The sequence below is a fragment of the Pseudarthrobacter sp. WHRI 8279 genome (assembly GCF_040224115.2).
Lineage (GTDB): Bacteria > Actinomycetota > Actinomycetes > Actinomycetales > Micrococcaceae > Arthrobacter.
Window position 1 is genome coordinate 3706068 of record NZ_CP168162.1, and the last position, 114581, is coordinate 3820648.

At 66.2% G+C, this 114581-nt stretch carries 103 protein-coding genes and 1 tRNA gene (2 of these 104 cut by a window edge); 75 read left to right on the forward strand and 29 right to left on the reverse strand.

Annotated features, from left to right (window positions below):
- The 13 genes from ABRP28_RS17010 to panC all read left to right on the forward strand — a co-directional run.
- A protein-coding gene (locus tag ABRP28_RS17010; RefSeq protein ID WP_350001346.1) for a zinc-dependent metalloprotease crosses the window boundary here: on the forward strand, positions 1–225 show its 3' portion. Its footprint begins 909 nt before the window's first position; only the last 225 of its 1134 coding nucleotides appear in the window; its start codon lies off the left edge, out of view; it ends in the stop codon at positions 223–225.
- Positions 226–384: 159 nt separating this feature from the next.
- Positions 385–1440 carry a tRNA lysidine(34) synthetase TilS gene (gene tilS / locus ABRP28_RS17015; RefSeq protein ID WP_350001593.1) on the forward strand — a complete coding sequence of 352 codons (1056 nt, stop codon included), beginning with the start codon at positions 385–387 and terminating at the stop codon, positions 1438–1440.
- Between the two features lie 31 nt (positions 1441–1471).
- Entirely contained in the window at positions 1472–2023 is a 552-nt protein-coding gene (hpt, locus tag ABRP28_RS17020; RefSeq protein ID WP_041651844.1) for a hypoxanthine phosphoribosyltransferase, read from the forward strand.
- Between the two features lie 233 nt (positions 2024–2256).
- Positions 2257–4320: an ATP-dependent zinc metalloprotease FtsH gene (ftsH, locus tag ABRP28_RS17025; protein ID WP_231457895.1), complete on the forward strand. Its 2064-nt coding sequence runs from the start codon at positions 2257–2259 to the stop codon at positions 4318–4320.
- Between the two features lie 9 nt (positions 4321–4329).
- The gene (gene folE / locus ABRP28_RS17030; protein WP_231457894.1) at positions 4330–4974 is read left to right on the forward strand and encodes a GTP cyclohydrolase I FolE; all 645 of its coding nucleotides are present in this window, start codon (positions 4330–4332) and stop codon (positions 4972–4974) included.
- 11 nt (positions 4975–4985) lie between these two features.
- Positions 4986–5906, forward strand: coding sequence for a dihydropteroate synthase (gene folP / locus ABRP28_RS17035; protein WP_350001342.1), 921 nt, complete (start codon positions 4986–4988; stop codon positions 5904–5906).
- Positions 5907–5916: 10 nt separating this feature from the next.
- Positions 5917–6324 (forward strand): dihydroneopterin aldolase, encoded by a 408-nt coding sequence (gene folB / locus ABRP28_RS17040; protein WP_350001341.1) that lies wholly within the window; start codon positions 5917–5919, stop codon positions 6322–6324.
- Positions 6321–6866: a 2-amino-4-hydroxy-6-hydroxymethyldihydropteridine diphosphokinase gene (gene folK, locus ABRP28_RS17045; protein WP_350001339.1), complete on the forward strand. Its 546-nt coding sequence runs from the start codon at positions 6321–6323 to the stop codon at positions 6864–6866. Before folB ends, folK begins: the two co-directional genes overlap by 4 nt.
- Positions 6863–7435 carry a DUF3180 domain-containing protein gene (locus ABRP28_RS17050; protein WP_350001338.1) on the forward strand — a complete coding sequence of 191 codons (573 nt, stop codon included), beginning with the start codon at positions 6863–6865 and terminating at the stop codon, positions 7433–7435. The genes folK and ABRP28_RS17050 overlap by 4 nt, the downstream gene beginning before the upstream one ends.
- On the forward strand, positions 7416–7928 hold the full coding sequence (locus ABRP28_RS17055; RefSeq protein ID WP_350001337.1) for a PH domain-containing protein: 513 nt from the start codon (positions 7416–7418) through the stop codon (positions 7926–7928). The genes ABRP28_RS17050 and ABRP28_RS17055 overlap by 20 nt, the downstream gene beginning before the upstream one ends.
- A complete protein-coding gene (locus ABRP28_RS17060; RefSeq protein WP_374152880.1) occupies positions 7925–9592 on the forward strand; it encodes a PH domain-containing protein in 1668 nt (555 codons plus the stop codon). The genes ABRP28_RS17055 and ABRP28_RS17060 overlap by 4 nt, the downstream gene beginning before the upstream one ends.
- Positions 9585–10478: a DUF2520 domain-containing protein gene (locus ABRP28_RS17065; RefSeq protein ID WP_350001335.1), complete on the forward strand. Its 894-nt coding sequence runs from the start codon at positions 9585–9587 to the stop codon at positions 10476–10478. Before ABRP28_RS17060 ends, ABRP28_RS17065 begins: the two co-directional genes overlap by 8 nt.
- A gap of 2 nt (positions 10479–10480) precedes the next feature.
- Positions 10481–11398, forward strand: coding sequence for a pantoate--beta-alanine ligase (gene panC, locus ABRP28_RS17070; protein ID WP_350001333.1), 918 nt, complete (start codon positions 10481–10483; stop codon positions 11396–11398).
- A 10-nt stretch (positions 11399–11408) separates the two neighbouring features.
- Here the strand turns inward: panC and ABRP28_RS17075 are convergent, their stop codons facing one another.
- A complete protein-coding gene (locus ABRP28_RS17075) occupies positions 11409–11675 on the reverse strand; it encodes a hypothetical protein (RefSeq protein WP_190612831.1) in 267 nt (88 codons plus the stop codon).
- A gap of 127 nt (positions 11676–11802) precedes the next feature.
- Here ABRP28_RS17075 and ABRP28_RS17080 point away from each other — a divergent pair, with 127 nt between their 5' ends.
- On the forward strand, positions 11803–12408 hold the full coding sequence (locus ABRP28_RS17080) for a TetR/AcrR family transcriptional regulator (RefSeq protein ID WP_350001331.1): 606 nt from the start codon (positions 11803–11805) through the stop codon (positions 12406–12408).
- An 81-nt stretch (positions 12409–12489) separates the two neighbouring features.
- On the opposite strand, the gene ABRP28_RS17085 is transcribed toward ABRP28_RS17080, so the two are convergent.
- The 6 genes from ABRP28_RS17085 to ABRP28_RS17110 all read right to left on the reverse strand — a co-directional run bounded on the left by ABRP28_RS17085 (position 12490) and on the right by ABRP28_RS17110 (position 18633).
- Positions 12490–13350 (reverse strand): phosphogluconate dehydrogenase C-terminal domain-containing protein, encoded by an 861-nt coding sequence (locus tag ABRP28_RS17085; RefSeq protein WP_350001330.1) that lies wholly within the window; start codon positions 13348–13350, stop codon positions 12490–12492.
- A 1-nt stretch (position 13351) separates the two neighbouring features.
- Positions 13352–14152 (reverse strand): TIM barrel protein, encoded by an 801-nt coding sequence (locus ABRP28_RS17090; protein WP_350001328.1) that lies wholly within the window; start codon positions 14150–14152, stop codon positions 13352–13354.
- Positions 14149–14952: a triose-phosphate isomerase family protein gene (locus ABRP28_RS17095; RefSeq protein ID WP_350001326.1), complete on the reverse strand. Its 804-nt coding sequence runs from the start codon at positions 14950–14952 to the stop codon at positions 14149–14151. Before ABRP28_RS17095 ends, ABRP28_RS17090 begins: the two co-directional genes overlap by 4 nt.
- The gene (locus ABRP28_RS17100; RefSeq protein ID WP_350001325.1) at positions 14936–15406 is read right to left on the reverse strand and encodes a ribose-5-phosphate isomerase; all 471 of its coding nucleotides are present in this window, start codon (positions 15404–15406) and stop codon (positions 14936–14938) included. Before ABRP28_RS17100 ends, ABRP28_RS17095 begins: the two co-directional genes overlap by 17 nt.
- Positions 15403–17160 carry a dihydroxyacetone kinase family protein gene (locus ABRP28_RS17105; protein WP_350001324.1) on the reverse strand — a complete coding sequence of 586 codons (1758 nt, stop codon included), beginning with the start codon at positions 17158–17160 and terminating at the stop codon, positions 15403–15405. The genes ABRP28_RS17100 and ABRP28_RS17105 overlap by 4 nt, the downstream gene beginning before the upstream one ends.
- Before the next feature lie 108 nt (positions 17161–17268).
- A complete protein-coding gene (locus ABRP28_RS17110; protein ID WP_350001323.1) occupies positions 17269–18633 on the reverse strand; it encodes an MFS transporter in 1365 nt (454 codons plus the stop codon).
- A 201-nt stretch (positions 18634–18834) separates the two neighbouring features.
- Between ABRP28_RS17110 and ABRP28_RS17115 the strand changes: the two genes are divergently transcribed.
- Complete coding sequence (locus tag ABRP28_RS17115) at positions 18835–19581, forward strand: FadR/GntR family transcriptional regulator (protein WP_350001322.1); 747 nt, start codon at positions 18835–18837, stop codon at positions 19579–19581.
- Between the two features lie 40 nt (positions 19582–19621).
- Here ABRP28_RS17115 and ABRP28_RS17120 read toward each other — a convergent pair whose 3' ends face one another.
- Complete coding sequence (locus tag ABRP28_RS17120) at positions 19622–20617, reverse strand: LacI family DNA-binding transcriptional regulator (RefSeq protein WP_350001321.1); 996 nt, start codon at positions 20615–20617, stop codon at positions 19622–19624.
- A 286-nt stretch (positions 20618–20903) separates the two neighbouring features.
- On the opposite strand from ABRP28_RS17120, the gene ABRP28_RS17125 reads away from it, so the two are divergent.
- From ABRP28_RS17125 to ABRP28_RS17155, 7 genes are all read left to right on the forward strand, one after another.
- On the forward strand, positions 20904–22199 hold the full coding sequence (locus ABRP28_RS17125; RefSeq protein ID WP_350001589.1) for an ABC transporter substrate-binding protein: 1296 nt from the start codon (positions 20904–20906) through the stop codon (positions 22197–22199).
- 86 nt (positions 22200–22285) lie between these two features.
- Complete coding sequence (locus ABRP28_RS17130; RefSeq protein ID WP_350001320.1) at positions 22286–23251, forward strand: sugar ABC transporter permease; 966 nt, start codon at positions 22286–22288, stop codon at positions 23249–23251.
- Complete coding sequence (locus ABRP28_RS17135; protein WP_350001319.1) at positions 23251–24135, forward strand: carbohydrate ABC transporter permease; 885 nt, start codon at positions 23251–23253, stop codon at positions 24133–24135. Before ABRP28_RS17130 ends, ABRP28_RS17135 begins: the two co-directional genes overlap by 1 nt.
- A gap of 39 nt (positions 24136–24174) precedes the next feature.
- Positions 24175–25926 carry a DUF5605 domain-containing protein gene (locus ABRP28_RS17140; protein ID WP_350001317.1) on the forward strand — a complete coding sequence of 584 codons (1752 nt, stop codon included), beginning with the start codon at positions 24175–24177 and terminating at the stop codon, positions 25924–25926.
- Positions 25927–26006: 80 nt separating this feature from the next.
- Entirely contained in the window at positions 26007–27749 is a 1743-nt protein-coding gene (locus ABRP28_RS17145) for a hypothetical protein (RefSeq protein ID WP_350001315.1), read from the forward strand.
- Between the two features lie 28 nt (positions 27750–27777).
- Positions 27778–28533 carry an SDR family oxidoreductase gene (locus ABRP28_RS17150; RefSeq protein ID WP_350001313.1) on the forward strand — a complete coding sequence of 252 codons (756 nt, stop codon included), beginning with the start codon at positions 27778–27780 and terminating at the stop codon, positions 28531–28533.
- A 28-nt stretch (positions 28534–28561) separates the two neighbouring features.
- Complete coding sequence (locus ABRP28_RS17155) at positions 28562–28951, forward strand: Dabb family protein (RefSeq protein WP_350001311.1); 390 nt, start codon at positions 28562–28564, stop codon at positions 28949–28951.
- A gap of 14 nt (positions 28952–28965) precedes the next feature.
- On the opposite strand, the gene ABRP28_RS17160 is transcribed toward ABRP28_RS17155, so the two are convergent.
- Positions 28966–29601: a TetR/AcrR family transcriptional regulator gene (locus tag ABRP28_RS17160; protein WP_350001309.1), complete on the reverse strand. Its 636-nt coding sequence runs from the start codon at positions 29599–29601 to the stop codon at positions 28966–28968.
- Positions 29602–29788: 187 nt separating this feature from the next.
- Between ABRP28_RS17160 and ABRP28_RS17165 the strand changes: the two genes are divergently transcribed.
- From ABRP28_RS17165 to ABRP28_RS17205, 9 genes are all read left to right on the forward strand, one after another.
- Positions 29789–31309 (forward strand): ABC transporter substrate-binding protein, encoded by a 1521-nt coding sequence (locus ABRP28_RS17165; protein ID WP_350001308.1) that lies wholly within the window; start codon positions 29789–29791, stop codon positions 31307–31309.
- Between the two features lie 69 nt (positions 31310–31378).
- On the forward strand, positions 31379–32320 hold the full coding sequence (locus tag ABRP28_RS17170) for an ABC transporter permease (protein WP_350001306.1): 942 nt from the start codon (positions 31379–31381) through the stop codon (positions 32318–32320).
- A complete protein-coding gene (locus ABRP28_RS17175; protein ID WP_350001304.1) occupies positions 32317–34155 on the forward strand; it encodes a dipeptide/oligopeptide/nickel ABC transporter permease/ATP-binding protein in 1839 nt (612 codons plus the stop codon). The genes ABRP28_RS17170 and ABRP28_RS17175 overlap by 4 nt, the downstream gene beginning before the upstream one ends.
- Complete coding sequence (locus ABRP28_RS17180; protein WP_350001303.1) at positions 34152–35012, forward strand: ATP-binding cassette domain-containing protein; 861 nt, start codon at positions 34152–34154, stop codon at positions 35010–35012. The genes ABRP28_RS17175 and ABRP28_RS17180 overlap by 4 nt, the downstream gene beginning before the upstream one ends.
- A gap of 39 nt (positions 35013–35051) precedes the next feature.
- Entirely contained in the window at positions 35052–36491 is a 1440-nt protein-coding gene (locus ABRP28_RS17185) for a GH1 family beta-glucosidase (protein WP_350001301.1), read from the forward strand.
- Entirely contained in the window at positions 36488–39040 is a 2553-nt protein-coding gene (locus ABRP28_RS17190) for a glycoside hydrolase family 3 C-terminal domain-containing protein (RefSeq protein ID WP_350001300.1), read from the forward strand. The genes ABRP28_RS17185 and ABRP28_RS17190 overlap by 4 nt, the downstream gene beginning before the upstream one ends.
- Entirely contained in the window at positions 39037–40548 is a 1512-nt protein-coding gene (locus tag ABRP28_RS17195; protein ID WP_350001299.1) for a family 43 glycosylhydrolase, read from the forward strand. The genes ABRP28_RS17190 and ABRP28_RS17195 overlap by 4 nt, the downstream gene beginning before the upstream one ends.
- A gap of 114 nt (positions 40549–40662) precedes the next feature.
- A complete protein-coding gene (locus ABRP28_RS17200) occupies positions 40663–43539 on the forward strand; it encodes a family 78 glycoside hydrolase catalytic domain (protein WP_350001297.1) in 2877 nt (958 codons plus the stop codon).
- A 33-nt stretch (positions 43540–43572) separates the two neighbouring features.
- On the forward strand, positions 43573–45345 hold the full coding sequence (locus tag ABRP28_RS17205) for a DUF5605 domain-containing protein (protein ID WP_350001295.1): 1773 nt from the start codon (positions 43573–43575) through the stop codon (positions 45343–45345).
- Here the strand turns inward: ABRP28_RS17205 and ABRP28_RS17210 are convergent.
- Positions 45342–46415: a LacI family DNA-binding transcriptional regulator gene (locus ABRP28_RS17210; RefSeq protein WP_350001294.1), complete on the reverse strand. Its 1074-nt coding sequence runs from the start codon at positions 46413–46415 to the stop codon at positions 45342–45344. The genes ABRP28_RS17205 and ABRP28_RS17210 overlap by 4 nt on opposite strands.
- Positions 46394–48154, reverse strand: a complete 1761-nt coding sequence (locus tag ABRP28_RS17215; protein ID WP_350001292.1) for an alpha-amylase family glycosyl hydrolase — start codon at positions 48152–48154, stop codon at positions 46394–46396. Before ABRP28_RS17215 ends, ABRP28_RS17210 begins: the two co-directional genes overlap by 22 nt.
- Before the next feature lie 218 nt (positions 48155–48372).
- Between ABRP28_RS17215 and ABRP28_RS17220 the strand changes: the two genes are divergently transcribed.
- The 5 genes from ABRP28_RS17220 (at position 48373) to ABRP28_RS17240 (ending at position 54587) form a co-directional block, all read left to right on the forward strand.
- Positions 48373–49701 (forward strand): maltose ABC transporter substrate-binding protein, encoded by a 1329-nt coding sequence (locus ABRP28_RS17220; RefSeq protein WP_350001290.1) that lies wholly within the window; start codon positions 48373–48375, stop codon positions 49699–49701.
- 8 nt (positions 49702–49709) lie between these two features.
- A complete protein-coding gene (locus ABRP28_RS17225; protein WP_350001288.1) occupies positions 49710–51314 on the forward strand; it encodes an ABC transporter permease subunit in 1605 nt (534 codons plus the stop codon).
- The gene (locus ABRP28_RS17230; protein ID WP_350001286.1) at positions 51311–52252 is read left to right on the forward strand and encodes a sugar ABC transporter permease; all 942 of its coding nucleotides are present in this window, start codon (positions 51311–51313) and stop codon (positions 52250–52252) included. The genes ABRP28_RS17225 and ABRP28_RS17230 overlap by 4 nt, the downstream gene beginning before the upstream one ends.
- 137 nt (positions 52253–52389) lie before the next feature.
- Entirely contained in the window at positions 52390–52956 is a 567-nt protein-coding gene (locus ABRP28_RS17235) for a type 1 glutamine amidotransferase domain-containing protein (protein ID WP_350001284.1), read from the forward strand.
- Between the two features lie 152 nt (positions 52957–53108).
- Positions 53109–54587, forward strand: coding sequence for a DHA2 family efflux MFS transporter permease subunit (locus tag ABRP28_RS17240; RefSeq protein WP_350001282.1), 1479 nt, complete (start codon positions 53109–53111; stop codon positions 54585–54587).
- Between the two features lie 67 nt (positions 54588–54654).
- Here ABRP28_RS17240 and ABRP28_RS17245 read toward each other — a convergent pair whose 3' ends face one another.
- Positions 54655–55491 (reverse strand): alpha/beta hydrolase, encoded by an 837-nt coding sequence (locus tag ABRP28_RS17245; protein WP_350001281.1) that lies wholly within the window; start codon positions 55489–55491, stop codon positions 54655–54657.
- Between the two features lie 75 nt (positions 55492–55566).
- Complete coding sequence (locus ABRP28_RS17250) at positions 55567–56238, reverse strand: TetR/AcrR family transcriptional regulator (protein WP_350001280.1); 672 nt, start codon at positions 56236–56238, stop codon at positions 55567–55569.
- 225 nt (positions 56239–56463) lie between these two features.
- Between ABRP28_RS17250 and ABRP28_RS17255 the strand changes: the two genes are divergently transcribed.
- From ABRP28_RS17255 to atzF, 5 genes are read left to right on the forward strand one after another with little or no spacing between them, the layout of a single operon-like run.
- A complete protein-coding gene (locus tag ABRP28_RS17255; RefSeq protein ID WP_350001279.1) occupies positions 56464–57966 on the forward strand; it encodes an amino acid permease in 1503 nt (500 codons plus the stop codon).
- 52 nt (positions 57967–58018) lie between these two features.
- Positions 58019–58894 (forward strand): urea amidolyase associated protein UAAP1, encoded by an 876-nt coding sequence (locus ABRP28_RS17260; RefSeq protein WP_350001278.1) that lies wholly within the window; start codon positions 58019–58021, stop codon positions 58892–58894.
- Positions 58891–59568 (forward strand): urea amidolyase associated protein UAAP2, encoded by a 678-nt coding sequence (locus tag ABRP28_RS17265; RefSeq protein ID WP_350001276.1) that lies wholly within the window; start codon positions 58891–58893, stop codon positions 59566–59568. Before ABRP28_RS17260 ends, ABRP28_RS17265 begins: the two co-directional genes overlap by 4 nt.
- A complete protein-coding gene (gene uca, locus ABRP28_RS17270) occupies positions 59565–63326 on the forward strand; it encodes an urea carboxylase (RefSeq protein ID WP_350001274.1) in 3762 nt (1253 codons plus the stop codon). Before ABRP28_RS17265 ends, uca begins: the two co-directional genes overlap by 4 nt.
- Positions 63323–65179 carry an allophanate hydrolase gene (atzF, locus tag ABRP28_RS17275; protein WP_350001272.1) on the forward strand — a complete coding sequence of 619 codons (1857 nt, stop codon included), beginning with the start codon at positions 63323–63325 and terminating at the stop codon, positions 65177–65179. The genes uca and atzF overlap by 4 nt, the downstream gene beginning before the upstream one ends.
- A gap of 92 nt (positions 65180–65271) precedes the next feature.
- Here the strand turns inward: atzF and ABRP28_RS17280 are convergent, their stop codons facing one another.
- Entirely contained in the window at positions 65272–66126 is an 855-nt protein-coding gene (locus tag ABRP28_RS17280) for an alpha/beta hydrolase (protein ID WP_350001270.1), read from the reverse strand.
- 104 nt (positions 66127–66230) lie between these two features.
- On the opposite strand from ABRP28_RS17280, the gene lysS reads away from it, so the two are divergent.
- The 10 genes from lysS (at position 66231) to ABRP28_RS17330 (ending at position 77289) form a co-directional block, all read left to right on the forward strand.
- Positions 66231–67763: a lysine--tRNA ligase gene (lysS, locus tag ABRP28_RS17285; protein WP_350001268.1), complete on the forward strand. Its 1533-nt coding sequence runs from the start codon at positions 66231–66233 to the stop codon at positions 67761–67763.
- Positions 67764–67765: 2 nt separating this feature from the next.
- Positions 67766–67945, forward strand: coding sequence for a hypothetical protein (locus tag ABRP28_RS17290; protein ID WP_066273147.1), 180 nt, complete (start codon positions 67766–67768; stop codon positions 67943–67945).
- Positions 67946–68079: 134 nt separating this feature from the next.
- A complete protein-coding gene (locus ABRP28_RS17295; RefSeq protein ID WP_350001266.1) occupies positions 68080–68412 on the forward strand; it encodes an Lsr2 family protein in 333 nt (110 codons plus the stop codon).
- 328 nt (positions 68413–68740) lie between these two features.
- Entirely contained in the window at positions 68741–71233 is a 2493-nt protein-coding gene (locus tag ABRP28_RS17300; protein WP_104185679.1) for an ATP-dependent Clp protease ATP-binding subunit, read from the forward strand.
- Between the two features lie 427 nt (positions 71234–71660).
- Positions 71661–73781 carry a prolyl oligopeptidase family serine peptidase gene (locus ABRP28_RS17305; protein WP_350001264.1) on the forward strand — a complete coding sequence of 707 codons (2121 nt, stop codon included), beginning with the start codon at positions 71661–71663 and terminating at the stop codon, positions 73779–73781.
- Between the two features lie 183 nt (positions 73782–73964).
- A complete protein-coding gene (locus ABRP28_RS17310) occupies positions 73965–74474 on the forward strand; it encodes an amino-acid N-acetyltransferase (RefSeq protein WP_231455765.1) in 510 nt (169 codons plus the stop codon).
- Positions 74475–74719: 245 nt separating this feature from the next.
- Positions 74720–75721 carry a dihydroxyacetone kinase subunit DhaK gene (gene dhaK, locus ABRP28_RS17315; RefSeq protein ID WP_350001261.1) on the forward strand — a complete coding sequence of 334 codons (1002 nt, stop codon included), beginning with the start codon at positions 74720–74722 and terminating at the stop codon, positions 75719–75721.
- 2 nt (positions 75722–75723) lie between these two features.
- Positions 75724–76356, forward strand: coding sequence for a dihydroxyacetone kinase subunit DhaL (gene dhaL / locus ABRP28_RS17320; protein ID WP_350001259.1), 633 nt, complete (start codon positions 75724–75726; stop codon positions 76354–76356).
- Positions 76353–77045: a dihydroxyacetone kinase phosphoryl donor subunit DhaM gene (dhaM, locus tag ABRP28_RS17325; RefSeq protein ID WP_350001255.1), complete on the forward strand. Its 693-nt coding sequence runs from the start codon at positions 76353–76355 to the stop codon at positions 77043–77045. The genes dhaL and dhaM overlap by 4 nt, the downstream gene beginning before the upstream one ends.
- 67 nt (positions 77046–77112) lie before the next feature.
- A complete protein-coding gene (locus tag ABRP28_RS17330) occupies positions 77113–77289 on the forward strand; it encodes a hypothetical protein (protein ID WP_350001253.1) in 177 nt (58 codons plus the stop codon).
- Positions 77290–77341: 52 nt separating this feature from the next.
- On the opposite strand, the gene ABRP28_RS17335 is transcribed toward ABRP28_RS17330, so the two are convergent.
- The 3 genes from ABRP28_RS17335 to ABRP28_RS17345 all read right to left on the reverse strand — a co-directional run bounded on the left by ABRP28_RS17335 (position 77342) and on the right by ABRP28_RS17345 (position 79392).
- A complete protein-coding gene (locus tag ABRP28_RS17335) occupies positions 77342–77830 on the reverse strand; it encodes a hypothetical protein (protein ID WP_350001251.1) in 489 nt (162 codons plus the stop codon).
- 118 nt (positions 77831–77948) lie between these two features.
- Positions 77949–78380, reverse strand: coding sequence for a DUF3592 domain-containing protein (locus tag ABRP28_RS17340; RefSeq protein WP_350001250.1), 432 nt, complete (start codon positions 78378–78380; stop codon positions 77949–77951).
- 76 nt (positions 78381–78456) lie between these two features.
- Positions 78457–79392, reverse strand: coding sequence for an A/G-specific adenine glycosylase (locus tag ABRP28_RS17345; protein ID WP_374152881.1), 936 nt, complete (start codon positions 79390–79392; stop codon positions 78457–78459).
- Between the two features lie 192 nt (positions 79393–79584).
- Between ABRP28_RS17345 and ABRP28_RS17350 the strand changes: the two genes are divergently transcribed.
- Entirely contained in the window at positions 79585–80271 is a 687-nt protein-coding gene (locus ABRP28_RS17350) for a hypothetical protein (RefSeq protein WP_350001248.1), read from the forward strand.
- A gap of 65 nt (positions 80272–80336) precedes the next feature.
- Here ABRP28_RS17350 and disA read toward each other — a convergent pair whose 3' ends face one another.
- The 3 genes from disA to ABRP28_RS17365 all read right to left on the reverse strand — a co-directional run bounded on the left by disA (position 80337) and on the right by ABRP28_RS17365 (position 82543).
- A complete protein-coding gene (gene disA, locus ABRP28_RS17355) occupies positions 80337–81413 on the reverse strand; it encodes a DNA integrity scanning diadenylate cyclase DisA (RefSeq protein WP_231455773.1) in 1077 nt (358 codons plus the stop codon).
- Between the two features lie 260 nt (positions 81414–81673).
- The gene (locus ABRP28_RS17360; RefSeq protein WP_350001246.1) at positions 81674–82180 is read right to left on the reverse strand and encodes a 2'-5' RNA ligase family protein; all 507 of its coding nucleotides are present in this window, start codon (positions 82178–82180) and stop codon (positions 81674–81676) included.
- Positions 82181–82336: 156 nt separating this feature from the next.
- On the reverse strand, positions 82337–82543 hold the full coding sequence (locus tag ABRP28_RS17365; RefSeq protein ID WP_350001245.1) for a hypothetical protein: 207 nt from the start codon (positions 82541–82543) through the stop codon (positions 82337–82339).
- Positions 82544–82802: 259 nt separating this feature from the next.
- On the opposite strand from ABRP28_RS17365, the gene ABRP28_RS17370 reads away from it, so the two are divergent.
- The gene (locus ABRP28_RS17370) at positions 82803–84416 is read left to right on the forward strand and encodes a peptide chain release factor 3 (protein WP_231455777.1); all 1614 of its coding nucleotides are present in this window, start codon (positions 82803–82805) and stop codon (positions 84414–84416) included.
- Positions 84417–84421: 5 nt separating this feature from the next.
- Entirely contained in the window at positions 84422–85666 is a 1245-nt protein-coding gene (locus tag ABRP28_RS17375; protein ID WP_350001244.1) for a beta-ketoacyl-[acyl-carrier-protein] synthase family protein, read from the forward strand.
- Positions 85667–85770: 104 nt separating this feature from the next.
- Here ABRP28_RS17375 and ABRP28_RS17380 read toward each other — a convergent pair whose 3' ends face one another.
- Complete coding sequence (locus ABRP28_RS17380) at positions 85771–86289, reverse strand: NUDIX domain-containing protein (protein WP_374152882.1); 519 nt, start codon at positions 86287–86289, stop codon at positions 85771–85773.
- Positions 86290–86408: 119 nt separating this feature from the next.
- Here ABRP28_RS17380 and ABRP28_RS17385 point away from each other — a divergent pair, with 119 nt between their 5' ends.
- Positions 86409–86681, forward strand: coding sequence for a hypothetical protein (locus tag ABRP28_RS17385; protein ID WP_350001243.1), 273 nt, complete (start codon positions 86409–86411; stop codon positions 86679–86681).
- Between the two features lie 126 nt (positions 86682–86807).
- On the opposite strand, the gene radA is transcribed toward ABRP28_RS17385, so the two are convergent.
- Positions 86808–88181 (reverse strand): DNA repair protein RadA, encoded by a 1374-nt coding sequence (radA, locus tag ABRP28_RS17390; protein WP_350001242.1) that lies wholly within the window; start codon positions 88179–88181, stop codon positions 86808–86810.
- 338 nt (positions 88182–88519) lie between these two features.
- Between radA and ABRP28_RS17395 the strand changes: the two genes are divergently transcribed.
- Genes ABRP28_RS17395 through ABRP28_RS17420 form a run of 6 tightly spaced genes read left to right on the forward strand, consistent with a single transcriptional unit; the run spans position 88520 to position 95330 of the window.
- Positions 88520–89779 (forward strand): extracellular solute-binding protein, encoded by a 1260-nt coding sequence (locus ABRP28_RS17395; RefSeq protein ID WP_350001585.1) that lies wholly within the window; start codon positions 88520–88522, stop codon positions 89777–89779.
- Positions 89780–89837: 58 nt separating this feature from the next.
- Positions 89838–90854, forward strand: coding sequence for a carbohydrate ABC transporter permease (locus ABRP28_RS17400; protein WP_231455783.1), 1017 nt, complete (start codon positions 89838–89840; stop codon positions 90852–90854).
- Entirely contained in the window at positions 90851–91771 is a 921-nt protein-coding gene (locus ABRP28_RS17405) for a carbohydrate ABC transporter permease (protein WP_350001241.1), read from the forward strand. The genes ABRP28_RS17400 and ABRP28_RS17405 overlap by 4 nt, the downstream gene beginning before the upstream one ends.
- Positions 91771–93213, forward strand: coding sequence for a GH1 family beta-glucosidase (locus ABRP28_RS17410; RefSeq protein ID WP_350001239.1), 1443 nt, complete (start codon positions 91771–91773; stop codon positions 93211–93213). Before ABRP28_RS17405 ends, ABRP28_RS17410 begins: the two co-directional genes overlap by 1 nt.
- A gap of 48 nt (positions 93214–93261) precedes the next feature.
- Positions 93262–94278 (forward strand): LacI family DNA-binding transcriptional regulator, encoded by a 1017-nt coding sequence (locus ABRP28_RS17415; RefSeq protein WP_231455788.1) that lies wholly within the window; start codon positions 93262–93264, stop codon positions 94276–94278.
- Positions 94275–95330 (forward strand): Gfo/Idh/MocA family oxidoreductase, encoded by a 1056-nt coding sequence (locus ABRP28_RS17420; RefSeq protein ID WP_350001237.1) that lies wholly within the window; start codon positions 94275–94277, stop codon positions 95328–95330. Before ABRP28_RS17415 ends, ABRP28_RS17420 begins: the two co-directional genes overlap by 4 nt.
- On the opposite strand, the gene ABRP28_RS17425 is transcribed toward ABRP28_RS17420, so the two are convergent.
- On the reverse strand, positions 95327–96454 hold the full coding sequence (locus tag ABRP28_RS17425) for an FUSC family protein (protein WP_350001235.1): 1128 nt from the start codon (positions 96452–96454) through the stop codon (positions 95327–95329). The two genes, ABRP28_RS17420 and ABRP28_RS17425, sit on opposite strands and share 4 nt — an antisense overlap.
- 263 nt (positions 96455–96717) lie before the next feature.
- Here ABRP28_RS17425 and pstS point away from each other — a divergent pair, with 263 nt between their 5' ends.
- From pstS to ABRP28_RS17450, 5 genes are all read left to right on the forward strand, one after another.
- A complete protein-coding gene (pstS, locus tag ABRP28_RS17430) occupies positions 96718–97839 on the forward strand; it encodes a phosphate ABC transporter substrate-binding protein PstS (RefSeq protein ID WP_350001233.1) in 1122 nt (373 codons plus the stop codon).
- 109 nt (positions 97840–97948) lie between these two features.
- A complete protein-coding gene (gene pstC / locus ABRP28_RS17435; protein ID WP_350001232.1) occupies positions 97949–98881 on the forward strand; it encodes a phosphate ABC transporter permease subunit PstC in 933 nt (310 codons plus the stop codon).
- A complete protein-coding gene (pstA, locus tag ABRP28_RS17440) occupies positions 98882–99994 on the forward strand; it encodes a phosphate ABC transporter permease PstA (RefSeq protein ID WP_350001230.1) in 1113 nt (370 codons plus the stop codon).
- Between the two features lie 74 nt (positions 99995–100068).
- Positions 100069–100848: a phosphate ABC transporter ATP-binding protein PstB gene (gene pstB / locus ABRP28_RS17445; protein WP_066273199.1), complete on the forward strand. Its 780-nt coding sequence runs from the start codon at positions 100069–100071 to the stop codon at positions 100846–100848.
- Between the two features lie 203 nt (positions 100849–101051).
- On the forward strand, positions 101052–101471 hold the full coding sequence (locus tag ABRP28_RS17450) for a hypothetical protein (RefSeq protein ID WP_350001229.1): 420 nt from the start codon (positions 101052–101054) through the stop codon (positions 101469–101471).
- Positions 101472–101521: 50 nt separating this feature from the next.
- Here ABRP28_RS17450 and ABRP28_RS17455 read toward each other — a convergent pair whose 3' ends face one another.
- From ABRP28_RS17455 to ABRP28_RS17470, 4 genes are all read right to left on the reverse strand, one after another.
- Positions 101522–101947, reverse strand: coding sequence for a hypothetical protein (locus tag ABRP28_RS17455; RefSeq protein WP_350001228.1), 426 nt, complete (start codon positions 101945–101947; stop codon positions 101522–101524).
- A 336-nt stretch (positions 101948–102283) separates the two neighbouring features.
- Positions 102284–103297 carry an inorganic phosphate transporter gene (locus ABRP28_RS17460; protein ID WP_350001226.1) on the reverse strand — a complete coding sequence of 338 codons (1014 nt, stop codon included), beginning with the start codon at positions 103295–103297 and terminating at the stop codon, positions 102284–102286.
- A gap of 1 nt (position 103298) precedes the next feature.
- The gene (locus ABRP28_RS17465) at positions 103299–103916 is read right to left on the reverse strand and encodes a DUF47 domain-containing protein (RefSeq protein WP_231455803.1); all 618 of its coding nucleotides are present in this window, start codon (positions 103914–103916) and stop codon (positions 103299–103301) included.
- A 282-nt stretch (positions 103917–104198) separates the two neighbouring features.
- Positions 104199–104858: a hypothetical protein gene (locus tag ABRP28_RS17470; protein ID WP_350001224.1), complete on the reverse strand. Its 660-nt coding sequence runs from the start codon at positions 104856–104858 to the stop codon at positions 104199–104201.
- Between the two features lie 188 nt (positions 104859–105046).
- On the opposite strand from ABRP28_RS17470, the gene ABRP28_RS17475 reads away from it, so the two are divergent.
- The 6 genes from ABRP28_RS17475 to ABRP28_RS17500 all read left to right on the forward strand — a co-directional run bounded on the left by ABRP28_RS17475 (position 105047) and on the right by ABRP28_RS17500 (position 109797).
- Positions 105047–105119, forward strand: a tRNA-Lys gene (locus ABRP28_RS17475).
- Between the two features lie 227 nt (positions 105120–105346).
- Positions 105347–106408 carry a LacI family DNA-binding transcriptional regulator gene (locus ABRP28_RS17480; protein ID WP_350001223.1) on the forward strand — a complete coding sequence of 354 codons (1062 nt, stop codon included), beginning with the start codon at positions 105347–105349 and terminating at the stop codon, positions 106406–106408.
- 153 nt (positions 106409–106561) lie between these two features.
- A complete protein-coding gene (locus ABRP28_RS17485; RefSeq protein ID WP_350001222.1) occupies positions 106562–107395 on the forward strand; it encodes a DUF4397 domain-containing protein in 834 nt (277 codons plus the stop codon).
- A 98-nt stretch (positions 107396–107493) separates the two neighbouring features.
- A complete protein-coding gene (locus ABRP28_RS17490; protein WP_350001221.1) occupies positions 107494–108285 on the forward strand; it encodes a class F sortase in 792 nt (263 codons plus the stop codon).
- 50 nt (positions 108286–108335) lie between these two features.
- On the forward strand, positions 108336–108914 hold the full coding sequence (locus ABRP28_RS17495) for an RNA polymerase sigma factor (RefSeq protein ID WP_374152883.1): 579 nt from the start codon (positions 108336–108338) through the stop codon (positions 108912–108914).
- Complete coding sequence (locus ABRP28_RS17500) at positions 108901–109797, forward strand: anti-sigma factor (protein ID WP_350001219.1); 897 nt, start codon at positions 108901–108903, stop codon at positions 109795–109797. The genes ABRP28_RS17495 and ABRP28_RS17500 overlap by 14 nt, the downstream gene beginning before the upstream one ends.
- On the opposite strand, the gene ABRP28_RS17505 is transcribed toward ABRP28_RS17500, so the two are convergent.
- The gene (locus ABRP28_RS17505) at positions 109759–110295 is read right to left on the reverse strand and encodes a hypothetical protein (RefSeq protein WP_350001218.1); all 537 of its coding nucleotides are present in this window, start codon (positions 110293–110295) and stop codon (positions 109759–109761) included. The genes ABRP28_RS17500 and ABRP28_RS17505 overlap by 39 nt on opposite strands.
- Positions 110296–110529: 234 nt before the next feature.
- Between ABRP28_RS17505 and araB the strand changes: the two genes are divergently transcribed.
- From araB to araA, 3 genes are read left to right on the forward strand one after another with little or no spacing between them, the layout of a single operon-like run.
- Entirely contained in the window at positions 110530–112287 is a 1758-nt protein-coding gene (gene araB, locus ABRP28_RS17510) for a ribulokinase (protein WP_350001216.1), read from the forward strand.
- The gene (locus ABRP28_RS17515; protein WP_350001214.1) at positions 112284–112979 is read left to right on the forward strand and encodes an L-ribulose-5-phosphate 4-epimerase; all 696 of its coding nucleotides are present in this window, start codon (positions 112284–112286) and stop codon (positions 112977–112979) included. Before araB ends, ABRP28_RS17515 begins: the two co-directional genes overlap by 4 nt.
- A gap of 55 nt (positions 112980–113034) precedes the next feature.
- The gene (araA, locus tag ABRP28_RS17520) at positions 113035–114555 is read left to right on the forward strand and encodes an L-arabinose isomerase (RefSeq protein ID WP_350001212.1); all 1521 of its coding nucleotides are present in this window, start codon (positions 113035–113037) and stop codon (positions 114553–114555) included.
- Here araA and ABRP28_RS17525 read toward each other — a convergent pair.
- Positions 114552–114581, reverse strand: the 3' portion of a protein-coding gene (locus ABRP28_RS17525; protein ID WP_350001211.1) for an ANTAR domain-containing protein. It continues 924 nt past the right edge of the window; the window shows 30 of its 954 coding nt (coding positions 925–954); the start codon falls outside the window, past its right edge — the gene reads right to left on this strand; it ends in the stop codon at positions 114552–114554. The two genes, araA and ABRP28_RS17525, sit on opposite strands and share 4 nt — an antisense overlap.

A 114581-nucleotide genomic window follows, 5' to 3' on the forward strand; every position in this document is an offset into this window, starting at 1 on the left:
AACGACCGCGGCAAGGACCGCGGCGTGATCGAAAAGTTCATCCGCAGCCTCCTGGGACTGGACGCGAAAATGCGGCAGTACTCCGACGGCGCCAGGTTTGTGCGGGCCGTGGTGGACGCAGCCGGCATGGAGGGCTTTAACAAGGTGTGGGAGTCTGCGGACCACCTGCCCACCGAACCCGAGATCCACGACGCCAAGCTGTGGCTTGAGCGGATGGGACTCTGATTGCCGGGCATCCAACCAAGTGAGGCCACTGCCGCCGTAGATGAGGCCGCCGCGGAGTCCGTCCAGGGGGCTGGAACCAGCGGTTCCACGGCCGGTTCCAGGAGCGGACGACGACGGCCGGGCAGGCTGGCGCCCGTCGTCGGCAAGGCGCGTAAAGCCCTGGGGGACGCACTGGCGCAGGCCGGCTATCCCCGCCACGTCCTGGTTGCCTGCAGCGGCGGCCCGGACTCCCTGGCACTGGCCGCCGTGGCCGCCTACTTTGCCCGGCGCGGCCATGTGGACGGCCACCCGGTGACGGTGGGGGCGGCAGTCGTGGACCACCAATTGCAGGAAGGGTCAGCGCAGGTCGCGGCCAGGACCGCGGAAACACTGGAGGAGCTGGGGTTGTCCCCGGTGGAAATCCGGACCGTAACGGTGGCCGGCACCGGCATGGGCCCGGAGGCGGCAGCACGGGAGGCCCGGCACGCCGCACTCGAAGCGGCAGCGGAGGGCCAGGGGGCCGCGGCAATCCTGCTGGGCCACACGCTGGATGACCAGGCCGAACAGGTGCTCCTGGGCCTGGCGCGCGGCTCGGGCACGCGCTCGCTTGCCGGGATGAGGCCGGCGAGGGGTGCCCTGCTGCGGCCGTTCCTGGGGCTTCGCCGGGCGGATACGGAAGAGATCTGCGAGGTGGAGGAGCTCGAGCCCTGGCATGATCCCACCAACCGGGACCCGTCCTATGCCCGGTCCCGGACGCGGGTGGAGGTCCTGCCCCACCTGGAGGAAAAACTCGGTCCCGGCGTCGCGGAATCCCTGGCCCGCACAGCCTCCATCCTGCAGCTGGACGCCGACTACCTTGAGGATGTGGCCGAAGCCACGTTTGCCTCCATGGTGGAGCGCAACGGTCCGGAACTGAGCCTTCCGGAGGAGGCGTTGCGCGCCCTGCCCCCTGCCATCCGGTACCGCGTGATCGCCAAGGCCGCGGCCGACGTCGGCGGGCAGCAGCCCAGCTACCAGCGCCTTTTGGCGGCGGAGGCGCTGCTGCGGCGGCACGGTTCGGCGGGGCCGGTGGAACTTCCCGGCGGAGTGAGTGCCTACCGCCTGTCCCTCGTCCAGCTGGCCGGCGCGGAAGCCGCGGACGGCCCGGCTGCCGGCAGCGAAGCCAAACCCGTTCCCCGCGGAGCCGCACGCTGTGGGAAGCTAGTACTCCGGCCTCAAAAGCCGCCCGCAAAATAGTCGCACCCCCGCATCTACACAGGAGCCATTGGTGGATTCAAACGACGTCCAGGCAGACCTCAAGCACGTTCTCTACACCAAGGAACAGATCCAGCAGCGGATCACCGAACTCGCTGCCCAGATCGACAAGGACTACGAGGGCCGCGAAATCCTCATCGTGGGTGTGCTCAAGGGCGCGGTGATGGTCATGGCGGACCTGGCCCGGGCGCTGCACAGCCACATCTCCATGGACTGGATGGCAGTGTCCTCCTACGGGTCCGGCACCCAGTCCTCCGGCGTTGTCCGCATCCTGAAGGACCTGGACACGGACCTGATGGGTAAGGACGTCCTGATCGTCGAGGACATCATCGACTCCGGCCTGACCCTGTCCTGGCTGAAGACCAACCTGGAATCGCGCGGCACGGCGTCGGTGGAAATCTGCACCGCCTTCCGCAAACCCACCGCCGCCAAGGTGGAAATCGACGTCAAGTACGTGGGCTACGACATCCCCAACGAATTCGTGGTCGGCTACGGCTTGGACTACGCCGAGAAGTACCGCAACCTGGACTTCGTGGGCACCCTGGCCCCGCACGTTTACGAGTAGGCTGCCCCTCCCGGACCGCCGCCGAGCCGCCGTCGGCACTTCCTTGAAAACAACGCCCTTGGGGCAGGCCCTCCGCCGTCCTGGCAGCGCTACGCCCATAGGGAACTTTTGCCGTCCATCATGCGTGATCTACTCCGGACGGTGTATAGCTAGAAGCTGACGCAGCACCATCACGCGCGCAGACTACTCGCCGTGCAGCACTACCAGAAGGGACGGGGTTAGCCCCCGAACAGATGAAAGCTAAGAACTTCTTCAAAGGCCCGGGCATCTGGATCGTCGTCGTGGTCGGTCTGCTCCTGGTGGCCTTTGCAACGCTTGCCCCTGGTGGTGCGGCACGGATTGACACGGACAAGGGCCTTGAACTGCTCTCCGGGGACCAGGTGGAGCAGGCCAAGATCTTCGACGGCGAAAACCGCGTTGACCTGACTTTGAAGGACAACCTGCAGTTGGACGGGCAGGACAAGGGCAAGAGCGTCCAGTTCTTCTTCGTGGACGCCCGCGCCGAGGACGTGGTCAAGGCCGTCACGGACTCCAAGCCGGCCCAGGGCTACACGGACCAGCCGATTGAGAGCAACTGGTTCTCCGGCCTGCTCTCCCTCCTGATTCCCGTCATCCTCCTCGGCGCGCTCTTCTGGTTCCTGATGACCCGCATGCAGGGCGGCGGCTCCAAGATCATGCAGTTCGGCAAGTCCAAGGCCAAGATGGTCAGCAAGGACATGCCGCAGGTGACCTTCGCCGACGTCGCAGGATCCGACGAAGCCGTGGAAGAACTCCAGGAGATCAAGGAATTCCTCCAGGAGCCCGCCAAGTTCCAGGCCGTTGGCGCCAAGATCCCCAAGGGCGTACTGCTGTACGGCCCTCCGGGCACCGGCAAGACACTCCTTGCCCGCGCCGTCGCAGGCGAGGCCGGCGTCCCGTTCTTCTCCATCTCCGGCTCGGACTTCGTGGAGATGTTTGTTGGTGTGGGTGCCTCACGTGTCCGCGACCTCTTCGAGCAGGCCAAGGCTAACTCCCCGGCCATCATCTTCGTGGACGAGATCGACGCCGTCGGCCGCCACCGCGGTGCCGGCATCGGCGGCGGCAACGACGAACGCGAGCAGACCCTCAACCAGCTCCTGGTGGAGATGGACGGCTTCGATGTCAAGACCAACGTCATCCTCATCGCCGCCACCAACCGCCCGGACGTGCTGGACCCGGCACTGCTCCGCCCCGGACGTTTCGACCGGCAGATCGGCGTGGAAGCGCCGGACCTGATCGGCCGCGACCAGATCCTGCAGGTCCACTCGAAGGGCAAGCCGATGGCGCCCGGTGTGGACCTCAAGGCCGTGGCCAAGAAGACTCCCGGGTACACCGGCGCGGACCTGGCCAACGTCCTGAACGAGGCAGCGCTGCTCACCGCGCGCTCCAACGCGAACCTCATTGACGACCGCGCCCTGGACGAAGCCATCGACCGCGTCATGGCCGGCCCCCAGAAGCGCAGCCGCGTGATGAAGGAGCACGAGCGCAAGATCACCGCGTACCACGAGGGCGGCCACGCCCTGGTGGCGGCAGCGCTGCGGAACTCCGCCCCGGTCACCAAGATCACCATCCTGCCCCGTGGCCGCGCCCTGGGGTACACCATGGTGGTCCCGGACAACGACAAGTACTCCGTGACCCGCAACGAACTGCTGGACCAGATGGCCTACGCCATGGGCGGCAGGGTGGCGGAAGAAATCGTGTTCCATGACCCCTCCACCGGCGCGTCCAATGACATCGAAAAGGCCACCGGCACTGCACGCAAGATGGTCACCGAGTACGGCATGAGCGAACGCGTCGGCGCAGTCCGCCTGGGCCAGGGCGGCGGAGAGCCCTTCCTGGGCCGCGACGCCGGGCACGAGCGCAACTACTCCGACCAGATCGCCTACGTGGTGGACGAGGAAGTGCGCCGGCTCATTGACCAGGCCCACGACGAGGCTTACGCCATCCTTACCGAGAACCGCGACGTCCTGGACCGGCTGGCGCTCGAGCTGCTGGAGCGCGAAACACTGAACCAGGCCGAGATCGCCGACATCTTCCGCGACATCCGCAAGCGCGATTTCCGCGAGGTGTGGCTGTCCAAGGAGTCCCGTCCGGTCCAGATGGCGGGCCCGGTGGAGTCCCGCCAGGAGCGGGCTGAGCGCGAGGCCCAGGAGGAAGCCAAACAGGCGCGCCTGGATGAGCCGCTCGACGCCCGGCCGCCGCACCCGCAGGGTGTTCCCGAGGACGCTCCGTTCCAGGGCGGCGTCACCGACGCAGGCCCGGACACCCTTCGCGGCTAAGCTTTCTACGTGACCCACTTCGACGACGACGACGTTCCCGCCTCCGCCGGATACCCGGCGGAGGGCGGATCCCACCACTCAAAGCACCACAAGGTGGACCGGCCCAGGATCGAGGCGGCCGTCCGCGAGATTCTCCTGGCCATTGGAGAGGACCCGGACCGCGGCGGCCTCATTGACACCCCCAAGCGGGTGGCCAAGGCCTACGCCGAGGTGTTCGCCGGGCTGCACCACGACCCCGCGGACGTCCTGTCCACCACCTTCGACCTTGACCATGAGGAACTTGTCCTGGTCAAGGACATCCCCTTCTATTCCACCTGCGAGCACCACCTGGTGCCGTTCCACGGTGTGGCCCACGTGGGGTACATCCCCTCGCATGAGGGCAAGGTGACGGGCCTGAGCAAGCTCGCCCGCCTGGTGGACATTTACGCCCGCCGCCCGCAGGTCCAGGAGCGGCTCACCACTGAAATCGTCGAGGCGTTGGTGCGCTACCTCAAACCCCGTGGCGCCATCGTCGTTGTTGAATGCGAACACATGTGCATGTCAATGCGCGGTATCCGCAAGCCCGGAGCGAAGACCGTCACCAGCGCGGTCCGCGGGCAGCTTCATGACCCGGCCACCCGCGCCGAAGCCATGAGCCTCATCCTCGGAAGGTAAACCATCAGACCATGGACTCACTAGCTGCAGCGCCGGGAACCGGCCCCGCAACATCGCCACTGCCCATCCTTCGCAAACCGCGCCCGGCCGCACGGTTCGAAGACCTCCCCACGGACCGCACGCTGGTCATGGGCATCCTGAATGTCACCCCCGATTCCTTCAGCGACGGCGGCCGGCACGCCACGGCGGACACCGCCATCGCGGCAGGGCTCCGGATGTTCTATGCAGGTGCGGACATCATCGACGTCGGCGGTGAATCCACCCGGCCCGGCGCCGAGGACGTCACCCCGGAGGAAGAGCAGCAGCGCGTCATCCCCGTCATCCAGGCGCTGGTGAAGGCCGGGGCGCTCGTCAGCATCGACACCACGCACGCCTCCACGGCCGCAGCCGCGGTGGAAGCCGGCGCTGCCATTGTCAATGACATCTCCGGACTCAGCATCGAACCGGAAATGGCCGAGTTCGTGGCCGCCGCCAAGGTCCCGTACATCCTCACCCACCGCCGTGGTGACGCGCGCACCATGAATTCGCTTGCCGACTACAAGGACGTGGCGGGCGAAGTGGTGGCCGAACTCGCGGGGGTGCGGGACAAGCTGTATGCAGCCGGTGCCACCCCGGAGCAGATCATCGTGGACCCGGGGCTGGGATTCGCGAAGAACGACGCCCAGAACTGGGAACTCCTGCAGAACCTGGACCAGTTGGATAGCCTCGGCCACCGCGTCCTGGTGGGTGCCTCCCGCAAGCGGTTCCTCGGCACGCTGCTCACGGTGGCCGGAAAGTCCGCGGCCCCGGAGGAGCGCGACGGCGCCACAGCCGCCATCACCGCCATCAGCGCCTACCGCGGCGCCTGGGCCGTCCGCGTGCACGACGTCGGCCCCAGCCTTGACGCCGTCAAGGTTGCCGCGCGCATGACCGCACCCCGCGCCCGCAGCTAAGCCGCGCCCCATGGACAGGATTACGCTGACTGGTGTAACGGCCGTGGGCCATCACGGCGTGTTTGATTTTGAGCGCCGCGAGGGCCAGCCTTTTGTTGTGGACGCAGTGTTGCACCTGGACTTCGCCAAGGCGGCGGAGTCCGACGACGTCCGGGACACCGCGCACTATGGCGAGGTGGCGCAGCGTATTACCGAGTGGATCGCCGGCGAGCCGCTGAACCTGATCGAGGCGCTGGCGGTGCGGATCGCGGAGGGCCTGCTGGCCGAATTCCAGCTTCAGGCCGTGGACATTACCGTGCACAAGCCGCAAGCCCCCATTGAGGTTCCGTTCGGCGACGTTGCGGTCAGCGTCCACCGCACTCGCCGCGACGGGGAAACGCGCGCCGGGGGACAGCAAGCCCAGGGGGAGGGGCCATGAACAGCGGCTATACCAAGGCGGTCCTGGCGCTCGGCAGCAACCTGGGTGAGCGCAATGACACCCTTTCCGAGGCTGTGGCAGACCTCGTTGATCCGCCGGAGGTGAGGCTGCTCGCCGTGTCCCCGGTTGTGCAGACGAAGGCCGTGGGCGGCCCGCCCAACCAGCCGGATTTCCTCAATATGGTCATCACGGTGGAAACCAGCCTGTCCCCGCACGAACTGCTGGACCACTGCCAGGCCGTGGAGAACAAGCACCACCGCGTGCGGGAGGTGCGCTGGGGGCCGCGGACGCTCGACGTCGACATCATCACCTACGGCGACCTCCGCAGCGGGGACCCCTCCCTGACATTGCCCCACCCCCGGGCCGCCGTCCGCGCCTTTGTGCTCTACCCGTGGTCGCTTATCGAGCCGGCCGCCACCCTGGACGGCGAACGGATCAGCGTACTGGCGGCACAGGCTGACGATTTTGCCGACCTCGCCCCGTTCGACGGCTTCGGCGATTTCGACGGCGTGCCTACCGCCGGAGCGGTGGAAGAACGATGAAACCCATCAACCCGCTGCGCCTCCTGCTGATCGGTTTCATCCTGGCCGTGGCGGGCTGGTCCGCCACCGTGGTGACCAGCCGGTTCGGCATGTCCACCCCGGTCCTCCCGGCCACTGCCCTGGCCACCATGGGCGTGATCGTGGCCATCACCCTGATCCTCGGCATCCGCGTGCTGAAGTGGCGCAACAGCCTCGACACCAACGGCGCCCGGACGGGCACCAAGGCAGGCCCCAGGAAAAGGCCCGTGCTTGATCCGCTCCTCGCCGCCCGGACCCTGGTCCTGGCCCAGGCCTGCGCCTACGCCGGAACGGTGCTGCTGGGCTGGCATGTGGGCATCTTCCTGGACCAGCTCCGCATCTGGAGCCTGCGCAGCAACCAGGGCATCACCTGGCTGGCGCTTGCCATGGCCGGCGGGGGACTGGTGATGATCGTGGTGGGCCTGCTGGTGGAGCGGTTCTGCAAGATCCCGCCGGAGGACGGCGACACCAAGGGCATTGAGGGAAAACCAGGCCGCGCCGTGCACGGTGAAGCCTCCGGGGAAGGCGAATATGCATACCGGGGCGATTGATCCGCCGGGCATCACCTGGCAGCGCGTCTCGCCGAAGTACGTAACCGTCAGGGTGGTGCAGTGGGCCCTGGGCAACCTGGCCACCGTGCTGGTCCTGTCCCTTCCGCTTGTGCTTGTCCTCGCGGGCGGGTGGGCCTGGCCGCCGCTGTGGCTGGCAGCCGCCGTACCCGCCGTGGCTTTGGTGGCTGCTCTCTGGCGGCTGGCGCTCATCCCGCGGCAGGTCCGTGCCATCGGCTACGCCGAACGGGACGACGACCTCCTGGTCCGGACCGGCATCTTCTTCCAGCGCACCATGGCCGTCCCTTATGGCCGCATGCAGTATGTGGACATCGGCGTGGGCCCGGTGGAGCGGTCCCTGGGACTGTGCACCCTCAAGCTCCACACAGCGTCGCCCGGCACCAACGCCCAGATCCCGGGCCTGCCCGCCGCAGAAGGTGCCCGGCTCCGCGAGCAGCTGGCGGCACGGGGCGAAGCCAGGCTGGCAGGGCTGTGACCGCGGAGGAACCGCGTCCGGGCCCCGCCGCTTCCTTCCCTGGCGCGGGCGGCACCGCGGCTGCACCCCCGCCAGGCAGCGCGCACCAGCCATCCAATGCGCCCCAGCCAACCAATGAACCCGCGCCAGGCACTGCGCCCCAGACAGGGAGCGCGTCCGACGGCGAGTGGCTGCGTGTGCACCCGGCGTCGCCCTTTGTCCGCGGCTGGGTGGCCCTGGCCGCCATAGGTTTCTTCTTCGGCCGTGACATCTTTGAACGCTCGCTGCAGGGCCAGCCGGTTTTCGAGGAAGAAGTCGCCGGCCGGGCGTCCTGGCTGCTGGCGGGCGGCGCCATGGTGCTGCTGGTCTCGGTGCTGGGTTTCCTCCTGACCTGGTACTTCACCAAGTACCAGGTGTCCGGCGGTTACGTCCGGGTCAATACCGGGTTCCTGTTCCGGCAGCAGCGGCAGGCGCGGCTGGACCGGGTCCAGGCCATCGACATCGAGCAGCCGCTGCTGGCCAGGATTTTCGGCCTCGCCGAGCTGAAGTTCGAGGTGGCCGATGCAGGAGAGTCGGCGGTGCGGCTGGCCTACCTGAAGATCGATGACGCCCGGCAGCTCCGCGCCACCATCCTGGCCCGTGCCGCTGGGGTGGCCGTTGACCCGGCCCATCCGGAGGCACCCTCGCCCGAGGCGCCCGAATACCCGGTACTGTCGGTGCCGCCCCGGCGCCTCGTCGGTTCCCTGCTGCTCAGCGAGCAGAGCTTTTTCGTGGTGCTTGGCGGCATTGCGTCCGTGGTGCTCGCCGCCGCCACGGGCAGCCAGGCGTTCTACTTCTACCTCATCCCGGCTGCCCTGGGCCTGGCCGCCAGCTACTGGGGACTGTTCAACAAGGGCTACAACTTCACCGCGGCGATCTCCCCGGATGGCATCCGGCTGCGCTACGGCCTGCTGGACACCCAGGCGCAGACCCTGCCGCCGGGGCGCATCCAGGCCCTGAAGGTCACCCAGCCGCCGCTCTGGCGCCCCCTCGGCTGGTACCGGATGCAGGTCAACGTGGCCGGTTACGGAGTGGTGGAGAACGCCGGCGAGGGCTCCGCCCGGACAACGCTCCTGCCCGTCGGCACGCTGGCGGACGTGATGGCCATGCTTGCCCTGGTGCTGCCGGACCTAGGCACCCCCCAGCCAGCGGCCGTCTTTGGCGCGGGGCTCACGGGGTTGGATTCCGACGGCGGATTCGTCACCACTCCGCCGAAGGCCCGCTGGCTCGCCCCGCTTGGCTGGCGGCGGAACGGGTTTGCCGCCACGGACACCGCCCTGCTGCTCCGTTCCGGCCGCTGGTGGCGGCAGCTGGCGGTGGTGCCGCACCAGCGCACGCAGTCCATGGCCCTCCACCAGGGTCCGCTGGCACGCCGGTTCGGAGTTGCCGACCTGATTCTCCACACCACCCCCGGCCCCGTTGTGCCGCGCCTGGTCCAGGCCGGACGGGATGCTGCACTAGCCCTGTTCGACGAACAATCTGCCCGTGCCCGGTTGGCCAGGAAGAGGCAGACTACGGAACAGTGGCTCAGGCAGGTGGCTCCGGACGCACCGGCCATTGGGGTTGCCGGCGCCGGCTCCCAGCCAGTGGCCGGGCCCCTGGAAGCCCACACCACACAACAACAGGAAGGCGGGCAGCATGGCTAAGCCCGGACGCCTCGGCGTCGGAATCATCGGCGCGGGCAAGGTGGGGGCGGTCCTTGGTGCCGCCCTGCGCGCCGCTGAACACGCCGTCGTCGGAGTTTCGGCGGTGTCCGAAGCGAGCCGTGAGCGCGCGGAAGCGCTGCTCCCCGGCGTGCCTGTCCTTGAAGTGCAGGAGATCGTGGAGCGGGCGGAACTGGTCGTGCTCGCTGTGCCCGACGACGCCCTCCCGGGCTTGGTGGAGGGGCTTGCAAAGCTGGGCGCCTGGCAGCCGGGCCAGCTGGTTGCCCACACCTCCGGCCGGTTCGGCGTGGGCGTCCTGCATCCGGTCCGCGCAGCCGGTGCCGTACCGCTGGCGCTGCACCCCGCCATGACGTTCACCGGGATGAGCCTGGACCTGACCCGGCTGCTGGACTGCACCTTCGGCGTGACGGCAGATGCCGCCATGCTTCCCATCGCCCAGGCACTGGTGGTGGAAATGGGCGCGGAACCGGTGGCCATCGCCGAGGCTGACCGGACGCTGTACCACGCAGCCCTGGCGCACGGCTCCAACCACCTGGTCACCCTTGTTGCCCAGGCGTCCGAACTGCTGCGCTCGGTGGGAGTGGAACTCCCCGAACGCATGCTGGGCCCGCTCCTGCGGGCCACCCTGGAGAACGCGCTGGCCTCAGGGGAGTCCGCCCTGACCGGTCCGGTAGCGCGCGGTGACGTCGGAACCGTCGCGGCACACGCGGAGGCGCTGCGGGAGTTCGACGGCGGCGGGCACGGGGATGTGCTGGCCGCCTACCTCGCCATGGCCCGTGCCACCGCCCTGCGCGCAGAAGGGCGCGGACTCCTGAAGCCGGACCAGCTGGAGGGGCTGCGCCGCGCCCTCGATCCCAAGGAGGACTGACGATGCCCATCAAACTTGCCACCACGGTGGCTGAGCTCCGCACTGAAGGCGCCCGGCTGCTGGGCGCCACGCAGGGAACATCGCAGGGACTGGTGCCCACCATGGGCGCACTCCACGAGGGCCATGCAGCCCTGGCGCGTGCCGCCGTCGAACAGAACGACGTTGTGGTGGCCACCATCTTCGTCAATCCACTGCAGTTCGGCGACGCCTTGGACCTGGACCGCTACCCGCGCACGCTGGACGCCGACCTTGCCCTGCTGGAAGACCAGGGCGTGGACCTGGCCTTCGCGCCGTCTGTGGAGGAGGTCTACCCCGGCGGGGAGCCGCTGGTGCGGGTCACCTCGGGCCGGCTGGGGGAAAAATGGGAGGGGGCCTCCCGGCCGGGCCACTTTGACGGCGCCCTGACGGTGGTGGCCAAACTCCTCCACTACGGCCTGCCAGCCGCGGGCCTGCCCGCCGCCGGGCCGGCACCGGGAAGGCTGCCTGCCTACCGGGCGTACTTCGGCCAGAAGGACGCGCAGCAGCTTGCCTTGGTCCGGCGCATGGTGGCGGACCTCAACTTCCCGGTGGAGATCGTGGGGGTGCCCACGGTGCGTGCGGTCGACGGGCTGGCACTGTCCAGCCGCAACCGCTTCCTGTCGGACGAAGAGCGGGAGGGGGCCCTGGTACTGTCGCGGGCCCTCCGGCTGCTGGAGGAACGAGCGAACGCCCGGCAGCCGCTGGACCTTGACTCAGCCCGGGCCATGGTGGAATCCCAGCCGCTGGTGGCGCTGGACTACTTCGATGTGGTGCACCCGGATACGCTGGAGCCGCTTGCCGAGAACTGCCGGGAGACGCCGTTCAGCGGCGAAGCCCTGGCGCTCATCGCCGCCAGAGTAGGGCCGGTGCGGCTCATCGATAACGCACGGCTGAGTTCCTGACGCCAGGCCGCTAGATGCAGGGTTCTTCCCGGTTGATCATCAGTTGTTCGAGCAGCGCGCGCTCGGGCCTGCCAGGGTGCTTGGCGACGCAGCGGCGCAGGCGTGCCCTGGCGAGCTCCTCACCGGGTTCGCGGCTGCAGAGCACTTCATCGATGATTTCCTGGGCCTGCCATCGGAGGGACTCAATGGCGAACTCCCGGATCTCGGACGGGGTGTCTTCGGCCATCCAGGGATCAGGGTCTGAGGGAACGCTTTGGAACATCCGCTCTGCTGACATCGGGGCCTCCTTGCACCAGTCCGAGCAGGCCTGTGTGGGGCCTCCACGGCGTCTAAGCACTGCGCTACGGAAAACATTACAGGCGGTAAGACTGGTCTGTCTTCCCCCGGAGTAGACTGAAATCGAGATGAATCCAGAGGCGAAAGTCCCGGCGTTTCCGGCGGTGGCATCCGGTCCTGCCAACCCGGCGGACCGGATCATTGACGTGGCTTACGAGCTCTTCTCCACCCGCGGCGTACGGGACGTCGGCGTGAACGAGCTCATTGAACGGTCCGGAGTTGCCAAAGCGACGTTCTACCGGCATTTTCCTTCCAAGGATTCACTTGTCCTCGCGTTCCTGGAGCAGCGGGACAAACGGTGGACCATGGATCTGATCCTGGCGGAGGCACATCGCCGGGGCAGCACTCCCCGGGAGCAACTGCTGGCGATCTTCGATGTGTTCGGGGACTGGTTCCTGCGGGAGGACTTCGAGGGGTGCTCCTTCGCCAAGGTCCTGCTGGAGATGGGACCTGCCCACCCGCTGGGACAGGCCAGCATCAGTTACCTGGCTAAGATCCGCGGCCTCATCCAGACCGCCGGCGAAGAGGCGGGGCTGGTCCGGCCCGAGGAGTTTGCCTATTCGTTGCAGGTCCTTATGAAGGGCTCCATCGTCCAGGCTGTGGAGGGTGACCTGCAGGCCGCTAGACGTGCGCAGCAGATGGCGGCCTGGCTGATCGAGCATCACAGCAGCTGAAGACAGCGAAGCCCGGTGGTTGAGCCTGGCGAAACCTGGGTCTTGTCAGCTTAACCACCGGGCATGCCGCCATTGCAGGTGCTAGCGCTTTACTGCTTCCAGCTTGAGCATCTTGGCGATGACGTTGTCGAGTTCGGAGTCGTCGAAGATCTTCTTCCAGTCGTCCTTAATGATGGTGTCCTTGCCATACTGGATGGCGATTTCGCAGGCCTCCGAGAACGGGTTGGAGCCGCGCAGGGCGTTGGTGAGGGCGATCTGTACGTGGCCGAACAGCATGGCCTTGGCCGCTTCCTCGGGAACGCCGACGGTGTGAACGGTTTCGTGCAGCGCCTCGTTCAGGAGCGTGCCAATCATGCACGCTACGGTTTCGACGAGCGTGGGTTCAAGGACGGCGAGCTGGTACACGGTGACCCAGTGAACGTCGATGACGGGCGCGTAGATGATGCGGATGGCAGCCTCGGCTGCTGCCTTGGTCTCCGCGGAGGCGTCGTCGTCGATCGCGGCGACCACGTTCTGCGGGGCGCCTTCGCCGCCGAAGGTGTCGGCCCACTCTTCTTTGGTGGTGCGCTCCAGGAACACCGACGGGTGGCACGGGTGTGCAACGGCCTGGACGACGTCGTTGCGCTTTGCCAGCAGGCCGGCGTAGGCGGCCGCCGGATCCAGGGTGAGCAGGATGGCACCGGACTTCATCTGGGGGACAACACCTTCGGACACAACGCCCAGGACGGTGTCCGGGACGGCGAGGATAACCACGTCAGCGCCCTTCACTGCGTCGTCGGTGGCGGTGATGGTGCGGCCTTCAGCCTGGATGCGTTCCTGGCCGGCGGGGGAGTTTTCGCTGTAGAAGACGGTGTGGGCGCTCTTCTGGAGGTTCCGGGAAACGCGCATTCCCATTTTGCCTCCGGCTCCGATGACGGCGACGGTCAATTTTTCTGCTGACATTTCATTTGCTCCTTAGGATTTCGATGCTGTGCTTGGTCCACTGGTTTTCGAGGCGGATGGTGTCCGCTTCGGTGCCCTGCCATGGCAGCCAGTGTTCGACGATCTGGTTGATGTTTTTTTGGTGGGGATCGATGGTGCTGACCATGTAGTCGTAGTCGAGCAGGCCTTCGCCGAGCGGGGCGCCGGCGTACGTGAAGCCGACCCACCCGTCCTTGCGGCTGAACGCGAAGTCCTTGATGTGCATGTTCAGGACGTAGGGTGCGACGGCGTCAATCACCTCGCGCGGCATCTCCAGCGCCGCGACGGTGTTGGCGGGGTCGCTGCAGATGCCCAGGTAGGGGCTGTCCACGCCGCGGATCACGTCCAGGACCCGGGAGGTGGGGACCTGCTCGTAGGTTTCCACCGCCACCTTCACGCCCGCGGCTTCGAACTCGGGCAGGACCTCTTTGAAGATCGCCACCGCTTCCTCATTCGAGGGCGTGTGGCCCGGGGCGTTGAACATAGTCCGCAGCAGGGGCGAGCCGAGGATCCCGGCGATGCGCAGGAATTTCCGCAGGTGCCCGGGGCGGATGCCCTTGGTGCCGAGCTCCAGGGAGATTCCCAGCCGGTCCGCGGTGGCCCGGACTGCTTCCAGTTCGGAGTCAGTCATGGTTTCCAGCGGAGCGTAGTCGCAGACCTGGAAGAGGCCCACGCCCAGTTCGGCGGTCCTCTCCAGCGCATCGTGGAGGCTCAGCGGTGCGGAGACCTTGTCCGAGAGCTGCCAGAAGAAGGCGTAGCTGCTCAGCCCAATCCGTGAGGTCATACGGCCACCTCCGCTGAGGCGAGCCGCGCGGCGGTCTCATCGAGGATGCTTTTCAGTGCCTGGGGGTCGTGCGCGAAGCGGCCCAGGAACAGCCCGGCGACGGCGGAATCCAGGTGCCTGATCAGGCCGGGGCCGGCACTGCCGCCGTAGATCACGCGGCTGTTCTCTTGGCCGGGCAGGGCGCGCAGGTGAGCGTCCAGCCCGGTGATGACGGCGCTGATGTACTCCGGCGTCGCCGGTTCCGGTGCGCCGATCGCCCACTGCGGCTCGTATGCCACGATGGTCCTGCCTGCCGGTGCCAGGGACTGTGCCCGGGTGAGGGCGGCGTCTATCTCAGCTGAGCATTGAGCGATGGCTTCCTCGGGTGACCCGGCAGCCAGTTCCCCGACGCACAGCACAGGGGTGAGGCCGTTGCGGTAGGCTGCGGCGGTCTTCAGGCCGATGACCCGGTCGTCCTCGCCGAGGATCCGTCGGCGTTCGGCGTGGCCCACTTCGGCGTAGCGGCCGCCGAGTTCAGCCACGGTTTTACCGCCGACCTCACCGGTGAACGCGCCTTCGTCTTCCCAGAAAATGTCCTGGGCGCCCGTTGCGGCTCCCGCCGGGCCCAGGATCCGTGCGGCCTCGGGGAGGACCGGGAGGGTGGGCAGGACGAAGAGTTCAATCTCGCCGCTCTGGACGGCCGGATGGGCGAGGGCGATGGCTGCCACGTCGCGGCAGTAGTCCACCGAGCGCTGGTAGCCGAAGTACATCTTCAGGCTGACGCCGATGATGGCCTTCGGGTTCTTAGCAGGAAGTGACACCTTCGTAGTCCTTAATCAGGGTGACTTTCTCTGCGGAAGCGGAGCTTTCGTCGAAGGTGTAGGTGAGCCATTCCTTGGCCAGGCGGCGGGCAAGCTCCAGGCCGACGACGCGCTGGCCGAAGGTCAGGACCTGGGCGTTGTTGGACAGGATGGAGCGTTCCACAGAGAAGCTGTCATGGGCGGTGACGGCACGGACGCCGGGCACCTTGTTGGCCGCAATGGCCACACCCAGGCCTGTGCCGCAGACCAGGAGGGCGCGGTCGGCCTTGCCTTCCGCGATGAGTTCGGCCGCGGCGATGGCCACCGACGGGTAGGGGGTGTGGCTGGTGGCGTCCACCCCGACGTCGGTCACGGATTCCACCAGTTCGGAGGCTTCCAGGTCAGCCTTGAGGGCTTCCTTGTATTCGAAACCGGCGTCATCGGCTCCAATGACCAGGCGCAGTTTGGCGCTCATGCTTTCTCCTTAATAGCGGTGTTCTCGACGAGGGTGGTGTGAATTGCCCGGATGATCAGGGCCATTGATACGGCCCCGGCGTCCGGGGTTCCAAGGCTCTTTTCGGCGTGCGGGCGGGCGCGGCCCATCAGGGGCAACAGGTTCGCGGTTGCGTCAGCGGCTTCCTGTGCGGCGGCGGCTGCGAGGCCCCAGGCTTCGGTGAGGGATTGGCCGGCACCTACCGCTGAGGCGAGGGCGTCGCGGAACGGGACCAGGACGTCCACCAAGGTTTTGTCACCGGGCTTTGCCTTGCCGAAGTCCATGATTGCCGCTGCGGCGCCGCTGACTCCCGCGGCCACGGAATCGGCGTCGGGCGCTTTGATGTCACCCACGGCGTCACCGATTGCGCGCAGGGCCATGCCCCAGAGGGCGCCCGAGGTGCCACCCGCCTTGTCCGCCCATGCGTCGCCGGCGGTGTAAAAGGTTGTGGCGGCTCCTGCCCCGCGTCCGATGGCGTCTGTTGCGGCTTCGACGGCGGCGCGGACACCGCGTTCCATGCCGATGCCATGGTCGCCGTCGCCGGCAATCGCATCGATGCGGCCCAGCTCGTCGGCGTTCGCGTCCACCACTGCCTTAGCGGCGTCCAGTGCTGCCAGGACAAGTGCGGCGGCGGCACGTGAGTCAGCAGAGGCTTCCGGGATGGAAAGTTCGACGGCGGCCTCATCACCGGCGTCGCTTACCTCCAGGGCAGCGGCGGTGATGGCGCCGCGGCGGAAGGCGGGTGCGTCGGCGGGGGCGTTCCAGAGGGTCTCGAGTTCGTCGTCGAGCCAGAAGAGCGTGAGGGAGGTGCCGGCCATGTCGAAGCTGGTGACCAGTTCGCCCACCTGCGGATCCACTGCTTCCAGGCCGGCTTCGGCGAGGAGTTGGGCTACCCGGCGGTAGACCACGAAGAGTTCTTCGTATTTCACGCTGCCCAGGCCGTTGAGGATGGGGACCACGCGTGGCGCAGTAGTGTTTCCTTCGGAAGGGAGGCCGTCGGGGATCTCGGTGAGGAGCTTGGACACGAGCAGTTCGGCGAGCCCGTCCGCCGTCGGAATGCCTGTTTCGTCGATGCCCGGCTCGCCGTGGATGCCCATTCCCACGGCCATCCGGCCCTCGGGGACGGAGAACAGCGGGTGGTCAGCACCGGGGAGGGTGCAGCCGGTAAAGGCGACGCCGAAGGAACGGGTGCGGTCGTTGGCAAGCTCCGCGACGGCGACGACGTCGTCCATCGGGTAGCCCGCTTCGGCGGCGGCCGCAGCCACCTTGAAAACGGTCAGGTCCCCGGCGATGCCGCGGCGCTTGCTGCGCTCGGTCAGCGGGGCGGAGGAGACGTCGTCGGTCACCGCGATGCTGCGGCAGTCGATGCCTTCCCGGCGGAGGCGCTCCTGGGCTTGGGTGAAGTGCAGGACGTCTCCGGCGTAGTTGCCGTAGCCCAGCAGCACACCGCCGCCGTTGTTCGCGGCCTTGGCCACGTTGAAGACCTGCTGTGCGGAGGGTGAAGCGAACAGGTTGCCCATCGCCGCTCCGTGGGCCAGGCCCTGGCCCACCAGTCCGGCGAAGGCGGGGTAGTGGCCGGAGCCGCCGCCGATCACCAGGGCCACCGTGTCCGGGGTGCTCTTGGTGTTGCGGATCACGCCGCCGGAAACGCGCTTGACCCAGCGTCCGTGGGAGGCAACAAAGCCCTCGATCATCTCGTCAGCGAAGGCTGCGGGTTCGTTGAACAGGCGGGTCATGGGAAAGCTCCTGGGCCTAACGTGGTGGGAAGTCGTGAATCTGCGGTGAGGTCCCGGCGGTGGCGTCCCCGGGTAAGGGGACGCCACCGCCGGTGGTGCGGGGTTGGGTTACGGCTCTGCGTGGTGCCCGGCTCCTGCCGGGTCCAGCGCTTCGGCCTGGATACCTTCGTTGACCCTGCCGGAGCGGCTGAGGGCCACCATGAGGATGCAGGAGAGGAACATGAAGCCGCCGACGACGAACATTGGAACGGTGTAGGCGCCCGTCAGGTCCTTGAGCCAGCCGGTGATGTAGCCGGCGCTGAAGCCTGCCAGGTTGCCCACGGTGTTGATGAGGGCGATGCCGGCTGCTGCTGCGGCGCCGGTCAGGAACTGCGTGGGCACCGTCCAGAAGTTCGGCAGGGCCGCGAAGATGGACATTGCCGTGATGGTGATGACGGCAATGGTGGCTGCCGGGGATCCCGCGAACAGGGCCAGCGGGATGCTGATGGCGCCGGTCAGGGCGGGAAGTGCGATGTGCCAGGTCTTGACGCCGCGCTTGGTGGCGTCCTTTGACCAGAAGTAGAGGGCAAATGCAGCCGGCAGGTAGGGGATTGCCGTGATCAGGCCCTTCTGGAAGACATCGAACTTGGTGCCGTAGATGCCTTCAAAGCCCGCGATGATGGTGGGCAGGAAGAAGCCGAGGGCGTAGAGGCCGTAGATGAAGCCGAAGTAGATGGCAGAGAGCATCCAGACACGGCCGTTGCCGAACACGGTCCGGACGCTGACGTGCTTGTTGCTGGCAGCCGTTTCGTTCTTTTCCTTCTGCAGGGCTGCCGTCAGCCAGGTCTTTTCTTCCTGTGTCAGCCACTTGGCCGTTGCAGGTGAATCCGCGAGGTAGAACCATGCAATGATGCCGACGATGATGGCGGGCAGGGCGACGCCGAAGAACATGACGCGCCAGCCTTCGAGGCCGAAAAGGCCGTCCTGCTGGATGAGTATGCCGGCCAGCGGTGCACCGATCACGGTGGTCAGCGGCTGGGCCAGGTAGAAGAGGGCCAGGATCTCGCTGCGGTGCCGGGACGGGACCCAGAGGCTGAGGAACAGGATGGCGCCCGGGAAGAAGCCGGCCTCGGCCACACCCAGGATGAAGCGGAGGATGTAGAGCTGCTCCACGTTGCCCACCCAGGTGAACAGCAGCGAGACGATGCCCCAGCTGACCATGATGCGGGCGAGCCAGCGGCGGGCGCCGAATTTGTGCAGGGCAAGGTTGCTGGGGACCTCCAGCAGGATGTAGCCGATGAAGAACACGCCGGACGCGAAGCCGAACTGTGCGGCGGAGAGCGCGAGGTCGGTGTTCATGCCGTTGGGGCCGGCGAAAGAGATTGCCGTGCGGTCCAGGTAGTTGATGAAGAACATCAGGGCGACGAACGGGACAAGCCGGATCGCCACTTTCCTGATTGCTGATTTTTCGACCACCGATTGGATGGTGTCCACGTTGACTCCTAGGTATTGATAATCCCCGGCATCCGTCACTGGACGCTCGGGGTCTGTCTCAGGCCGGAAAGGGTCACTGGACCAACCGGCAACTAAAGCATGTGAGTTCCACCATAAGAGCCAGAAGCAAATTGGTCAACCGGTTGATAGGTTTGTTTCAAACCTGCAGGAAAGTGCCGATGGCGTTGCTACGCTTGGAGTGTGCCCCTCAACTCCTCCGCCCTGTCAGCGGCCAAGATCAGCGAAGCGCTTGGCTCCGTAGGCCAGGGCTCCGTCGTCTCGGAAGTGGCCGAGCGCCTGCTTGCGTATTTCACCAGCGGGGATATCGCGCCAGGAACCAGGCTCCCCGCCGAACGTCAGCTGGCTGCGTCGCTGGGAGTGGGCCGGTCGGCCGTGCGCGAGGCATTGGCTGCCCTGGAGATCCTGGGCATTGTTGTGGTCCGGCCCGGCTCCGGGACATACCTTCGCGACGGGATTTCGGAGCTGTTGCCTCGAACGCTCAGTTGGGGCATGATGCTCGGCGCGCCACGCACGCGGGAACTCGTGGAGCTGCGCAGCGGCCTGGAAGTGCAGGCGGCGCAGCTTGCTGCCGGGCGCATCACCGCCGAAGCCCTGGAAAGAATGCAGGAGAATTTGGCGGCCATGGCGGCAAGCCTTAACGACCTTTCCGCCTTCGTTGAGGCGGACGCGGCCTTCCACCGCGAAATCGCAGAGGGCTCCGGAAACCAGGTGCTGCAGGAGCTGCTGCAGAGCATCCGTTCGCTCCTGCGGATCTGGGTGGACCGTGCGCTGACGGACGAAGGCCATGCCGAGGCGGCCCTTAAGGAGCATGGGGAGATCTTTGCTGCCCTGTCCGCTAGGGATGCTGATGCTGTTGCCAGGACCATGCGATCGCACATGGAGACTGCATCCCGGCGCCTCCTCGCCGGCTTCGACGCGGCGCAGTAGGCCAAGTGGGGTCGGGCCGACGGTCTGGTAATCCCTGGGGTTATCGGGGGCCTGATGTCGAGTCCCGGATCACGAGTTCGGGCTCCACGACGTAGTGCTGGGCCTGCTCTCCCGTGAGGATCTGGTGGTGAAGCATTTTGAATGTCGCTATCCCAAGGGCACGGAAGTCCAGCCGCATCGTGGTCAGCGGAGGTGAGAAGTACGCCGCTGCAGGCATGTCGTCAACACCGACGATCGAAAAATCATGAGGTGCCCGCAGGCCGCGGCGTTCCATGGCGCTCATGAACCCCAGCGCAATCTCGTCATTGGCTGCGAAGGCGGCCGTGAATGTGGCCGGGTCCGCGAGTTCCCCGGCGCGATACCCGGACACTGACGACCATTCCTTTGCCACATCGAGCACCTGTGGAATCAGGCCGGCACCCTCCATGGTGTCTCGGTACCCGCGCTCACGCTCGTGCGCTTCATTTCGGGTGGAAGGCCCGGCGATGTGCAGGATGTCCCGGTGTCCGAGTCCGATCAGATGGTGTGTCGCTTCCCGGCCGGCAGCGTGCGAGTGGGTGCCAGCGGAGCCTTCCTCTGTCGACGGCAGTTCGGAAACCGTAATCAGGGGCGTTGACTGGTCCCAGTTCGCGAGTAACTTGTCCACGTCCGGCAGTGGTGTGGACAAAACAATTCCGTCCACCTGTACGGATTTGAAGTGCACCAATGCCCGCCGTGCCTTGGCTTGCCAATCCGTTGCTTCAAAGTCGAGGTCAAGCGCGGCAATAGTCAGCGTGACGTCGGCTTCCCGGGCAGCAAGCCCCAGGCCGGTAAGGACGCCCGCGCTTCCGTAGTTGAAAGCACCCATGGTCAAAACTCCCACCGAGTTGGTCCTGCTGGTGCGCAGCGTGCGGGCGGATTGGTTGGGTACGTACCCGAGTTCCTCGATGGCGGCGGCAATACGCTGCCGGGTCTCCGTGCGAACATAACCGACACCTGTGAAATAACGGGATACCGTCTGAGTCGAAACGTTCGCAAGCCTTCCGACATCCGCCATACTCGGCCTCAACCCCGGCCTTGCCTTTCCCAAGTTTCCACCTCTCCACGGCGTCCATAAATCCGTCCCGACGGTGCTTCCCGGACGCTGACGCGAGGATCAGGCGAATGCCGCGGCATCTGTCCCTAGGGTTACGGTAACACCGCGTTAGGTTGAGGTTAACCTACGGAACTGCCGTCAAGAAAAGATTTAATTGGTCAACCGGTTGACTTGAGTTAACGTAAACCTACATACTCGGCTATGGGCCAGATCACATGACGTTCCGAAGGGCAGCCGACCCGTGACGATGGCACCCTCCCATAACCTACGAAAGGACGCGACGATGCGTTTGCTTGCCAAAGGCGCTGTTGCTCTTACGGCTGTTGCCGTGCTGGCCGGCTGTTCTGCCGGTGCAGGATCCAATGCTTCAAGCAAAACCCAGTTGGACTGGTGGGTGATCAACCCAAGCTCCCCGTCTGCATCGGAGGCGCAGGAGAAGATCATCAAGGATTTCGAGGCCGCCAACCCCGACATCAAAATCAAGAAGACCAACCGTGCAGTCGATGCGCACAAGGATGCCCTGCGTACGTCCATCGGTACCGCAGCTGCTCCCGATATTTATGATTACTGGGCTGGGCCCGGACTCGGGGGCGAGTTGGTCAAGAACGGTGCCAGTGCCGATCTCAGTGCGCAATACACCGAGTACAAGTGGCCTGAACGGTTTACGGAGGCTGCTCTTGCGCCCGTGCAGCAGTACGGCGGGTATCACGGCGTTCCGTGGAAGCTTAACGGCGAAGCGCTCTACTACAACAAGAAGTTGTTCCAAGAGGCTGGTATCACCGAACTGCCCAAGACCCTTGATGAACTGAATGCCGCCGCCGCCAAGCTCAAAGATGCCGGTATCACACCGATCCAGTTCGGAGGTACCGTCAACTGGCACGTCATGCGCCTGCTCGACACGTTCCTCGAGGGGTACTGCGGCTCTGATACCTTCGACAGACTGGTCACCGACCAGGCGAATTGGGGCCAGGAAGAATGCGTGACCAAGTCGTTCACCAACCTGCAGAAGTGGTCAAAGGACTACTTCAACTCCGGATTCATTGGCATCAATAACGACGAATCCTCTTCCCTGTTCTTCAATGGCAAAGCTGCCATGGCCCTTGAAGGAGACTGGTTCAACTCCCAAATTCAGGACAACGCACCCAACGCCGAGGACTTCGGCGTGTTCCCCCTGCCGACCGGCACTGGCCGCATGTATGGCTTCGAGCAGGCCATGTATGTCACCAAGGACAGCAAAGACGCAACTGCTGCCGCCAAGTTCCTGGACTACATGATGTCCACTCCCGTCCAGCAGGAAACCCTTGGCAAGTTCTCGACCCAGTCGGTAAACAAGGAAGTCAAGCCCACGAGCACCGATGAACTGAGCAAATCATGGGAGGCCATCTTCGAAGATGCGAAGGGCCTGTACATGAACAACGACCAGAACCTCACCCAGTCCCAGACCACTGAGTACTGGCGCATCCAGAACCTGGTAGCCACGGGTGGCCTTGACCCGGCCAAGGCCGGGGCTGAGTTCCAGAAGTTCCTGGATTCGAGCAAATAGCTCCTCCGCTGAAGGGTGGGAGTGTGCATCCCGCGCAGTCCCACCCTTAGCCTCGTAACCGATTTAAAGATCAAAGGCGACCTCTCTTGTCAAAGCTCATAGCCGCGCCCCGCCAGATACAGGTGCCCGCGCCCCGGAATCTCCCTAAAAGGCCCATCCTGAAGCGCCTCACCAAAGGCGGCTTCATCGCGGCCTTGCCGTTCCTCGCTCCTGCCTTGGCCGCATACGTAGTCTTCGTCATCGGACCGATGGTCAGCGCCGTGCGCTTGAGCCTGTACGAGTGGTCGGGCTTCAACGCAGATCCGCAGGTATTTGTCGGGTTCCAAAATTATGTACGGCTCTTCACCCAGGACCCGGTGTTCTGGACAGCCATGCAAAATACCATCGTCTGGGTGCTGCTCTCCCTGGTTATCCCCACCACGCTCGGGCTGGTGATGGCTCTGTCCCTTAACCGGCCGATCTTTGGACGGAATCTCTTCCGGTCCGTCTTCTACATTCCGGGCGTCCTGGCACCGATCGCCATCGCGAACATGTGGCGCTGGATGTACAACCCGAACTATGGCGTGTTCTCCGAACTCGCCAAAGCCTGGAACATCGGCGACGGCTCGGGCGTCACCTTCCTCAGCGACCCCAAGGTCGCCATCTACGCGATCTTCGCCGCCTTCGTTTGGCAGATCGCAGGCCTGAACATGGTCCTCTTCCTCGCCGGCCTACAGAGTGTGTCCAAGGAACTGGTCGAATCAGCCCGTCTTGACGGCGCGAACAGCTGGAAGGTGTTCCGCCACGTAACCCTCCCCGCCCTCCGCCCGACAATCGTCGTCGTCCTTGTCCTGACGATCGTGCACTCCATCAAGGTCTTCGACCTCGTGGTCGGCATGACCGGCGGCGGACCCGCACAGTCCTCCCAAGTACTCGCGTTGTGGTCCTACTCCCAGTCCTTCCTGCAGCACGACTTTGGCATGGGCAACGCTATAGCCACAGTGCTGCTCGCAGTCACCCTTGTTCTTGTCATCCCCTATCTGATCTGGTCCACCAAAGGAAACGAAGACTGATGAGCACCCTGACTTTCGGGCGTGCAAAGCACGCCGACGGAACAACCCGTCCACGCCGCAACGTCGACTATGTAAGGATCGGGCTGTGGCTGGCATTGGCCGTCACCATGGTTATTTGGGCCATGCCCCTGCTCTTCGTGATGTTCACGTCACTGAAGTCGGAATCTGCGATTTTCAACACTTCATCGTTCTCCTTTCCCACCGCGGCTGAGTGGGACAACTACGCGGAGGCGCTGGAAACCGGTAACCTCCTCACCGCTGGCGGCAACAGCCTGCTCATCGCCGCCATCAAGGTCCCCTTGGGCCTGCTGTTCTCTGCCGCTGCCGCGTTCGGGCTGTCCCGCATCCGTTTCAGGCACAGCAAAGTCCTGCTGGGGGCGTTCGCCCTTGGTTCCATGGTGCCGATCCAGGTCGCTCTGGGACCGCTGTTCAAGACGATCCTCGATATGGGCCTGCTCAACAGCCCCATCGGCGTCATCCTCCCGTACATCGGTTTCGGCCTGCCCATCCAGATCTTCATCCTGCACGGGTTTTTCAGCGCCATCCCCAAGGAAATTGACGAAAGCGTCCGTGTGGACGGCGGCGGGAACTGGCGCCTGTTCTGGCAGATCATCCTTCCCCTGTCCAAACCAGCCCTTGCGGCGCTGTTCATCCTGGACTTTGTGGCCACGTGGAACGAGTACGCCATCGCCCTTGTGATCCTGCAGGACCAGGCAGCCCAAACGATTCCGCTGGCCATCCAGGGCTTCCAGTCGCAGTTCACCAGCTCCTACGGCCCGCTGAACGCCTTCACGATCATGTCCATCCTGCCGGTCCTCATCGTGTACCTGCTCTTCCAGCGCTACTTTGTCGAGGGCATGTTCAGCGGCGCAGTCAAGGGCTAACACGCCCGCCCCGACCTTTACATAACCAGAGAGGAACCAATGCCTACCTTCACCCCAACGACGCCGTTGTTCGAAGTCATGCGCGATCCGTCCGCCCACGGGATCATCTCCAAAGAGATCCCCGAACTGGCAAACAACCCCATCCTGCATACGCTCTATCACTACCCGCTGGGCCTCATCCTGGGCACCGAGGAACGGCTGCGCGCCGATGACACCCGCCGGGCTGAAATCCTGGCACGTCTGACTGCCATTGAACCGGCAACGCTTCCGGAAGCGGCAAATGCCGCCCGGCCACACCCCCAGCAGAATTACGAACCGGCGGACACGCCGGAGGGTAGCGCCCAGATCAGTTACCCCTCAATGGCAGCCAAATGGGCGGCCTTTGAAATTGAACTGAACGGCCCCGACCACGGCAACCCGTTCACCGACGTTGAACTCACCGCGAAATTCAGCACCAACGACACCAGCCTCACCGTCCCTGGCTTCTACGACGGCGGGGGAACCTACCGCATTCGCCTGCTCGTCCCCGAAAGCGGCGATTGGACCTTCACCACCGCCAGCAACGCACGGTCACTGAACGGCATCAGCGGCAGCTTCCAAGCCGGAGCTGCCGCCTCCCGTGGGATTGTCCGCGTAGCGAACCAGTTCCACTTTGCCTACGATGACGGCACCCCCCACCTCCCACTGGGCACAACCTCCTACGTCTGGACGCACCAGGGGGATGCCTTGGAGCAAGAGACGCTGAGGAGCTTGGCTAACGGGCCCTTCAATAAGATGCGCATGTGCGTGTTCCCGAAGTCCTACCTGTTCAACGAAAACGAACCGGAAATCTACCCCTATGAGGGATCAGTGGATAGGGGCTTTGATTACCTTCGCCCTAACCCGGCCTTCTGGGCCCACCTGGAACGCCGGATCAATCAGCTCGAAGAGCTCGGCGTCGAAGCCGACCTGATCCTGTTCCATGCCTATGACCGCTGGGGTTTCTCCACCATGGGCCCGGACGCGGACGACCTGTTCGTCAAGTACGCCGTCGCCCGCCTGGCCTCAAAGCGCAACATCTGGTGGTCCCTCGCCAACGAGTACGACCTCCTCTTCGACAAGAACACCGAGGACTGGGAACGCTACGCGGACATTGTCACCGCCAACGACCCCAACGGGCACCTGCTCTCCATCCACAACTGCCGCGAGTTCTATGACCACTCCCGGCCATGGGTGACGCACTGCAGCATCCAGCGCCGCGACATCTACAAGACCGCCGAGATGACCACCGAATGGCGCGCACAGTACGGCAAGCCCGTGGTCATTGACGAGTGCGCCTACGAAGGCAACATCGACCAGGGCTGGGGCAACATCACCGGTGAAGAGATGACCCGGCGGTTCTGGGAAGGGGCCATCCGTGGCGGCTACGTCGGACACGGCGAAACCTACATGGACCCTAACGACGTCCTGTGGTGGGCCAAGGGTGGCTCCTTCAAGGGAACCAGCCCGGACCGGATCGGTTTCCTGCGCCGCATCATCAGCGAAGCTCCGGGCGGTCGGCTCGAGCCGCTCGAGGGACACTGGGACGTCGTCAGCGCCGGCCTTGAGAACGAGCACGAGCTGATCTACTTCGGCTTCTTTCAGCCCACGTACCGACGGTTCGTGAAGCCTCAGGACATCACCTTCCAGATCGACGTCATCGACACGTGGAACATGACAGTGGAAACACTTCCAGGCACCTTTCAAGGCCGGTTCCGCATCGACTTGCCCGGACGGCAGTACATCGCCGTCCGGTTGCGTGCAGTAGCCTGACGTTTATCCAGGCGCCGGGGGGTGTTACAGCAGCCCCCGGCCATCGCCGCCCCCGCCCACCCCAACCTGAAAGTCCAACGATGCTTGTGGAGAACGAGTCCCGGCTCCTTACACCTGCCCAGGAAATTGCACACGGACCCTGGCGGTTGCAGTTGCGCGGGGACGAACTCGCCGAGATTGAATACCGCGGGCGGCCAGTCCTCCGGGCCATCCGTGCTGTGGTCCGGGACCACGACTGGAGAACTCTCTCGCCCACGGTCGAATCTGTCACCGCCAGCGGAGAAGCCGCAATACTGAACATGGTCCTCGCTATTCGATTCACCGGTTTCGGCTGCGAGTACACGGCGGAACTGGCTCTCCAGGCTTCCGGCAATGATCTTCACGTCTACTTCGACGGCACTGCAAAGCAGGATTTCCGCAGTAACCGCATAGGCCTCGTTGTCCTTCACAGGCCGGATGACGCAGGCCGCGATGTCACCATCACATCGCCGGAACACGCGGAGACCAAAGGTGCCTTCCCCCCGGAGATCAGCCCGCACCAGCCCTTTGTGGACATTGCCGCCATGAGTTGGGAACGTGACGGTACAGCCTTCCGGCTGGACTTCAGCGGCGACGTTTTCGAAACCGAAGACCAGCGGAACTGGACGGACGCCTCGTTCAAGACCTACAGCCCCCCACTATCCCGGCCCTTCCCCGTCAATATCCACGTCGGCCATCAGATCCATCAAAGTGTCCGCCTCAGCGCCGCACCATCGGCGCCGCTTGCGACAGCCTTTGTCCGGCCGCCCGCAACGGAGGTGTTGACCGTTCGGAAGGATGTCCGGGGAAGCGTCCCGGCCCTGGGCACATCGGCATCGCAATCAGCGGTAAAACTGCCGTTCTTGCCCGGCCTTGAGGCTTTGATCGTGGAGGTTCCCGGCAGTGTTCCCGCCGCCGCCGCAGCGCTGCTGGCCCACGCCTCGGGGCAGGCCGCCGAACTTGGCACCCGCCTGGATGTGCGGATTATCGCTGCCGCCGCCGCGGACATCCCACCGGTAATGGACCTGCTTCCTCTGGGGAATGTCGTTAGAATCGGGACGTTCAGCTCCCAGGGACACGTAGCGGAGCCCGAGTTGTGGGAGCAGCTGCGCAACGAAGCGAAACGACTCGGATTCGCCGGTGCCTTGCTTTCCGGCGCCCGTGCACACTTCACCGAGCTCAACCGCCGGCGGGACTCCATTCGGGCAGACGCTGACGCCATCACCTACAGCATCACGCCCCAGATGCACGCCACCGAAGTGCCGCACATCGTCGAGAGCGTTCCAATGCAGCGACAGACGGCGCTGAACGCCCTCCTTCTCGGATCGGGGAAGCCGCTGCACGTCGGTCCCGTGACCCTCAAGGCGCGCTTCAACGCGGTTGCCACCGACGGCGCCTACGACCCCGCTACCTTGGACGCCATGACATCCGACCCGCTTCAGGCGGAGGAATTCACCGCCGCCTGGCTGCTGGGCAGCATCTACGCCCTGACGGTGCCCGGGGTGGAATCCATCAGCTACTTCGAGGCCAGCGGCCCTAGAGGCCTCATCAGGGCAGAAGGATCTCTTACGCCGTCATTCGAGATCATGGCAAAGCTGGCCACCTTGCGCGGCGCTGACGTGCTGCACGTCGATGGTGCCGTCCCCGGCCTTGTGCTGTACCCGGTCGCATCCCGAACCGGGATGCTGCTCTTTGCCGCGAACCTCACCGCTGACGCGCTGAAAACTGCTGTCAAACTTGAAGGCGGCTATGCGCGGATCCTTGACATTCCAGCATGGTCGGCCATCATCCGGCCGCTGAGCTGACACGACCCACCACGAAAAGAGGAACAAGATGTCAATCAGGCTTGCAGGGAAAGCCGCCCTCGTCACGGGTGCAGGATCCGGCATCGGGCTGGCAGTGGCCCAGCGCTTCACCGCCGAAGGTGCCCGCGTGTACTTTGCCGACATCAACGTCGAAGCTGCCGAAAAGGCCGCCGCGTCCACCGGCAGCGAACGGGCCACGGCCCTGCCTGTGGACATCTCCGATGAGCACAGCGTCGAAGCCGCTTATGCTGCCATCGCTGCCGAGGGCGCGCTGGACATCGTTGTGGCCAACGCCGGCGTCCAGCTCTTCGGGCAGGACGCGAAGGTGGGAGACCTTTCCCTGGAGGTTTGGGAGAAGACCGTTGCCATCAACCACCGTGGAGCATTCCTTACCCTCAAGCACGCCGTGCGTGCAATGCAGGGGAGGGGTGGATCAATCATCTGCACCGGCAGCCCCACCGCGGTGGTGGCCTGCGGCCAAACCTTCACTGCCTATTCCAGCTCAAAGGCGGGCGTCCATGGACTGGCCAGGGTTGTGGCCGCAGACTACGCCAAAGACGGCGTTCGGGTTAACACCGTGGTGCCCGGATACACCGAGACCCCGCTCGTCCAGACCATCGCTGACGATCCCGCCAGCCGTGCCGGTTTGGTCGATTCGACCATGCTCGGAAGGGCAGGCACAGCAGCGGACGTCGAAGGCATCATGGTCTACCTGGCGAGCGATGAATCAGCGTACGCCACGGGCGGCCTTTTCACGGTCGACGGAGGGCTGACAGCGCTATGAGCCCGACAGCATCCATCGGGAGCCCGTGGTGAACGATTCGATCATCACGGCTCCTGACTACCGCCCCGGGCTGTTAAGGCACATCGTTCTGTTCGGATATCGGTACACAACCACGCGTGAACAGCGCCAGGAAATTGAGGACCGGTTCCATGCCTTGGCAGAATCAAGACGGCGAGGAAAGCGCTACATCGTCAGCATTGAGTCCGGTGCGCAGAACAGTCCGGAAGGCCTGCATGGTGGACTGGAGCACGGCTTCATTGTCACCTTTCAATCCGAGGGAGACAGGAACTACTATCTCGGGGAGCCGCTGGTGACTGATCCTGCCTGCTACGACCCGGCGCACCACGAATTCAAACAGTTTGCGGGGGAGCATTTGCGCCCATCAGGCGTTCTCGTGTTTGACTTCAAAGTCCGGTAGGCGCGCCGGGGCGGCTAGAACTTTTCCGTTGTGACGACCTCCAGGAACCCCACTACCTCGGCGGGCATGTCCACGGAGGTGTTGTCGAGCAGCCATTGGACCTGCAGGCCATCCATCAGTGCGATGAGTTGCCGGGTGGCTGCCAGGGGGGCCACACCCGGCCGCAGCCGGCCCTGCCTGCCCACTTCCGCGAATGCCCCTGAAATGGTGTCCCGGACCCAGGTGTAGCGGCGAAGGAAGTATTGGTGGGCGGGATGCTCCGGGTCTGTTGCCTCTGCTGAGAGGACGCAGTACAGCGACACCAGGCCCGGGATCGTGGTGTTGTAGCGCGTCAGCTCCACCATCCCCCGGAGCAGGTCCATGCCTTTGGCGTCGGCCGTGCCAAGCCGGTCCACCGATTCCTCGTCACGAAGGGTCAACACCGCCTCGAGCAGCGCCTCCTTGCTGGGGAAGTGGTGCAGCAGTCCGGCCTGGGTCAGGCCCACTTTGTCGGCCACATCCTTGAGCGACCCTGCCCGGTAGCCGGATGCCGCGAAGACTTGGAAGGCCGCCGTCAGGATTTCCTGCCGGCGGGCCTCGGTCTTGGCGTAGCTGCCGCGGGGCCGGCCCCGGCGGGGTGCCTCGACAAGCGCAGCAGGAGTGTCTGTCATCACAAAACCCTATCAAGTGCTTCTGGAAACGAGCTGCCGTCAATTGGTCAACCGCTGTGGGGCACGTCACTTTTCATAACGTTTCATGTTTCCGGAATGAAAACCTAGTACCCACTAGGTTTTCATGTTACGGTCTTTCCCAATGGTCGTCCATGGTGGACGCCACTGACCGTGAAAGGGACCAAAGATGTTCCGATCGAAGCGAATGGCCGCAATTGTTGCCGCCGTTGCCCTGGGCCTCGCCGGCTGTTCAGCCGGCGGAGATGCCTCCGGAGAACAGTCCTCCGAAACCCTCACACTTGGCGCACTCCTGGCGCCGAAGACCTTTGCCGCCGACCAGTCCGAGTTCGCCAACCTCTCGCCGTTCTACCAGGCCGTCTACGACACCCTGATCCGGATGGAGCCGGACGGAACGCTTGTTCCGATGCTCGCAAAGGAATGGAACTACAACGAGGACAAGACCGTCCTCACCCTCAAGCTGCGCGACGACGTGAAGTTCACTGACGGCACTGCTTTCAACGCCGATGCCGCCAAGCAGAACCTCGAGCGCTTCAAGGCCGGCACCTCCCCGGACGCGCAGTTCCTCGCCGCCCTGCAGACAGCAAAGGCCGTGGACGCCACCACCCTGGAGTTGACCCTCTCCGCCCCAGACCCGGCCTTCCTGAACTACCTGTCCAAGGACGCGTCGTTCATGCAGAGCCCGGCTTCCTTCGGCAACGCAGATATCGCCACCAACCCCGTCGGCTCCGGACCCTACATCCTGGATACCGCCGCCACCGTCACGGGAACGTCGTACACCTACAAGAGCAACCCGGACTACTGGGCCAAGGACCTCAGGCACTACGACAACCTGGTCCTCAACGTCTACGGCGACCAGACCTCGCTGCTGAACGCCATCAAGTCCGGCACCCTGAACGCCGCCAACACCATCGACAACAACACGCTTTCGGAAATCGAAGCCGCCGGCTACAAGGTGAACCCGCTGGAGCTGAACTGGTCCGGCCTGCTGATCTTCGACCGTGCCGGCACCACCAACCCGGCACTGAAGGACGTCCGTGTCCGCCAGGCACTCAACTACGCCTTCGACACCAAAGCCATGCTGGAATCCATCGGCCAGGGCTACGGTGAGCTGACCACCCAGGTGTTCCCGCCGTCGTCGGACGCCTATGACGAGTCCCTTGACTCCCGCTACGCCTACGACCCCGCCAAAGCCAAGGCCCTGCTGGCCGAAGCCGGCTACGCCAGCGGACTCACCCTGGAACTGCCGTCCTCCACCCTGCTGGGCAACACCATCCCGGCGCTGATCACCCAGCAGCTGAAGGACGTGGGCATTGACGTAAAGTTCACTGACGTCGGCAACAACTTCATCGCCGACCTCCTGGCCCCGAAGTTCGGCGTGAGCTACATGATCCTTGAACAGCAGTCCGACTGGCAGCTGATCAACATGAAGCTCACCCCGGGCGCCCCGTGGAACCCGTACAACTACCAGGACCCCACGGTTGACGAACTGGTCAACAAGATTCACGTAGGTAGCGAGGACGAACAGAAGTCCGCGGCGAAGGAACTGAACAAGTACATCGTGGAGCAGGCCTGGTTTGCTCCGTGGTACCGCCCCCAGTCCAGCTTCGTGACCGACGCCAAGACCAACGTCGAGGTCCAGACGGGCAACGCCTACCCGTTCCTCTGGTCCTTCACCCCCGCCTCCTAGCGGACCGGCTGCCGGACCGGGCACCTCGCCCGGTCCGGCAGCACCAGGAACCTCCCGAAGGATATTCGAATGTACCGATTCGTGCTGCGGCGCCTGTTTTCCGGTGTCCTGTTGCTGTTCGTCATCACCACGGTGGCCTACCTGATGCTGTATGCAGGCGGCGGCGACATTGCCCGCCGCATCGTGGGACCCACCGCCAGCGACGCCCAGGTTGCGTTGAAAGCCAGCCAGCTGGGCCTGGACCGTCCGCTCGTGGTCCAGTACTGGGACTGGCTGACGGGCGCCATGACCGGCGACCTTGGCAGGTCCTGGTTCACCGGCCAGCTTGTCAGCGTTGGCGTCAGCAGCCGTGTCTCCGTCACCATCTCCCTGGTGCTCGGTGCCACCATCATCGCCGCAGTAGTGTCTGTGGTGGTGGCTGTCTGGGCGGCAGTGCGCCGCGGCTGGGTGGACCGCGTGGTCCAGTTCGTGGGCGTCCTGGGCTTCGCCATCCCGGGGTTCCTGATCGCGCTGGGGCTCGTGTCCCTGTTCGCCCTCAACCTCAAGTGGTTCAAGGCCACAGGCTATGTACCTATTACGACGTCGTTCGGCGGCTGGGCGGCTACCGTCACCTTGCCGATCATCGCGCTTTCCATCGGCTGCATTGCTGCCGTGGTGCAGCAGATCCGCGGCTCGCTGATTGATGCACTCCGCCAGGATTATGTCCGCACGCTTCGCGCCCGCGGCCTTTCCTTCAACCGGGTGGTCTACAAGCACGTGCTGCGCAATGCCGGCGGCCCCGCCCTTGCCGTGCTGGCCGTGCAGTTCATTGGACTGCTGGGCGGCGCCGTCATCGTTGAACAGATCTTTGCCCTGCCCGGCCTCGGGCAGATCACCGTCGCCGCCACCGGCCAGGGCGACATCCCGGTGGTGATGGGCGTCGTCGTTGCAACGGCCGCCATCGTGGTCACCGTCAACCTCATCATCGACCTCGCCCAGGGCTGGCTCAATCCGAAAGTTCGGCTGTCATGATCGAAGCTCCCCTCGCACTGCCCACCTCGGCAGCCAAGGTTTCCCTCTTCCGCAAGCTCCTGACCCACCCGACGGGTGCGGCCTCGCTGCTGGTCCTGTTCCTGGTGGCACTGGCCTCGGTCCTGGCACCGTTGCTGGCCACTCACGACCCCAACGCGGCCAGCCTCAAGGATGTGCTGGCCAAAGCCGGATCCGACCACCTCCTCGGCGCGGACAGCGCGGGCCGCGATGTCTTCAGCCGCCTGCTCTTCGCCGGCCAGTTCAGCCTCGCCGGCGCCCTGGTGGCACTCGCCGTGGCACTGGTCATCGGCGTAACGGCCGGACTGATCGCCGGATACTACGGCGGCTGGTTCGACTCGGTCTCCTCCTGGCTCACCGGCCTGATGATGGCCCTGCCGGGCATGGTGGTCCTGCTGGCTGCCCGCGCCGTGGTGGGCCCCTCCATGTGGCTCTCCATGATGATCTTCGGCGTGATGCTCTCGCCTGCGTTCTTCCGCCTGGTCTATGCCTCCGTCACCGCAGTCCGCAACGAACTGTATGTTGATGCGGCGCGCGTTTCCGGCCTTAGTGATTTCCGGATCATCGGCCGCCATATCCTGACAGTGGTGCGCGCCCCCGTCATCATCCAGTCCGCCATGGTCCTGGGTATCGCCATTGCTATCCAGGCGGGCCTCGAGTTCCTGGGCCTGGGCGACTTGAGCATCCCCACCTGGGGCAGCATGCTCAACGACGGCTTCATCAACATCTTCAAGTCACCCACGCTGGTCCTGTGGCCGGCCCTGATCATCGGGCTCGTTTGCATCGCCCTGACTCTGCTGGCCAATGCGATGCGCGACGAGCTGGAACGCAGCCGCGGTCCGGTCAAGAAGAGCCGCAAGGCAGCGGCAGCCGCCGCAGCAGCCGAAGCCGAAGGTGCCGCCGGGAAGCGCGGAGCAGCCGCCGTCGTCCACCCCGAAGAACCGGGCGCAGATACCGGTGAGCTGCTGCTGGAAGTCACCGACCTCGGAGTTGGCTACGACCAGCCGGACGGCTCCACAACCCACGTGGTGAACCACGTCAACCTGACAGTCCGGCGCGGTGAAGTGCATGGCCTGGTGGGCGAATCCGGCTCCGGCAAGACGCAGACCGCCTTCTCCATCCTCCGGCTCCTGCCCCAGGGCGGGCGTATCACTGGTGGTTCCATCTTCTTTGAGGGCAAGGACCTGGCGCACCTTTCCGAGAAGGAGATGACAAAGGTCCGCGGGAAGCGCATCGCGTACATTCCGCAGGAACCGATGTCCAACCTGGACGCCGCCTTCACCATCGGCAGCCAGCTGATGGAACCCATGAGGGTCTGCCTGGGAATCTCCAAGGCCGAGGCACGCAAACGTGCCCTTGCCCTGCTGGCCAAGGTGGGGATTCCCAACCCCGAACGGACCTTTAACGCCTACCCGCACCAGATCTCCGGCGGCATGGCCCAGCGCGTCCTGATCGCCGGTGCGGTGTCCTGCGAACCGGACCTGCTGATCGCCGACGAACCCACCACAGCCCTGGACGTCACCGTGCAGGCCGAAGTCCTGAACCTGCTCCGCGAACTCCAGGACGAACTGAACATGGGCGTCATCCTGGTGACTCACAACTTCGGCGTAGTCGCCGATCTCTGTGATCGCGTCACCGTCATGCAGACCGGCAGGGTGGTGGAAACCGGACCCGTCCGGGCCATCTTCAACGACGCCCGGCACCCGTACACCCGCCAACTGCTTGATGCGATCCTCGAAGACACCGCTCCCCGCGGCCCGCTCGGCCCGACTGGCGCGGCCGCAGGACCCAAGGAACTGAAGGAAGTGACGTCATGACCGAGACGCTGCTCGACGTCAAGGACGTCGTGGTCGAATACCCGATCAAGGGCTTCCGCCGGGAACCGTTCCGGGCGCTCAAGGGCGTCTCGCTGGACATCAGGCCGGGCGAGACCGTGGGCCTGGTGGGAGAATCCGGTTCCGGGAAGACCACCCTGGGCCGCGCCGTCCTGGGACTGGCGCCGGTCACCGGCGGCAGCATCAAGTACCGCGGCCAGGAGATCTCCAAGGCTACCCGGGCCCAGCGCAAGGAACTCAGCCATGAAATCCAGGTGGTCTTCCAGGACCCGTACACGTCCCTGAACCCGTCCATGACCATCGAGCAGATCCTCACCGAACCGCTCACCGTCCGCAAGATGGAACGGCACGCCGCCAACAAACGCGTGGCCGAACTGCTGAACCAGGTCCGCCTGCCGCATGACGCCGCGCACCGGCTACCCCGGGAGTTCTCCGGCGGCCAGCGCCAGCGCGTCGCCATTGCCCGGGCGCTGGCCCTGGACCCGAAGCTCATCGTCTGCGACGAGCCCGTCTCCGCCCTGGACCTTTCCACCCAGGCCCGGGTGATGGAACTCTTCATCGAGATCCAGGAACGCACCGGCGTCGCCTACCTCTTCGTCTCCCACGACCTCGCCGTCGTTCGCCACCTCAGCCACCGGGTGGCCGTCATGTACCACGGCGAGATCGTCGAATGGGGCGACGGCGCACAGGTCACCGGCGCGCCCGAACACCCCTACACCCAGCGGCTGTTCATGGCCGCACCGATCCCCGATCCCGACCGGCAGGCCAAACACAGGGCCGACAGGCTCCGCCTCCTGGAAATCCAGCGTGAGCAGGACCTCCAGTCCGGCGTAGCCTGACCCGCTTCCCTATTTCCGCACACACCGAAAGGCGCGCCAATGACGCAGCCAGCAGCCACCGCCCGTCCGGGGCTTTCCGCCGACGCAACTTTTCCCGCCGACTTCGCCTGGGGGGTGGCCACCGCCGCCTACCAGATCGAGGGCGGTGTCAATGAAGGCGGCCGCGGCCCCAGTATCTGGGACACGTTCTCCCACCAGCCCGGAACCACCATCAACGGGGACAACGGCGACATCGCGTGCGACCACTACCACCGCTGGGAGGCGGACCTGGACCTGATGGCCGAACTCGGCATCCCGTCCTACCGGTTCTCCCTGTCCTGGTCCCGCCTGCAGCCCACGGGCACGGGACCGCTGAACCCGGAAGGAGTGCGCTTCTACCGCGACCTCTTGGCGGGGTGCACCGCCCGCGGCATCACACCGTATGTCACCCTCTACCACTGGGACCTGCCGCAGGCATTGCAGGACGACGGCGGCTGGCCCGCCCGGCAGACGGCCTACCGCTTCGGCGAGTACGCAGGACTCGTCGCCGAGTCTTTGGGCGACCTGGCCGAGCACTGGATCACCATCAACGAGCCAATGTGCGCAGCATTCCTGGGCCACTCCTGGGGCATGCAGGCACCCGGGTTCAAGGATGACGGCCTTGCCGTGCGGGCAGCCCACCACCTGCTCCTGGGGCACGGACTGGCACTGGCCGAATTCCGTTCCAGCCGCCCCGGCACCAAAGTGGGCATCACCAACATCATCGGCAACCTCAACCCGGCGACGGACTCCCCGGCAGACCGCGAGGCCACCCAATACTGGGACGCCGTCAGCAACCGGATCTTCCTGGACCCCGTCTACAAGGGACGCTACGCGGACCCGACCGTAGCGGCATATGGCAAGTACGGGCTGACAGCCGCCGGCGAGGGGGCCGCTGCCGGTGACCTGGTCCAGCCAGGCGACCTGGACATCATCTCCGCGCCGGGGGACTTCGCCGGTATCAACCACTACACCAACATGCTGGTCTCCGCGAGCGACTCCGGGAGCACCCCGAACTGGACGCACGTTGAACCGGCGCCGTCCTCCTTCGGCTGGTCCAACACTCCCGAAGCGCTCAAGGCAGTCCTCAAACGCGTTGCCTCCGAGTACACGGACCTGCCCCTGTATGTCACCGAAAACGGGGTGACCTTCCACGACTACGTGGACCCGAACGGCGAAGTGCGGGACCCCCGGCGCATTGACTACCTGCGCGGCTACATCTCCGCTGTGGGCGAGGCGATCTCCGACGGTGTGGAGGTCCGCGGCTACTTTGCCTGGTCCTTCATGGACAACTTCGAGTGGGCGGAGGGCTACGACAAGCGCTTCGGCCTGGTCTATGTGGACTATGGCACCCAGGCCCGTATCCCCAAGCAGAGCGCCTACTGGTACCGGGACACCATCGCCGAACACGGCGGCCACCGCGCCCTGGCATCTTCAGCCGCTGCAGGTGCCACAGCATGAGCCCCGGCACAACCTTCACAGACACCACCAAGAAAGCCACCATGGACACCCTCGCCACCGATATCCGCTCCACCAATGAGAGCGTCACTGACCTGCGGCTGAACGCCCTCCTGGCCCAGCTCACCCTCGAGGAGAAGGCCCAGCTCCTGACCGGCCGCGACTTCTGGACCACCTGGCCGCTGGAGAAGATCGGCCTGCGCCGCATGCTGTTCTCGGACGGCCCCACCGGCGTCCGCGGTGAAGTGTGGGACGAGCGCCAGCCTTCCATGAATTTCCCGTCCGCGGCCGCGATCAGTTCGAGCTGGGACCCGGCCATTGCCGACCGGCTCGGCGCCGCGTCCGCCGTCGAAGCCCGCCGCAAGGGCGTGGACGTCGTCCTCGGCCCCACCATCAACCTGCACCGTTCACCGCTGGGCGGCCGCCACTTCGAGGCATTCAGCGAGGATCCTGTCCTCACGGCTGAGCTTGCAGCGGCCTACGTGTCCGGCGTACAGCGCAACGGCGTGGGCGCCACCCCCAAGCACTACATCGCCAATGACTCCGAGACGGACCGGTTCACTGTGGACGTCAAGGTGGGGGACCGCCCCCTGCGCGAGCTGTACCTGCTCGCGTTTGAGAAGGCCATTGTCGAGTCGAAGGCGTGGCTGGTGATGAGCGCCTACAACTCCATCAACGGCACCACCGCCACCGAAAACGACCTGCTGGAAACCCCGTTGAACAGCGAATGGGGCTTCGATGGCGTGGTCATCAGCGACTGGACCGCCGTCCGCAGCGTCAACAGCGCCAACGCCTCCCAGGACCTGGCCATGCCCGGACCGGACGGACCCTGGGGCGAAGCCCTGGTGGTGGCCGTGAAATCCGGCCAGGTTCCCGAGGAAGCCGTCGACCGTAAGGTCCTGAGGATCCTGCAGCTCGCGGCCCGCGTGGGCGCACTGGAAGGCTTTGACGCTGTCGCGGCCGAGCCCGCGGACCGGGAAGACCCCGTCTCCTTTGCCCGGGAAGCGTCCGCCGCCGGCACCGTGATGGTGAAGAACGACGGCGTGCTGCCGCTGGACCCTGCCTCAATTTCCCGCGTGGCCGTGATCGGGCACAACGCCCGCTACGCCCGGACACAGGGCGGCGGCTCCGCCACCGTGGTCCCGGAAAGGATCGTCACCCCGCTCGACGGGATCCGCGAAGCGTTCGGCGCGGAGAATGTCACCTACAGTGTTGGCGCCGTGGTCCAGGAAGGCATCGCCGAACTTCCGCTGGAACAGATCACCAACCCCGTCACCGGCACCCCCGGCGTCCGCGTCCGCTTCCTGGACTCAAACGGCCACGAGCTCTTCGCTGAGGACCGCCGCTCCACCGCCCTGGTGTGGTTCGGCGGGGACGCGCCCATCGCCGCGTCCTCCACGGTCCAGTTCCACACCGTCTTCACGCCGGAAGAGACCGGTCCCGTCCGGCTGGGCTTCTCCACCGTAGGACACGGCCGGATCTTCGTTGACGGCGTCCTGGCCCGCGAAGCCACCATCGAAGCGACCGGCACGGACCTCGGCGCCGCGTTCCTGGCCCCGCCGTCCGCATCCGTCCAGGTCCAGGCCACAGTCGGGGTCCCACTGGAGGTCCGGATCGAACTCGACACCGCCGGCCGGGAAGGTGCCCTGTCAAACGCCCTCGCCATCACCATCGGTGTCGAAGCGGACGACGCCGACCCCGACTCCCTCATCAGGGATGCCGTGGAAGCCGCGCGCACGTCCGATATCGCCGTCGTCGTGGTGGGAACCAACTCCCGCGTGGAATCCGAAGGCTACGACCGGACCTCCCTGGAACTGCCCGGCCAGCAGGACCGCCTGGTCCACGCGGTGGCCGCAGCAAACCCCCGCACCGTGGTCATCGTCAACTCCGGTTCCCCGGTGCTGCTGCCCTGGCGCGATGAAGTGGCCGCCACACTGATCGGCTACTTCGGCGGCCAGGAATTCGGCCACGCCCTCACCGACATCCTCACCGGCGCAATCGAGCCCGGCGGCCGGCTGCCCACCACCTGGCCAGCCAGCCAGGAGGACGTGCCGGTCATCAACGTCACCCCCGCTCAGGACGGGACCCTGACCTATGACGAAGGCATCCACATCGGCTACCGCGCCTGGCTCAAGGCCGGAACCGCGCCCGCCTACGAATTCGGGTACGGCCTCGGCTACACCGCCTGGACCCTGGACAGTGCCGCTGCCCCCGCGGAAGCGGCCCCGGGGGACACTCTCCCCGTCACGGTCACCCTGACCAACACCGGCGCCCGGCCCGGCAAGAACGTGGTGCAGGTCTACGCCGAAAAGCCGGGCTCCGCCGTCGACCGCCCCGTCCGCTGGCTCGTTGGTTCCGCCCCCGTCCGGGCCGACGCCGGCGAAACCGCCACTGCAGTCCTGAAGGTCCCCACCAGGCTTCTTGCCTACTGGGACAACGGCTGGACCTACGAGCCCGGCAGCTACATCCTCCGGATCGGCACATCCGTCACGGAGCTGCCCCTGGAAACCACACTGACGCTGTCCGCAGCAAGCACGGAAGGTGCCGCATGAACCTGCCCAACCCGCTGATCCCCGGCTTCAACCCGGACCCCAGCATCGTCAAGGTGGGCGGGGACTACTACCTGGCCACCTCCACTTTCGAATACCTGCCCGGCATCCCCGTTTACCACAGCACCGATCTGGCCAACTGGACCCGGATCGGGCATGTGGTGGACAGGGAAGGGCAGCTGGATTCCCGGGACGTGCCCACGCTGGGCGGCGCCTGGGCTCCCACCATCCGCTTCCATGACGGCCTGTTCTACGTCGCCGTCACCGATGCGATGGCCCGCGGGACGCTGGTCTTCACAGCCAAGGACCCGGCAGGGCCCTGGAGCGACGGGCTCGCCATCGAAGGCGCCATCGGCATCGACCAGGACCTAGCCTGGGACGAGGACGGCACCTGCTACCTGACGTATTCCGGCCTGGATACGGTCACCGGAAACTTCGGCGAACACGGCGGCATCCTCCAGGTCCGCGTCGACCTCGAAGCGGGCAAGGCGCTCGAGCAACCGCGCAGTGTCTGGTCCGGCACCGGCCTGATGTTCCCGGAGGCGCCGCACCTCTATAAGCATGGCGGCTACTGGTACCTGATGATCGCCGAGGGCGGCACCGAACGCGGCCACAGCGTCAGCGTCGCCCGCGGAACGTCCCCGGCCGGGCCGTTCGAGAACAACCCGGCCAACCCCATCCTCAGTGCGCGCAGCACCGAACGCCCCATCCAGAACACTGGCCACGGCGACCTGGTGGAGACGCCGGACGGCGGCTGGGCCATGGTGCTCCTGGGCATGCGTCCCAAGGGCATGACCCGTGCGTTCTCAGCCTTGGGCCGGGAAACCTTCATCACCCCGGTCACCTGGGAGGACGGCTGGCCCGTAGCCGAGCCGGTCATCCTGAACCCCCGCGACGGCGGCTTCGCGTATGAGGATGACTTTGCGCAGGCAGAGCTCGACGGCGGCTGGATCGCGGTCCGGCGTTTCCCCGGTGCCTTTGCCTCCACCGAGAAAGTCCCGGGACGCCTCACGCTGACCAGCGACGGCGCGGGCCTGGATGATGCCCGGCCGGCGTTCCTTGGCCGCCGCCAGCAGTCGCAGGTGGAGGCCATCGCCGCGCTGGTGGACGCGGGATCGCCGGAATCCGGCAAAGGTGCGGGCGGCCTGGCAGTCCGCTACGACGAGGCCCACCACTACTCAATCGAAACTGACGGGACTACCATCACCGCCCGGGCCAGGATCTCCTCGATTGAACAGGCGTGGACCCGTCCGGCGCCCGGGGGACCGCTGGAACTGCGGATCGAAACCCGCGAGCCCAACCCGGACAACGCCATCGGCAGCCTGAGCTCAGACACGGTGGCGCTGCAGGCGGTCATCGACGGCGAACCGGTCACCCTCGCGGAACTCGACGGCCGGTACCTTTCCGCCGAGACCGCTGCGTCCTTCACCGGGCGCGTGGCTGGCGTGTTTGCCAGCAGCGGCACGGTCTCCTTCGACTGGTTCCGCAGCGAAGGCCGCGAACCCCGCTAGTTCCGGCTTCGCGCCAGCCTTTGCGCGAGATGGCACTTCGCGGCAGTGTTGCTGCTCCGGATTGCCGCGAAGTGCCATCTCGACAGCCCTTGCTCCTCCCCTGAAAGGTCCTTAGTGCCATCCACGTTCCTGGCACCGCAGCCAGCCACCCGCCAGCAGGCCGCCGTCGCGCGGTTGACCGCCGAGTACCGGACGGACACGCCATTCGTCGCCGTTCCCCGGCCCCGGCTCAGCTGGACCACCGCCACCGGGAGCCGGGACTGGCAGCAGGTCCGGGCCGAGCTTCGGCTGACCCGGAACGGGACGGTGGAGTCCGCAGTGCACGAAAGCCCGGAGTCCGTGCTGGTGGACTGGCCCTTCGGCGCCATCGCTGCGGGCGAGCAGGTGCACGTGGAAGTCCGCGTGTCCGGGAACGACGCCGGCACAACGGACTGGAGCGCGCCCCTGGCTTTGGTGGGCGGTTACGTGGACGGCCCCTGGCAGGCCGAAGCGATAGGCCTTCCGGCCGCAGGGGAAGAACAGCGGCTGGGCCGGCCCGGCCAACTGCGCCATGAATTCACGGTGGGGGAGGGGCTGGCAAAGGCCACCCTTTTCGCTACTGCCCACGGCGTGTACCAGGCCGAAATCAACGGCTCCGAGGTGGATGACCAGGTCCTCAAACCGGGCTGGACGGCATACGCCGACCGGCTCAACCACGAAACCACGGACGTCACTGCCCTGCTGGTTCCCGGCGCGAACGCCATTGGTGTCTGGCTTGCCGGCGGCTGGTTCACTGAGAAATACGGCTTCCACGGCTTCGCCAAGCCCTTCTATGGCGAGCAGCCCGAGGCCAAGGTGGAGCTGCGGCTCGAATACGCCGACGGTACGCGCCAGACCGTGGCCAGTGGCCAGGGATGGCGGGCATTTACCGGCGGCCCGCTGGTATCCAGCGGCATCTACGCCGGCGAAGCCTTCGACGCCCGGCGCTGCGAGGCGGGCTGGTCCGAGCCCGGGTTCGACGACGCAAACTGGCTCCCAGCCGCCATCGTCCCTTCCGCATTGGAGGCAGGGGCATGGGCGGAGGCAACTCCCGCCAGTGCCCCGCCCGTGCGCCGCATCGAGGAACTGCCTGTCAAGGAAGTCCTGACCACCCCCTCGGGTGCCACGGTGCTGGACTTCGGCCAGAACCTCGTGGGCCGGCTGCGGATCCGCGTTTCCGGCGAGGCGGGGCACACCGTCACACTCCGGCACGCTGAAGTCCTTGAGGACGGCGAACTGTCACTCCGGCCGCTGCGGCAGGCAGCCGCCACCGACACGTACTCCCTCGCCGGCAACGGCTCGGAGGAGTGGGAACCGCGCTTCACGTTCCACGGCTTCCGGTACGCCCAAGTAGACAACTGGCCGGGGGAGCTGGACCCGGCGGCGATCACCGCCGTCGTCATGCACAATGACATGCGCCGCACAGGCTGGTTCGAATGCTCCGACCCGCTGCTGAACCGCCTGCACGAAAACGCCCTTTGGGGGATGCGCGGCAATTTCCTGGCACTGCCCACGGACTGCCCGCAGCGGGACGAGCGGCTGGGCTGGACAGGGGACATCCAGGTCTTTAGCCCCACCGCCAGCTACCTGTACGACTCGCTGGGGTTCCTGGACTCCTGGCTGCAGGACATGGCCCTTGAACAGGGCCACCGTAACGGTGTTGTTCCCATAGTCGTGCCGTCCGTGCTGAACATGATGGACGCTCCCGTAGCCGCTTGGGGCGACGCCGCCACAGTGGTGCCCTGGGTGCTCTACGAACGTTTCGGGGACACCGGCCTGCTCCGCCGGCAGTACGCCAGCATGCGGGACTGGGCTGACGCCCTGTTGAAAGTGCGGGACGGTACAGGACTGTGGCAGGGCCAGATGCAGCTGGGTGACTGGCTGGACCCCGCCGCCCCGCCGGACAAGCCCGGCGCCGCCCGCACCCACGGCGACATTGTTGCCAGCGCCTACCTGTTCCGGTCCCTGGACCTGGTGGCCCGGGCGGCAGAGGTCCTTGGCGCCGACGCAGACCACGGCAAATACGCGGCGCTCGCGGAGGACACCCGGCAGGCCTTCCTGGCCGAGTACGTCACGCCCGCCGGCCGCATGGTTTCGGATGCCCAGACCGCATACTCGATGGCGCTGATGTTCGGCATCAGCACCGATCCTGCCCAGCGCCAGGCACTGGGGGACCGGCTGGCCGAGCTTGCCCGCCTGGGCGGCTACCGGATCGCCACTGGGTTCGTGGGGACTCCGCTGATCGCAGACGCCCTGGCCGCCACCGGACACCTGGACGCTGCCGAGCGGCTGCTCACCCAGACCGAGTGCCCGTCCTGGCTCTACCCGGTGACGCAGGGTGCCACCACCATCTGGGAACGCTGGGACTCCATCCTGGAGGACGGCAGCGTTAACCCCGGCGAGATGACCTCCTTCAACCACTATGCCCTCGGAGCCATCGCAGACTGGATGCACCGCACTGTTGCCGGCCTCGCCCCGGCCTCGCCCGGCTACCGGAAACTGGCCATCGCACCCTGCCCCCTGAACAGCCTGGACCACGCCTCCACATCACACCAGACGCCATACGGCCCGGCCCGGGTGGCCTGGAAACGGGTGGGGGACCGGATCCTGGTGGAAGCCGACGTGCCGCCCGGAACCACCGCGCTGGTCTCGCTTCCGGACGGCTCTCCCGGGTTCGAAGTGGGCTCCGGCCAGTACGGCTGGGACGTGCCCGCCGCGCGGCCGGCTGCTGGACAGGACGCCGTTTCGCTGGACACGCCGCTCGCCGGCATCATGGATGACCCCAAGGCCTACGCCGCGGTGTGGAAGGCCATCGACGCCCACGACCCCGCCGCCGCGGCAGCGTTCCGCAAGGACACCACTTGGTACCGCCAGACCAGCCTGGACCAGGGCTTGCTCTTCACCCCGGCCGCCGTCAAAGAGGACATCGCTGCCGCCCTGGCTGCCCTCACCGCCCAACGCTCTCAGTTCTGAAACTTTCGATATTCCCTGACCAAGAAGGCAACGATGACAACTTTCACCGCAGAGAGCCCCCTGTATTTTGTGATGGCGCACTCCAAAGGCAACCGCATACTGAACGAGCATGTGCCCACGCTGACCAACAACCCACTCCTGCACACCCTGTACTTCCACGAGGTGGGCATGATCCTGGGCACGGAGGACGCGCTGAAGGGAAAGCCCGACGAGGTAGCGGAAATCCTCCGCCTGATAGGAGAGCTGGAGCCGGAGGACACCGTGGCGCAGCGGGCTGCCGCTGCCGCCGTCGACGTTCCCGCACCCTCCGCCGGCTACGAGCCGGAGACGGTGGAGCGGGGAAGCGCTGCTGTTGCGCTGCCTCCGACGGCGGCAGCGCTGGAACGCTTCGAAGTCACCTTCGCCGGGCCCTCGCACGGCAACCCGTTCACCGACGTCGACCTCCGGGTGGAGTTCACCGCACCTTCCGGTGAGCTGCTCAGTGTTCCCGGCTTCTACGACGGCGATGGCAGTTTCAAGGCCAGGCTCCTGGTCCCCGAGGCGGGGGAGTGGACCTTCGCCACGTCCAGCAACGCCCGCTCCCTGGACGGGATCAGGGGCTCGTTCCTCGCGCGTGAGGCGGCGGCAGGCTTCAGGGGCGTAGTGCGGGTGGCCAACACCTTCCATTTCGCCTACGACGACGGCACCCCCTACCTGCCCATCGGCACCACGGCCTACGCATGGACGCACCAGGGCGAGGCCGTAGAAAAGCAGACCCTCGACACCCTGGCAGCGGGGCCCTTCAACAAGATGCGCATGTGCGTCTTCCCCAAGTCGTACCTCTTCAATGAGAACGAGCCGGACCTGTATCCGTTCGAGGGCTCCCTTGCAGCGGGCTTCGACTACGAGCGGCCCAACCCGGCGTTCTACCGCCACCTCGAGCAGCGGATCAGCCAGTTGGATGGACTGGGCATCGAAGCGGATCTCATCCTCTTCCACGCCTACGACCGCTGGGGTTTCTCCACCATGACCCCCGGCCAGGACGACCGCTACCTGAAGTACGTGGTGGCGCGGCTCGCTTCACATCGGAATATCTGGTGGTCCCTGGCAAACGAATACGACCTTCTGTTCCGCAAAACCACCGAGGACTGGGAGCGCTTCGCGGGCATTGTCCAGGCCAACGACCCCTCGGGACACCTGCTGTCCATCCACAACTGCCAGGCATTCTACGATTACAGCCGTCCGTGGATCACGCACAGCAGCATCCAGCGCCAGGACGTGCACAAGACCGCCGAGTTCACGGGGGAATGGCGGGACCGCTGGCAGAAGCCGGTGGTGATCGACGAGTGCGCCTACGAAGGCAACATCGACCAGGGGTGGGGAAACATCACTGGAGAGGAAATGACCCGGCGGTTCTGGGAAGGCGCCGTGCGAGGCGGCTATGTCGGCCACGGCGAAACGTACATGCATCCAAGCGACGTCCTATGGTGGGCCAAGGGCGGGGAATTCCACGGCAGCAGCCCGGAGCGCATAGCGTTCCTGCGCCGCATCCTGGAAGAAACGCCCGGCGGGTTCCTGGAACCCCTGCCCAGTGCTTGGGACATTCCCACCGCCGGTATCCGGCATGAGTACGAGATCAACTACTTCGGCTTTAACCAGCCCACGTACCGGAACTTCGTGATGCCCGCGGGGCGGAAGTACCAGGTGGACATCATCGACACCTGGAACATGATGGTGGACACCCTGCCCGGAACCGTGGAGGGGCGGTTCCGGGTGGAGCTGCCTGGCCGCCAGTTCATTGCCGTGCGGATCCGCGCCGTCGGCTAAGGGCGGCCAACCGTCGACGCAGACCCGCTCTGTCCGGAGCGGGTCTGCCGGTCCGGAGTGCGGGGAGCGGAGGTGCTTGACCGGACCACCAACCGGGTTTGCATCAGTTCGTCCGCGGGCCCGGCGGCGCCGCCGTCGTCGTCCTGCACCAGCGCCAGCAGGCGCTCCACGGCCCGCGTGCCCTGGTTCCGCGGAAACTGGTCGATGGTGGTCAGCCCCAGGATCTCGCCCATTTCGTGGCCGTCCACCCCGATGACGGACAGCTCCTCGGGGATCCGCAGCCCGAGGTCACGGGCAGCCAGCATTGCGCCGAATGCCATTTCATCGGAGGCGCAGAAGATGGCGGTGGGCCGTTCCTCTGCATCCGCCAGGAGCTGCTTCGTCTCCTTGTACGCATCGTTCGCCGAGTAGTCGGAAATCAGGGACCACGCCTCGCGCAGGGGAAGGCCCGCCTCCGCCATCGCTTCCTCGTAGCCGGCACGCCGGCCGCTGGAGATCTCAAAGTTCCGGCCATACTCGTGCTCGCCGCCGAGGTGCGCCACCCGTGCGTGCCCCAGGCTGATCAGGTGGTTGGTGGCGCGGCGGCCCACCTCCACGTCATCGATCCGGAGGGTAGGGATCTCCGGCAGCGGACCGCCCACGCCTACCACCGGAATCCCGGCGGCCAGGATCTGTTCGGTCTCGTGGGCGTTGAGCTGGAGTGAGACGGCCAGGACGCCGTCGAGGCGCTTGCGCAGGAGGAAGTCCCCCAGCACGGACTCCCGGTACCGGTCGCCCTGGAAGTCGTAGAGGGTGAGGTCGTAGCCGGCGTCCATCAGGGCTGAATTGGCGCCCTCGAGCAGCGTGGCGAAGTACCACCTGTTGACGAAGGGGAGGACTACCCCGATGTTGTGGCTGCGCCCGCTCGCCAGGCTGGAGGCGTGGTAGGACATGACAAAGCCGAGTTCGCTGGCGGCGGCGGTCACGGCCTCCCTAGCCCGGGCGGACACACTGCCCTTCCCGCTCAAAGCCCGCGACGCCGTCGCCTGCGAAACACCTGCCAAACGTGCTACATCCCTGATTCCTGCCACTGACCCTCTGATGCTCCGCTTGGCCCCATGCGCAGCCAGATGCACTGCGCAGGACCCAGTTTACGCTGGGCGGCGGCGTCCCCATCCGTGCTGAGCAGGATCTCCAGGCCGGGCAGGTCAACCGGCGCCTCACCCATATTCATCATCACCAGGACTCCGTTGTTCACGAACGTCACGCAATCCGAGGCCGAGGACCCTTCGAGCCAGTCCAGGGAACCGGCGCCGAGCTTCAGGGCGCGGCGGAGCCCCAGGGCCCGGCGGTACAGCGACAGGACGGAGGACCCGTCCCGGTCCTGCACATCCCGGGACAGCGCGGCCCAGGCTTCCGGCTGCGGCAGCCAGGACTCACCGGTGCTGTTGAAACCGAAAGCCGGCGCGTTCGCCTCCCACGGCAGGGGCACCCGGCAGCCGTCCCGGCCGATGCGTTCTCCTGCGGTGCGCCGGAACGAGGGGTCCTGGCGGAACGCGTGGTCCATGGTGGTGTGATCGGGCAGGCCCAGCTCTTCGCCCTGGTACAGGTAAACGCCGCCGGGCAGGGCGAGCATGAGCATCGAGGCTGCGGCGGCCCGTCGCAGGCCCAGCTCCGCATCAGGCTGGACATCTTCGGCACCCAGACCGTCTCCGGGGCGGGCCGCAGGCTCCACCATGCCGAAGCGCGTTGCGTGCCGGACGACGTCGTGGTTTGAAAGGACCCAGGTGGTGGGTGCCCCGACCGAATCGAACATCCGCAGCGAGCTCTCGATCACGGCACGCAGCCGGGCCGGGTCCCACGGGGTGCCAAGGTAGGCGAAGTTGAACGCCTGGTGCATCTGGTCCGGCAGGACCCAGTTGGTCAACCGGGACAGGGGATCGATGCTGGCTTCCGCGCAAAGGATGCGGTCGCCGTCGAACTCGGCCAGGACCTCGCGCCACCTGCGGTAGATGTCATGGATCTCCGGCTGCCCGAACATCGGCGCAAGGTGGCCGGGGAACTCGTCGGTGCTGACGCCGTCGGGCCGTCCGTGCCAGTCCGGCAGTCCATCGGCCTTGACCAGGGCGTGCGCCACGTCCACCCGGAAGCCGGCGACACCCCGCTGGAGCCAGAAGCGCAGGACACGTTCGAACTCGGCGTGCACGGCAGGGTTGTCCCAGTTGAAATCCGGCTGTGAGGAATCGAAAAGGTGCACGTACCACTGCCCGGGTTCGCCGGAGGGTTCGGTGATGCGGGTCCAGGCCGGGCCGCCGAAGTGCGACTGCCAGTTGTTGGGCGGCAGCTCCCCTGACTCCCCGCGTCCGTCCCGGAAAATGAACATCTCCCGTTCAGGGCTGCCCGGCCCTGCCTGGAGCGCGGCCTGGAACAGGGCGTGGTCGGAGGAGCAGTGGTTCGGCACGAGGTCGATGATCACCCGGATGCCCAGCGAGTCCGCGCGGGCCACCAGCGCGTCGAAGTCGTCCAGTGTCCCGAAGACGGGATCGACGTCGCAGTAGTCGGCGACGTCATACCCGCCGTCCCGCTGCGGCGAGACGTAGAAGGGTGAGAGCCACACGGCGTCAACGTCCAGCGCCGCCAGCTGGTGCAGCTCGGCCGTGATGCCGGGCAGGTCGCCCTCGCCGTCGCCGTTGAGGTCCCGGAACGAGCGGGGGTAGATCTGGTAAATCACCGAGGACCGCCACCACTCCGTGCCTTGGTCGGCGGGGTGGACCGGCACCAGTTGGAGGGCGGAGACGTCGGACTCGTCAAGCATGAGTGTGTTGGTCATCCGGTTATGCTAGCGGTCTTTGCGCGAAAAATGGAACAGCTTCCATCAATGAATGGCAAGGAAATCTTTAATTCTCTAACCGTGTGGACGTTCTCATTGGAATCGCTTACAGTTGTGACTTGTCTCACCGCCGGCATTGGCGCTTTACCGCCGATATCTCCCAGGGCGGGCATTTTCTTACACCGGGCAGTTGCCCAATTCATGAAGGAGGCGCATCGGTGCGCACAGCTCTTACCAAGCCCTTGGTCCGCAAGGCCAGGCTTTCACTCACGACGGCGGCCGCCGTCTCCCTAATGCTTCTCGCCTCAGGCTGCTCCGGCGGACAGGCTCCGGCAGGCGGCGCATCAGGCGCTGCCTCCGAAAGTGCCGCAGCTGCCCCCGCCTCCTCCGGCGAGGCACCCGCACGCGGGGACGCCGACCTCGTCATCTGGGCCAACGGCCCCGTGGTCCAGGCGCTGCAGCCCATCGCGGACAAGTTCGGCGAGGAGAACGGCATCACGGTGGAAGTCCAGACCGTGGCCACCGAACTGCAGACCAACTTCGTCACGGCCAACGCATCAGGCAACGGCCCGGACATTGTGATGGGAGCCCACGACTGGATCGGCAACCTGGTCCAGAACGGCGCCATCGATCCCGTCCAGATCACGGCTGAGCAGAAAGCGGACCTCCTGCCTGTCGCCACGGACGCCGTCACCTACAACGGCCAGACCTACGGCATGCCCGCTTCCGTGGAATCCCTGGTGCTCATCCGCAACAAGGCACTTGCCCCCGAGGCGCCCGCTTCCTTCGAGGAGCTGCTCACCGCCGGCAATGCCGCTGTTGCCGCCGGGACCGCTGAACGGGCGCTGAACCTGCAGGTGGGCCCCAAGGGCGACGCCTACTTCATGCAGCCCCTCTACTCCTCCGCCGGCGGCTACCTCTTCGGCAAAAAGGCCGATGGCAGCTTCGACACCGCTGACCTCGGGGTTGGCAAGGAGGGCTCCATCGCAGCTGCCCAAAAGATCTCTGAACTGGGCCAAAAGGGCTCCAAGGTCCTCAGCAGCTCCGTCAGCGCCGACAACTCCATTGCACTGTTCAACCAGGGCAAGACAGCCTTCATGGTGAACGGCCCCTGGGCTCTTGGCGACGTGAAGAAAGCCGGGATTGACTACGGCCTGAGCGCCGTTCCGGGCTTCGCCGGCATGCAGCCCGCCCAGCCCTTCACCGGCGTGCAGTCGTTCTACGTCGCGTCCAAGGGCAAGAACAAGTCCTTCGCCGAAACCTTTGTCCAGACGGCCGCATCGCAGAAGGAAACCCAGCGCGCGCTGTATGAGGCAGTCCGCATCCCGCCGGCGATCGCATCCCTGGTGGAGGAAGTGGCGAAGACCGACCCGGACACCAAGATCGCCGCCGATGCCGCGGCTGCAGGCATCCCCATGCCTTCGCTGCCCCAGATGGCTGCCGTGTGGGCCCCGCTGGGCCAGGCAGAAGCTGCCATTGCCGGTGGCGCAGACCCGGCGGCCACCATGGAGCAGGCCGGCCAGGCAATCGCCGGTGCGCTGAAGTAACACCGGCGATGACCACCCGAATCAAGAATTCCTCGGGGAAGGCGGTGGGGTCCGGACTTTCGCTGGGCTCCACCGCGTCGGTCCCCGCACTGCTGGCCAAGATCCTTGGGCTTGGCGCCGTGCTTGGGACCGCTGTGTCCCTGACGCCGCTGCTGATTGCCGGCGGCGAGTGGGGCATGCTCATCGGACTGTGGGCCGGCGCGGCCGGGCTTCTGGCCGTCTATTCCACGAAACGCCTGGTGCCGCTGAAGTACCTGCTGCCGGGCACCCTGCTCCTCGCAGTCTTCGTCCTCCTGCCGATTCTTTCCACCGTGCAGCTTTCCTTCACCAACTCAGGCGACGGGACCCGGGGGTCCAAGGAGGACGCGGTATCCACCATCGTCCGGAACTCCGTGACCCAGCTGCCCGAATCCAGGACCTTCAACCTCACGGTGGGCACCGAAGGGTCCGCCGCCGATGGCCCCTTCACGTTCTTCCTGGTGGAGACACCGTCGAACGATGTTTTTGCCGGTGACGGGCAGGGACTGCGCCCGCTTGCCGCGGAGGACGTGACGGTCGACGGCGGCTACGTCCGCGCTGCGGACGGGTACCAGATCCTCACCGGCAAGGAAGTCAACGCCGCCGGGGCGAAGATCAGCGGACTGACCGTTCCCACGGACAAGGGCGCCATCCGCGCACAGGGCATCAACCGTGCCTTTGAGGGGGTCCAGACCTTGACCTACGACGCCGGAACGGACAGCATCACCGATGCGGTTTCCGGGAAGGTCTTCACCGTCCAGCAGTTCGGAGACCGGGAATACTTTGCCGATGCCAGCGGCAGCAAGGGATTCGACCAGAGCTGGGAAAAGAACGTCGGCTTTGCCAACTACGTCCGGCTCTTCACCGACCCCCAGGTCCGTGACGCCCTCCTGGGCTCCTTTGTATGGACGCTCGTCTTCGCCGTCGGCTCGGTGGCCACCACCTTCGTCGTCGGACTCCTCCTCGCCAGCGCCCTCAACGACCCCCGCATCCGCGGACTCAAGCTCTACCGGGCCGTCATCATCGTTCCCTACGCCATCCCGGTGTTCATCTCCTTCATCGTGTGGCAGAGCTTCTACAACAAGGACTTCGGGCTCATCAATTCAATGCTCGGCGGAGCCAAGATCGACTGGCTGGGCGACCCTTTCCTGGCCAAGGTGGCCGTGCTGCTGACGAATCTTTGGGTGGGCTTCCCCTACATGTTCCTGATTGCCACAGGTGCGCTGCAGGCGCTGCCGCAGGACATCGCAGAGGCGGCAAAAATCGACGGCGCCAGCTCCTGGACCACCTTCACCAAGGTCCAGTTCCCGCTGCTGCTGGTGGCCGTTGCGCCGCTGCTGGTGTCCTCGTTCGCATTCAACTTCAACAACTTCAACGTCATCCAGCTGGTCACCGGAGGCGGTCCCTTCCCTGCCGGCGGCGGTCAGATCGGCGCCACCGACATTCTGATCAGCGGCGCCTACCGCATCGCGTTCGGCGGTGCCGGCGCCGAGTTCGGTTTCGCCTCGGCAATCTCCGTAGTCCTGTTCATTGTCACGGCAGTGCTCGCAGGCATCCAGTTCCGCTACACCAAAGCCTTGGAGGATGTGCGATGACCAACCTGCTCACGGAAGCACCGGCAGAAAAAGGTGCACCGCCGCGCCGGACCAAGATGCTGGTCCGCAAGGACGGGCTTGAGCTGCCCCGCGGCAGGCGGTGGTGGCGGGAAGTGGGCTGGCGGCACATGGTGGGCCTGGCGGGCGTCGCCTTTGCCGGGTTCCCCGTGCTCTACATCATTTCCGCGGCGTTCAACCCGCTGGGCAGCGTGGCCACCACGGAACTGGTTCCCACCACGTTCAGCCTGGTCAACTTCGAGACTCTGCTGGGCGGCTCCAAGGGGCCGTATGGAACGTGGTACCTGAACACCCTGGTCCTCTGCACTGTGGTTTCCGTGGCGCAGGTCCTGCTGAGCACGCTTGCAGCCTACGCGTTCTCCCGCTTCCGCTTCTACGGGCGCCGCGGCGGACTGCTGGCGCTGCTCCTGGTCCAGATGTTCCCGCAGTTCCTGGCCATCGTGGCCCTGTTCCTCATGATCGCGAAGTTCGGCGAGGTGGTGCCGGCCATCGGGCTGAACACCCTGGCCGGCTATGCACTGGTGCTCATGGGCGGTGCGCTGGGGCAGGTCTGGCTCATCAAGGGCTTCTTCGATTCCATTCCGCATGAGCTCGACGAGGCGGCACGGATCGACGGGGCGGGACACTTCCGGACGTTCACCAGTGTGATCCTCCCGCTGATCACACCGGTGCTGGCCGTGACCGGACTGCTGGCGTTCGTGGCCGTCATTGGCGAGTACATCCTGGCGAGCATCTTCCTGACGGACAACGGCGTCAAGACACTGGCAGTTGGCATGTTCGGCATCATCGCAGGCGACCGCAGCAACAACCTCGGCGTCTTCGCCGCCGGATCGGTGATGATCGCGCTGCCGGTGCTCCTCCTGTTCCTATACCTGCAGAAGTTCATTGTGGGTGGACTCACGGCCGGGTCCGTCAAATAGGGGAGGCAGCACGGAATAGTCAGCTTGCTTATCACTTTCCTTCTTCCTAGGCTGGAAGTTGTCCGGCAAGCAAAACTTTCGGGCCGCGGCCGGCGCCAGTTACCAGGTGCCGGTCCGGCCCAGGCCAGGAGGAGAAAATGTCAGAACACAGCATCGCAGGCAAGAAGGTCGCATTCCTGCTGACGGACGGCGTGGAGCAGGTTGAGCTCACCAGCCCCTGGCAGGCAGTGAAGGACGCCGGCGGCCAGCCCACCCTGGTGGCACCCAAGAGCGGAAAGCTGCAGGGGTACAACGGCACTGAAAAAGGTGACACGTTCAGCGTCGACCTCACCGTCGCGGAGGCAAATGCCTCCGACTACGACGCCCTGGTCCTTCCCGGCGGCGTCGTCAACGCCGACCATCTGCGCGTGGACAAGGACGCCCAGAGCTTCACCCGGAGCTTCTTCGAGCAGCACAAGCCGGTGGCTTCCATCTGCCACGGCCCCTGGCTCCTCATCGAAGCCGGTGTCCTGACGGGAAGGAACGTCACGTCCTACCACACCCTGGCGACCGACCTGAAGAACGCGGGCGCCAACTGGTCCGATGAGGAAGTGGTTGTGGACCAGGGTCTGGTGACCAGCCGCAACCCTGACGATCTCCCCGCTTTCAACAGCAAGCTGGTGGAGGAAATCTCGGAAGGCCGGCACGCCGGCCAGACGGCCTAAAACTGCGGGGGCTGCCGGCAGCGCAGCCCCCAGGTGTTCCCTCAGGGTTTTAGAAATGTTCCGGTGCCGGGAATTAGTCCAACCGGTAGAGTGTTGGCATCTGCAGCGGCCATCCCCGCGCACCACTCAAAACACTCCCTGAGGGAACACCCATGTCTACCGAAGTCTCGCCGAACGCAAGCGGCCAGTCCGTCAACACCGAAGGATCCAGGCCCGCCGCCGCGCCGGAGAAGATGTCCCGCGAATCGGTGACCATCATCAGCACGCTGCTGGTGGCCACGTTCGTGGTAATCCTCAACGAGACCATCATGAACGTTGCCCTGCAGCGGCTCATGGTGGACCTGCAGGTGGATGCGCCCACCGTCCAGTGGCTCTCCACCGGCTTCATGCTCACCATGGCCGTGGTCATCCCCACCACCGGTTTCATCCTGCAAACCCTGTCCACCCGGGCCGTCTTTATGCTGGCCATGGGCCTCTTCGCCAGTGGTACTGCCCTCGCCGCCGTGGCCCCCGGGTTCGAGCTGCTGCTGCTGGCCCGCATCATCCAGGCAGGCGGCACCGCAATCATGCTGCCGCTGCTGATGACCACCATCCTCACCCTTGTCCCGCTGGCCAAACGCGGCGCCGTGATGGGCAATGTCAGCATCGCCATCTCCGTCGCTCCGGCCATGGGTCCCACCGTCTCCGGGCTGATTCTGGAGCACTTCACATGGCGCTTCATGTTCGTGTTCGTCCTTCCCGTTGCCCTTGCGGCCCTGGCGATCGGCGCAAAGTACCTGACCAACATCGGCGAAACGGAACGAACCAGGCTCGACGCGCTGTCCGTGGTCCTCACCGTCCCTGCCTTCGGCGGGCTGGTCTACGGCCTCAGCCAGATTGGCGGCGGCCACGGCGGCCAGGCCGGCCCCGGAACCACGGCTGTTGCCGCCCTGGTGATCGGTGTGGCCAGCCTCGCGGTCTTCGTCCTTCTGCAGGTGCGGCTTCAGAAGGCCGAAGCCCCGCTGCTGGACCTTCGCGCGTTCAACTTCCGGATGTTCACGGTCTCCGTGCTGCTGATGGTGGTGGCCATGATGGCCCTGTTTGGCGGCGTCATCCTGCTCCCGCTCTACCTGCAGGAAGTGCGCGGCCTGGGAGCCCTGGAAACCGGGCTGGCCCTGCTCCCCGGCGGCCTGGCCATGGGCCTGCTGGGACCGGTCATCGGCCGCCTGTTCGACAAGGTGGGGCCGCTGCCGCTCACCACCACCGGGTCCGTCCTGATGGTGCTGTCCCTCTGGCAGTTTTCAATGCTCGACGCCGGCACGTCCGTGGCATGGATCGTCACCCTGCACGTGGGGCTGAGTTTCGGCCTGGCGCTGCTGTTCACCCCGGCGTTCACCACCGGCCTGAACCCGCTGCCGCCGCACCTTTACTCCCACGGCTCGGCTATCATGAGCACCACCCAGCAGGTGGCCGGCGCCGCCGGCACCGCGCTGCTGGTGTCCATTTTCGCTGTGGTGTCCGCGTCATCGGGACTCGTCGCGGGGATGAGTGCAGCCTTCATGACGGCAACCGTGATCTCCCTTGCCGCCGTCGTACTCTCCGCCATGATGCGCAAGACCGAAGGTGCCGTCCCGGCCCACGCGGCCCACTGACCAAACTGGGTAGCAGCAGATGCCGGAATGAGCTCTCAAACGGACATCTGCTGCTACTTGGATGGGGTCAGCCGGCGTAGAAGTCGGCGAGTTCCTTGATCAGCTTGTCCGGGGCCTTGATGACGCCGTCGTGGCCGTGGCCGGGGAGGATGGTGTAGCTGGAGCCGGAGAGCACGTCGTGGATCTGGCCGCAGGCAATCCCGAAGTACGCCGGGCTCTTCTCGCCCACCACAATCAGTGTCTCCAGCGGCAGCGCCAGGAACGGCTCGGCCGGCATGTCCGCGGCAATGATCGCTTTGATCTCGCGGACGCCGGTGCGCATCATCTCCCGCTGCTGCTTGCCCTCCGAGGTTCCGGCCGTCAGCTTGTTGGCCAGGGTCAGCATGGAGAGCGGCATGCGGGACGAAAACGCGCCGCCGGCTTCAAGCCCGCGCTGCAGCACGGCCAGTGCGCGGTCGTCGTCGCCGGCAGCGGCGGCACGCTCGTACTCCGCCGTCCAGTCCGCCTTGACGCTGTGGTTCACGGAGACGGCGGGATCGTACACGGCCAGCCGCTCAACGGGCAGCGTCCGGGCTGCGTGCAGCGCAACGGCGCCGCCGAAGCTGTGGCCGAACACGTCCGTGCTGGACGTATGTTTCATGACCGTCTGCAGGTCGCGGATGTCCACGTCCAGCGTGTAATCCTCGGGCTGGGGCGACGACGAACCGCGGCCCCGCCTGTTGAACGTGTGCACCGGCCGGCCCAGGGCCGCGCTGAGCTTCTGCGCGAACTTGGTGTAATCCGCAGCGGTCACCATGGAGGGCGGCACAATAACAACGCCCGAACCGGCGGAAGCGAATTCGGTGCCCGTGGAGAAGAGCTCCAGCGTGCCGCCGTCGGGGGTCCTGATGTTCTCACGCGTCATGTTCCGAGCCTAGCTGAGCAACCTGATTGCAGGCACCACGCTGCGCCGGGAAACAGCGGCTGCAGCCGGCGGGGGTCAGCCGAGGCGTGCGATGAGCGCGGCGCCCTGATCCCGGATGGCAGGCAGGTCAGCGGCCAGCCCGCACAGGATCAGTCCCGCGTCCGCAGCCTGCAGCGGCGAGTCCGGGGTTGCCATGCCGTCCGCCCGGAGGTTGATCAGCGACTCCACCAGCCGGAACGCCAGGTCTCCCGGGCTGGACTGCCAGGTGACCGCTGTGCCGGCGGGGGACAGGGCTGCGCCCAGTTCGCGGTACAGATTGCGCAGTTCCTGCCGGTCGGCCAGGAACCGGGCAAAGCGGCCGCTGCGCGCTTCGGGCAGTAGGTAGAGGATTCCGAGGTTCCAGCGGGCGCTGCACAGCTGCGTTCCGTCGTAGAGGGCGACGGCGTGAAGGCGGCTTGCTGCCTCCCCTTCGGCTGGCGGCAGGTCGGCCACCGCCCGGGCAAACTCCAGCCCTGCCAGGACGGTGCCCTCCAGCAGGTCCTCAAGGATGTCGTCCTTGGTCTTGAAGTGGTGGTACAGCGAGGACTGCCTGATTCCCACCGCATCCGCTATGGACCGCGTGGACGTGGTGGCGAACCCCTGCGTCGTGAACAGCTCAGCGGCTGCGTCAAGGATTTCGTCCCGGGCTGTGGCCCCTGGCCTGGAGGGCTGTTGGCTGCGAGGGCGTCCCGGTCCGGCTGAAGTCACCGCATCATTCTTGCATTTCCCAAGCTGCCGCCCCGCGCGCAAATCCTTGGTGAGGGAATGGAAATACTGCCGAAACAAGATGTCTATCCGCCTTTTACAGGGGTGAAACTCCCCGGGGACATCCCGCTGGAAAACTATCAAGTGACCGGTATTCCGCAGCTTTCGGCCGAGTGCTGCAGTACCGGCGGCCCCCGCCACGCATTCCAGCCCCCCCCGGAGAATCTGATGACTTCAACCGTTCTTCCCACCGTCCATGCGGACGATGCGGACCTGACGTCCCTGGGCTACCAGCCCACCCTCCACCGCAAACTCGGCCGCTACGCCTCCTTCGCGGCCGGCTTTTCCTTTGTGTCCATCCTGACCACCATCTTCCAGCTCTTCGCATTCGGCTACTCGTTTGCCGGTCCCGCGTTCTTCTGGACCTGGCCGGTGGTCCTCATTGGCCAGCTGCTCGTGGCCCTGAACTTCGCGGAGCTCGCTGCCCGCTACCCGCTGTCCGGAGCCGTGTACCAGTGGGCGCGCCGGGTGGGCGGGGAAGGCGTGGGCTGGTTCGCAGGATGGTTCATGGCCATTGCCCAGGTGGTGACAGCCGCAGCCGCCGCCATCGCCCTGCAGGTGGTACTGCCCCAGCTGTGGGACGGCTTCCAGGTGGTGGGCGGTGATCCCGCGCTGAACACCGTTACCGGCGCCGCCAACGCCGTGATCCTTGGAGCAGTCCTCCTGGTGGCCACCACCATCATCAACTCGCTCGGCGTCAGGCTCATGGCCCACGTGAACTCGGTCGGCGTCACCTGCGAAATCGTCGGCGTCGTGGCCGTGATCCTTGCCCTCATCAGCGCCGCCCAGCGCGGACCCGGAGTGGTTGCGGACACCACGGTGCTCCAGACATCGGACCTCGGCGCAGTGGGGGCCTTCCTGGTCTCGGGCCTGATGGCCGCCTACGTGATGGTGGGCTTCAACTCCGCCGGCGAACTCTCGGAAGAAACCAAGGACCCCCGCCGCACGGCCCCGCGGACCATTCTTTCGGCGCTTCTCATTTCGGGCATCGGCGGGGCGCTCATGATCATCACGGCCCTGATGGCAGCACCCAGCCTCGACGACGGCCGCCTCGCCACCGAAGGCCTGCCCTACGTCCTCACCGCCGTCCTGGGCACCTTCTGGGGCAAGGTGCTGCTGGTGGACGTCGCCATCGCCATCTTCGTCTGCACTCTTGCCATCCAGACCGCCGGTTCCCGCCTGGTGTTCTCCATGGCACGGGACGGCAAGCTCCCCGCATCCGCGCTGCTCTCCTCCGTCCACCCCACCCGCGGCACCCCCATGTGGCCGTCCATCGTCATCGGGGCCCTGGCCGTGGGCGTCCTCGCCATCAATGTGGGCAACGCGGCACTGTTCACCACCCTTTGCAGCGTCTGCATCGTGATGGTCTACCTCGCCTACCTCCTGGTCACCGTGCCGCAGCTCATCAACCGCCTCCGCGGCGACTGGAACCGGGTGGGGCAGACGCTGCCGGAAGGACTGTTCTCCCTGGGACGCTGGGGCCTCCCCGTCAACATCCTCGCCGTCCTCTACGGTGCCGTGATGGTGGTCAACCTCGCCTGGCCGCGGCCCGAGGTCTACGACCCCTCCGGTGAAAACGGGATCCTGCTCTACTCGGCACCGCTGATGGTCACCGTGGTCCTGCTCCTGGGCATCTGGGTGCGGCGCCGGAACCTCGCGGCCAGCGCCTGAGCCAGTCCCGAACAGTCCAACAGCCCTTCTCCAGAACCAGCACAGGATCGACATGACACAAGTAACCGAAAGCCCGGCAACCGGCACCGCCACCACCGCAGGCGCCCGCGCCCACGCCCGGGAGCAGCATGGCAGGACCGTGGAGACCATGCGTTTCGTGCCCGCTTCCACGGCCCCGGCGCGCCTGACGGAAGGACTGCCCGACGGCGCGTCCCCTACTTGGGCTGAATCCCTCGCCTTTGGCCGCTACACCACTATGTCCCTGGCCCGGGGCACCCGGATCAGGCTCACCGACACCTCCGGTGACGCCTGCGTGCACACCCTCCTCTACCGCGCCGGAGCCCTCCACGAGCGGCTCAACGTGGCGGACACTGTCAAGGTCCCCTGGCAGGCCTACCCGGGCACGGGCCACCCGCTCCTGTCCGACGCCGGGCGCCTGATGGCCACCATCGTGGCGGACACCTCCTCCCGGCACGACGCCCTGACCGGTGCCACCACCCTGGAAGGCAACACGGCCCGGTACGGTGCCGGAACCGCCCACAGCGCATCCCCCGCGGCCCGCGAACTGCTCACCCTTGGCGCACTCAAGAGCGGGCTGGGGCCCGCCGACGTGGCGCCGTCGTTGTCCTTCTTCAAAGGCATCACCGTAGACCCTGCCGGCAGCATTGCCTTCACTGGAAGCGCAGGCCCGGGAGCCGCCGTCGAACTCCTGCTCCAGATGGACGCAGTCCTGGTGCTGGCCAACACCGCACACCCGCTGGACCCCCGCCCGGACTTCACGGGGGCCGCAGTCGACATTGTTGCCTGGCACGCGCCGCAGGACCTCGCGGCCCTCGCAGCGGGCACCCTCACCGGAGCCCTGCCCCCTGAACACCTGCAGGCACTGCAGAACACCGAACACGATCTCACCGCAAGGAACGCCCGATGAAAACCGCCACCTCCGCCGCTCCTGCCGCTGATGCCCGCCGGACAGCCCTCGCCCCCGGAGACGTGGTCCTTGACGAATACGTCGAGGCACGCGGTCCCTGGTCCGCCGTCGTGGCCGCCGGGGACGTGCTGACCATTGTGGACCTGGAAGGCAACCAGGCCGTGGACTGCCTGCTCTATGCAGCCGGGGACACCACCGTGCGCTACTCGGCCGCCGCCACCATCGCCCGGCAGCAGTCGATCGTCCTCACCACGGGGTCGGTCCTGCGGGCAGAATCAGGCGCACCGCTGATGACTGTGGTGGCTGACGAGGTGGGCGTGCACGACACCATCGGCGGCGCCTGCTCGCAGGAATCCAACACCCTGCGCTACGGGCAGCACACCCGCGAACAGCACGCCTGCGTGGAGAACTTCCTGATCGAGGGCTCCCGCTGGGGCCTCGGGAAGCGGGACCTGGTGTCCAACATCAACTGGTTCATGAACGTGCCCGTGGACCCGGACGGCGCCCTGGGCATTGTGGACGGCCTGTCCGCTCCCGGAAAGCGCGTGGCGCTCAAGGCGGAGGTGGACACCCTGGTCCTGGTGTCCAACTGCCCGCAGATCAACAACCCGTGCAACGGCTTCAACCCCACCCCTGTCCGCATGATTGTCACCCGGCCGGAGGCTGCACTGTGAATACTTTCGACACCCTTTTAGTTGCCAACCGCGGCGAGATCGCCTGCCGCATCATCGAGTCCGCCAGGAAGCTGGGACTGCGGACCGTTGCCGTATTCTCCGAAGCGGACCGGGGCGCCAAACACGTCCGGCTGGCCGACGAAGCCGTGCTCCTGGGGCCGGCCCCGGCCAAGGAGTCCTACCTTCGCGTGGACGCCCTGCTGGCCGCGGCCAGGTCCGCCGGGGCCGGTGCCATCCACCCCGGCTATGGATTCCTTTCCGAGGATGCCGCATTTGCCGAAGCCGTTGAGGCAGCCGGACTGGTGTTCGTGGGGCCCACCGCCGAACAGCTGCGCATCTTCGGCACCAAGCACACGGCACGCGATGCCGCCAAAGCCGCCGGAGTGCCGATGATCGCCGGATCCGGCCTGCTGGCGGACGTTGACGACGCCGTTGCTGCGGCCGCCACTATTGGCTTTCCGCTGATGCTCAAGGCCACCGGCGGCGGCGGGGGCATCGGCATGACGGTCTGCCGCGACGAGGCCGAACTCGCGGAGAGCTTTCCCCGCGTGGCCCGCCTGGCCGGTGCCAGTTTCGGCACCGCCGGCGTCTTCGCCGAACGGTACGTGGAGAACGCCCGCCACATCGAGGTCCAGGTGTTCGGCGACGGCGAAGGCCGGGTGGTCAGCCTGGGCGACAGGGACTGCTCCCTCCAGCGCCGCCACCAGAAGGTCCTCGAGGAGGCGCCCGCCCCGGACCTGCCGGACGGACTGCGCGAGGAACTGCACCGCAGCTCCCGTGCCCTGTGCGCGTCCCTTAACTACCGCTCCGCCGGGACCGTGGAGTTCGTCTACGACTCCGCCCGCCAAGAGGCGTCGTTCCTGGAGGTCAACGCCCGGCTCCAGGTGGAGCATCCCGTCACCGAGGCGGTCACCGGCGTGGACCTGGTGGAGTGGATGCTCCGCCTTGCCCAGGGCGGCCCTGAAGCGGCGTCGGTCCTGGCGGACCGGCCGGACAGCCTGCCCGTTTCAGGCCACGCCGTTGAGGCGCGCGTCTATGCCGAGGACCCGGCCCGCGGCTTCCAGCCCAGCGCAGGCACAGTGACCAACGCCGTCTACCCCGCCTCCGCCGATGTGCGCGTGGACGCCTGGGCGGAAACAGGCACCGAAGTGTCCACCAACTACGATCCCCTCCTGGGCAAGATCATCACCTCCGGCCAATCCCGCACCGAGGCCTTCGACCGGCTGGCAGCCGCGCTCGCCGGCACCCGGATCGACGGGATCGAGACCAACCTGGGGATGCTCCGCGCGGCCACCGGCCTGGACGTGGTCCGGAGCGTGCAGCACTCCACCAGCACGCTGGACAACGTGGGCGACCCCGAACCCCGCATCACCGTGGGCCGCCCCGGACTCCAGACCAGCGTCCAGGACTGGCCCGGCCGGACCGGCCTGTGGCAGATCGGCGTGCCGCCGAGCGGGCCCATGGATGACTTGTCCTTCCGGCTCGGCAACACCGCCCTGGGCAACCCCGAAGGCGCCCCGGGCCTGGAGTTCACCATGACCGGGCCCTCCCTGACCTTCACGCACGCCACCACTGTCTGCGTCACCGGCGCCGAAGTAACGGTCACCGTCGACGGGAAAGAGGTGCCCGCGTGGACGCCCGTGACCGTCCCGGCGGGCGGAACGCTCGACGCCGGCACGGCCTCCGGCGCCGGGCTTCGCGGCTACATCCTGTTCCAGGGCGGCCTGGACATCCCGCAGTACCTGGGCAGCGCCTCCACGTTCACCCTGGGCCAGTTCGGCGGCCATGCCGGGCGCGTGCTGCGCGCCGGAGACGTCCTCCGCGCAGCAGCACCGGCCGCTGGCGGCGGCAGCAAAAAAATGGCGACGGCGGCAGTTCCCCTGGACAGCCGGCCCGCCCTGGCCTCAACCTGGGAACTTGCCGTGACGGAAGGGCCGCACGGTGCCCCCGAGTTCTTCCGCCGCGAGGACATCGACGAGCTCTATGCGTCCGAGTACGAGGTCCACTTCAACTCCGCCCGCACCGGCGTGCGGCTCATCGGCCCCAAGCCGCGCTGGGCACGTACCGACGGCGGCGAGGCCGGCCTGCATCCGTCCAACATCCACGACACCGCCTATTCAGTTGGTGCGCTGGATTTCACGGGTGACACCCCCATCCTGCTCGGTCCGGACGGACCCAGCCTGGGCGGGTTCGTCTGCCCGGTGACCGTGGTGACCGCCGACCGCTGGAAGCTCGGGCAGCTCCGGCCAGGCGACAAGGTACGGTTCGTTCCCGTCCGCGTCAGCCAGGCGCCGTCGGCCACGGATCTTGGCCCGGGCCGCCAGCTGGTCCTGCCGGGCGACGACGGGTGGTCAGGCAACTTCTCAACAAGCCTTCCAGCGGCCGCACCTGCGCCCGCCGCCGGCCGTCCCGAACGTACGGCGCGGGGTGACGGCGACGACGGCGTCCTGGGCCGGGTGCCGGAAGGTCCCGGAAGGCCTGCGGTCACCTACCGGTGCTCCGGTGATGACAACCTGCTGGTGGAATACGGGGAGATGGTCCTGGACCTTGGCCTCCGTGCCAGGGTGCACGCCCTGCACCAGCACCTTGAGCAGCTCCGACTGCCCGGAATCGTGGACCTGACCCCGGGAATCCGCTCCCTCCAGATCAAGGTTGACCCGTCGGTCCTGTCCACGAAGAAGCTGCTGGGACTCGTCCAGGAAATCGAGGCAGCCCTGCCGGCGAGCTCGGAGCTGGTGGTTCCCAGCCGCACCGTCCGGCTGCCGCTGTCCTGGGACGACCCCGCCACCCGGGAAGCTATCGAACGCTACATGGCCGGTGTCCGGGACGATGCCCCCTGGTGCCCCTGGAACATCGAGTTCATCCGGCGGATCAACGGCCTGGATTCGGTCAACGACGTGTTCGACACCGTCTTCAACGCCGAATACCTGGTCCTCGGCCTGGGCGACGTCTACCTCGGCGCTCCCGTTGCCACGCCGCTGGATCCCCGCCACCGGCTGGTCACCACCAAATACAACCCGGCCCGCACCTGGACGCCGGAGAACGCGGTGGGCATTGGCGGCGCGTATATGTGCATCTACGGCATGGAAGGCCCGGGCGGCTACCAGTTCGTTGGCCGCACCACCCAGGTGTGGTCGCGCTACGCGGATTCCGCCCCGTTCGAACCGGGTTCGCCGTGGCTCCTGCGCTTCTTCGACCGCATCTCCTGGTATCCGGTCAGCCCCGAGGAACTCCTGGACCTGCGCGCGGACATGGCCGCCGGCAGGGGCCGCGGCGTGGAGATCGAGGACGGCACCTTCTCACTGGCCGAGCACGAGGTGTTCCTCGAGGAGAACCGCGAATCCATCACGGCGTTCCGTGAGACACAGGGCGCGGCGTTCGCCGTGGAACGGCAGGCGTGGGCCGATGCCGGCGAGTTTGACCGCGCTGACGCTCTTGCCGCTGTTGTGTCACCGGTTGTGGATGAAGTGGCGGTTCCGGACGGCGGGTCACTCGTGGCCGCGCCCTTCGCGGCGAGCGTCTGGAAGGTCGATGTCAAGGAAGGGGACCGGGTGGTGCAGGGCCAGCCGCTGGTGTCCCTTGAGGCGATGAAGATGGAAACCGTGCTCGAAGCGCCATGCGACGGCGTGGTGGTGCGGGTCCTGCCGGCCGCGGGCTCGCAGGTTGTTGCGGGTGAGGCCGTCGTGGTCCTCGGCACGGTGGATGCGGAAACCGGGGCCGTCATCGAAGCACAGGAACTGGAAGAGGCAGCAGTATGACCAGCACAACCACCGGCAAGGCCACCGCGCGGGTCCGGGCCGCCCTCGCCGCACTCGAAACGGTTGACCGGCCGGAAATCTGGATCACCCTCCGCGGGGCGGACGAGCTTCTGGCCGAAGCAGCGGCGATCGACACCGCCGCTGCAGGGGGTGCGGACCTGCCCCTTGCCGGGCTCCTGCTCGCGGTCAAGAACAATGTTGACGTGGCGGGCATCCCCACCACGGCGGCCTGCCCCGGCTTTGCGTACACGGCGGGACAGGACGCGGAAGCAGTGGCCCGGCTCCGTGCTGCCGGCGCCCTGGTCCTGGGCGCCACCAACCTGGACCAGTTCGCCACCGGGCTCGTCGGTACACGGAGCCCGCACGGTGCGGTCCGCGATTCCCGCCGCCCGGACTTCATCTCCGGCGGCTCCAGCTCCGGCTCTGCGGTTGCCGTGGCACTTGGCCTGGTGGACATCGCCATCGGGACGGACACCGCCGGCTCGGGCCGGGTTCCCGCCGGGCTGCAGGGAATCGTGGGCATCAAACCGACGCTGCACGTGGTGTCCACGGCCGGGGTGGTGCCGGCCTGCCGGTCCTGGGACGCCGTCACCATCTTCGCCCGCCACCTGTCCACGGCAGAACTCGCCATGGGGGTCATGGCTGGAGGTGCGCGGCCCTGGCCGGCGAATATCCGGCTGGCTGCGCCGGAGCGGCCACGTGTTGCGTACCCGGCAAGCCTTCCGGCGCTGCCCGCATCCTGGGCCGCGGAGTTCCACCGGAACATCAACCGGCTGCGGGAGCTGGGCGTGGAAGCTGAAGCCATCGAATTCGATGCCTTCCTCGACGCTGCCCGGCTGCTGTACGACGGCGGGCTGGTGGCCGAGCGCTACGCCGCAGTCGGCGAATTCCTTGAAGGCGGAATCCTTGAAAACGGCGACGGCGGCGCTGGCACCCCGGCGGGCATTGACCCCACGGTGGAGGGCATCATCCGGGCCGCGGGCACAGTGCCTGCCCACCGGTACGTGGCTGATACGGCCAGGCTGGAAGCGCTGAAGGACAAGGCGATGGCCCAGCTGGAAGGGTTTGATGCGCTGCTGATCCCCACCGCCCCGTTGCACCCCACCCTTGCCGAGGTGGCCGCGGATCCGGTGGGCGTGAACTCGCTGATGGGGACCTACACGAACTTCTGCAACCTGTTCGACCTGTGCGCGGTAGCGGTGCCGGCCGGTGACGTGGACGGCGCCCAGTTCGGCCTGACCGTGGTGGGCCGGACCTTCGACGACGCCGTTGCCGCCGATATTGCGCGCCGGCTGGAGTCAACCCCGGATTTTCCGGCGCTTTTTGCCGGGGGAGCGGCGCCGGCGCACGAAGCTGCCAATCCGTCGTCGTCCGTTCCCTGGCCGCTGGCCGCAGGTGCCAAGGCCGTGCCGCTCGTTGTGGTGGGCGCGCACCGCAAGGGCCAGCCGCTGGCGCCGCAACTGGAGGAACTGGGCGCCGCCTGGGCCGGCCCGGTGCGGACTGCGGCCCGCTACCGCATGGTGTCCCTGGACACCGTGCCGCCCAAGCCGGGGGTGTACCGCTCGGACGACGGCGCAGCGCTGGTGGGTGAGCGGTGGCTGGTGTCCCCGGCAGGGCTGGGCGCGTTCCTGGCTGCCCTGCCCGAACCTATGCTGCTCGGATCCATTGAGCTGGCAGACGGGTCAAAGGCTGTGGGATTTGCCTGCGACGCCGTGGCTGCTGCCGGCGGGGAGGACATCACCCGCTACGGCGACTGGCTGGCGGACCGCACCGGGGGAGGCCAGTCCAGGAGCATCTGGCAGGACCTGGGAGACGCGGCCCTGGCAGGCTTCAGCAGGGGAGAACGCACCTGACCCCGCCACAGGAGTTTTTGTCCAGATATGCAGGCTTCAAGGCACCCTAACCCTGCATATCTGGACAAAAACTCGGCCCGGAGGGGCTGTGCTTAGCCCTTGAAATACTCCGAGATGTCCGTCACCAGTTCATCAACGGCGGCCGGGATGGAACCGTGGAAGCCCTTGGGGGAGAGCTCGTACGTGCTGCCGGGGACGGCGGCGTGCAGGCGCTCGGCTGTTGCCTTGTAATAGCTGGGGCTCTTGCCGCCCGCCATGAAGTGGGTGTTGGCGGGAAGCACGCTGAAGTCCCTGGCATGGTCCGCCTCCTTGTAGGCAGCCCGCAGCTCGCCCACGCCGCTGGGCATGACCTCGCGGAACATCTTGTTGACCTTGGTCCTGGACAGCACGGCCATCAGCCCGGCAAGTACAGGCTCGGGGATCTTGGACATCGCCGAGCCGGCGCTCGTGGCCTTCTTCATGTGGGCCAGGGCATGCCCCACCCTGCCGTTGTTCACGGCGTCCTCGAACCCGTCCAGCCAGCCGGTGTCGATGCTGCCGTCGATATTGACGGCGGGATCGTACACCGCGAGCTTGTCCGGCACATAGGCGGTTCCGGTGAACTCCTGGACGGCGTTCAACGCCACCGAACCGCCCAGGCTGTGGCCTAGGATGTTCCGGGCGCCGGTGGCATCCAGGACGGTGCGGACATCCGCGATCTCGGTGGCCATGGAGTAGTCGGCGGGCTGCCCGGAGGAGCTGCCGCGGCCCCGGCGGTCGTACACGTCCACGGCCCATCCTTCGCCCAGGCCGTTTGCCAGCGCCTCGGAAAACGGCCGGTAGATCAGGGCAGTCAGGAAGGCGCCCCCGATCACCAGCACGCGGCGCTCTCCCGGGGCATCCTCGGTGCCGTAGCTGTACAAAGCCAGCCGGCCGCCGTCGTGCGTTGGAAGTACCTGTTCTTTCACCACCCCATCCTAGGCGGGACTGCGCGGCCGTCCCGGGCGCGGCGGGGACCGGGCGGGTTGCGCCCGGATCCGGCGTACCCGAAGTCCCGGTAAACTTGGGGATTGTGACTTCCCAAAACACCCCCGCGCCCAAGAACGCCCCAGAGCCCCTCGACGCCAGCGAGCAGATGCGGATTCGCATGGAGAAGCGGGCCAAACTTCTTGAGCGCGGCGCCGAGGCGTACCCGGTGGGTGTGGAACGGACGCATTCCCTCGCCGAGGTCCGGGAAAAGTACGCCCACCTCGAGGCGGATGACACCACCGGAGACATCGTGGGCGTCACCGGACGCGTCGTCTTTGTCCGCAACACCGGAAAGTTGTGCTTCGCCACTCTCCAGGAGGGCGGTACCGACGGCAAGGGAACCCGGCTGCAGGCCATGCTCAGCCTCGCCAACGTGGGTGAGGAAGCGCTCGCCGACTGGAAGGCGCTGGTTGACCTCGGGGACCACGTGTTCATCAAGGGCGAGGTCATCTCCTCCCGCCGCGGCGAGCTCTCGGTCATGGCGGAATCCTGGTCCATGGCCTCCAAAGCCCTCCGCCCCCTGCCGGTGCTGCACGCCGAACTGAACGAGGAAACCCGCGTCCGCCAGCGCTACGTGGACCTGATGGTCCGCGATGAAGCCCGCGAAATGGTCTACACCCGCGCAGCCATCACCCGCTCCATCCGCGAGACGCTTTTCCGCCACCGCTACGTCGAGGTGGAAACCCCCATCCTGAACCTTGTCCACGGCGGTGCCCTGGCCCGCCCGTTCGAGACCCACATGAACGCCTTCGACCAGAAGATGACCTTGCGCATCGCCACCGAGCTGTACCTTAAGCGCGCCGTGGTGGGCGGAATCGACCGCGTCTACGACATGGGCAGAGTGTTCCGCAACGAGGGCGTGGACTCGACCCACAGCCCCGAGTTCACCACCCTTGAGTGCTACGAGGCGTGGGCAGACCAGTTCGTCATGGCCGAACGCATCAAGGAGATCATCCTCGACGCCGCCGACGCCGTGGGTGCCGGACGCGTCCTGCAGACAGAGGCGGGGGAGATCAACCTCGACGGCGAGTGGGCCTGGCTTGCCGTCTACCCGGGGCTTTCCGACGCCGTTGGCCAGGAAGTGACACCGGAGACGCCGCTTGAGGTGCTTCGCGAGATCGCCGACAAGCACGAGGTCAAGGTGGACCCGAAGTGGGACGCCGAGAAGCTTGCCGTTGAACTGTTTGGCGAGATCGTGGAACCAACGCTGCTGAACCCCACCTTCGTGTACGACTACCCGCCGTCGGCCCAGCCGCTGGCCCGCCCGCACCGGGAGGACGGCCGGCTGATCGAGGCCTGGGACCTCATCATCGGCGGCATGGAACGCGGCACGGCCTTCTCCGAGCTGATCGACCCCGTTATCCAGCGCGAAAGGCTCACCGAGCAGTCACGCCACGCCGCCGCCGGTGATGACGAGGCAATGCAGCTGGACGAGGACTTCCTGCGGGCGCTGGAGTACGGCGCTCCGCCCATGGGCGGAATCGGCCTGGGCATCGACCGGCTGGTCATGCTGTTCACCGGCGCCGGAATCCGCGAAACCATCCTCTTCCCGCTCCTCAAGCCGGAAGGACACTGACCATGGAATACGTGGCCGTCCTCCTCCCGTCCATTGTGGTGGGCCTGCTTTTCTGGTTCGCCATGAAATCGATCTTCAATGCGGACAAGGCCGAGCGCCAGGCCGAGGCCCAGGCCCAGGCAGAAGCTGAAACCCGGACTGCGGCACCCGTTGACCGGCCTGACCCGGAATCGAATAGATAAACCCCCGGACTTTCTTGCCAATATCCACTGGAACCATTCGGTACTTTGACGCGTTGCCCTAAAAAGAGTCATACTTTTTAGGAAACATCCTGCTTTTCTGAAAACCGAACCCATTCCAAAAGGAAGTCTTTTAAATGGCACAGAAAGTAAACATCATCCTCGTTGATGATCTGGATGGGGGATCCGCAGACGAGAATGTGAAGTTTGGCCTTGACGGGGTCAACTACGAGATTGACCTTTCGGCGTCAAACGCCGCCGAGCTCCGCTCTTCGCTTGAGCGGTTTGTTGGAGCCGCACGGAAATCGTCGGGCGGGGGCCGGGCCGTCCGAAGCAAAGCGGCAGCCAGCGGCCGCAGTCACGATTCTGCCCAAATAAGGCAGTGGGCGCGTGAAAACGGCTACACGGTTAACAGCCGCGGCCGAATTCAGGCCGAAATCCAGGAAGCCTACCAAAAGGCAAATTCCTAGTTCCGCCCAAGGCTCCGGTAAGCCCTGCTTCCCAACAACGGGGAAGCGGGGCTTTTTCCGTTCCCAGACTTAAGGCTGCTTTGCGGCGGGGACCGGCAATTCGGTTTTAACGGCTTCCATGTTTCAAAGGCTTCCGGTGGTGGCGGGTGTGCGTGCCCTGCCCGGCAGGAGTAGCCGGCGGGGCTGTCCGGAAGCCGGCGGGGGCACCCGCGGACGGCCCGCCACCGTATTCCCGAAACCACCACGGTTTCCCCTGTGGCGAACACGCTCCACAACCAGTGGCCAGCCACGTAGCATCAAAGTACGTCGTAGCTAGGAGTGTGGCGAAATGTTTGAGCGATTTACGGACCGTGCCCGTCGCGTAGTTGTGCTTGCCCAAGAAGAGGCACGCATGCTGAACCACAATTACATCGGTACCGAACACATCCTCTTGGGTCTGATCCATGAGGGTGAGGGTGTTGCCGCCAAAGCTCTTGAGTCCTTGAGCATTTCGCTCGACGGCGTTCGCGAGCAGGTGCAGGAGATCATCGGGCAGGGCCAGCAGGCGCCGTCCGGCCACATCCCCTTCACCCCCCGTGCCAAGAAGGTGCTGGAGCTCTCGCTGCGCGAAGCCCTCCAGCTGGGCCATAACTACATCGGCACGGAGCACATCCTGCTGGGCCTCATCCGCGAGGGTGAGGGCGTTGCCGCCCAGGTGCTGGTCAAGCTCGGCGCCGACCTGAACAGGGTCCGCCAGCAGGTCATCCAGCTCCTTTCGGGCTACCAGGGCAAGGAGACCACCGGCGCAGGCGTCGGCTCCGGCCAGCCTGAGGGTGCACCTGCAGGATCCGTCGTCCTGGACCAGTTTGGCCGCAACCTGACCCAGGCTGCGCGCGAAAACAAGCTGGACCCGGTCATCGGGCGCGAGCAGGAGATGGAACGCGTCATGCAGGTCCTCTCCCGCCGTACCAAGAACAACCCGGTCCTGATCGGTGAGCCGGGCGTCGGCAAGACGGCCGTCGTCGAGGGCCTTGCCCAGGCGATTGTCCGCGGCGACGTCCCCGAGACCATCAAGGACAAGCAGCTCTACACCCTGGACCTCGGTTCGCTGGTGGCAGGCTCGCGCTACCGCGGTGACTTCGAAGAGCGCCTGAAGAAGGTCCTCAAGGAAATCCGCACCCGCGGGGACATCATCCTCTTCATCGACGAGATCCACACCCTGGTGGGTGCCGGTGCCGCCGAAGGCGCAATCGATGCTGCCTCCATCCTGAAGCCCATGCTGGCCCGCGGTGAGCTGCAGACCATCGGCGCCACCACACTGGATGAGTACCGCAAGCACATCGAGAAGGATGCTGCCCTGGAGCGCCGCTTCCAGCCGATCCAGGTCAAGGAACCCTCCGTGGCGCATGCCATCGAGATCCTCAAGGGCCTGCGTGACCGCTACGAGGCGCACCACCGCGTCACCATTACCGACGGCGCTCTTGCCTCTGCTGCCAGCCTCGCCGAGCGCTACATCTCGGACCGTTTCCTGCCGGACAAGGCGATCGACCTGATCGACGAAGCCGGCGCCCGGCTGCGCATCCGCCGCATGACCGCTCCGCCGGAGCTCAAGGCCATGGACGAGCGCATCGCCAAGCTGAAGATGGAAAAGGAGTCCGCGATTGACGCGCAGGACTTCGAAGGTGCAGCCGCGCTCCGTGACAAAGAGCAGAAGATGATCACCGAACGTGCCGAGAAGGAACGCCACTGGAAGTCCGGCGGCATGGACGACATCTCCGAGGTGGATGAGGACCTCATCGCCGAGGTGCTGGCCAACTCCACCGGCATCCCCGTGTTCAAGCTGACCGAGGAAGAGTCCTCGCGCCTGCTGAAGATGGAAGACGAACTGCACAAGCGCGTCGTCGGCCAGAACGAGGCCATCAAGGCCCTGTCCCAGGCCATCCGCCGCACCCGTGCAGGGCTCAAGGACCCCAAGCGTCCCGGTGGCTCGTTCATCTTCGCCGGCCCCACCGGCGTCGGCAAGACCGAACTCGCCAAGGCACTCGCGGAGTTCCTGTTCGGTGAAGAGGACGCCCTCATCACGCTGGACATGTCCGAGTACTCCGAGAAGCACACCGTCTCCCGGCTCTTCGGTGCCCCTCCGGGCTACGTTGGCTACGAGGAAGGCGGCCAGCTGACCGAGAAGGTCCGGCGCCGTCCGTTCTCCGTGGTGCTGTTCGACGAAGTGGAAAAGGCCCACGCGGACCTCTTCAACTCGCTGCTCCAGATCCTGGAAGACGGCCGACTGACCGACTCCCAGGGCCGCGTAGTGGACTTCAAGAACACCGTGATCATCATGACCACCAACCTCGGCACCCGGGACATCTCCAAGAGCGTTGCCACCGGCTTCCAGTCCGGCACCGACACGCAGACCGGCTACAACCGCATGCGTGCCCGTGTGACGGAGGAACTCAAGCAGCACTTCCGCCCCGAGTTCCTGAACCGTGTGGATGACGTTGTGGTGTTCCCGCAGCTCACCCAGGACGAGATCATCGAGATCGTGGACCTCTTCGTCACCCGGCTGGAGAAGCGCCTCAAGGACAAGGACATGGGCATCGAGCTCACGCCCGCCGCCAAGGTGCTCCTCGCAACCCGCGGTTACGACCCCGCCATGGGTGCCCGGCCGCTGCGCCGCACCATCCAGCGCGAGATCGAGGACCAGCTCTCCGAGAAGATCCTCTTCGGCGAGATCCACGCCGGCGACATCGTCGTAGTGGACGTGGAAGGCGAAGGTGACGACGCGAAGTTCACGTTCGCCGGCAACGCCAAGCCACGCATCCCGGAAATCGCTCCGAGCGTCTAGTTTCCACAGCCAAAGCCCCGCCACTCCACAAGGAGCGGCGGGGCTTTCGCTTTGCCCTCCGTCCCGTCAAAGCGTTGGCATCCGGCGGTCACCCGTGGCTCAGGTCTCTGCCGCGGTTCTGTCCGGTGCCGGCCATCAGAGATTTCCCGGCGCCTGCTCGTTCCTCGCTTTGACGGCGCCTACATAAATCCCTGATGCCCGGCACCTCGTGCGCGGCGGCACTCAGCGCAGGCGCCGGGGTCATTTGTGTAGCTTGCGTCAAAGCGACGAAGGAGCAGCAAGCGGCAAATGGCGCCGGTGGCGGCGCTTCCCAGCCACATACCGCTCGCGCGGGCACCAAGGTGACGCAGCCACCGCCGCTGGGAGACGCGATGTGCGTCGCCATGCCTGTTTGTGATGTGGGACACGGTCGGGTTGAATCGGGGGCATGGCTAACTTGGAACCGGCGATCCCGGATGAGCAACCTTTGACCCCTTTTCATGATTTGGACCACTACCTGTCCATCCCGCGGGTGAGTGGACTGGCTTTGAGCCCGGACGGCCGGCGCCTGGTCACTACCGTGGCCACGCTGAACGGCAAGGGCACCGAATTCGCCACCGCCCTGTGGGAGTTGGATCCCGCGGGCCAGAAGCAGGCGCGACGGATCACCCGCAGTGCCAAAGGCGAGGCCGGAGCGGCCTTCGCGGCCAGCGGCGATGTCTACTTCACGTCGGCGCGGCCGGACCCGGACAGTCCGGAAGGCGACCCCGTGAACGCGCTGTGGCTGCTTCCTGCGGATGGCGGCGAGGCCCGGGTGGTGCTGAACAGGCCGGGTGGCGTGGGCGCTGTGATGACCGCCAAGGCGGCGGACGCCACGTTCGTTGTCGCGGAGGTCCTGACGGGGTCGGCGGATGAGGACGACGACGCCGAACGGCGCAAGTCCCGCAAGGACAACAAAGTTTCCGCCATCCTGCACAGCGAGTATCCGGTCCGCTACTGGGACGCTGACCTGGGGCCGGGCCAGCCCCGCATTTTCGCCGTCGAGCAGGGAACCGACAAGGCGCCTGGCAAGCCGAACACCGTGGATGCCTCGGCGCCCTTGGCGCTCCGGAACCTCACGCCCGATGCCGGGCCCAGGCTCCGGGAAGCCGAGACGGCGGTGAGCCCCGACGGCAAGACCATCTACGCGAGCTACACCAGACCGCTGGCCAAGGCTGACAGCCGCAGCATCCTGGTTGCCGTGGATGTGGCTTCCGGGAGCACCAAGGTGCTTCTGGACGAGGAAGGCATGAGCTACTTCCCTGGGCCCGTCAGCCCGGACGGCAGCACCCTGGCAGTGGTCAGCGAAAGCGACACCACGCCGCACCAGGCTCCGCAGGTCAAGCTCCACCTGCTGGATGTGTCCGGGGCGGACGGCGCTCCCGGCGGCCTTACGCCGCTCGCCCACGACTGGGACCGGTGGCCGAAACCTGCGGCATGGCTTCCTGACGGCTCCGCCCTCCTGGCCACCGCGGACGACGACGGCGCGTCGCCGGTTTTCCGGATCAGCGTCCCCGCCGCGTCGGCTCACGTTGGCGTCACCCGGGTGACGGAGGACGCCGCGGCCTATACCGACGTCGTGGTTTCCCCGGACGGGCGCAGCGCCTACGCGCTCCGGAGCTCGTATGAGTTCCCGCCCGAACCTGTCCGCATCGACCTCCAGACCGGCGAGACCACGCGCCTGCCCGCCCCCGCTGAGCGGCCGGTCCGCCCCGGCAGGCTGGAACGCATTGCGGCGACGGCGGCTGACGGGTCCCGCGTCCCGGCCTACCTGGCGCTGCCGGAAGGCGCAGCGGCGGAGTCCCCGGCGCCGATGCTGCTGTGGATCCATGGCGGGCCGCTCGGGTCATGGAATGCCTGGACCTGGCGCTGGAACCCCTGGCTGCTGACGGCCAAGGGCTACGCGGTGCTGCTGCCCGACCCGGCACTGTCCACCGGTTACGGCCAGGCCCATATCCAGCGCGGATGGGGAACGTGGGGCAGGGCTCCCTTCACCGACCTCATGGCGGTGACGGACGCCGCCGTCGAACGCCCTGACATCGACGCCGGCCGCACTGCTGCCATGGGCGGCTCCTTTGGCGGCTACATGGCCAACTGGGTAGCGGGGCAGACGGGCCGGTTCAAAGCCATCGTGACCCACGCCAGCCTGTGGGCCCTTGACCAGTTCGGTCCCACCACCGATGCTTCGCAGTACTGGCTGAAGGAAATGACGGAAGAGATGGCGCTGGAGAACTCGCCGCATCTCCATGTGGAGAACATCAGCACACCCATGCTGGTGATCCATGGGGACAAGGACTACCGGGTACCAATCGGCGAGGGGCTGCGCCTCTGGTACGAACTGTTGTCCAAATCAAAACTGGCCGCGGACCAGGACGGGCAGACCCCGCACCGCTTCCTGTACTTCCCCGACGAGAACCACTGGGTGCTCCAGCCGCAGCATGCCAAGGTCTGGTACCAGGTGGTGGAATCGTTCCTGGCAAAGAATGTCCTGGACCAGGAGCTGCCCCTGCCGGCTGAACTCGGGCTGTAAACCTGGTCATCTCCGCCTCGGAGGCTGGGGCATTTACCGCTTGCTGCTCGTGCCTCGCTTTGACGCAAGCTACATAAATGCCCCAGCCTCCTTCGCCTCGAGCCGGATGTCACGTACAGGTTGGCGCTGTACCTGGACGGCACCGTTCCTGAGCCGGGAGCGTTCGCCTCGTAGGATGGCTCTGTGACTGAGTCCTTCCACATCCGCCCTGCCCGTACCAGCGATGTCTCCGCCATCAAGAAACTGGTGGCGCCGCTGGCAGACCAGCGGATTCTGATGGCCAAGGAAACGGTGGCCTACTACGAAAGCCTGCAGGAGTTCCGCATCGCAGAGTCCAGCGACGGCGAGGTGATCGGCTGCGGAGCGCTGCATGTGATGTGGGAGGACCTCGCGGAAGTCCGCACCCTGGCCACGTCCGAGGACTGGCGCGGCAAAGGGGTGGGGCACGTGCTGGTGGAGAGCCTGCTCGAGGAGGCGCGTGCCGTGGGGGTGGCGCGCGTCTTCTGCCTGACTTTCGAGGTGGAGTTTTTCAAACGCCACGGCTTCGAGGTGATGGCGGACCAGTCCGCAGTGGATCCCGTGGTGTATTCCGAGCTCCTGCGTTCCCATGACGAGGGCGTGGCTGAGTTCCTGGACCTCGCCCGGGTCAAGCCCAACACCCTTGGCAACACCCGGATGATCCGGGTGCTCTAGGGGCATCCTCCCCAAAACGCTCTTTACGCCCCTGACCTGCGCACACTTGTTTTATTCGAATTGATGGATAAACTTATTGAGGCCGGGTTGGGGGGCCCAGGGGAAAGGGACAGTCATTGGGGGCTGTCCCTTTTCAGCGTTCCGGGCCGGACGTCCGGGCGGCTGCCGCGAACCTACCGCTGCCGGGCCTGCCGGTAGTAGGGTCAAGGTGACATTCTCCAGGAAGCAGAGCCAGGAGCACCGCCATGAAAAAACTCATCAATAACCCACGGGCCGTCGTCGAAGAATCAGTACAGGGCTTTGGCCTGGCCTATCCCGACTTGGTAACCGTCAGCACGGACCCCACGTTCATTACCCGCAAAGACGCGCCGGTGAGCGGCAAGGTGGGGCTGGTCTCCGGAGGAGGCAGCGGGCATGAACCGCTGCACGCGGGCTATGTGGGGGTGGGAATGCTCGACGCCGCCGTGCCGGGGGCGGTGTTCACCTCACCGACGCCGGACCAGATCCTTCCGGCGACCCTCGCGGCCAACTCAGGAGCCGGCGTCGTCCACATCGTGAAGAACTACACCGGCGACGTCCTGAACTTCGAAACGGCAGCCGAACTCGCGGAGGCTGAGGGCGTCAGCGTCCGCACGGTCCTGGTCAACGACGACGTCGCCGTTGAGGACTCGCTGTATACGGCCGGCCGCCGCGGCGTGGGCGGAACTGTGCTGGTGGAGAAAATTGCCGGCGCGGCCGCGGAGAGGGGCGATGGCCTCGAGGCGGTGGCGGCGGTGGGTGAACGCGTCAATGCAAATGTCCGCACCATGGGTGTGGCGCTGTCCGCATGCACCGTCCCGCACGCAGGCACGCCCAGCTTCGACCTTGCCGAGGACGAGATCGAGATCGGCATCGGCATCCACGGCGAGCCTGGCCGGCACCGGATCCCCATGGAGAACGCTGACGGCATCACCGACCGCCTGCTGGAACCTGTCCTGGCCGACCTGGGAGTCACATCCGGGGACAGGGTGCTCCTGTTCGTCAACGGCATGGGCGGCACGCCCTTGAGCGAGCTGTACATCGTCTTCCGGCGGGCGGCGCAGGTCCTGGCGGACCGCGGCGCAACGGTGGAACGTTCACTGGTGGGCAACTACATCACCGCACTGGAAATGCAGGGATGCTCCATTTCGGTCCTGAGGCTGGATGATGAGCTCACGGAACTGTGGGACGCGCCGGTGCACACGGCAGCCCTTCGCTGGGGCGTGTAGCGGTGGGGCTTGATGTTACCTGGGCCGTGAAGTGGCTGACCCTCTCCGCCCAGGCCATGGCGGAGCACCGGGTGGAGCTGATCGAACTCGACAGGGCCATCGGGGATTCGGACCACGGGGAGAACATGGACCGGGGCTTCCAGGCTGTCCTGGACAAGCTGGCTGAGGCCCCGCCGCAGACTCCCGGGGCCGCCCTGAAGCTGACAGCCATGACCCTGATGTCAAAGGTCGGCGGCGCCGCCGGGCCGCTCTATGGCACAGCTTTCCTCCGGGCCGCAACATCCCTCGGGGACGCGCCGGACATCGATCCCGCAGCCTGGGCAGGCGCCCTTGCTGCAGCCCGGGACGGCATCGTGGCACGGGGGAAGGCGGAGTCCGGAGACAAGACGATGGTGGATGCGTGGACGCCGGCCGTGGACGCCGCCCGGAAGGCCGCGACGGACGGCAACGGGGATGTCCTCACCGTCCTGGTGGCGGCGGCCGAGGCTGCCGAAGCGGGCGCCGTTGCCACTGATCCCATGGTGGCGCGGAAGGGCCGCGCAAGCTACCTGGGGGAGCGCAGCGCGGGGCACCGGGACCCCGGTGCGGCCTCGTCCGCCCTGATTCTCCGCGCAGCCGTGGGGGCCGCAGCGTGACGGTGAGCATCGTGGTGGTTTCCCACAGCGAGAAGATTGCCGACGGCGCCGCGGAACTTGCCGCGCAAATGGCGCCCGACGTCCCTGTCCTCACAGCCGGGGGCACCACGGACGGAAGGATCGGCACCAGCCTGGAGAAAGTCCTGGCCGCGCTGGACAAGGTGGACAGCGGCGGCACCGTGATCCTCACTGACTTGGGCTCGGCCGTGATGACGGCCGAATCCGCGCTCGAGTTCGCCGAGAACCCGGAAACCATGGTGCTGGCGGATGCCCCGCTGGTGGAAGGGCTGGTGGCAGCCGCGGTCGCAGCGCAGGGCGGTGCGGACATGCACGCGGTCAAGCGGGCGGCGGAATCCGTGGGCGGTCCCGCCCGCCATGCGGAGGACGCCCCGCTGAAGATGGTTGGTGAAGGCTCCGCGACCGGAAAGGGTCCGGACTTCACCGGCGACTTTGAGCTGGTCAACCAGGCGGGGATGCACGCCCGCCCCGCCGCGAAGATTGCGGGCGGACTGTCCGCGCTGGATGCGGAGGTGACGGTTAACGGGGTGGACGGGGCGTCCATGACGGGCCTGATGACCCTCGGTGCCGGCAAGGGGTCCGTGCTGCATGTGGAGGCCAGGGGCGCCGACGCGGAACGGGCGGTGAACTACGTGGGTGGACTGGTACAGGCAGGATTTGGCGAGCCGTAGGCCTCGTTTGGGTAACCGGCGGTGTGTTCCCGGGGCAGCGGCCCTCCCTGCGAATAAGCTCGATGCCATGGAACGGCCCCAGCTCGAAGACAGCCCCGCGGAAATTGAAGTACTGGAAGGGCAGACGTCCGTCGAGGAACTGCTGGCTGATCTTGGGTTCGAATGGCGGCACAGCACTCCGGCGCAGGATGCCGGATCCGCCACCGCCGGGGACGACGCTTTCGGGCAGCCGGCACTGTTCTGACCCGACCCTGCACTGCACCACACGTCGCCTGAATCAGCCTGGCCTCCAAGGGTCAGTCCTGCTGGCGCAGGCCTTCGGCGTCGAGTATTACGGTTGCGGTGATGAAGCGGCCGCACTGCTCGCCAAACGGATAGTCCCCGCGCGGACGGAATTCGACGCTGCGCACGGGCAGTGCCGTCCCGTCCGGTGCGGTTCCCGATGCTGTTACTGCCATGGGGGATTCGGTGAGGGCCTGCAGCATCAGCACCCCGTCTTTGCTGCCGTTCGGAGATGCCGTGGCGGAACAGACGCCGTCAGTGCAGCCCTGGTCGATGGATGAGCTGCCCGGGCGGAGCTCCACATCGTCCTCCGTGCACATGCCGTCCTGGCAGGCCTTCAGGTGCAGGCCAGCGACCTGCTCCGCGTAGCTGGCCGGGATCATTACCGAGACTGCGGTGGCCTGGGCGATCGCCGGGCAGGGAACCGCGCCGGGGCCGGGACCGCAGGCCGTGGCGAGTCCCGCCGTCGTGATCAATGCCAAAAGCAGCCCCTGCCTGCGCATACTTCAGCGTATGGCGCCGTGGCCGGGGCGTCCCGGGCCCAACCCAACTGATGCCCGCATTGTTATGGCCGGCGCAGCAGTGACTGCCAAACGGTAACTGGCGCAATCAGGGGCCGCGTCAGTCCATGGGGAAGATACTGATGAACCACAGTGAGGCAAGGGCGAAAACGGCGAAGAAGGGGACGACGCACCCCAGCGTGGACCGGGGCTTGGAGGAAACCTGCCGCGACTCGTTGGGGTTGGCGGGGTTGTAGGCCACCTCAATGGGCGCACCCGGCACCGGCTGGCTTGCGAATGGGACCTCTGATTCGCCGGCAAACAACGTTCCCTGCGGATCCGTGAACTGGTACATCGGAAAGTAGCGCCGGCTGCGGCTGGACCTGCCGCCTCCGTTGGTCCACCCCGCCACGCTGCCCGTGACGGTGGCCTGCACTTTGGGCCATGACGCGGCCTGCTGCTCTTCGCGTTTCGTGGTGCGCACAGCACGGACCACCGCGAACGCCGCGGCGATGACGAACAGCACCCATACGATGTACAGGATCATCTTCATGGTTCCCCCTTGTTCCAGTCACCTGAAAGTATGCCATCCAGCGCATACTTTCCGTGCCCCTGCCCCTGCCTGGTGCTCAGGCGGGAAGCCGGTAGCCGCCGTCGTGCATCTCCGCCAGGCCGTCGGCAAGCAGGCCGGCCAGCGCCCGTTCCAGCTGTTCGGGCGCGGAATTGAGCCGGTGCAGGGCGGCCAGCGGCACGCCGATTCCTGCCGGGGCAAAGCCCAGGTCGGCCGGCTCACGGAAGAACATGTCCGGCGGCACCGGGGTTTCGGCCAGCCGCAGTACGGCAACCACGGCACCGCGGACCTGCCTGTCCGTGCCGTGCCAGGCCTGCCCCTTGGGAACATACGACGGGGGCGGCTCGCCTGCCGCGCGCCATGCGCAGAGGTCGCTGACGGGGCAGGCTGCGCATTTTGGTGCCCGCGCGGTGCACACGAGCGCCCCCAGTTCCATGACCGCAGCGTTCCAGCGCACGGAGGAACCGTCGTCGGCCGGAAGGAGTGACGCGGCCAGGCGCATCTCCGCTGCGGTCAGCGCCGGGGCCGGAAGCGCGGTACCGGAAACCAGGCGCGCATGGACGCGCCTGATGTTGGTGTCCACCACGGTCTCCCGCCGGCCGTACGCGAAGGCAGCCACGGCGGCGGCTGTGTAGCTGCCCACCCCGGGAAGCGCCAGCAGTTCCGGGTACGTGTCCGGGACCCTGCCGTTATGGTCGCTGGTAATCGCCGCGGCTGCGGCGTGCAGCCTCAGTGCACGGCGCGGATACCCCAGCCGCCCCCACGAGCGCACCGCTTCCCCTGCGGGTTCTCCAGCCAGGGCCGCCGGGGTGGGCCAGCGTTTCAGCCATTCGTGCCAGACCGGCAGCACCCGGACAACGGGCGTCTGCTGGAGCATGATCTCGCTGACAAGGATGCCCCAGGGCGAACACGAGGGTTCACGCCAGGGCAGGTCGCGGGCAGTTTCGCTGAACCAGCCGTTGATACGTTCGTGCAGCAGGTCAAGGCCGGCCACGGTCTCGTCGGTACTTACAGGACCCTCAGGACCGGAAGGGCTCGCGGAAACAGCAGTGGAGGAGGATTCAGTGTCGATGCCAACACTGTAATGGATGTGTTTGGGCGGGCTGAAACGGGATGTGACCAGAGCGTCGGCGGCACGGCGGCGTGGTGGGTAAACAGAAACGGGGCTGTTCTCTAGCCTAGGAGGATGGGCAGGCAAGGCGAATCATCACCACATGGCAGGGCACCGGGATCCGGTTCCACTGCCGTCCGCAAGCCGAGCGCGGCTGTGTACCGCCGCCGTCGGCTGTTCCTGGCCGGCGCGCTCCTTTTGATCATCGCGCTGGTCAGCAGCTTCGCCGTGGCCGGTGCCTTGAGCAATAAATCCGAGCAGGCCTCGTCCACCGAGACGGGAGCGACGGCGTCTGCCGGACCTGCGGCCGGGGCTTCACCTTCGCCGTCGGCGTCCGAACCTGCGGCGACGCCCACCCCGTCCGCCACGCCCGGCTGCAACCAGAACCTGGTGACTGTTTCCGCGTCCACTGATAAGGCGGCCTACGGCCCCGGCGAAAACCCCATGCTGACGCTTAAGGTGACCAACGGCGGCACCATGCCCTGCGAAGTCAACATCGGTACCTCGCAGATGGAGTTCCTGGTGACCAGCGGCGCGGACCGGATCTTCTCCTCCCGGGACTGCCAGGCAAAGAGCGAGGACCTGGTGAAGGTCATCGCGCCGGGAGCCAGCGAGACGGCCAACTTCCCCTGGTCCCGCAACCGAAGCGTGGAGGGCTGCCAGCCCATTGAGGCCAAGCCGGGCGGAGGCGGGGCGTACTACATTTTCACGGCGAAGCTCGGGTCCAAAGCAAGCCCCAAGGCTGTCTTCCAGCTGAACTAGCATCCGCTGCTCCATAAATGCCGTTTTCAGCCTCCATAACGACGATTACGGAGCAACCGATGGGGCTAGAGGAAGCGGTCCAGGAGGCTTGCTTCGGCCATCCGGCTCAGGCCCTCCCGGACGGTGCGGGCGCGCTGGTCGCCAATGCCGTCAACGGTCATCAGGTCATCGATCGTGGCGGCCATCAGGAACTGCAGCCCGCCGAAGTGGTCCACCAGGCGGTCAGCGACAGCCTTTGGAACTGCCTTCAGCCCGGACAGCAGGCGGTAGCCGCGCGGCTGCACTACGGCGTCGAGGTTGGCCTCGCCGCCCGCAAACCCGACAATTCCGGAAATCTTCCCCAGGTCGATCAGCTCCGTGGGGCCAAGGTTGACCAGTGCGCTGACAGCGTTCTCGATATCCTCCGGGGTGGCATCCGGAGCCCCGTAATCGCGGATGATGACGTCGCTGCCGGGGCCCCGGCCAACGGTGAGCTCATCGAGCTGCAGGGAGAGGAGGCGGCCGTCTTCTCCCAGTTCCAGGACGTACTGGGCAATTTCCTCGGAAATCCGGCGGACCATTTCCTGCCGCTGCAGGGTCACGGCCACATCCCGGACGGTCACCATGGCTTCGATTTCCAGGGCCGAGAGTGAGCTGGTGACCTGGTCCAGGCGTGAGCGGTAGCGCTCCAGCGTTGCGAGGGCCTGGTTGGCGCGGGCAAGGACCTTCTCCGAGCCCTCCAGGACGTGCCGCAGGCCGTTGACGTACAGGGCAATGATTTGCATGGACTGGCTGACTGAAATGACCGGCACGCCGGTCTGGATGGCAACGCGCTCGGCTGTGCGGTGCCGGGTGCCGGACTCCTGGGTTTCGATGCTGGAGTCTGGGACAAGCTGGACGGCCGCGCGGAGGATGTTGCCGGCGTCCTTGTCGCAAATAATGGCGCCGTCCATCTTGGCGAGTTCGCGGAGCCGGGTGGGGGAGAAGTCGATGCCGATGTCGAAGCCGCCGGAGCAGATGGAGTCTATGGTGCGGTCCGAGCCAAGGACGATCAGCGCGCCGGTGCGGCCCCTCAGGATCCGCTCAAGGCCGTCACGAAGGGGAGTTCCGGGAGCCACCCTGCCCAGTGTTGCCCTGAGCGATTCTTCGGGGCTCCGCGCCATAGTGTTCCCTTCAAAGGTGCGGACCGCGGCCCGCAGGATTGCCGGCTTCAGCAGGTTGCCGGCAGGACCAGAAAATGCTCTGTTTCCCGCAAGCTCAATGATAGGGGCAAGGAACCGCGTCTTCCGCACGGGCAAGCCCTAAAGTGCCTCATTAGGGAGTGCGGGAACAGGGCTGCGGAACGCGTCCGACGACGGATGGCTGGGCGGGCATTTTGGCGGCACTGCGGGAGGGGTTGGGCAGGCGGATTGATCCGGCTGCCCTAGGCCGGGTTCCAAAGTGGAGTCAGCGTCCTGGTGTTGCTGTCCCAGAGGCGGGCTTCCGTGCAGCGGCCAGCCAGGCGCAGGTCAAGCAGGTCCATCGCACTCCCGAGCTGGTGCGCGGGGACGCGGCGGGCAAGGGTCACATGGGGTGTCCAGGCATCCGGCCGGGTCAGCGGCAGGGCACCTGAAATGCCTTCATGCAGGACGCGGTGCAGTTCAAGGAGCTGGCGGGTCACCACCACGGAGCGGGCAAGGACATACATTCCCGTCCGCGCGGGGAAAATATGGACGCCGGAAAAGCTGATGTCCAGCGGCAGCCGCTCCCAGGGTTCCTGCCGGGTGTCCGGCAAATTCATGTCCGCGCCGGCTGCAAGGGTGATATGGGGACTGTTGCTGGGCGAGGTATGTCCTGCCAGGCTTGGGATTCCGGCTTCCGCCAGCCTTGCCCAGTCAGCCCGGATGGCGGAATCAAGGGATTCCCCGAAGGTCAGCTCAATGCTCTGCATCCACCCATCATGCCGCCCAGCTCAGTCCGACCAGCCCAGTCCGCCCAGGCCAATCCGGCCGGCCCTCAGGCCGGGCAGTCCGGCCGGCCTGCTCCGGCCAGCCCTAAGGCTGCGCCCGGACTGCGCACCGGCCGCGCCACGACTGCGGGAACCGCGTCAGCGCATCCGTTCCCGCAGCATCCGCTCCAGGTCTTTGCTGACTTTCGTGAGCGACGCCGCCCTGAGCGCTTTTTGCTCGGCGGGTGTCTGGCTTCCCCGGCGATGCTCGGCTGCCGGGCGGGCCGGATCAGGGGCTCCAGCTGCGGCCAGTCCCGTTGCCAGGGGGTCGAAGAAAAGGTTGCCGGAAAAGGAGACGCCCTGCACCGTTCAGGTCCTTTCCGCGCGGCAGGGGGAACCGTCCCGCGCCGCGTTGTCTTTGGTCATCATGCGGCCACGGTAGCGGGATGTCGTTTCACGGCCTTGAACGTCCGGTTTCGCGGGTGTTAAGCGGCGCCCGCAGCCGGTTTGCTGCCCTGCGATAAACTGGAACTTGGCTGTTTGCCAGCCCGTTTCCCCGGCCCCAACGCCGCAGTGCCTCATCAGGCAGCGCCCGGGCAGTCCCAACCGCAGCGAAAGTAGCACCGTGTCCCAAGATGTCCTGACCCCCGCCCGGATCTCCGGTATTCACAAAGAGGCCGGCCGCCGCAGGACCTTTGCTGTCATTTCACACCCTGACGCAGGCAAGTCCACCCTGACCGAAGCGCTCGCTTTGCACGCTAAGGTAATCGGCACGGCAGGCGCCTCCAGCGGCAAGGCCAACCGCAAGGAAACCGTGTCCGACTGGATGCAGATGGAAAAGGACCGCGGCATTTCCATCAGCTCGGCGGCGCTCCAGTTCTCCTACCGGGACACCGTCATCAACCTGCTGGACACACCCGGCCACGCCGATTTCTCCGAGGACACCTACCGGGTGCTGGCCGCCGTCGACTGCGCCGTGATGCTCGTGGACGCCGCCAAGGGCCTGGAAACGCAGACCATGAAGCTGTTCGAGGTCTGCAAGCAGCGCAACCTGCCCATCATCACCGTCATCAACAAGTGGGACCGGCCCGGCCTGGACGCACTGGCCCTGATGGACGAAATCACCGAACGCACCGGCCTGCAGCCCATGCCGCTGACCTGGGCCGTGGGCATCTCCGGTGACTTCCGCGGCGTCTGGGACCTCCGCAACGACCGCTTCGCCCGGTTCCAGCGCAACAACGCCGGTGCGCAGATCGCCCTCACCGAATACTTCACCCCCGAGGAAGCTGCGGAGAGCCAGGGCAGCAACTGGACGGACGCCGTGGACGAGGCAGGACTGGTGATCGAATCCAACCTGGAGTTCGACGTCGAGGCCTTCCACGCCGGCAAGGCCACCCCCATCCTGTTCAGCTCCGCCGCGCTCAACTTCGGCGTCAAGGAACTGCTGGACGCGCTGGTGGATTTTGCTCCGCCGGCAGCCCCCCGTCCGGACGTTGACGGCAACCCCCGCCCGGTGGAATCCCCGTTCTCCGGCTTCGTCTTCAAGGTGCAGGCCGGCATGAACAAGGCCCACCGCGACCATGTGGCCTTCATCCGCGTCTGCTCCGGCGTCTTTGAGCGCGGCATGGTGGTCACGCAGACCCGGACGGGCAAGTCCTTTGCCACCAAGTACGCCCAGCAGGTGTTCGGCCGGGAACGCGAAGTCATTGACGAGGCCTACCCCGGCGACGTCGTGGGCCTGGTCAACGCGTCCTCCCTGCGTGTGGGAGACAGCCTCTTCCTCGAGGGGCCGGTGGAGTATCCCGCCATCCCGCTGTTCGCTCCCGAGCACTTCCAGGTGGCCCGTTCCAAGGACCCCAGCAAGTTCAAGCAGTTCCGCCGCGGTATCGAGCAGCTCGAACACGAGGGCGTCATCCAGGTGCTCCGCTCGGACGTCCGCGGCGACCAGGCTCCGGTGCTTGCCGCCGTCGGCCCCATGCAGTTCGAGGTGGTGGAGGACCGCATGGCGCACGACTTCAGCGCCCCCATGCGGCTGGAACGCCTGCCCTACTCCCTGGCAAGGATCTCGACAGCGGAGGCCATGCCGGCGCTCGCCAACGTCATCGGCGCCGAGGTGCTTTTGCGGTCCGACGGCGAGTACCTCGCCCTGTTCAACGACGTCTGGGCCCTGCGCCGCATTGAGAAGAACCACCCGGACCTCACCCTCGTGCCCATCGGCACCCACAACCCCGCAAAGTAGGAACCGTGAACGCAGGCCCAAACAGCGCAGTTCAGCCCCGCGCCATCATCACAGGCGCCGGAACCATCAATCCGGTAGGTTCCACCGTGTCCGAGACCTGGGCCGGCCTGGTGGCGGGCAAATCCGGCATCGCAGCGCTTGAGGACGACTGGACCGGCCAGCTGCCGGTAAAGATTGCCGGCCAGGTTACCGCAGACCTCTCGGAGCACCTGAGCACCCGCGAGATGAAGCGCATGGACCGTTGCGGGCAGCTCGCGCTGATCGCAGCACGTGAGGCCTGGGCCCAGGCCGGCGCCCCGGAGGTGGATCCGGAGCGTTTTGCCGTGGTGATCGGCTCCGCGTACGGCGGGCTGGGTTCCACGCTGGAGCAGGACCGGACGCTGGCAGCTTCAGGCCCGCGCAAGGTTTCGCCGCATACACTGACCCGCCTGATGGTCAACGGGCCGGCCGCCTGGGTGTCGATCGACCTCGGTGCCCGCGGTGGCGCCCGGACGCCGGTCAGCGCGTGTGCCTCCGGGGCTGAGGCAATTGTCCAGGCAGCCGAGATGATCCGCTCCGGTGCCGCCGACGTCGTTATTGCCGGCGGTGTTGACGCCTCCGTCAACGACCTGGTGATCACGGGCTTCTCCCAGATCCGCGCTCTGTCCACCCGCAACGATGATCCGCAGCGTGCATCGCGCCCGTTCGACGGCGGCCGCGACGGCTTTGTCCTCGCCGAGGGCGCCGCCGTGGTGGTACTTGAGAGCGAAGAGCACGCCCGTGCGCGCGGCGCCGGGGTGCTGGGGGCCGTTGCCGGCGGAGCGGTAACCTCCGACGCCAAAGACATCGTGGCAGCCGATCCCGCCATGCAGCGGCGGGTCATGCAGAAGGCCCTCGAATCCGCCGGCCTGGCTGCCGGGGACATCGGCTTTGTCCACGCCCACGCCACGTCCACCCCGGTGGGGGACAAGCTTGAAGGCCAGGCCATCAACGCAATTTTCGGCCCTGAGGTTCCGGTGACGTCCACAAAGGGTCACACCGGCCACCTCCTGGGCGGCGCGGGCGCGCTGGCCGCCGTCGTGGTTGTTGAAGCCCTGCGGACAGGCGTGCTTCCCGGCACCCTCAACGTCCAGGAAGTGGACCCCGAGGTGGACCTCAACGTTGTTACCGAGGATGCCCACCGCCTCCAGCCGGGTTACAGCCCGGCCGGGCTGGTGAACGCCTTCGGTTTCGGCGGGCACAGTGTTGCCCTGGTCATCACCGGCTCTTAGCTCCTGCGCCCCCGGATGTTGTGCGCCCCGGACGCCGGAACGGTGCCCCGACGCTGGAACGCTGCGGCGTCCCTGCACCGTTCCCGCGACTGCGGCGCATTCGCTCAGAATCCCTCGTGGACATGGCGGACAAGGGCATCCAGGACCGGCAGTTGGCCCTTCACCAGCTTGAGCCGGGCTTCGGGTTCGGGGAACCAGCGGGCGTCGTCAATTTCCGGGTAGTGCTGGATCCGGCCTGAGCCCTTGGGCCACTCCAGCGGAAACGTGTTGCTGGCAATGGTTTCCGGTTGGAAGTCCTGCTCTGCGGTGAAAACGGTGATGACCTTGCCGGAGGGCTGGCGGAATTCGCCAAGAGGGAGGTAGTCCGCGGCTGGTGCGGGGGTGCCCATCTCCTCGGCGAACTCGCGCAGTGCCGCGGCCAGCGGATCCTCGCCCTCGGTGTATTCGCCCTTCGGGATGGACCAGGCGTGGGCGTCCTTGCGGGCCCAGAACGGCCCTCCCATATGGGCTATCCACACCTGGATCGTGTCCAGGCTGTCCGCCATGCGGTCCCGGGAGGCCCCCTCAACGCCGTTCGGCGCCGCCAATCTGTAGAGCAGGATCCCTGCACTGCGAACGGGCACTTGTCCTCCTGTAGCTGGAATTTTCACGCGTGAACGGAAGCTGCCGTCCAACGTTAACCCGCAGTTCACGGTGCTGCCTTAGGTTATTCCTTCAGGCACTCTGCTCGAAGGGACCCGTCATGGCCAGTATTGCCGAGGTGTTGGGACATCTGACGCCGGAAGAACTTGATGAGCTGCACAGCCTTGGTCCGCAGGGCCACCTGCCGCGGCACCTGGTTGACGCCCTGGACCGGGCGGCCGGCGGTCCGGGTTCCGGCCGCGGCTACTACGTTCCTACCGGCAACGTGAACGCAACCGGCGGCCCGCTCCTGGTGCTGCGCAGTGATGTGTCCGGTTGGCTTCTGGGCTCCCGCCGCGACGATCCCGATTCCTTGCCGCGCCACAACGGGTGACAAACAAAGCCAGGCACAGGCACAGCCACAGGCATCAAGGGCGCACGGTGGCACCAGTCGCCGCCAGTGCCACCCGCGAATAAACAGGCATAAACCAACCAGCCGATGCGCCTTACCAGAAAGCCGCTAGCCAATCAGCAGGCTCAAGGCCTCGGTAAGGTGTTCCACTTCCCGCACGGAAAACCCGGCCGGTATGGGTCCCGGCCCGGCGTGGCTGGCGGGTACCACAGCGTGGGTGAACCCTAGCCGGTGGGCCTCCTGGATGCGCTGGTTGATGCCCGGCACCGGCCTGACCTCACCGGCCAGGCCCACCTCACCGAAAGCGATCAGCCGGATGGGGAGCGGCTTGCGCGCCTTGGCCGATGCCACGGCGAGGGCAACGGCCAGGTCCGTGGCCGGTTCGCTGAGCTTCACGCCGCCCACCGTGGCCACGTAGGAATCATCCTTGTGCAGCAGCGTTCCCGCACGCTGCTGCAGGACGGCCAGCAGCATGGAAACGCGCGAAGAGTCCAATCCGCTGGTGGCCCGCCGCGGTTGCGAGTTGGGGCTCTCCGCCAGCAGGGATTGGACCTCGGCCAGCAGCGGACGCCGGCCTTCCATGGTGACCGTGATGCAGGTGCCGGAGACGGGTTCCTTGGTGCGGCTGACAAAGAGCCCGCTGGGATCGGCCAGGCCCTGGATGCCGTCCTCGTTCAGGTCGAAGCAGCCGACATCGTCCGTGGGCCCGTAGCGGTTCTTGACCGCACGGAGCAGCCGGAGCCGCGAATGCCGCTCGCCCTCGAACTGGCAGACCACGTCCACCAGGTGTTCCAGCAGCCGCGGCCCGGCAATGGAGCCGTCCTTGGTCACGTGGCCCACCAGCAGAGTGGTCATGTTCCGCCGCTTGGCCGCCGCGATGATGGAGGCTGCCACTTCACGGACCTGCGAAACGCCCCCGGCGCTGCCATCCACGTCGGCGCTGCTGAGGGTCTGCACCGAGTCCACGATCAGCAGTCGCGGCTCAATCTTCTCCACCTGCCCGAGCGCCTGGCCCAGGTCCGTTTCGGCGGAGAGGTACAGCGACTCCGCCACCGCGTCGATACGTTCGGCGCGGAGCTTCACCTGGGCCGCGGATTCCTCGCCCGTCACGTAAAGGACGTCCTGCGCGGTCCGGGCGAACTTGGCCGCAACGTCCAGCAGCAGGGTTGACTTCCCCACGCCGGGCTCACCGGCCAGCAGGATGACGGCGCCCGGTACCAGGCCGCCGCCCAGCACCCGGTCCAGCTCATCGACGCCGGTGGGCAGGAAGGCTGCCGTGGTGGCGTCCACCTCGGCAATACGGCGGGCGGGCTCCAGGACTGTAGTGGCCGCCGTCGTACGCGCAACGGCGGTGCCGGTCTCCTCAACCGTGCCCCACGCCTGGCACTCGCCGCACCGGCCCACCCATTTGACCGTGGTCCAGCCGCATTCAGCACATTTGTAGGCGGGCGCCTTGGAGGCCCGGGAAGTCTTTGTTGCCATGGGTTCCACCCTAACGGCGGGCACTGACAAGCACCGGCACAAACCTGGGAGGCGCATCAGGCACGTACCTGCGCTGTCCTGTGCACGTACAGGCGAGGGGTCTGATGTGCCAAGGGCTAGCCCCTCTGCCGCCGGCCACTGTTGTTCAAAGAGCGGCGAACGGACGATAGTCAAATACTTGAGAGAGCGCTCTCTTGACAGTGATCCGCGCCACGCCTACAGTTGAGGAACTTGCCAGAGAGCGCTCTCTCAGCGCCGGAAGTTCCCACAAAGGAGTGACGTTGAAATTCGTACGCCGACACACAGCGACCGCCATCGCGGGCGTGGCAGCCATCGCCATGATGGCCACCGGCTGCAGCAGCAGTTCGGAACAAGCAGCAAGCGCTGACAATCCCGTTGAGCTCACGGTCACCACCTTCGGGACCTTCGGCTATGACGATCTCTACGCCGAATACGAGGAGGCCAATCCCGGCGTCAAGGTCAAGGCCACCAATATTGACCGCGGGTCCAATGCCCGCACCGACGCCTTCACCAAGCTCGCCGCCGGTTCCGGCTTGAGCGACGTCGTGGCCATCGAGGAAGGCTGGCTGGGCTCCATCATGGAGGTTTCGGACCAGTTCGTGGACCTGAACGAGCACGGCGCAGCGGATATCAAGGACAACTGGGTGGACTGGAAGTTCCAGCAGGGCACCGACCCGGACGGCCGCGTTATTGGCTACGGAACGGACATCGGCCCCCAGGGCCTCTGCTATAACGGCAAGCTTTTCGAGGCCGCCGGAATGCCCAGCGACCGGGAATCAGTGGCAAAACTCTTTGGCGGCGAGGACGCAACCTGGGAAACCTATTTCAAGCTCGGTGAACAGTACAAGGCAGCCACCGGCAAAGCCTGGTACGACCAGTCCGGATTCGTTTGGAACTCCATGGTGAACCAGATGGAGGAGGGCTACTACACCAAGGACGGCGAGCTGAACGTCGACGGAAACTCCGAGATGAAGGCCAAGTTCGAGATGCTTGCGGCCGGCACGGCTGCCGGTCTCTCAGCGAACCAGACCCAGTGGGACTGGGGCAACGGCAAGGCCTTTGTTGACGGCTCCTTCGCCACCTTCGTCTGCCCGGGCTGGATGCTCGGCACCATCAAGGGCCAGCTGGAATCAGCGGGCGGCGGCACGGAAAGCGGCTGGGACTTCGCCGACGTCTTCCCCGGCGGAGCCTCCAACTGGGGCGGAGCTTTCCTCTCCGTGCCCAAGACCTCAAAGCACCAGGCCGAGGCCGCAAAGCTCGCAGCCTGGCTCACGGCACCCGAACAGCAGGTCAAGCAGTCAGCTGCCGCCAACAACTTCCCCAGCACGCTGAAGGCTCAGGAGAAGCTGGTGGCAGATGCCGCCCCCAACGTTGTCTTCAACAACGCCCCCACCGGCGTCATCCTCGCCAACCGGGCCAAGGGCGTAGTGGCGCAGTTCAAGGGACCGGACGATTCGGTGATCCAGGAAAACGTCTTCGGCCCGGCGCTGAAGATGCTTGACGCCGGCACCGCTGACGCAGACAAGGCCTGGTCCGAAGCGCTGACCCTCCTCAACGACCTGGTCGTAAACAACTAGCATCACCCGCTGTGGGGCCTCCCGTCCGGGAGGCCCCCCGATGGAGGGCAAGAGCCCAATGACAACCACCCTGAACCGCCCCGCTAAACAACCAGCGGCCATCAAGCCCAAACCCACCTTCAAACAGAGGCTGAACGTCTTCGACGTCAAGGCCTCGCCCTACCTGTACATCGCCCCGTTCTTCATCCTCTTCGCGCTGGTGGGACTGTTCCCGCTGGTCTACACCTTCGTGGTCAGCCTCTTCGACTGGCACCTGCTCAAGGGCCAGGGCGACTTCGTAGGCCTGCAGAACTTCGCGGAAGTCCTGCAGGACCGCTTCTTCTGGAACTCCCTGTTCAACACCATGAGCATCTTCCTGCTCTCCGCGATACCGCAGTTGGCCGTGGCGCTCTTCCTTGCCGCCGTGCTGGACCAGAACCTCCGGGCCAAGACCTTCTGGCGGATGAGCGTCCTCCTGCCTTACATCGTCACTCCGGTGGCGGTGGCCATGATCTTCACCAACATGTTCGGCGAGCAGTACGGCCTCATTAACAATGTGTTGGGGAATTTCGGCCTCGATCCGGTGATGTGGAAGAACGAGACATTGCCCAGCCACATAGCCATCGCCACCATGGTGAACTGGCGCTGGACCGGCTACAACGCCCTCATCCTGCTGGCGGCAATGCAGGCCGTTCCCCGCGACCTGTACGAGTCGGCGGCCCTGGACGGTGCCGGAGCCCTGCGCAGGTTCTTCAGCATCACCCTGCCGAGCATCCGTCCCACCATGGTGTTCGTGGTGATCACCTCCACCATCGGCGGCCTGCAGATCTTCACCGAACCCCGCCTCTTTGATCCCGCCAGCGCCGGCGGCTCCCAGCGGCAGTTCCAGACCACTGTCCTCTACCTGTGGGAAATGGCCTTCCAGCGCCAGAACTTCGGCAAGGCGTCCACCATCGCCTGGCTGCTGTTCCTGATCATCGTGCTGTTCGGTGTCATCAACTACCTCATCTCCCGGCGCATCGCCACTGCCGATGCCGCCAAGCCCTCCCGGTCAATCCGGAGGGCCCGGGAACGTGCTGAAAGGACTACGCGATGAGCATCATCGAGGGGGCGCCTCCCGCGCCGGCCGGCACGCTGCCGGGCAGGAAGACGCCTGCCGGCCGCCCGGCCACTTTCCGAAAGCGCTTTACGGGCTCCAGCGAAAAGCCCGGGTTCCTCACCTACGGCCTGCTCCTCGCGTTCCTGGTGTCCTCGGCCTACCCGCTGTGGTGGTCCGCCGTCATCGGCAGCCGCTCCAACGAGGCACTCGGCGAAACCTGGCCGCCACTCCTGCCGGGCGGAAACTTTTGGACCAACGTGGGCGAGGTCTTCGACACCATTCCGTTCTGGCTCGCCCTCGGAAACAGTGTCCTGATTTCCTGCATCATCACCGTCTCCGTAGTGGGCTTCTCCACCCTGGCCGGTTACGCATTCGCCAAACTGCGCTTCAGGGGCCGGAACGGGCTCATGCTCATGGTGGTGGCCACCATGGCCATCCCCACCCAGCTGGGCATCATCCCGCTCTTTATGGTGATGCGCACCCTTGGCTGGACCGGCGAAATCGGTGCCGTGGTGGTGCCCACGCTGGTGACCGCATTCGGCGTCTTCTTTATGCGCCAGTACCTGGTGGACGTCATTCCGGATGAACTTATCGAGTCCGCCAGGATGGACGGGGCCAGCATGATCTCCACGTTCTGGCACGTTGCCATGCCCGCCGCCCGTCCCGCCATGGCCATCCTGGGACTGTTCACCTTTATGACGGCCTGGACCGACTTCCTCTGGCCGCTGCTGGTGCTCGACGCCGGCAATCCCACTTTGCAGACGGCGCTCAGCCAGCTGCAGTCAGCCCGCTACGTGGACTACTCCGTGGTCCTCGCCGGAGCGGTGCTGGCCACCCTGCCGCTCCTGGTGCTCTTCGCACTGGCCGGCAAACAACTCATCTCAGGAATCATGCAAGGAGCAGTGAAGGGCTAATGCAGCACCCTACCTACAGGCGGCAATGGCCCGAGGGCTTTATTTGGGGGTCGGCGACGGCGGCCGCACAGATAGAAGGCGCCGGCCACGAAGGAGGCAAGGAAGATTCCATCTGGGACCACTTCGCGAGGAGCCCCGGAGCGATTGCCCGCGGCGAGAACCTTGAGCAGGCAGTGGACCATTACCACCGGATGCCCCAGGATGTCCGGCTGATGAAAGAGCTGGGGCTGGATTCCTACCGCTTTTCCACCAGCTGGGCGCGGGTGCGCCCTGGGGACAGGGAGGTGAACCGCGAAGGGCTGGACTTCTACTCCCGGCTGGTGGATGAGCTTCTTGAAGCAGGGATCCTGCCGTGGCTCACCCTCTACCACTGGGACCTGCCGCAGGCCCTGGAGGAAAAGGGCGGCTGGGCCAACCGGGACACCGCGTACAGGTTCGTGGAGTACGCCAACGACGTCTACTCGGCGCTGGGGGACAGGGTCCAGCACTGGACTACCTTCAACGAGCCCTTCTGCTCATCCCTTTTGGGGTACGGTTCCGGAGTGCATGCCCCCGGCCGGCAGGAGCCTGCGGCAGCCATCGCTGCGGTGCACCACCAGCACCTGGCCCACGGGCTGGCAGTAAATGCCCTGCGTGGGCGGGGTGCCCGGTACCTGGGCATCACCTTGAACCTGAGCAATTCCATTCCGCGGGACAGCCAGGACCCTGTGGACCTGGAGGCCGCACGCCGCTTCGACTCATTGCAGAACCGGATCTTCCTCGATCCCATCCTGCGTGGAGCTTATCCGGAAGACTCCCTGCGGGACCTCGCCCCCTTCGGCCTCCAGGACCTGATTCTCCCGGGCGACCTGGAGGTCATCAGCGCGCCGCTGGAGTTCCTCGGTGTGAACCATTACCACGATGACCTCATCAGCGGCCATGCAGACGATGCCGGAAGCGACGGCCACTCCGGCGGCGCGGAACGTGACTCCGCCTCACCATGGATCGGTTCGGAGGACATCGCGTTTCCCAGCCGTGGGCTGCCGCGGACGGCGATGGGCTGGGAAGTGAACCCTGACGGGCTCCGGAAACTCCTGGTGCGGCTGGGGGAGGAGTACCCCTCGCTGCCACCGCTGTACATCACCGAAAATGGAGCAGCGTATGAGGACATTGTCAGCCCCGACGGCGCCGTCCACGATGAAGAGCGGACCGGGTTCATCCTGGAGCACGTGGCTGCCGTCGGCGAAGCAATAGACCAGGGCGCCGACGTGCGCGGGTATTTTGTCTGGTCCCTCCTGGACAACTTCGAGTGGTCCTGGGGCTACGGAAAGCGCTTCGGCATTGTCCGGGTGGACTACGGCACGCTGGAACGCACCGTCAAGGACAGCGGCAAGGCCTACGCCGGGCTGATCGCCGCGGCACGGCAGGGCACGTCCCAACCGCCTGCGTTCCTGCCCGCCTAAACTGAACTTCCCGGCACCTGTGCCAGCCAGACCACGGAGCGAAGAAAAGTGAAGCAAGACACCAGCGGAAACCGGCCCACGCCCACCCTGGAAATGGTGGCGGCGCTGGCCGGCGTCTCCCGCGCCACAGTGTCGCGCGTGGTTAATGACGTGCCAAGCGTTGACGAGGATATTGCAGCCAAAGTGCGGCAGGCCATCCTGGCCGTCAACTACACGCCCAACCGGGCTGCCCGGTCCCTGGCCAGCAGGCGCCCCAACTCGGTGACGCTCATCGTGCCGGAGTCCACGTCCAAGGTCTTCGCGGACCCGTTCTTCGCGTCCGTGGTCCAGGGCGTGGCGCTGTACCTTGCGGACACGGACTACACGCTGAACATGGTCATAGCTTCCGAGGCGAAGCCGGAGAAGACCCGGGCCTTCTTGCTCGGCGGGAATGTGGCGGGGGCGCTGGTGGTGTCCCACCACGCAGGGGACCGGTCCTGGACCCACCTGAGCGATTACATCCCTATGGTGTTTGCCGGCAGGCCGCTGGGAGAAAGCGCCAGCTACTACGTGGACGTGGACAACGAGGCTGCTGCTGCAGGGGCCACAAGGCTGCTCATCAACAACGGACGGACCAACATCGCCACCATTGCCGGGCCCCAGGACATGCCGCCCGGCATTGACCGCATCAGCGGCTGGCGGCTGGCCATGGCCGAGGCAGGCCTGGACGACTCCCTGGTTGAGTACGGGGACTTCACCCTGGCGTCAGGGGCGAAGGCGATGCGCCGGCTGCTCGGCAGCGGGAAGCCGATCGACGGCCTGTTCGTGGCCAACGACCAGATGGCTGCCGGTGCCTACACCGTGCTGCAGGAACGGGGGCTCCGCATACCCCAGGATGTGGCCGTGGTTGGCTTCGATGACGATTCGTTCGCCACCTCGGTCAACCCCCAGCTGACCACAGTGCACCACCCGATCATTGAGATGGGCAAGAAGATGGCCGAAATCCTGGTGGACCTCATCGAGGGGAAGGACACCGCACGCGTCACGCAGATTCCTACCTCACTGGTGATCCGGGAGTCCGCATGACGGCGGGCCCCGGCTCCGGCGGCCGCGCAGCACACGGGCAAACCCTCCGGTGGGGCGTTGTGGCCACAGGACGGATCGCGCACCGGGTCACCCGCGACCTGGCCCGCCTTGAAGGAGCTGAGCTTTATGCCGTAAGTTCGCGCCGCGAAGGCTCAGCGCGGGCCTTCGCTGACGAGCACGGTTTTGCTGCCAGGTACCATGACAATCCCTCCGGCCCCGGATACCAACAGCTTTTTGATGATCCCCGGGTGGATGTGGTGTACGTTGCCACGCCGCACGCCCAGCATTTTGAGGTTGTCCGTGCGGCCCTCGAAGCGGGAAAGCACGTCCTGTGCGAAAAGCCGTTCACCATCAACGCCAGTGAAGCCAGGGAACTGGTGCAGCTGGCAGGGGAGCGCAGCCTGTTCCTGATGGAGGCCGTCTGGACACGGTTCCTGCCGGCAACCCGCCGGGTCCTTGAGATCATCAGGGGCGGCGGGATTGGAACGGTGCGCTGGGTCCAGGCCGATCTTGGTTTTCCGGCTGCGTATGATCCGGCGGACAGGCTGTGGGACCCTGCGGCCGGGGGAGGAGCCCTCCTGGACCTCGCCGTGTATCCGTTGACGTGGGCGGTGGCGGCACTGGGCTTCCCTGCAGGGCTCACGGCACAAGGCCACCTGAACCAGGACGGCGTGGACGTCCAGAACACCCTTGCGCTTGAGTACCCGGAAGGGGCGGCAGCCCAGCTCACGTCCTCTCTCCAGTCCGCCGGTCCCGGGACGGCAACCATCAGCGGAACAGCAGGCTGGATACGGACCGGTTCACCGCTGTACAACCCGCGAAAGCTGGAAATCTGCGGCCAGGACGGAACCATCCGGGTGGAGGAATTCCACGAGGAAGCCGAGGGCTTCATCCACGAACTGCGCGAAACGGCCCGCTGCATCCGGGCTGGCCTCCAGGAGAGCCCACTGATGCCCTGGGCGGAAACCGTGCAGATGATGGGGCTGCTGGACCAGGCCAGGGAGCAGTTGGGGCTGCACTACGCGAACGACGCGCGGGCGGTTACCACTTAGAGCGCCGGCAGCACGTCACGGGCTTCGCGGGCGTCCATCCCGGTGGCCTCCAGCAGGTCCACCATCAGCGGCCGGTACAGCATCACCACCGTCTCGCCCTCAAGCCGCTGCACCTCCAGCAGTTTGGGGTGCAGGCGCAGGGCAATCTCGCTCAGGTCCTGGCGGGCGGTGCGCAGGTGGGCGCGCCGGGCGCCGTCGTGCGTTTCCGCCAGGCCCAGCGAAAGCTCATCAATGGCGGCAGCGGTCTCCTGCAGCACCTCAGCGATGTTTTCGGTGGCCTCGTCGGACAGCGCCGCGTGGTTGATGGCGCTGGTCAGCCTGCGTGCGAAAACGCGGCTGTTCCGCAGCGCCAGGTCGATGAAGTCGAGCGACTGTTTGAGCCGGTCCAGCTCGTCCCGGTGCCGGCGGTAGGCCGGCGCGAGGGTGGCCACCTCGCCGGAAGCGCGCAGGGACTGGCGCATCCCGTCCACCAGCGGCTGGCAGTTCCTGCCCCGGATGAGGGCGTGCCACGCCTGGGTGGAATCGCTGTTGACCAGCGCTCCGGCGCACTCACGCAATACCTCGGCGAGCTCGTGCAGCAGCTTCTGCACGTCCTTGCGGGGTTCGCGGCGGGGGTCCTTGGGCGCCAGGATGGTCACCAGCAGGGCGAACAGTCCGCCTACCACGGCATCGATGCTCCTGGTGAACGGACCGCCCGACGGCGCGGGCAGCAGCACTACCAGCAGCGACTGCAGGGCCAGTTGGGTGGTGAAGATGTTCCCGCTGTCCAGGAACCTTGCGAGCAGGATGGAAAACAAAAGGACGACGGCGGCCTGCCAGATTCCGGCGCCCAGCCAGTGCAGGAGGAGGTCGCCCACCGCAATACCGATGGTGCAGCCCAGGCCCACCTCCAGTACCCGCCGCAGCCGCGGTTCACGGGAGAAGCCAAGCGCGATCAGCGATGAGGTAGCCGCGAAAAGCGGACCGGAGTGGCCCAGCACGTATTCAGCGAAAGCGTAGGCACCCACGGCGCAGACCGTCATTTGGATGGCCGGGATGAGGGAATTGCGGCTCCGGATCATGCCGGTGCGGAAGCGGCCGCGCAGGAAGCGCCTGCCTGCTGAGAGTCCTGCTGCGGGGGCCATGCGGTCCAGTCTATTGCCGGCCCGCACATTTCCTTTGGCGACTCTTTGGCGCCGGTGCACTACGGCCGGACATGTGATCTGCGCAATGGTGACCGGGCATTTGTCAGCGAATATCCCGCCGTCGTTAATCCTCCGTTCACTTTGGTCCGCCCATCCCGTTACCTGCGGGGCCTAACTTCGTTGAAGGTACAAAACCTACGCATCGCGCAGCAGGGTTCTCCGTCCCTGTCCGCAACTGAAAAACCCTGGAAGGGGTACATCTAGTGAAGGCACTCCGCTTCGGCCGCCACGCGGCTATCGCTGTTATCGCAGCCGGCGCTCTGGCGCTTACCTCCTGCGGTTCAGACAACGCCACGGGTACCGCCCCCGCAGGCACCCAGGCTGCTTCAGGCCCCAAGGTCACCGGCACCCTGACCGGCATCGGCGCATCTTCCACCGGTGCAGCCATGGATGCCTGGAAGGCCGGCTTCGCCTCCGCCAACCAGGGTGCCACCGTGCAGTACTCCCCGGACGGCTCCGGCGCAGGGCGCAAGGCGATCATCGACGGCTCGGCCCAGTTCGCCGGTTCCGACGCCTACCTGAAGGACGAAGAACTCGAGGCCTCCAAAGCTGTGTGCGGCCCTGACGGCGCCATCAACATCCCGGTCTACATCTCTCCGATCGCAGTGGCATTCAACCTGCCGGGCATCACGGAGCTGAAGCTGGATGCGGCCACCGTTGCCAAGATCTTCCGTGGCGAGATCAGCAACTGGAACGATCCCGCCATCGCTGCCCTGAATGAAGGCGTCGAGCTCCCCGACCTCAAGGTCACCCCGGTGAACCGCTCGGACGACTCGGGCACCACCACCAACTTCACCGACTACCTCGCGGCCGCTGCCCCCGAGGTTTGGACAGACAAGGCCTCCGGAGTCTGGCCTGCAAGCCTGCAGGGCGAGAACGCCAAGGGCACCTCCGGTGTGGTCAAGACCGTCACCGACACCCCCGGCGCCGTGACCTACGCGGATGACTCAGCCGTGGGCGGCTCCCTCGGCACCGCAGCCATCAAGGTGGGCGAGGAGTTCGTCGAAATCTCCGCAGAAGCCGCCGCCAGCGCAGTGGAGGCCGGCTCCCCGGTTGAGGGCCGCGCCGAGAACGACATTGCCATCAAGCTGGACCGCAAGACGACCGCTTCCGGCGCCTACCCGATCGTGCTGGTTTCCTACCACGTGGTTTGCAGCGCCTACGACAGCCAGGAGACCGCTGACCTGGTCAAGGCCTTCGAGAACTACGTAGTTTCCGAGGAGGGCCAGCAGGCCGCCGCGGACTCCGCTAAGTCTGCGCCGCTGTCCTCCGCCCTGACGGAGAAGGCCACCGCAGCGATCGAGTCCATCAAGGTCAAGTCCTAATAACCGCTCCGATTCCGGGTTCCCCGCCTGCCGAAAGGCAGTGCGGGGAACTTGGCATTGGATGCCTCCCCTTCCAGCCCCAGTACCACCACGATCGAAGGGCCGTCGAATGACCGCCACCACCCTGACCAGCACCCAGGGCGCCGGCCGCGCCGGGGACAAAATCTTTTCCGGCGCCGCACTCGCCGCCGGCTGCCTCATCCTCGCCGTCCTCTTCGGCGTCGCGCTCTTCCTGGTGGTCCAGGCCATCCCCGCGCTCACCGCCCCGGCCGAAGAAATCCAGGGCGGAGAAGGCTTCTTCGCCTACATCTGGCCCATCGTGATCGGCACACTCATCGCCGCAGTCATCGCACTGGTGATTGCCACCCCCATCGCCATCGGCGTGGCCCTGTTCATTTCGCACTTTGCCCCCCGCGGGCTGGCCGCCGGACTCGGCTACGTGGTTGACCTGCTCGCCGCCATCCCGTCCGTGGTCTACGGCGCCTGGGGTGCGGCTTTCCTTGCGAAGGAAATTTCGCCGGCCTACAACTGGCTCGCAGCGAACATGGGCGGGCTGCCCATCTTCCAGGGCCCTGCCTCGGCCACGGGCAAGACCATCCTCACCGCAGGCATCGTGCTCTCCGTGATGGTGCTCCCCATCATCACCTCGCTGTCCCGGGAAATCTTCCTGCAGACCCCTAAACTGCACGAGGAAGCAGCCCTTGCCCTGGGTGCCACCCGCTGGGAAATGATCAAGATGTCCGTCCTGCCCTTCGCGCGCCCAGGCATCATCAGCGCCGTCATGCTGGGCCTGGGCCGTGCCCTGGGGGAAACCATGGCCGTGGCACTGGTCCTCTCCTCCGGCGCCCTCACCGCCAGCCTGATCCAGTCCGGCAACCAGACCATTGCCGCGGAAATCGCCCTGAACTTCCCGGAGGCCAGTGGCCTCAAGGTCAGCACCCTGATCGCTGCCGGCCTGGTCCTGTTCGTCATCACCCTGGCCGTGAACATGATCGCCCGCTGGATCATCACCCGGCACAAAGAATTTTCGGGAGCCAACTAAATGACCTCCACGCTTACCCCCGTTCGCAGCAAGCGCTCGGCACTCACCAAGGGCCAGCTGCCCAAGTACGCTCCCTACGTGGTTCTGGCCGCAGCGCTGATCGCCGGCGCCGCCGTCCTCGCCCTGGTGGGCTTCAACGCCTTCGGCTGGGGAATTGTCTCGGCGATCCTCTTCGCTGTGGGCCTGGTGTCCTGGAGCGCCGCCGTCGAAGGCTCCCGCAAAGCCAAGGACAAGCTGGCCACCTGCCTGGTGGTGGGCTCCTTCCTCATTGCACTGCTCCCGTTGATTTCGGTGATCTGGACTGTCCTGGTCAACGGAATCCCCGGCCTCCTGGCCCCCGGATTCATGACCACCTCCATGAACGGCGTCACCGGCGTCTTCGACAACCGTGCAGTGGAGGACGGCGCGCCGGTCATCGGCGGCATCTACCACGCGCTCCTGGGAACCATCCAGATCACCCTGCTGGCCACCATCATCTCCGTGCCGGTGGGCCTGCTGACGTCGATCTACCTGGTGGAGTACGGCAACGACGGCCGGCTGGCCCGCGCCATCACGTTCTTCGTGGACGTTATGACCGGCATCCCCTCCATCGTGGCCGGCCTCTTCGCAGCAGCGTTCTTCTTTGCAGTGGTGGGCCCGGGTACCAAGACTGGTGCCGTGGCCGCCGTCGCGCTTTCCGTGCTGATGATTCCGGTGGTGGTGCGTTCCAGCGAGGAAATGCTGAAGATCGTCCCCAACGAACTGCGTGAAGCGGCGTACGCGCTGGGCGTGCGCAAGTGGCGCACCATCATCAAGGTGGTTATTCCGACGGCGATCTCCGGCATCGCGTCCGGCGTCACCCTGGCCATCGCCCGGGTCATCGGCGAAACAGCGCCGATCCTGGTCACCGCAGGGTTCGCCACCAGCATCAACTCGAACGTGTTCGGCGGCTGGATGGCTTCGCTGCCCACCTTCATCTACACCCAGATCCTGAACCCCACCTCGCCGGCGAACCCCGACCCGTCGTCGCAGCGCGCCTGGGGTGCCGCCCTGGTGCTGATCATCCTGGTGATGGTCCTGAACCTCGCCGCACGGCTGATTGCCAGGATCTTCGCCCCCAAGACCGGCCGCTAACCGGCCATCACCCCTTCCGGTCCGGCGGGCCGGATGCCAGACTTCAATTCATACCCAGTTAGTGAAGGAACACCATGTCTAAGCGCATCGACGTCAAGGACCTGAATGTCTACTACGGCGATTTCCTTGCCGTGGAGGACGTCACCATCAACATCGAGGCCAAATCCGTTACGGCATTCATCGGCCCCTCGGGCTGCGGCAAGTCCACTTTCCTGCGGACGCTGAACCGTATGCACGAGGTCCTCCCCGGCGCCCGCGTTGAAGGCGAAGTCCTGCTGGACGGGGACAACCTTTACGGCCCCGGCGTGGACCCCGTGACCGTGCGCTCGCAGATCGGCATGGTGTTCCAGCGGCCCAATCCGTTCCCCACCATGTCCATCCGCGACAACGTGCTGGCGGGCGTGAAGCTGAACAACAAGAAGATTTCCAAGGGTGAGGCTGACGTCCTCGTGGAACGCTCCCTGAAGGGCGCCAACCTGTGGAACGAGGTCAAGGACCGCCTGGAAAAGCCGGGCTCCGGCCTCTCCGGCGGGCAGCAGCAGCGGCTCTGCATTGCACGGGCCATCGCCGTGGAGCCGCAGGTGATCCTCATGGACGAGCCGTGTTCCGCGCTGGACCCCATCTCCACGCTGGCCATCGAAGACCTCATCAACGAGCTCAAGGACCAGTACACCGTGGTGATCGTTACCCACAACATGCAGCAGGCCGCCCGGGTATCGGACCGCACCGCGTTCTTCAACATCGCAGGCACCGGAAAGCCGGGCAAGCTGATCGAGGTGGGGGACACCCAGACCATCTTCAGCAACCCCGTCCAGAAGGCCACCGAGGACTACGTCTCCGGCCGTTTCGGATAGAGACCGGCCTTAGCGGCCTTACCCTGACCCGCGCTGCTGGGCCCTGACCCGGGCCGGGGCCCTGGACCGCATCCGGGCCCTGCGCCGGCTAGCGTCCCAAGACTCGGCCAGGTCCATGCCGCTGCTAGCTATAAGCGAATGTATTTAGTACGCTGAACTAGATACTTTGGAAACTAGTAAATAGCATGCTTAGGAGTTTTGCCGTGACGCAGATGGCAACTGGCCGCAGAGGCCACCCGCTTAGAGTTTCCAAGCCGGGGGCGGCCAAGGCTGCCCAGCAGAACGAGGCCCTCGACAATGCGTACATCGCCGGGCCGGCCGCCGCTGCCCCCTTTTCCTTCGCCGCAGCCGGGGCGGCTGCCGCGCCGGTGGCAGCGGGCCTTGCAGGGACGGACGCTCCGGCCGGGGAGGACTACGTTTCCGCGGTGTGGCGCACCAGTTCGTACCTGGAAACCGTGCAGTGGGAGCTGGATGTTGCCCACGAGTCGCTGGTGCAGGCCATCAGGGAGGCGGCGGCTAACGGGGTGGACCAGGCTGTGCTGCTCCAGGCTGCGAACATGACGCCCAACGAGCTGGCAGCTGCCATGGTGGACACCACGCCTGCATTTCCCGCAGCGATCTAGGCATCGGCCGGAATCGCGCGTCCGGTTGCGGCAGCCTGCTGCTACTCCTGCTACTCCGGGATTTCCAGCTGGAAACCGCACCGGCAGCGCAGGACCCGGGTAGGCAGGCAGACAGCGTTGAGGCTGCCACCGTTGTTGCCGCTCCGGTAGCACAGCCGTTCAATCTCGAGCCCGGCCTCTTCCATGGGGAAGCCGCAATGGATGTAGTCATCACCGAACATGATGACCTTGGCCATCCAGCGGACCTGGTGCAGCGCCGCGGCAACATCCCCCGCGTAGGCGAGATGCTCGTTGAACAACCCGCAGTCGTTGCAGGTGTAGGAGACAGTGACCAGGTCCCCATTGGCTGCACCCATCGCCCTGATGGCATGGATGGTCAGCTGGTGCTCCGTACCGCAGGTTTCGCAGCGCAGCTGGCGTGGCTGGGGCGGGGAGTGCCGGGATTCGAAGTAGACATGATGCCTGCTCTTTTCCACAATGTGCATCCTGGCCGCCGGTATGCTGCAGCGGCTCGTCCGCGGCCGTGCACCCGGCGGCGGATGTAAGCCCCTGTCTGTGTGGCTTCTGCTGCTGCATGACTTTACTGCTGGGTGCCTTTTACTACTGTGCAGCGTCGAATTTCCTGGGGCCCACTTTCGAATCTACGTGACGGAACTGCGGCTGTATAGGGAACTGCAGGCAACGTAGCGAACCCGTAACCGTACCCTTGGCCGCCTTCTCCATGCTCCTGGCAAGCCTGCCTCCGAACTCCGAGCTCTAATCTCCGAGCCTCCAAGCCCCGAGCCCCGGCCAGGTCCGGTCCGTGCCGGAAGCTAGCCGGCGAGCGGGGTCATGGCCAAGGCCAGCACGAAAGCAAGCGCCGCCGTTGCGAGCGGAGTCAGGAGCCAAAGCCCCACGATCCGGATCACCAGCTTCCGGTTCGTCACGGAAAAATTCTGGTTCTCGCCTGCGCCCAGGACCGCTGAGGTCACCGTGTGCGTGGTGGACAACGGCCAGTGCAGCCCAATAGCGCCCACAAAGAGCATCACCGCGCTGAAGATCTGCGCCACTGAACCCCGCAGGGGATCGATCCGGGTGATCTTGTACGCGATGGTGTGCGAGATCCGCCAGCCGCCAAACATTGTCCCGGCGGCCATCATCACGGCGGACAGCAGCACCACCCACAGGGGTATGGTGCCGGGATCGGCATATCCTGCTGCCAGCAGTGCCAGCAGCAGAACGGCGCTCACACGCTGCCCATCCTGCAGGCCGTGACCAAAAGCCACGGCCCCGGCGGCGATGGCCTGGCTCCGGCGGAAACGGTGGTTGACCACGTTGGGCTGCGTGTAGCGCGCCGCCCACGTGGCCGGATACACCAGCATGAAGGCGCCGCTGTAGGCAACAAGCGGGGACAGCACCAGCGGCAGCACTACCTGGAACAGCAGGGACTGGTCCACGCCGCCGACGCCGGGGCCGCCTAGCGCCAGGCTGGCCAGTCCCGCACCGGCCAGTCCGCCCACCAGGGCGTGCGTGGAGGAAGCCGGGATGCCCCGCCACCACAGCAGGATTCCCCAGGCGCAGGCGCTTGCCAGGCCGGCCACAAGGATGCTCAGGCCCCCATTGCCGGGCGGAAGGCTGATCCAGGCCTGGCTGACAGCCACGGCCAGGCCGGCGCTCAGCAGGGCACCCACAAAGTTGAAGAATGCAGCCAGCAGAACCGCCACGCTGGGGGTGAGTGCCCGGGTGCGCACAGCAAGGGCCACGGAGGTTGAGGCATCCCGGAAGCCGTTGAGGAACGTAAACGCCGCGGCCAGCAGGACCACGAATCCGAAGATGACCGGCGTCACCTCAGGATTCCTTGACGATGATGCTGCCCACCTGGGTGGCGATCCGCCGCATGTCCTTGGTGACTTCCACCAGTTGGTTGGCGATGTCCCGGTTGCGGGAGTACTGGGCCCACTTCATGTCCGCGATCATGTCCGCCACCCACACCCGGTGCGTCCTCTCGGCACGCTGGGCAAGGCGGAGGATTTCGATCCAGTAGTCCTCGAGGTCGTCCAGGTTGTTGAGCCGGCGCATGGCGTCCACTGTCAGTTCGGCCTGCCGGCTGATGATCTCCAGCTGGTCGGCCGCGCGTTTGGGCAGCCGCTCCAGCTTGTACAGGGCCACCAGCTCCGCGGCCGCGTCCATCTTTTCCATGGCCTCGTTGAGGTAGCGGGAGAGCGCGTACATGTCCTCGCGGGGGAGCGGGTTCACGAAACTGGTGCGCATGTGCGTCAGCAGGGCGAAGTGCAGTTCAGCGGACTTTGCCTCGTGGTTGTGCATGTCCTCCACGAGTTTGCCGTGCTCAGCGGCGGGGACGCCCAGTATTTCGGCCAGGGTGGCGCTGGCCAGCACGATCTGCTGGGCCAGCTGCGAAAGGAGGTCCAGCCCGGCGGGCTCCTGGGGAAAAAGGCGCAGCTTCACGTGTTTACCGGTCTCCGGGAAAAGTAAGGGCGGGGGGTTGCTGCCGTGTGACTTGACCTCGGCGGGCAACTGAGCCCCACTCTACCGGCCCTTGGCTGGGCACCTGAAAAGCGGGCATGAAAATGGTGCCGAACCGGATACGCCTCTCGGCGGTAGGCCGCTCTAGGCGGCTAATTGTTGAAGCCCGGGGGTTTCGCGGCTCGGCACCGGTTTCAGTTTTCTACTTTGGCTGGCGCAAGTCAATCTTGACAGATGGGGCAAGGGCGGGGCAGCCGGACTGAGTCAGTCGAGTTCTCCCAGCCGCCACGCATTCGCCGCGTGCTCAAGGTCCTCCGCGGTCTTGACCAGCTGGTGCGAGTTCCGGGTGAGCTTGCTGGCATGCGCCTCGTTGCCATGCTCGGCACCGTCGGCGATGGTGGCCTGGCCGAGCGCCACCACCCGGCAAAACGCTGCGGAACGTTCCAGCGCAACGTCGAACTCGCCGTCGAACGCTCCGGAAAGGATGGCATCCGCCATGTTCCGCATTTCGTCGGCACCCGGCGGCTCGGCCGCCCCTGCCACTACGTTGGACACCTGGGCGGTGTCCTTGCCGGCCCGGAAGTAGACCGAGATGCGCTCCGGGTCCTGGACCGTGGCCGCGCGCAGGGCATACAGCCGCCACAGGGCGCCGGGCAGCGAACGCGCGGGACTCTCCGCCCACATCTCAGCGATGGCTTCCAGCCCCTGCTCGTCGGCGAGCTTCACCAGGCGCTCGGTGACCACGGGATCATCGCTGTCACGGCCGTGGCGCACCAGTGCCTGGGCAGCAAGGTGGGCGGCCTCCGAGATGCGCGCGGGGTCCGCGCCCCCGGCAAAGGGCTCGAAGTCAATGGGAGCGAAGGGCTTTGGCTTATGGTGCCGGTTCGCGCCGCCGTACTGGCTGGATGCTGCTTGCTCACTCATGCCCCCACGCTACTCCTGTGCCGAGGCGGAAATCGAGCATCTATTCCCTTGCCCGGCCCGGGCTTCCGCGGCCCACGCCGGACCCGGGAGCTTCGTGCGAAGCGGCCGGAACCATGGGTTAGAGTATTAACGTCCAGAAATGGATTGGGCCGGATGGCCCGCACATACGCTGCGAATCCATCCGGCAGGGGCCTTTAGCTCAGTTGGTAGAGCATCGGACTTTTAATCCGTGGGTCGTGGGTTCGAGCCCCACAGGGCCCACTCTTTTAGCGAAGAGTGGCACGTCCCCGGCATCCTGGCAACAGGGCGCCGGGGACGTTTCCTTTTCCCGGGCTGTGCGGACTGCCGGCCCGTCCTTCCTAAGCTTGTTGGCGAAACCGGACCTTGAAGGCGTGGACCAGCGAAACAAGCGAACAAGCGAACAAGCCCAGGGTCCCCGGCGGATCGGCTGATCCGGCGATCCGGCAGGCAGCGGGCAGAATGGGCACATGGCAAAAAGCAGCAAGGGGCGCATGCCGCGCCTGGAAGATGTGGCCGACCGGGCCGGAGTCTCCCACCAGACCGTCTCCCGGGTAATCAACAACCACCCCAACGTCAGCGAAACCACCCGCACCAAGGTTGAGGCGGCCATCGCCGAACTGGGCTACCGGCGCAACACCGCAGCCCGGAGCCTGGTGACCCGTCGCTCGCAGACCATCGGCGTCCTGGCCAGCGAACTGTCACAGTACGGCCCTGCCAACACCCTCCTGGGCGTGGAGCAGGCAGCCCGGAATGCCGGCTACTTCGTCAGCATCGCCGCGCTGCGCGAGGTCAGCCGGGATGCCATTGCCGACGCCGCCAGCCACTTCATGGACCAGGCGGTGGACGGGATCGCGGTGCTGGTGCCGCACTCGGACACCCTTCTTGCCCTGGATGAAATGCGGCTGCCGGTGCCTGTTGTGGCCGTGGGGTCCCTTGGCAACAACAACGTAAGCGGGGCCATGGTGGACCAGCGCCGCGGCGCCCAGCTCGCCGTCGAACACCTTATTGGGGAGGGGCACCGCAGGATCGGACACCTGGCAGGGCCGCAGGACTGGATCGACGGTACAGAACGCGCCGAGGGCTGGCGCGAGGCCCTTCTGGGTGCCGGGCTTACGGATGATCTCCTGCTGCAGGGCGACTGGAGCGCCGGCAGCGGATATGCCGCCGGACGGAAGCTCGCAGCTGATCGCAGTGCCACGGCGATCTTCGTGGGGAACGACCAAATGGCGCTGGGCATGCTGCGCGCGTTCGCCGAGGCGGGGGTCAGGGTGCCCGACGACGTCTCCGTGGTGGGCTTCGACGACCAGCCGGAATCGGGGTACTTCACCCCGCCGCTCACCACCGTGCGGCAGGACTTCGAGGAACTGGGCCGCCGCTGCATGGACATCATGCTCAAGGAGATCGAAGCAGGCGCTGCCGTCAGCTCCATCGTGGTTACGCCGGAACTGGTCCTCCGCGCCAGCACCGCCCCGCCGGAAGGCCAAACACCTCCGGAAGGCCAAGCACCGCCGGTGGACGCCGCGCCGTAGCCCCCTGTTGCCGCACCCGGGCCCGCCCGGATGACGGCGGAAAAAATATTCTCAAGAATTTTCCATGCATGTGCATCCAACTCCGATGCTGCGCCGGTAGTAGAGGTGTAAGCAAAAAATGCCCGCGAGGCGGGCCGATCAATGGAGATAGACATGCGCAACAGCATTTTCACAGCAGGCGCCGGTGCAGCGGCAATCGCAGCAGCCATCGCTCTCGCCGGCCCGGCCCAGGCAGCGGAGGGGGACGCCCAGCTGTCCGTCCTCCACGGCGTCCCGGGCCTGACCGTGGACGTCTGGGTCAACGGTGACCGGACCCTCGATGACTTCACCCCCGGCAGCCTGGCCGGCCCGCTGGCCCTGCCCGCAGGCGCCTACGAACTCGCCATCACTGCCTCGGACGCCGCCGACGCTTCCGCAGCGGTCATCGGCCCCGTCAGTGTCACCCTGGCCGCCAACGGCAACTACACCGCGGTCGCCAACCTGGACGCCGCCGGCAACCCCACCGCCAACCTCTTCACCAATGACGTTTCCCAGATTGAGGCCGGCAAAGGCAAGCTGACCGTCCGGCACACAGCAGCCGCCCCTGCGGTGGACGTCCTCGCCGGCGGATCGCCGGTCATCACCAACCTGGCCAACCCGAACGAGCAGACGCTGACGCTGGACCCCGGAACCGTTCCGGCAGCAGTTGCAGCCACCGGAACCACTGCCCCGGTCATCGGCCCGGCCGACGTCACCATCGCCGAAGGCACGCACACCATTGTGTACGCCTGGGGCAGCCTGGCTGATGCGAACCTGCAGCTGGCCGTGCAGACCATTGAGGGCCTGCACTCCGCTCCGGGTTCAGTACCGGGCGCCCTTGACGGCTCCACCGTTGCCGTTCCGGCAGACTCCACCGCCCTCATGGCCGGATTCGGCGCCGCAGCCCTGGCACTGCTCCTTGGCGGCGTGGGCGTAGCCCGCACCGTCGCCGCCCGCCGGGCAGAGTAGTGAATCCGGCAGCCGCCCGGCGAGTGCCGGGCGGCTGCCGCTTTTCCCATCCCTGATGCAGGTTCCTTCCGGACCTGCCGAGAGAAAGGCCGGGCACGATGGAAGCCGAACACATGGAAAAAGGTACGACGACGGCAGGGGAGTCCCGCCGTCGGTCCTCCGTTTTCCCGGGTGCAGGAGTCCTCCTCGCCGGAGCCCTGGTGCTTTCCTCCTGCGCGGCCGCCCCGACCCAGCCGGTTCCACCCCCGCCTGCCGGCCAGGCAGCGGTTGGGCAGCCCGTAAACCCTGCGCAGCCCCTAAATTCCGCCCCGGCCCCATCCGAAGGCCCGGCCCAGCCCGCCCCGGCCCAGCCCGAAAGCCCTGCCCCGGCCCCAGTGGCTGCCGCTGGCCCGGCGGCAATCCCCAACATTCCCGTGCGCCCGGCGGCCCCGGCGGCCGTGAGCGCAGCGCCAGCCCCGGTCTCCCTTTCCGTTGCCGGCACCCGCATCAACATGCCGGTGGTGCCGGTGGGCGTATCCGGCGGCGGCGCCATGGAGATTCCTGACGCGTTCGACCTGGCCGGCTGGTACCGCTTCGGGCCCGCACCGGGTGCCGCCACGGGCACGGCCGTGATCGCCGGGCACATCGATACAAAGTCTGACAACGCGCCGTTTTCCGCCTTGAAGTCCGTGGCTGCCGGAACCCTGGTGCAGGTGGGCCGTGAGGGTGCTCCCACTTTGAATTACCGGGTGGTGGTCGTTGAGCTGATGGCCAAGGACCGGTTCGACGGAAGCTCGGTGTTCCGGCGGTCCGGGCCCCACGAACTCAAAGTCATCACATGCGGCGGCAAGTGGCTGGACGAACGAATGGACTACAGCGACAATGTGATTGTCACCGCGGTCCTGGAGTGAGCGGTGACCCTGCCATGATTGTCGCTGCCGACGCTGCGAAGGAGCCCCGTTTGGTACCTCCCGACCAGGCTCCGCCGGGGTGGGAAGACGGCCTGACGCCGTCCTTCCTTGCAGGAGATGAACGTGCCCTGGCAGCCGCCTACCGGGAGTTTGCCCCGCTGGTCCACACCCTGGCGCTGCGTTCCCTGCCGGACCGTTCAGCGGCCGACGACGTCACGCAGGAGGTTTTCATCCGCGTGTGGCGCTCGCGGAGCACCTTCAATCCCCAGGTGGCCAGGCTGCCGGCGTGGATTGTGGGCATCACCCGGAACGTCATCTCGGATACCTTGTCCGCTTCCGCCCGTGAGGTGCGGAAAGCCGTGGCAGTGGCCGGAGCCGGCATGGCGGAGGACGCGGGCACCGGCCATGAAGATGCCGAGCTCCTGGCTGACAGGCTCCTTTTGGACGGGGAGCTGGACCGGCTCGGCGAGCCCCAGGGTTCCATCATGAAGCTTGCCTTCTACGATGACCTGACGCACGAACAGATTTCGAGGAAACTTGGCCTGCCTCTTGGTACGGTCAAGAGCCATATCCGCCGCAGCCTGTCCACCCTAAGAAACAGATTGGAGGTAAACCATGCCGCATCCTGATCCGGAAGAGTTAAGCCTCCTTGCGCTGTACGACGACTGGGACGACAGCAATACCCGTGACCACCTACGGGTTTGCCCCGAATGCGCGGCGGATTTCGCGGCACTGCGGCGCACCGTGGAGGCCGTCAAAACACCGCCCGAAACCAGCCGCCTTGAAGTGCCCGGCCCCGGCGTGTGGGCCGGGATCCACCGGGAGCTGGGGCTTTCTGAATCCGTGCAGGACGACCCCCTGGCCGGCGTCAGGGAACATTACGGAACTGTCCGGCCGGGATGGGCGCCGGCGGAAACCACTGCGGGTGAAGTCGCAAGGGATTCCAGGGGCGGCGGCCAGGACGCCGGCCGGGATACGGGCCAGGATGTCCGGCAGGCGGATGAATCCGCCGCGGAGCGGGAAGCGCCGGCCGAGCCAGTATCACTGCAGGAGAGGACCGCGTCCCGTGCTGCCACACGCCGGTCCCAGGCATGGTGGCAGCGTCCGGGGCCGTGGATGGCCGCTGCCGCAGCTGCCGTCCTGGTGACCGCGGGAGCGGTGTGGTCCCTCAACCAGACACCACGGCCGCTGGCCGAGGCCGACCTGGCTCCGCTGCCCAAATACTCCGCCGCCGGGTCAGCAAGGGTTGTGGAAACCGCAGACGGGTCCCGGGCACTGGAGGTCCGGCTCAGCAAGGACGAAGCGCAGGGCTACCAGGAGGTCTGGCTGATCGCGCCCGACCTCTCACGCCTGGTGAGCCTGGGCGTCATGAACTCCGACTCCGGAACTTTCCAGTTGCCGGCCGGCCTGGAGATTTCGGAGTACCCGATTGTGGACGTCTCCGACGAGCCTGTGGACGGCAACCCCGCCCACTCAAGCGTCAGTATCGCCAGGGGCACGCTCGCCACCTGACCTGTCCCTCCGCCGCACCACGGAAACCAGCCTGGTCCATTGCGTAAGCATGGCTGCGGTTATCAGGGCCGCAGCTGCGTGAAGGTGCAGCATCAGGTGCAGGGAGTGCGTGGCGCCGGTTGCGTCCGGGGCGGGGCCGCCGGAAGTGGGCACACCCGGCCCTTCCGGGATGGACGTCGCGCCGTGGTGGCCCGGCAGTGTGAATCCGCTGGCCGTGGAGAATGCGGCGAAGGCCAGGTGCAGCAGCTGCTGTGCCACTCCGGCTGCGACGAGGACTGCCCACCCGGGCAGGCGGTGCCGCCCGGCCATTGCGGCGACCATGCCCAGCAGGGCGGCCAAAGCGACAACGATGGGCACCCCGGGCGCCTGTCCTCCGGCGGCCAGGTGGGCGGCCAGTCCCAGGGCGGTTGACAACGGCCCGGCGGCCCACGCGGGGGAGTGGCTCCCTGCTGCAGGTGCGGGGGTATCCGTGTGCCCAACGGCGCGTATGCCTTCCATCGTTCCCCCTCCTGCTTCCCTGCCGCTTCCAGTCTTCCTGCCCGTACCCCGCTTGGCCGCTCCTCAGTCACGTCCGGCAGCCCAGTCTGCGGCGGGTCCGGTCCCGCCCGGTCCCCTGCCGTCATTCCTTTCCAACCCCTCGGCAGCCGGCGCCTTGCTGTTGACTTCGCTGTTGTTAGCGCTCACAATTAAGCGCAGGCCGCGAAGTGGCGGCAGCTATGGAGGAACTTTCTTATGGACGCAGTGGACGCTCCGGACTCGTTTGTTATTGGCGTGGACTATGGAACGCTTTCGGGCCGCGCCGTGGTGGTGCGGGTACGGGACGGCAAGGAGCTCGGCAGCGGCGTGTATGACTATCCGCATGCCGTGGTGACTGGCTCCCTGCCCGAGGACGTGGCCGGCCGCGGTGCTGACGGCCAACCCGTCCGCCTTCCCGGCGAGTGGGCCCTTCAGGTGCCGGACGACTACCGTGACGTCCTGCGCCATGCGGTTCCCGCGGCGCTGGCTGAGGCTGGGATCGACCCGGCCGCCGTCGTCGGCATTGCCACCGACTTCACCGCCTGCACCATGGTGCCGGTCAAGGCGGACGGTACCCCGCTGAACGAACTGCCCGGTCTTGAGAACCGCCCGCACGCCTACGTGAAGCTCTGGCGCCACCACGCCGCTCAGCCGCAGGCTGACCGGATCAACCACTTGGCTGCCGAACGCGGCGAAGACTGGCTTCCGCGGTATGGCGGCCTCATCTCCTCCGAATGGGAGTTCGCCAAGGGGTTGCAGTTGCTGGAGGAGGACCCCGAGGCTTACGCCGAAATGGACCACTGGGTTGAGGCTGCGGATTGGATTGTCTGGCAGCTGTGCGGCCGCTACGTCCGCAATGCCTGCACGGCCGGTTACAAGGGGATTTACCAGGACGGCCGCTACCCGTCCGAGGACTTCCTGGCCGCCCTGAACCCGCAGTTCAAGGACTTCGTCAGCGCCAAGCTGGAGCACACCATCGGCCGGCTGGGAGATGCCGCCGGGCACCTCACCGCCGAAGCCGCGGCCTGGACCGGGCTGCCGGAAGGCATTGCCGTGGCCGTGGGAAACGTGGACGCCCATGTCACGGCGCCGGCGGCGAAGGCCGTGGATCCCGGCCAGCTGGTGGCCATCATGGGAACCTCCACCTGCCATGTCATGAACGGCACCGAACTGCGTGAAGTGCCCGGCATGTGCGGGGTGGTGGACGGCGGCATCGTGGACGGACTGTGGGGTTATGAGGCCGGCCAGTCCGGCGTGGGAGACATCTTCGGCTGGTTCACCAAGTACGGAGTGCCGCCCGAATACCACCAGGCAGCCGAAGCTGCCGGGCTTGGCATCCACGATTACCTCACGGAACTGGCGTCACGGCAGGCGATCGGCGAGCACGGCCTGATCGCGCTGGACTGGCACTCAGGCAACCGCTCCGTCCTGGTGGACCATGAGCTGTCAGGGATTGTTGTTGGGCAGACGCTGGCAACCCGTCCCGAGGACACCTACCGGGCACTCCTGGAAGCCACAGCCTTCGGCACCCGCACAATTGTGGACGCCTTCCGGAACTCCGGCGTTCCCGTGAAGGAGTTCATCGTTGCCGGCGGCCTGCTCAAGAATCCGCTCCTCATGCAGATCTACGCTGATGCCACCGGGCTGCAGCTCTCCACAATCGGGTCGGCCCAAGGGCCGGCACTCGGTTCGGCCATCCACGCCGCCGTGGCCGCCGGGAAGTACGCCGACATCCGGGAAGCGGCCGCCGCCATGGGCTCCGAGCCCGGCGAGGTGTATACCCCCATCCCGGAAAACGTGGCTGCCTATGAGGAGCTCTTCCAGGAGTACAAGACGCTGCACGACTACTTCGGGCGGGGCAGCAACGATGTGATGCACCGGCTCAAGGCCATCCAGCGCCGGGCTGCCGGCGCAGTGCTTCCCGGCCCCGCGGCAGCATCGCCGGCCCGCGCCACGGCAGGGGTGTCCGCATGAGCGCCGGAATCCTGGAAACCATTGCCCGCGTCCGGGAAGAGGTGTGCACCCTGCACGCGGAACTGACCCGGTATCAACTCGTGGTGTGGACAGCGGGCAACGTCTCTGCCCGGGTTCCCGGCCAGGACCTCATGGTCATCAAGCCCTCGGGTGTCTCCTATCAGGACCTTACGCCGGAACAGATGGTGGTCACGGACCTGTACGGCGAGCCTGTCTCTGGAGACGCAACAGGTGAGTGGGGGAACCCGCCGCTGTCGCCGTCGTCGGACACAGCGGCGCACGCCTACGTCTACCGGCACATGCCCGACGTCGGCGGGGTGGTGCACACGCACTCCACCTACGCCACCGCCTGGGCAGCCCGCGGCGAAGCCATCCCGTGCGTGCTCACCATGATGAGCGACGAGTTCGGCGGCAGCATTCCGGTGGGGCCGTTCGCCCTCATCGGCGACGACTCGATCGGCCACGGGATCGTGGAGACCCTGAAGAATTCCAATTCACCGGCGGTGCTCATGCAGAACCATGGGCCGTTCACCATCGGCAAGGACGCGAAATCGGCAGTCAAGGCAGCCGTGATGTGCGAGGAAGTGGCCCGCACCGTCCACATTGCCCGGCAGTTGGGCGAGCCGGTGCCGATCGACCAGGGCCACATCGACTCCCTTTACGCCCGCTACCAGAACGTCTACGGCCAGTAACATCCCGGCCGGACGCGCCGCCGCAACGTCCCAAAAAACTTTCGCAGGAGAACCCATGAGCACCGCAGCAAACACTTCCCTTGACGGCTATGAAGTCTGGTTCCTGACCGGCAGCCAGCACCTCTACGGCGAGGACGTCCTCAAGCAGGTGGCCGCCCAGTCGCAGGAGATCGCCAACCAGCTCAACGCCAGTTCCTCCGTCCCGGTGCGGATCGTCTGGAAGCCGGTCCTGACCGACTCCGACGCCATCCGCCGCACCGCGCTGGAAGCGAACTCGAACGATTCCGTCATCGGCGTGACCGCCTGGATGCACACTTTCAGCCCGGCCAAGATGTGGATCTCCGGCCTGGACCTGCTCCGCAAACCACTGCTGCACCTGCACACCCAGGCCAACGTGGAACTGCCCTGGGCGGATATCGACTTCGACTTCATGAACCTCAACCAGGCCGCGCACGGCGACCGCGAATTCGGGTACATCCAGTCCCGCCTGGGCATCGCCCGCAAGACCGTGGTGGGGCACGTCTCCAACCCGGAGGTGGCCCTCCAGGTGGGGTCCTGGCAGCGCGCCGCCGCTGGCTGGGCCGCCGTCCGCACCCTGAAACTGAACCGCTTCGGGGACAACATGCGCAACGTCGCCGTCACCGAAGGTGACAAGACCGAGGCCGAGCTGCGCTTCGGCGTGGCGGTCAACACCTGGTCCGTCAACGAGCTTGCCGACGCCGTGCACGGTGCTGCGGAGTCCGACGTCGACACGCTGGTTGCCGAGTATGAGGACCTTTACGACGTGGTTCCGGAGCTCCGCGCAGGCGCGGCACGGCACGAGTCGCTCCGCTACGGCGCCCGGATCGAGCTGGGACTGCGCAGCTTCCTGGAAGCCAACGGCTCTGCCGCGTTCACCACCTCCTTCGAGGACCTGGGCGCGCTCCGCCAGCTCCCGGGCCTGGCCGTCCAGCGCCTGATGGCTGCCGGCTACGGCTTCGGCGCCGAGGGCGACTGGAAGACCGCCATCCTGGTCCGCGCGGCTAAGGTCATGGGTGCAGGGCTGCCCGGCGGCGCGTCCCTCATGGAGGACTACACCTACCACCTGGCCCCCGGTGCCGAGAAGATCCTGGGCGCGCACATGCTGGAGGTCTGCCCCTCGCTCACTGCCGCGAAGCCGCGGCTGGAGATCCACCCGCTGGGCATCGGCGGCAAGGAGGACCCGGTCCGCCTGGTGTTCGACGCCGACGCCTCCCCGGGTGTCGTGGTGGCCCTTTCGGACATGCGGGACCGTTTCCGTCTGGTGGCCAACGCCGTCGACGTGGTTCCACTGGACCAGCCGCTGCCCAACCTTCCCGTGGCACGTGCACTCTGGCAGCCCAAGCCGGACTTCGCCACCTCCGCCGCCGCCTGGCTCACCGCCGGCGCCGCGCATCACACCGTGCTGTCCACGCAGGTGGGCATGGACGTGTTCGAGGACTTCGCCGAAATCGCCAAAACAGAGCTGCTCACCATCGACGAGGGAACCACCATCCGGCAGTTCAAGAAGGACCTGAACTGGAATGCTGCCTACTACAAGCTGGCAGGCGGGATCTAGCTGCCAAAGTGTGCGCGGGGTGGTCC

Bases quoted from the DNA above. Each gene is read 5' to 3' on its own strand.
- ftsH (WP_231457895.1), top strand. From the start codon at position 2,257: ATGAAAGCTAAGAACTTCTTCAAAGGCCCGGGCATCTGGATCGTCGTC.
- folP (WP_350001342.1), top strand. From the start codon at position 4,986: ATGGACTCACTAGCTGCAGCGCCGGGAACCGGCCCCGCAACATCGCCA.
- folB (WP_350001341.1), top strand. From the start codon at position 5,917: ATGGACAGGATTACGCTGACTGGTGTAACGGCCGTGGGCCATCACGGC.
- folK (WP_350001339.1), top strand. From the start codon at position 6,321: ATGAACAGCGGCTATACCAAGGCGGTCCTGGCGCTCGGCAGCAACCTG.
- ABRP28_RS17050 (WP_350001338.1), top strand. From the start codon at position 6,863: ATGAAACCCATCAACCCGCTGCGCCTCCTGCTGATCGGTTTCATCCTG.
- ABRP28_RS17055 (WP_350001337.1), top strand. From the start codon at position 7,416: ATGCATACCGGGGCGATTGATCCGCCGGGCATCACCTGGCAGCGCGTC.
- ABRP28_RS17065 (WP_350001335.1), top strand. From the start codon at position 9,585: ATGGCTAAGCCCGGACGCCTCGGCGTCGGAATCATCGGCGCGGGCAAG.
- panC (WP_350001333.1), top strand. From the start codon at position 10,481: ATGCCCATCAAACTTGCCACCACGGTGGCTGAGCTCCGCACTGAAGGC.
- ABRP28_RS17075 (WP_190612831.1), bottom strand. From the start codon at position 11,675: ATGTCAGCAGAGCGGATGTTCCAAAGCGTTCCCTCAGACCCTGATCCC.
- ABRP28_RS17080 (WP_350001331.1), top strand. From the start codon at position 11,803: ATGAATCCAGAGGCGAAAGTCCCGGCGTTTCCGGCGGTGGCATCCGGT.
- ABRP28_RS17085 (WP_350001330.1), bottom strand. From the start codon at position 13,350: ATGTCAGCAGAAAAATTGACCGTCGCCGTCATCGGAGCCGGAGGCAAA.
- ABRP28_RS17090 (WP_350001328.1), bottom strand. From the start codon at position 14,152: ATGACCTCACGGATTGGGCTGAGCAGCTACGCCTTCTTCTGGCAGCTC.
- ABRP28_RS17100 (WP_350001325.1), bottom strand. From the start codon at position 15,406: ATGAGCGCCAAACTGCGCCTGGTCATTGGAGCCGATGACGCCGGTTTC.
- ABRP28_RS17105 (WP_350001324.1), bottom strand. From the start codon at position 17,160: ATGACCCGCCTGTTCAACGAACCCGCAGCCTTCGCTGACGAGATGATC.
- ABRP28_RS17120 (WP_350001321.1), bottom strand. From the start codon at position 20,617: ATGGCGGATGTCGGAAGGCTTGCGAACGTTTCGACTCAGACGGTATCC.
- ABRP28_RS17125 (WP_350001589.1), top strand. From the start codon at position 20,904: ATGGCACCCTCCCATAACCTACGAAAGGACGCGACGATGCGTTTGCTT.
- ABRP28_RS17135 (WP_350001319.1), top strand. From the start codon at position 23,251: ATGAGCACCCTGACTTTCGGGCGTGCAAAGCACGCCGACGGAACAACC.
- ABRP28_RS17140 (WP_350001317.1), top strand. From the start codon at position 24,175: ATGCCTACCTTCACCCCAACGACGCCGTTGTTCGAAGTCATGCGCGAT.
- ABRP28_RS17145 (WP_350001315.1), top strand. From the start codon at position 26,007: ATGCTTGTGGAGAACGAGTCCCGGCTCCTTACACCTGCCCAGGAAATT.
- ABRP28_RS17150 (WP_350001313.1), top strand. From the start codon at position 27,778: ATGTCAATCAGGCTTGCAGGGAAAGCCGCCCTCGTCACGGGTGCAGGA.
- ABRP28_RS17160 (WP_350001309.1), bottom strand. From the start codon at position 29,601: ATGACAGACACTCCTGCTGCGCTTGTCGAGGCACCCCGCCGGGGCCGG.
- ABRP28_RS17165 (WP_350001308.1), top strand. From the start codon at position 29,789: ATGTTCCGATCGAAGCGAATGGCCGCAATTGTTGCCGCCGTTGCCCTG.
- ABRP28_RS17170 (WP_350001306.1), top strand. From the start codon at position 31,379: ATGTACCGATTCGTGCTGCGGCGCCTGTTTTCCGGTGTCCTGTTGCTG.
- ABRP28_RS17175 (WP_350001304.1), top strand. From the start codon at position 32,317: ATGATCGAAGCTCCCCTCGCACTGCCCACCTCGGCAGCCAAGGTTTCC.
- ABRP28_RS17180 (WP_350001303.1), top strand. From the start codon at position 34,152: ATGACCGAGACGCTGCTCGACGTCAAGGACGTCGTGGTCGAATACCCG.
- ABRP28_RS17185 (WP_350001301.1), top strand. From the start codon at position 35,052: ATGACGCAGCCAGCAGCCACCGCCCGTCCGGGGCTTTCCGCCGACGCA.
- ABRP28_RS17190 (WP_350001300.1), top strand. From the start codon at position 36,488: ATGAGCCCCGGCACAACCTTCACAGACACCACCAAGAAAGCCACCATG.
- ABRP28_RS17195 (WP_350001299.1), top strand. From the start codon at position 39,037: ATGAACCTGCCCAACCCGCTGATCCCCGGCTTCAACCCGGACCCCAGC.
- ABRP28_RS17205 (WP_350001295.1), top strand. From the start codon at position 43,573: ATGACAACTTTCACCGCAGAGAGCCCCCTGTATTTTGTGATGGCGCAC.
- ABRP28_RS17215 (WP_350001292.1), bottom strand. From the start codon at position 48,154: ATGACCAACACACTCATGCTTGACGAGTCCGACGTCTCCGCCCTCCAA.
- ABRP28_RS17225 (WP_350001288.1), top strand. From the start codon at position 49,710: ATGACCACCCGAATCAAGAATTCCTCGGGGAAGGCGGTGGGGTCCGGA.
- ABRP28_RS17230 (WP_350001286.1), top strand. From the start codon at position 51,311: ATGACCAACCTGCTCACGGAAGCACCGGCAGAAAAAGGTGCACCGCCG.
- ABRP28_RS17235 (WP_350001284.1), top strand. From the start codon at position 52,390: ATGTCAGAACACAGCATCGCAGGCAAGAAGGTCGCATTCCTGCTGACG.
- ABRP28_RS17240 (WP_350001282.1), top strand. From the start codon at position 53,109: ATGTCTACCGAAGTCTCGCCGAACGCAAGCGGCCAGTCCGTCAACACC.
- ABRP28_RS17245 (WP_350001281.1), bottom strand. From the start codon at position 55,491: ATGACGCGTGAGAACATCAGGACCCCCGACGGCGGCACGCTGGAGCTC.
- ABRP28_RS17255 (WP_350001279.1), top strand. From the start codon at position 56,464: ATGACTTCAACCGTTCTTCCCACCGTCCATGCGGACGATGCGGACCTG.
- ABRP28_RS17260 (WP_350001278.1), top strand. From the start codon at position 58,019: ATGACACAAGTAACCGAAAGCCCGGCAACCGGCACCGCCACCACCGCA.
- ABRP28_RS17265 (WP_350001276.1), top strand. From the start codon at position 58,891: ATGAAAACCGCCACCTCCGCCGCTCCTGCCGCTGATGCCCGCCGGACA.
- atzF (WP_350001272.1), top strand. From the start codon at position 63,323: ATGACCAGCACAACCACCGGCAAGGCCACCGCGCGGGTCCGGGCCGCC.
- ABRP28_RS17290 (WP_066273147.1), top strand. From the start codon at position 67,766: ATGGAATACGTGGCCGTCCTCCTCCCGTCCATTGTGGTGGGCCTGCTT.
- ABRP28_RS17295 (WP_350001266.1), top strand. From the start codon at position 68,080: ATGGCACAGAAAGTAAACATCATCCTCGTTGATGATCTGGATGGGGGA.
- ABRP28_RS17300 (WP_104185679.1), top strand. From the start codon at position 68,741: ATGTTTGAGCGATTTACGGACCGTGCCCGTCGCGTAGTTGTGCTTGCC.
- ABRP28_RS17305 (WP_350001264.1), top strand. From the start codon at position 71,661: ATGGCTAACTTGGAACCGGCGATCCCGGATGAGCAACCTTTGACCCCT.
- dhaK (WP_350001261.1), top strand. From the start codon at position 74,720: ATGAAAAAACTCATCAATAACCCACGGGCCGTCGTCGAAGAATCAGTA.
- ABRP28_RS17330 (WP_350001253.1), top strand. From the start codon at position 77,113: ATGGAACGGCCCCAGCTCGAAGACAGCCCCGCGGAAATTGAAGTACTG.
- ABRP28_RS17335 (WP_350001251.1), bottom strand. From the start codon at position 77,830: ATGCGCAGGCAGGGGCTGCTTTTGGCATTGATCACGACGGCGGGACTC.
- ABRP28_RS17340 (WP_350001250.1), bottom strand. From the start codon at position 78,380: ATGAAGATGATCCTGTACATCGTATGGGTGCTGTTCGTCATCGCCGCG.
- ABRP28_RS17350 (WP_350001248.1), top strand. From the start codon at position 79,585: ATGGGCAGGCAAGGCGAATCATCACCACATGGCAGGGCACCGGGATCC.
- disA (WP_231455773.1), bottom strand. From the start codon at position 81,413: ATGGCGCGGAGCCCCGAAGAATCGCTCAGGGCAACACTGGGCAGGGTG.
- ABRP28_RS17360 (WP_350001246.1), bottom strand. From the start codon at position 82,180: ATGCAGAGCATTGAGCTGACCTTCGGGGAATCCCTTGATTCCGCCATC.
- ABRP28_RS17385 (WP_350001243.1), top strand. From the start codon at position 86,409: ATGGCCAGTATTGCCGAGGTGTTGGGACATCTGACGCCGGAAGAACTT.
- radA (WP_350001242.1), bottom strand. From the start codon at position 88,181: ATGGCAACAAAGACTTCCCGGGCCTCCAAGGCGCCCGCCTACAAATGT.
- ABRP28_RS17395 (WP_350001585.1), top strand. From the start codon at position 88,520: ATGATGGCCACCGGCTGCAGCAGCAGTTCGGAACAAGCAGCAAGCGCT.
- ABRP28_RS17400 (WP_231455783.1), top strand. From the start codon at position 89,838: ATGACAACCACCCTGAACCGCCCCGCTAAACAACCAGCGGCCATCAAG.
- ABRP28_RS17405 (WP_350001241.1), top strand. From the start codon at position 90,851: ATGAGCATCATCGAGGGGGCGCCTCCCGCGCCGGCCGGCACGCTGCCG.
- ABRP28_RS17410 (WP_350001239.1), top strand. From the start codon at position 91,771: ATGCAGCACCCTACCTACAGGCGGCAATGGCCCGAGGGCTTTATTTGG.
- ABRP28_RS17420 (WP_350001237.1), top strand. From the start codon at position 94,275: ATGACGGCGGGCCCCGGCTCCGGCGGCCGCGCAGCACACGGGCAAACC.
- ABRP28_RS17425 (WP_350001235.1), bottom strand. From the start codon at position 96,454: ATGGCCCCCGCAGCAGGACTCTCAGCAGGCAGGCGCTTCCTGCGCGGC.
- pstC (WP_350001232.1), top strand. From the start codon at position 97,949: ATGACCGCCACCACCCTGACCAGCACCCAGGGCGCCGGCCGCGCCGGG.
- pstA (WP_350001230.1), top strand. From the start codon at position 98,882: ATGACCTCCACGCTTACCCCCGTTCGCAGCAAGCGCTCGGCACTCACC.
- pstB (WP_066273199.1), top strand. From the start codon at position 100,069: ATGTCTAAGCGCATCGACGTCAAGGACCTGAATGTCTACTACGGCGAT.
- ABRP28_RS17470 (WP_350001224.1), bottom strand. From the start codon at position 104,858: ATGAGTGAGCAAGCAGCATCCAGCCAGTACGGCGGCGCGAACCGGCAC.
- ABRP28_RS17480 (WP_350001223.1), top strand. From the start codon at position 105,347: ATGGCAAAAAGCAGCAAGGGGCGCATGCCGCGCCTGGAAGATGTGGCC.
- ABRP28_RS17485 (WP_350001222.1), top strand. From the start codon at position 106,562: ATGCGCAACAGCATTTTCACAGCAGGCGCCGGTGCAGCGGCAATCGCA.
- ABRP28_RS17490 (WP_350001221.1), top strand. From the start codon at position 107,494: ATGGAAGCCGAACACATGGAAAAAGGTACGACGACGGCAGGGGAGTCC.
- ABRP28_RS17500 (WP_350001219.1), top strand. From the start codon at position 108,901: ATGCCGCATCCTGATCCGGAAGAGTTAAGCCTCCTTGCGCTGTACGAC.
- ABRP28_RS17505 (WP_350001218.1), bottom strand. From the start codon at position 110,295: ATGGAAGGCATACGCGCCGTTGGGCACACGGATACCCCCGCACCTGCA.
- araB (WP_350001216.1), top strand. From the start codon at position 110,530: ATGGACGCAGTGGACGCTCCGGACTCGTTTGTTATTGGCGTGGACTAT.
- ABRP28_RS17515 (WP_350001214.1), top strand. From the start codon at position 112,284: ATGAGCGCCGGAATCCTGGAAACCATTGCCCGCGTCCGGGAAGAGGTG.
- araA (WP_350001212.1), top strand. From the start codon at position 113,035: ATGAGCACCGCAGCAAACACTTCCCTTGACGGCTATGAAGTCTGGTTC.